Annotated in this window: 103 protein-coding genes and 2 pseudogenes (2 of these 105 only partly in view); 26 read left to right on the top strand and 79 right to left on the bottom strand. The window is 61.0% G+C overall.

What is annotated here, in order from left to right; all coding sequences use genetic code 11:
* From AC1DUR_RS13060 to AC1DUR_RS13030, 7 genes are all read right to left on the bottom strand, one after another.
* Positions 1-112: the start of a 3-hydroxyacyl-CoA dehydrogenase NAD-binding domain-containing protein gene (locus tag AC1DUR_RS13060; protein WP_477718144.1), read on the bottom strand. It extends 1,988 nt beyond the left edge of the window; 112 of the gene's 2,100 nt are visible here — the first part of the coding sequence; it begins with the start codon at positions 110-112; its stop codon lies beyond the left edge, outside the window.
* 170 nt (positions 113-282) lie between these two features.
* A complete protein-coding gene (locus AC1DUR_RS13055) occupies positions 283-978 on the bottom strand; it encodes an ABC transporter ATP-binding protein (RefSeq protein WP_477718143.1) in 696 nt (231 codons plus the stop codon).
* A 163-nt stretch (positions 979-1,141) separates the two neighbouring features.
* Entirely contained in the window at positions 1,142-1,960 is an 819-nt protein-coding gene (locus tag AC1DUR_RS13050; protein ID WP_477718142.1) for an ABC transporter ATP-binding protein, read from the bottom strand.
* Between the two features lie 2 nt (positions 1,961-1,962).
* Positions 1,963-3,255 carry a branched-chain amino acid ABC transporter permease gene (locus AC1DUR_RS13045; protein ID WP_477718141.1) on the bottom strand — a complete coding sequence of 431 codons (1,293 nt, stop codon included), beginning with the start codon at positions 3,253-3,255 and terminating at the stop codon, positions 1,963-1,965.
* 93 nt (positions 3,256-3,348) lie between these two features.
* Entirely contained in the window at positions 3,349-4,302 is a 954-nt protein-coding gene (locus AC1DUR_RS13040; protein WP_477718140.1) for a branched-chain amino acid ABC transporter permease, read from the bottom strand.
* Positions 4,303-4,393: 91 nt separating this feature from the next.
* Entirely contained in the window at positions 4,394-5,722 is a 1,329-nt protein-coding gene (locus AC1DUR_RS13035; RefSeq protein WP_477718139.1) for a branched-chain amino acid ABC transporter substrate-binding protein, read from the bottom strand.
* A 146-nt stretch (positions 5,723-5,868) separates the two neighbouring features.
* Positions 5,869-7,497 (bottom strand): 3-(methylthio)propionyl-CoA ligase, encoded by a 1,629-nt coding sequence (locus AC1DUR_RS13030; protein ID WP_477721657.1) that lies wholly within the window; start codon positions 7,495-7,497, stop codon positions 5,869-5,871.
* A gap of 311 nt (positions 7,498-7,808) precedes the next feature.
* On the opposite strand from AC1DUR_RS13030, the gene AC1DUR_RS13025 reads away from it, so the two are divergent.
* From AC1DUR_RS13025 to AC1DUR_RS13000, 6 genes are all read left to right on the top strand, one after another.
* Entirely contained in the window at positions 7,809-8,504 is a 696-nt protein-coding gene (locus AC1DUR_RS13025) for a Crp/Fnr family transcriptional regulator (RefSeq protein ID WP_477718137.1), read from the top strand.
* 43 nt (positions 8,505-8,547) lie between these two features.
* Positions 8,548-10,050 carry a protein adenylyltransferase SelO gene (locus AC1DUR_RS13020; RefSeq protein ID WP_477718136.1) on the top strand — a complete coding sequence of 501 codons (1,503 nt, stop codon included), beginning with the start codon at positions 8,548-8,550 and terminating at the stop codon, positions 10,048-10,050.
* A gap of 21 nt (positions 10,051-10,071) precedes the next feature.
* Positions 10,072-10,482 carry a peptide-methionine (R)-S-oxide reductase MsrB gene (msrB, locus tag AC1DUR_RS13015; protein ID WP_477718135.1) on the top strand — a complete coding sequence of 137 codons (411 nt, stop codon included), beginning with the start codon at positions 10,072-10,074 and terminating at the stop codon, positions 10,480-10,482.
* A gap of 138 nt (positions 10,483-10,620) precedes the next feature.
* A complete protein-coding gene (locus AC1DUR_RS13010) occupies positions 10,621-11,247 on the top strand; it encodes a septation protein A (protein ID WP_477718134.1) in 627 nt (208 codons plus the stop codon).
* Positions 11,244-11,537 carry a BolA family protein gene (locus AC1DUR_RS13005; protein ID WP_477718133.1) on the top strand — a complete coding sequence of 98 codons (294 nt, stop codon included), beginning with the start codon at positions 11,244-11,246 and terminating at the stop codon, positions 11,535-11,537. The genes AC1DUR_RS13010 and AC1DUR_RS13005 overlap by 4 nt, the downstream gene beginning before the upstream one ends.
* Before the next feature lie 113 nt (positions 11,538-11,650).
* Positions 11,651-12,436 (top strand): peptidylprolyl isomerase, encoded by a 786-nt coding sequence (locus tag AC1DUR_RS13000; RefSeq protein WP_477718132.1) that lies wholly within the window; start codon positions 11,651-11,653, stop codon positions 12,434-12,436.
* A gap of 82 nt (positions 12,437-12,518) precedes the next feature.
* Here AC1DUR_RS13000 and purL read toward each other — a convergent pair whose 3' ends face one another.
* Positions 12,519-16,628, bottom strand: a complete 4,110-nt coding sequence (purL, locus tag AC1DUR_RS12995; protein WP_477718131.1) for a phosphoribosylformylglycinamidine synthase — start codon at positions 16,626-16,628, stop codon at positions 12,519-12,521.
* 293 nt (positions 16,629-16,921) lie between these two features.
* Between purL and map the strand changes: the two genes are divergently transcribed.
* The 5 genes from map to AC1DUR_RS12970 all read left to right on the top strand — a co-directional run bounded on the left by map (position 16,922) and on the right by AC1DUR_RS12970 (position 23,581).
* Positions 16,922-17,776, top strand: a complete 855-nt coding sequence (gene map, locus AC1DUR_RS12990; protein WP_477718130.1) for a type I methionyl aminopeptidase — start codon at positions 16,922-16,924, stop codon at positions 17,774-17,776.
* A 52-nt stretch (positions 17,777-17,828) separates the two neighbouring features.
* A complete protein-coding gene (locus AC1DUR_RS12985) occupies positions 17,829-20,420 on the top strand; it encodes a [protein-PII] uridylyltransferase (RefSeq protein ID WP_477721656.1) in 2,592 nt (863 codons plus the stop codon).
* A 321-nt stretch (positions 20,421-20,741) separates the two neighbouring features.
* On the top strand, positions 20,742-21,623 hold the full coding sequence (locus AC1DUR_RS12980) for a phosphate/phosphite/phosphonate ABC transporter substrate-binding protein (RefSeq protein WP_477718128.1): 882 nt from the start codon (positions 20,742-20,744) through the stop codon (positions 21,621-21,623).
* A gap of 5 nt (positions 21,624-21,628) precedes the next feature.
* Positions 21,629-22,702 (top strand): hypothetical protein, encoded by a 1,074-nt coding sequence (locus tag AC1DUR_RS12975; protein WP_477718127.1) that lies wholly within the window; start codon positions 21,629-21,631, stop codon positions 22,700-22,702.
* 30 nt (positions 22,703-22,732) lie between these two features.
* Positions 22,733-23,581 (top strand): phosphate/phosphite/phosphonate ABC transporter substrate-binding protein, encoded by an 849-nt coding sequence (locus tag AC1DUR_RS12970; protein WP_477718126.1) that lies wholly within the window; start codon positions 22,733-22,735, stop codon positions 23,579-23,581.
* A 142-nt stretch (positions 23,582-23,723) separates the two neighbouring features.
* On the opposite strand, the gene AC1DUR_RS12965 is transcribed toward AC1DUR_RS12970, so the two are convergent.
* The 28 genes from AC1DUR_RS12965 to AC1DUR_RS12830 form a co-directional block, all read right to left on the bottom strand.
* Complete coding sequence (locus AC1DUR_RS12965) at positions 23,724-24,431, bottom strand: class I SAM-dependent methyltransferase (protein WP_477718221.1); 708 nt, start codon at positions 24,429-24,431, stop codon at positions 23,724-23,726.
* A 105-nt stretch (positions 24,432-24,536) separates the two neighbouring features.
* Positions 24,537-25,076, bottom strand: a complete 540-nt coding sequence (gene def / locus AC1DUR_RS12960; RefSeq protein ID WP_477718125.1) for a peptide deformylase — start codon at positions 25,074-25,076, stop codon at positions 24,537-24,539.
* Positions 25,077-25,183: 107 nt separating this feature from the next.
* Positions 25,184-25,387 carry a hypothetical protein gene (locus AC1DUR_RS12955; protein WP_011483505.1) on the bottom strand — a complete coding sequence of 68 codons (204 nt, stop codon included), beginning with the start codon at positions 25,385-25,387 and terminating at the stop codon, positions 25,184-25,186.
* A gap of 147 nt (positions 25,388-25,534) precedes the next feature.
* Entirely contained in the window at positions 25,535-27,655 is a 2,121-nt protein-coding gene (ligA, locus tag AC1DUR_RS12950; protein ID WP_477718124.1) for an NAD-dependent DNA ligase LigA, read from the bottom strand.
* A gap of 36 nt (positions 27,656-27,691) precedes the next feature.
* Entirely contained in the window at positions 27,692-28,786 is a 1,095-nt protein-coding gene (locus tag AC1DUR_RS12945) for a cell division protein ZipA C-terminal FtsZ-binding domain-containing protein (RefSeq protein ID WP_477718123.1), read from the bottom strand.
* 106 nt (positions 28,787-28,892) lie between these two features.
* The gene (gene smc / locus AC1DUR_RS12940) at positions 28,893-32,441 is read right to left on the bottom strand and encodes a chromosome segregation protein SMC (protein ID WP_477718122.1); all 3,549 of its coding nucleotides are present in this window, start codon (positions 32,439-32,441) and stop codon (positions 28,893-28,895) included.
* 614 nt (positions 32,442-33,055) lie between these two features.
* On the bottom strand, positions 33,056-33,241 hold the full coding sequence (locus tag AC1DUR_RS12935; protein WP_477718121.1) for a hypothetical protein: 186 nt from the start codon (positions 33,239-33,241) through the stop codon (positions 33,056-33,058).
* 78 nt (positions 33,242-33,319) lie between these two features.
* Positions 33,320-34,510: a PLP-dependent transferase gene (locus AC1DUR_RS12930; RefSeq protein WP_477718120.1), complete on the bottom strand. Its 1,191-nt coding sequence runs from the start codon at positions 34,508-34,510 to the stop codon at positions 33,320-33,322.
* Positions 34,511-34,685: 175 nt separating this feature from the next.
* Complete coding sequence (locus AC1DUR_RS12925; RefSeq protein WP_477718119.1) at positions 34,686-35,210, bottom strand: phosphoribosyltransferase; 525 nt, start codon at positions 35,208-35,210, stop codon at positions 34,686-34,688.
* Between the two features lie 78 nt (positions 35,211-35,288).
* Entirely contained in the window at positions 35,289-36,629 is a 1,341-nt protein-coding gene (locus AC1DUR_RS12920; protein ID WP_011483511.1) for an adenylosuccinate synthase, read from the bottom strand.
* A 64-nt stretch (positions 36,630-36,693) separates the two neighbouring features.
* Positions 36,694-37,860 carry an ATP phosphoribosyltransferase regulatory subunit gene (locus AC1DUR_RS12915; protein WP_477718220.1) on the bottom strand — a complete coding sequence of 389 codons (1,167 nt, stop codon included), beginning with the start codon at positions 37,858-37,860 and terminating at the stop codon, positions 36,694-36,696.
* A 141-nt stretch (positions 37,861-38,001) separates the two neighbouring features.
* Complete coding sequence (locus tag AC1DUR_RS12910; RefSeq protein WP_477718118.1) at positions 38,002-38,190, bottom strand: DUF2065 domain-containing protein; 189 nt, start codon at positions 38,188-38,190, stop codon at positions 38,002-38,004.
* A gap of 6 nt (positions 38,191-38,196) precedes the next feature.
* Positions 38,197-39,099 (bottom strand): protease modulator HflC, encoded by a 903-nt coding sequence (gene hflC, locus AC1DUR_RS12905; protein ID WP_477718117.1) that lies wholly within the window; start codon positions 39,097-39,099, stop codon positions 38,197-38,199.
* A gap of 11 nt (positions 39,100-39,110) precedes the next feature.
* A complete protein-coding gene (gene hflK / locus AC1DUR_RS12900) occupies positions 39,111-40,535 on the bottom strand; it encodes an FtsH protease activity modulator HflK (protein ID WP_477718116.1) in 1,425 nt (474 codons plus the stop codon).
* A 59-nt stretch (positions 40,536-40,594) separates the two neighbouring features.
* Entirely contained in the window at positions 40,595-41,776 is a 1,182-nt protein-coding gene (hflX, locus tag AC1DUR_RS12895; protein ID WP_477718219.1) for a GTPase HflX, read from the bottom strand.
* Positions 41,773-42,024 carry an RNA chaperone Hfq gene (gene hfq / locus AC1DUR_RS12890; protein WP_041388809.1) on the bottom strand — a complete coding sequence of 84 codons (252 nt, stop codon included), beginning with the start codon at positions 42,022-42,024 and terminating at the stop codon, positions 41,773-41,775. The genes hflX and hfq overlap by 4 nt, the downstream gene beginning before the upstream one ends.
* A 68-nt stretch (positions 42,025-42,092) precedes the next feature.
* Entirely contained in the window at positions 42,093-43,436 is a 1,344-nt protein-coding gene (der, locus tag AC1DUR_RS12885) for a ribosome biogenesis GTPase Der (RefSeq protein WP_477718115.1), read from the bottom strand.
* Between the two features lie 38 nt (positions 43,437-43,474).
* Positions 43,475-44,620, bottom strand: a complete 1,146-nt coding sequence (bamB, locus tag AC1DUR_RS12880; RefSeq protein ID WP_477718114.1) for an outer membrane protein assembly factor BamB — start codon at positions 44,618-44,620, stop codon at positions 43,475-43,477.
* Complete coding sequence (locus AC1DUR_RS12875) at positions 44,617-45,312, bottom strand: YfgM family protein (RefSeq protein ID WP_477718113.1); 696 nt, start codon at positions 45,310-45,312, stop codon at positions 44,617-44,619. Before AC1DUR_RS12875 ends, bamB begins: the two co-directional genes overlap by 4 nt.
* A 72-nt stretch (positions 45,313-45,384) precedes the next feature.
* On the bottom strand, positions 45,385-46,692 hold the full coding sequence (gene hisS, locus AC1DUR_RS12870) for a histidine--tRNA ligase (RefSeq protein ID WP_477718218.1): 1,308 nt from the start codon (positions 46,690-46,692) through the stop codon (positions 45,385-45,387).
* A 56-nt stretch (positions 46,693-46,748) separates the two neighbouring features.
* A complete protein-coding gene (ispG, locus tag AC1DUR_RS12865; RefSeq protein ID WP_477718112.1) occupies positions 46,749-48,023 on the bottom strand; it encodes a flavodoxin-dependent (E)-4-hydroxy-3-methylbut-2-enyl-diphosphate synthase in 1,275 nt (424 codons plus the stop codon).
* Complete coding sequence (locus AC1DUR_RS12860) at positions 48,023-49,033, bottom strand: helix-turn-helix domain-containing protein (protein ID WP_477718111.1); 1,011 nt, start codon at positions 49,031-49,033, stop codon at positions 48,023-48,025. The genes ispG and AC1DUR_RS12860 overlap by 1 nt, the downstream gene beginning before the upstream one ends.
* Positions 49,026-49,835, bottom strand: coding sequence for a type IV pilus biogenesis/stability protein PilW (pilW, locus tag AC1DUR_RS12855; protein WP_477718110.1), 810 nt, complete (start codon positions 49,833-49,835; stop codon positions 49,026-49,028). Before pilW ends, AC1DUR_RS12860 begins: the two co-directional genes overlap by 8 nt.
* Positions 49,832-50,980, bottom strand: a complete 1,149-nt coding sequence (rlmN, locus tag AC1DUR_RS12850) for a dual-specificity RNA methyltransferase RlmN (RefSeq protein WP_477718109.1) — start codon at positions 50,978-50,980, stop codon at positions 49,832-49,834. The genes pilW and rlmN overlap by 4 nt, the downstream gene beginning before the upstream one ends.
* Before the next feature lie 79 nt (positions 50,981-51,059).
* Complete coding sequence (gene ndk / locus AC1DUR_RS12845; protein WP_477718108.1) at positions 51,060-51,485, bottom strand: nucleoside-diphosphate kinase; 426 nt, start codon at positions 51,483-51,485, stop codon at positions 51,060-51,062.
* Positions 51,486-51,602: 117 nt separating this feature from the next.
* Positions 51,603-53,264: a pseudouridine synthase gene (locus tag AC1DUR_RS12840; RefSeq protein ID WP_477718107.1), complete on the bottom strand. Its 1,662-nt coding sequence runs from the start codon at positions 53,262-53,264 to the stop codon at positions 51,603-51,605.
* 10 nt (positions 53,265-53,274) lie between these two features.
* Positions 53,275-54,027, bottom strand: a complete 753-nt coding sequence (gene scpB / locus AC1DUR_RS12835) for an SMC-Scp complex subunit ScpB (RefSeq protein ID WP_477718106.1) — start codon at positions 54,025-54,027, stop codon at positions 53,275-53,277.
* Positions 54,028-54,128: 101 nt separating this feature from the next.
* Positions 54,129-55,163, bottom strand: coding sequence for an RluA family pseudouridine synthase (locus AC1DUR_RS12830; RefSeq protein ID WP_477718217.1), 1,035 nt, complete (start codon positions 55,161-55,163; stop codon positions 54,129-54,131).
* Between the two features lie 17 nt (positions 55,164-55,180).
* Here AC1DUR_RS12830 and AC1DUR_RS12825 point away from each other — a divergent pair, with 17 nt between their 5' ends.
* Complete coding sequence (locus AC1DUR_RS12825; RefSeq protein WP_477718105.1) at positions 55,181-56,008, top strand: outer membrane protein assembly factor BamD; 828 nt, start codon at positions 55,181-55,183, stop codon at positions 56,006-56,008.
* Here AC1DUR_RS12825 and AC1DUR_RS12820 read toward each other — a convergent pair.
* Together AC1DUR_RS12820 and AC1DUR_RS12815 are read right to left on the bottom strand one after the other, a co-directional pair.
* Positions 55,971-57,977, bottom strand: coding sequence for an ATP-dependent DNA helicase (locus tag AC1DUR_RS12820; RefSeq protein WP_477718104.1), 2,007 nt, complete (start codon positions 57,975-57,977; stop codon positions 55,971-55,973). The two genes, AC1DUR_RS12825 and AC1DUR_RS12820, sit on opposite strands and share 38 nt — an antisense overlap.
* Complete coding sequence (locus tag AC1DUR_RS12815; protein ID WP_477718216.1) at positions 57,977-58,180, bottom strand: DUF465 domain-containing protein; 204 nt, start codon at positions 58,178-58,180, stop codon at positions 57,977-57,979. Before AC1DUR_RS12815 ends, AC1DUR_RS12820 begins: the two co-directional genes overlap by 1 nt.
* An 87-nt stretch (positions 58,181-58,267) precedes the next feature.
* Here AC1DUR_RS12815 and AC1DUR_RS12810 point away from each other — a divergent pair, with 87 nt between their 5' ends.
* A complete protein-coding gene (locus tag AC1DUR_RS12810; protein ID WP_477718215.1) occupies positions 58,268-59,029 on the top strand; it encodes a PP2C family protein-serine/threonine phosphatase in 762 nt (253 codons plus the stop codon).
* A 50-nt stretch (positions 59,030-59,079) separates the two neighbouring features.
* Here AC1DUR_RS12810 and AC1DUR_RS12805 read toward each other — a convergent pair whose 3' ends face one another.
* The 15 genes from AC1DUR_RS12805 to acuI form a co-directional block, all read right to left on the bottom strand.
* Complete coding sequence (locus tag AC1DUR_RS12805) at positions 59,080-59,727, bottom strand: hypothetical protein (RefSeq protein WP_477718103.1); 648 nt, start codon at positions 59,725-59,727, stop codon at positions 59,080-59,082.
* Positions 59,724-60,827, bottom strand: a complete 1,104-nt coding sequence (gene zapE / locus AC1DUR_RS12800; RefSeq protein WP_477718102.1) for a cell division protein ZapE — start codon at positions 60,825-60,827, stop codon at positions 59,724-59,726. Before zapE ends, AC1DUR_RS12805 begins: the two co-directional genes overlap by 4 nt.
* A gap of 19 nt (positions 60,828-60,846) precedes the next feature.
* Positions 60,847-62,274: a dihydrolipoyl dehydrogenase gene (gene lpdA, locus AC1DUR_RS12795; protein WP_477718101.1), complete on the bottom strand. Its 1,428-nt coding sequence runs from the start codon at positions 62,272-62,274 to the stop codon at positions 60,847-60,849.
* A 166-nt stretch (positions 62,275-62,440) separates the two neighbouring features.
* Positions 62,441-63,715, bottom strand: coding sequence for a 2-oxoglutarate dehydrogenase complex dihydrolipoyllysine-residue succinyltransferase (odhB, locus tag AC1DUR_RS12790; RefSeq protein WP_477718100.1), 1,275 nt, complete (start codon positions 63,713-63,715; stop codon positions 62,441-62,443).
* Between the two features lie 55 nt (positions 63,716-63,770).
* Positions 63,771-66,662, bottom strand: coding sequence for a 2-oxoglutarate dehydrogenase E1 component (locus AC1DUR_RS12785; RefSeq protein ID WP_477718099.1), 2,892 nt, complete (start codon positions 66,660-66,662; stop codon positions 63,771-63,773).
* 279 nt (positions 66,663-66,941) lie between these two features.
* Entirely contained in the window at positions 66,942-68,669 is a 1,728-nt protein-coding gene (soxB, locus tag AC1DUR_RS12780) for a thiosulfohydrolase SoxB (RefSeq protein ID WP_477718098.1), read from the bottom strand.
* 114 nt (positions 68,670-68,783) lie between these two features.
* Positions 68,784-69,440, bottom strand: coding sequence for a sulfur oxidation c-type cytochrome SoxX (gene soxX / locus AC1DUR_RS12775; protein ID WP_477718097.1), 657 nt, complete (start codon positions 69,438-69,440; stop codon positions 68,784-68,786).
* Between the two features lie 19 nt (positions 69,441-69,459).
* The gene (soxA, locus tag AC1DUR_RS12770) at positions 69,460-70,266 is read right to left on the bottom strand and encodes a sulfur oxidation c-type cytochrome SoxA (protein WP_477718096.1); all 807 of its coding nucleotides are present in this window, start codon (positions 70,264-70,266) and stop codon (positions 69,460-69,462) included.
* 104 nt (positions 70,267-70,370) lie between these two features.
* Positions 70,371-70,682, bottom strand: a complete 312-nt coding sequence (soxZ, locus tag AC1DUR_RS12765; protein ID WP_477718095.1) for a thiosulfate oxidation carrier complex protein SoxZ — start codon at positions 70,680-70,682, stop codon at positions 70,371-70,373.
* Positions 70,683-70,732: 50 nt separating this feature from the next.
* Positions 70,733-71,200: a thiosulfate oxidation carrier protein SoxY gene (soxY, locus tag AC1DUR_RS12760; protein WP_477718094.1), complete on the bottom strand. Its 468-nt coding sequence runs from the start codon at positions 71,198-71,200 to the stop codon at positions 70,733-70,735.
* Positions 71,201-71,396: 196 nt separating this feature from the next.
* Positions 71,397-72,560: a c-type cytochrome gene (locus tag AC1DUR_RS12755; RefSeq protein WP_477718093.1), complete on the bottom strand. Its 1,164-nt coding sequence runs from the start codon at positions 72,558-72,560 to the stop codon at positions 71,397-71,399.
* A 64-nt stretch (positions 72,561-72,624) separates the two neighbouring features.
* Complete coding sequence (soxC, locus tag AC1DUR_RS12750) at positions 72,625-73,986, bottom strand: sulfite dehydrogenase (protein WP_477718092.1); 1,362 nt, start codon at positions 73,984-73,986, stop codon at positions 72,625-72,627.
* A 19-nt stretch (positions 73,987-74,005) separates the two neighbouring features.
* Positions 74,006-74,404 carry an ArsR/SmtB family transcription factor gene (locus AC1DUR_RS12745; RefSeq protein ID WP_477718091.1) on the bottom strand — a complete coding sequence of 133 codons (399 nt, stop codon included), beginning with the start codon at positions 74,402-74,404 and terminating at the stop codon, positions 74,006-74,008.
* A 284-nt stretch (positions 74,405-74,688) separates the two neighbouring features.
* Complete coding sequence (locus AC1DUR_RS12740) at positions 74,689-76,629, bottom strand: propionate--CoA ligase (RefSeq protein ID WP_477718090.1); 1,941 nt, start codon at positions 76,627-76,629, stop codon at positions 74,689-74,691.
* A 51-nt stretch (positions 76,630-76,680) separates the two neighbouring features.
* Entirely contained in the window at positions 76,681-77,658 is a 978-nt protein-coding gene (gene acuI / locus AC1DUR_RS12735; protein ID WP_477718089.1) for an acrylyl-CoA reductase (NADPH), read from the bottom strand.
* Between the two features lie 647 nt (positions 77,659-78,305).
* On the opposite strand from acuI, the gene AC1DUR_RS12730 reads away from it, so the two are divergent.
* A complete protein-coding gene (locus tag AC1DUR_RS12730; protein WP_477718088.1) occupies positions 78,306-78,902 on the top strand; it encodes a 2OG-Fe(II) oxygenase family protein in 597 nt (198 codons plus the stop codon).
* Between the two features lie 124 nt (positions 78,903-79,026).
* Here AC1DUR_RS12730 and AC1DUR_RS12725 read toward each other — a convergent pair whose 3' ends face one another.
* The 5 genes from AC1DUR_RS12725 to AC1DUR_RS12705 all read right to left on the bottom strand — a co-directional run bounded on the left by AC1DUR_RS12725 (position 79,027) and on the right by AC1DUR_RS12705 (position 82,353).
* Positions 79,027-79,416: a hypothetical protein gene (locus AC1DUR_RS12725; RefSeq protein ID WP_477718087.1), complete on the bottom strand. Its 390-nt coding sequence runs from the start codon at positions 79,414-79,416 to the stop codon at positions 79,027-79,029.
* A gap of 146 nt (positions 79,417-79,562) precedes the next feature.
* On the bottom strand, positions 79,563-80,207 hold the full coding sequence (locus AC1DUR_RS12720; protein ID WP_477718086.1) for a dihydrofolate reductase family protein: 645 nt from the start codon (positions 80,205-80,207) through the stop codon (positions 79,563-79,565).
* An 83-nt stretch (positions 80,208-80,290) separates the two neighbouring features.
* On the bottom strand, positions 80,291-80,644 hold the full coding sequence (locus tag AC1DUR_RS12715) for a nuclear transport factor 2 family protein (RefSeq protein WP_477718085.1): 354 nt from the start codon (positions 80,642-80,644) through the stop codon (positions 80,291-80,293).
* 72 nt (positions 80,645-80,716) lie between these two features.
* Positions 80,717-81,127: a VOC family protein gene (locus AC1DUR_RS12710; RefSeq protein WP_477718084.1), complete on the bottom strand. Its 411-nt coding sequence runs from the start codon at positions 81,125-81,127 to the stop codon at positions 80,717-80,719.
* Between the two features lie 437 nt (positions 81,128-81,564).
* On the bottom strand, positions 81,565-82,353 hold the full coding sequence (locus AC1DUR_RS12705; protein WP_477718083.1) for a methyltransferase domain-containing protein: 789 nt from the start codon (positions 82,351-82,353) through the stop codon (positions 81,565-81,567).
* An 847-nt stretch (positions 82,354-83,200) separates the two neighbouring features.
* Between AC1DUR_RS12705 and AC1DUR_RS12700 the strand changes: the two are divergent.
* Both AC1DUR_RS12700 and AC1DUR_RS12695 read left to right on the top strand, forming a co-directional pair.
* Positions 83,201-83,317, top strand: a pseudogene (locus AC1DUR_RS12700) (IS110 family transposase); the annotation flags it as partial.
* Positions 83,318-83,431, top strand: a pseudogene (locus tag AC1DUR_RS12695) (integrase); the annotation flags it as partial.
* An 80-nt stretch (positions 83,432-83,511) separates the two neighbouring features.
* Here the strand turns inward: AC1DUR_RS12695 and AC1DUR_RS12690 are convergent.
* From AC1DUR_RS12690 to AC1DUR_RS12660, 7 genes are all read right to left on the bottom strand, one after another.
* Entirely contained in the window at positions 83,512-84,147 is a 636-nt protein-coding gene (locus AC1DUR_RS12690; protein ID WP_477718082.1) for an isochorismatase family protein, read from the bottom strand.
* A gap of 109 nt (positions 84,148-84,256) precedes the next feature.
* Positions 84,257-84,712, bottom strand: coding sequence for a DUF2721 domain-containing protein (locus tag AC1DUR_RS12685; protein WP_477718081.1), 456 nt, complete (start codon positions 84,710-84,712; stop codon positions 84,257-84,259).
* A gap of 85 nt (positions 84,713-84,797) precedes the next feature.
* Positions 84,798-86,141, bottom strand: coding sequence for a type II toxin-antitoxin system HipA family toxin (locus AC1DUR_RS12680; protein WP_477718080.1), 1,344 nt, complete (start codon positions 86,139-86,141; stop codon positions 84,798-84,800).
* Positions 86,138-86,479, bottom strand: a complete 342-nt coding sequence (locus tag AC1DUR_RS12675; RefSeq protein ID WP_477718079.1) for a helix-turn-helix domain-containing protein — start codon at positions 86,477-86,479, stop codon at positions 86,138-86,140. The genes AC1DUR_RS12680 and AC1DUR_RS12675 overlap by 4 nt, the downstream gene beginning before the upstream one ends.
* Before the next feature lie 223 nt (positions 86,480-86,702).
* A complete protein-coding gene (locus tag AC1DUR_RS12670) occupies positions 86,703-87,965 on the bottom strand; it encodes an Hsp70 family protein (protein ID WP_477718078.1) in 1,263 nt (420 codons plus the stop codon).
* A 5-nt stretch (positions 87,966-87,970) separates the two neighbouring features.
* Complete coding sequence (locus AC1DUR_RS12665) at positions 87,971-88,495, bottom strand: hypothetical protein (protein ID WP_477718077.1); 525 nt, start codon at positions 88,493-88,495, stop codon at positions 87,971-87,973.
* 145 nt (positions 88,496-88,640) lie between these two features.
* Positions 88,641-89,108, bottom strand: coding sequence for a nuclear transport factor 2 family protein (locus tag AC1DUR_RS12660; RefSeq protein WP_477718076.1), 468 nt, complete (start codon positions 89,106-89,108; stop codon positions 88,641-88,643).
* A gap of 160 nt (positions 89,109-89,268) precedes the next feature.
* Here AC1DUR_RS12660 and AC1DUR_RS12655 point away from each other — a divergent pair, with 160 nt between their 5' ends.
* Complete coding sequence (locus AC1DUR_RS12655) at positions 89,269-89,847, top strand: TetR/AcrR family transcriptional regulator (RefSeq protein ID WP_477718075.1); 579 nt, start codon at positions 89,269-89,271, stop codon at positions 89,845-89,847.
* Between the two features lie 282 nt (positions 89,848-90,129).
* On the top strand, positions 90,130-90,348 hold the full coding sequence (locus tag AC1DUR_RS12650) for a hypothetical protein (RefSeq protein ID WP_477718074.1): 219 nt from the start codon (positions 90,130-90,132) through the stop codon (positions 90,346-90,348).
* A gap of 23 nt (positions 90,349-90,371) precedes the next feature.
* Here AC1DUR_RS12650 and AC1DUR_RS12645 read toward each other — a convergent pair whose 3' ends face one another.
* From AC1DUR_RS12645 to AC1DUR_RS12630, 4 genes are read right to left on the bottom strand one after another with little or no spacing between them, the layout of a single operon-like run.
* Positions 90,372-90,680 carry a hypothetical protein gene (locus AC1DUR_RS12645; protein ID WP_477718073.1) on the bottom strand — a complete coding sequence of 103 codons (309 nt, stop codon included), beginning with the start codon at positions 90,678-90,680 and terminating at the stop codon, positions 90,372-90,374.
* Positions 90,681-90,701: 21 nt separating this feature from the next.
* Positions 90,702-91,454 carry a hypothetical protein gene (locus AC1DUR_RS12640; RefSeq protein WP_477718072.1) on the bottom strand — a complete coding sequence of 251 codons (753 nt, stop codon included), beginning with the start codon at positions 91,452-91,454 and terminating at the stop codon, positions 90,702-90,704.
* Complete coding sequence (locus AC1DUR_RS12635) at positions 91,451-92,470, bottom strand: MlaD family protein (protein ID WP_477718071.1); 1,020 nt, start codon at positions 92,468-92,470, stop codon at positions 91,451-91,453. The genes AC1DUR_RS12640 and AC1DUR_RS12635 overlap by 4 nt, the downstream gene beginning before the upstream one ends.
* Before the next feature lie 18 nt (positions 92,471-92,488).
* Positions 92,489-93,292: an MlaE family ABC transporter permease gene (locus tag AC1DUR_RS12630; protein WP_477718070.1), complete on the bottom strand. Its 804-nt coding sequence runs from the start codon at positions 93,290-93,292 to the stop codon at positions 92,489-92,491.
* Positions 93,293-93,416: 124 nt separating this feature from the next.
* Here AC1DUR_RS12630 and AC1DUR_RS12625 point away from each other — a divergent pair, with 124 nt between their 5' ends.
* Positions 93,417-94,070: a LysE family transporter gene (locus tag AC1DUR_RS12625; protein WP_477718069.1), complete on the top strand. Its 654-nt coding sequence runs from the start codon at positions 93,417-93,419 to the stop codon at positions 94,068-94,070.
* A 109-nt stretch (positions 94,071-94,179) separates the two neighbouring features.
* On the opposite strand, the gene AC1DUR_RS12620 is transcribed toward AC1DUR_RS12625, so the two are convergent.
* Positions 94,180-95,631 carry an aminotransferase-like domain-containing protein gene (locus AC1DUR_RS12620; RefSeq protein WP_477718068.1) on the bottom strand — a complete coding sequence of 484 codons (1,452 nt, stop codon included), beginning with the start codon at positions 95,629-95,631 and terminating at the stop codon, positions 94,180-94,182.
* 193 nt (positions 95,632-95,824) lie between these two features.
* Between AC1DUR_RS12620 and AC1DUR_RS12615 the strand changes: the two genes are divergently transcribed.
* The 4 genes from AC1DUR_RS12615 to AC1DUR_RS12600 all read left to right on the top strand — a co-directional run bounded on the left by AC1DUR_RS12615 (position 95,825) and on the right by AC1DUR_RS12600 (position 97,808).
* Positions 95,825-96,199 (top strand): hypothetical protein, encoded by a 375-nt coding sequence (locus AC1DUR_RS12615; protein ID WP_477718067.1) that lies wholly within the window; start codon positions 95,825-95,827, stop codon positions 96,197-96,199.
* An 89-nt stretch (positions 96,200-96,288) separates the two neighbouring features.
* Entirely contained in the window at positions 96,289-96,924 is a 636-nt protein-coding gene (locus tag AC1DUR_RS12610) for a LysE family translocator (RefSeq protein WP_477718066.1), read from the top strand.
* Positions 96,925-97,236 carry a DUF167 domain-containing protein gene (locus AC1DUR_RS12605; protein ID WP_477718065.1) on the top strand — a complete coding sequence of 104 codons (312 nt, stop codon included), beginning with the start codon at positions 96,925-96,927 and terminating at the stop codon, positions 97,234-97,236.
* A 95-nt stretch (positions 97,237-97,331) separates the two neighbouring features.
* On the top strand, positions 97,332-97,808 hold the full coding sequence (locus AC1DUR_RS12600) for a RidA family protein (RefSeq protein WP_477718064.1): 477 nt from the start codon (positions 97,332-97,334) through the stop codon (positions 97,806-97,808).
* Between the two features lie 15 nt (positions 97,809-97,823).
* Here the strand turns inward: AC1DUR_RS12600 and AC1DUR_RS12595 are convergent, their stop codons facing one another.
* Complete coding sequence (locus tag AC1DUR_RS12595) at positions 97,824-99,011, bottom strand: PQQ-dependent sugar dehydrogenase (RefSeq protein ID WP_477718063.1); 1,188 nt, start codon at positions 99,009-99,011, stop codon at positions 97,824-97,826.
* A 296-nt stretch (positions 99,012-99,307) separates the two neighbouring features.
* On the opposite strand from AC1DUR_RS12595, the gene AC1DUR_RS12590 reads away from it, so the two are divergent.
* Positions 99,308-99,871, top strand: coding sequence for a C40 family peptidase (locus AC1DUR_RS12590; protein WP_477718062.1), 564 nt, complete (start codon positions 99,308-99,310; stop codon positions 99,869-99,871).
* A gap of 32 nt (positions 99,872-99,903) precedes the next feature.
* Here the strand turns inward: AC1DUR_RS12590 and AC1DUR_RS12585 are convergent, their stop codons facing one another.
* From AC1DUR_RS12585 to AC1DUR_RS12570, 4 genes are all read right to left on the bottom strand, one after another.
* Complete coding sequence (locus AC1DUR_RS12585; protein WP_477718061.1) at positions 99,904-100,914, bottom strand: tripartite tricarboxylate transporter substrate binding protein; 1,011 nt, start codon at positions 100,912-100,914, stop codon at positions 99,904-99,906.
* Between the two features lie 106 nt (positions 100,915-101,020).
* Entirely contained in the window at positions 101,021-102,004 is a 984-nt protein-coding gene (locus AC1DUR_RS12580) for a 2-dehydropantoate 2-reductase (protein WP_477718214.1), read from the bottom strand.
* Positions 102,005-102,008: 4 nt separating this feature from the next.
* Entirely contained in the window at positions 102,009-102,797 is a 789-nt protein-coding gene (locus tag AC1DUR_RS12575; RefSeq protein ID WP_477721655.1) for a class II aldolase/adducin family protein, read from the bottom strand.
* Positions 102,798-102,814: 17 nt separating this feature from the next.
* The gene (locus AC1DUR_RS12570; protein ID WP_477721654.1) at positions 102,815-104,017 is read right to left on the bottom strand and encodes an amino acid aminotransferase; all 1,203 of its coding nucleotides are present in this window, start codon (positions 104,015-104,017) and stop codon (positions 102,815-102,817) included.
* Between the two features lie 183 nt (positions 104,018-104,200).
* Here AC1DUR_RS12570 and AC1DUR_RS12565 point away from each other — a divergent pair, with 183 nt between their 5' ends.
* On the top strand, positions 104,201-105,139 hold the full coding sequence (locus AC1DUR_RS12565; RefSeq protein WP_477721653.1) for a LysR family transcriptional regulator: 939 nt from the start codon (positions 104,201-104,203) through the stop codon (positions 105,137-105,139).
* A 231-nt stretch (positions 105,140-105,370) separates the two neighbouring features.
* On the opposite strand, the gene lpdA (AC1DUR_RS12560) is transcribed toward AC1DUR_RS12565, so the two are convergent.
* Genes lpdA (AC1DUR_RS12560) through aceE form a run of 4 tightly spaced genes read right to left on the bottom strand, consistent with a single transcriptional unit; the run spans position 105,371 to position 112,261 of the window.
* Positions 105,371-107,227: a dihydrolipoyl dehydrogenase gene (gene lpdA, locus AC1DUR_RS12560; protein WP_477721652.1), complete on the bottom strand. Its 1,857-nt coding sequence runs from the start codon at positions 107,225-107,227 to the stop codon at positions 105,371-105,373.
* Positions 107,224-107,817 (bottom strand): MFS transporter, encoded by a 594-nt coding sequence (locus AC1DUR_RS12555; RefSeq protein WP_477721651.1) that lies wholly within the window; start codon positions 107,815-107,817, stop codon positions 107,224-107,226. The genes lpdA (AC1DUR_RS12560) and AC1DUR_RS12555 overlap by 4 nt, the downstream gene beginning before the upstream one ends.
* Positions 107,814-109,475 carry a dihydrolipoyllysine-residue acetyltransferase gene (gene aceF, locus AC1DUR_RS12550; RefSeq protein ID WP_477721650.1) on the bottom strand — a complete coding sequence of 554 codons (1,662 nt, stop codon included), beginning with the start codon at positions 109,473-109,475 and terminating at the stop codon, positions 107,814-107,816. The genes AC1DUR_RS12555 and aceF overlap by 4 nt, the downstream gene beginning before the upstream one ends.
* Positions 109,476-109,519: 44 nt before the next feature.
* Entirely contained in the window at positions 109,520-112,261 is a 2,742-nt protein-coding gene (gene aceE, locus AC1DUR_RS12545) for a pyruvate dehydrogenase (acetyl-transferring), homodimeric type (RefSeq protein ID WP_477721649.1), read from the bottom strand.
* A 311-nt stretch (positions 112,262-112,572) separates the two neighbouring features.
* Between aceE and AC1DUR_RS12540 the strand changes: the two genes are divergently transcribed.
* Positions 112,573-115,048 carry the 5' portion of a PAS domain-containing sensor histidine kinase gene (locus AC1DUR_RS12540; protein ID WP_477721648.1) on the top strand. Its footprint extends 89 nt past the window's final position, so only the first 2,476 of its 2,565 coding nucleotides appear in the window; its start codon is at positions 112,573-112,575; the stop codon falls past the right edge of the window.

Below are 115,048 nucleotides of genomic sequence, written 5' to 3'. Positions count from 1 at the left end.
TTTGCAGGTTGTCGGTAATGCTGGAACGGGTGGCATAGCCGAGGCCGTTGACGGGCGGGTTGTTCAGCGTGATCAGCGCCACCGTGCCGCGAACTTCGTAATGGGTTGTCATTGCGGTTGTCTTTCCTTGAGTGAAGTTTCAGTTGTTTCGGCCCCAGGGGTTAAGCACCCCGCCAGAAAAATAGTACGATCGTTCTTTTTCTTATTGTAGGGTGGCTGCGCAACCGTACAAGCACAATACCGCCCCTGTTTGTCCCAGCGGTGACAACCTCCGGGACTTTCTTACACTTCCAGCCATTCTTTTCGGATGTACGCGTCGGCCCGCAGGCTGTCGGGCGTACCGTGAAACACGATGCTGCCATGCCCCATGACCAACGCCCGGTCGGAAATCGCCATGGCGATGGTGAGCTTCTGCTCGATCAGCAGCACCGAAACGCCCTTGGCCTTGAGCGTTTGCAGGTATTGGCCGACCAGTTCCACAATTTTCGGCGCCAGGCCTTCTGTGGGTTCGTCAATGATGATGAGGTCCGGGTCGCCCATGAGCGTGCGGCATAGCGTGAGCATCTGCTGCTCGCCACCCGACAAAACCCCGGCTTCGGTGTGCTGGCGCTCCAGCAGCCGCGGAAACATGGTGTACATGTCATTAAAAGACCAGCGCGATCCTTTTCCAGACCCTTTTTGACCCAGCAGCAGGTTTTGATGCACCGTCAGCTTGGGAAAGATGTCGCGGTTTTCCGGGACGTAGCCAATACCGAGATGCGCAATCTGGTAGGCCTTCTTTCCGACGATTTCCTCTTTTTTCCAGAGGATGGAACCCTGGCAATCCACCAGACCCATGATGGCCTTGGCCGTGGTGGAACGCCCCGAGCCGTTGCGGCCCAGCAAGGCCACGATTTCGCCCGGTTGCACATCGAATGAGACGCCGTGCAGCACATGGCTCTTGCCGTAGAAGGCATGGAGGTTTTGAATGTGCAGCATCACAGGACTCCGACGGGCCGCCCCGAGGAGGTCGACGCCCCCTCGGGGGGCAGAGAAGACACGAAGTGCCGAACGTGGGGGCTCATACCTCCGACGGGCCGCCCCGAGGAGGCCGACGCCCCCTCGGGGGGCAGAGAGGACACGAAGTGCCGAACGTGGGGGCTCATGCTTTCCCCCCTGCCTGTGCGTCGGCAACAGATGAACCCAGGTATGCTTCCTGTACGCGCTGGTCTGCACGCACCGCTTCGGGCGTGTCATAAGCGATGATTTCGCCATACACCACCACCGCAATCTTGTCGGCCAGGCCAAACACCACGCCCATGTCGTGCTCCACGGTCAGCAGCGTCTTGCCCACCGTGACCTCCTTGATCAGGTTGATGAAGCGGCTGGTTTCAGAACGGCTCATGCCGGCCGTAGGCTCGTCCAGCAGGATCACGCTGGCGCCGCCGGCGATGGTGATGCCTATTTCCAGCGCGCGCTGCTCGGCATATGTCAGGTTGGTGGCCAGCACGTCATGCTTTTTCTCGAGCTTGATCATGGCCATGAGTTCTTCGGCCCGTTCATTGGCGTCATCCAGGTCGGCCAGGAACCTGAGGAAAGTGTATTTGTAGCCCAGACTCCAGAGCACGCCACAGCGCAGGTTTTCAAACACGCTGAGCTTGGGAAAGATGTTGGTGATCTGGAAGCTGCGCGACAGGCCCATGCGATTGATTTCGAAAGGCTTCTTGCCGTCGATGCGCTGGTTATTGAGCAGCACCTGGCCACTGGTGGGCTCGAAGCGGCCACTGATCAGGTTGAACAACGTGGACTTGCCCGCGCCGTTCGGCCCGATGATGGCCACCCGCTCACCCGCCGCGACTTTCAGGTTGGCGCCGCGAATGATTTCGGTCTTGCCAAAGCTTTTGCGCAGGTCTTTCAGCTCGAGGGACCAGTTGGTTGCCGCAGCAGCGGCGGAAGCGGTGGCAATTTCAGGAGAGGCCATGGTCATAGCAGCTCCCTTCGCTTGATTTCTTTTTCAATCTCATTTTGTACGTCGCCCCATTGCCGCAGAAATTGCCGGCGCGTGAGTTCAAACAGTCCCAAACCGGTCATCAGGACAAAACCTGCTCCCAGCCAGCTGTTGATGTTGAGGGCATTCAACCGGATCCCCATGAACCCCAGCTCGGCGCCGAGGGCCGCGTTGAGTTGCAGGTGATACACCATCTCCACCATGGCCGCCGCACCGGCCAGCGTCACCAGCGCCGTGACGGCCAGGCCCAGGTACCCCACCCAAAGTTCCTTGAGCTTTCCAAAGGAGGCCACACGAAAATTCATCATGATGAGGCTGGCGAGGCCGCCAGGCGCATACATCACCATGAACAGGAAGATGAGGCCGACATACAGCAGCCAGGCCATCGAGAGTTCGGAAAGGAGGATGAGCGCGAGCACCAGCAGGCCCGCGCCGATGATGGGACCAAAAAAGAAGGTGGCGCCACCCAGGAAGGTGAACAGCAGCAAGCTGCCCGAACGCACGCCGCTGACCACCTCCGCCGTGACGATTTCAGAGTTGATGGCCGCCAGCCCTCCCCCGATGCCTGCAAAACAGCCCGCAATGATGAAAGCGTAGTAGCGCACCCGCTGCGTGTTGTAGCCAATGAACTCCACCCGTTCGGGGTTGTCGCGCACCGCGTTCAGGATGCGGCCCAACGGGGTGCGTGTGAAGGCAAACATGGCCGCTGTGCAGATAAAACAATAAAACGCGATCAGGTAATAGACCTGGATCTGCGGCCCGAAGCTGACGCCCAGAAACGGCTTGCCGTACGCCCGGTTGGTGGTAATACCGCCCTCACCGCCAAAAAACTCGGGGAACATCAGCGACATGGCAAATACCAGCTCGCCCACGCCCAGCGTGATCATGGCAAAGGTCGTACCCGCTTTTTTGGTGGTGACATAGCCCAGCAACGCGGCAAAAAACAGGCCTGACAGACCACCCACCAGTGGAATCAGCGACAGGGGAATGTAGAAGCTGCCTTTGGCGGCCATGTTCATGGCATGAACGGCGAGGAAAGAGCCCAGGCCCGCATACACCGCATGGCCAAAACTCAGCATGCCGCCCTGCCCCAGCAGGATGTTGTAGCTCAGGCAGATGACGACCAGGTAGCCGGCCTGCGACAGCATGGTGAGCGCCAGGCTGCTTTTGAACAGCAATGGCGCCACCACCAGCAGCAACGCATAAAGCGTCCACAGCAGCCAGCGGCCGACGTTGTAAGGTTTGAATTCGTAAAAATTTTTTGTCATGGGCAGGACTCCGCCGGGCCGCCCCAAGGAGGCCTCGGCCCCCTCGGAGGGCAGTGCAGCGGCAACGCCGCAAACGTGGGGGTAAACATTTTTTTATCCTTCTCGCGTGCCGAGCAGGCCTTTGGGACGGAAGATCAGGATCAGCACCAGGAACAGGAAGGGCAGAATCGGTGCGACCTGCGAAATGCTGAGCTTGAGCAGCGGATAGCCAAAGGTGTCCGGCGTTACGGCGTAGCTGAATTTGGCGAGCAAGGTGATCAGGGACTGGTCCATGGCAACCGCAAAGGTCTGGATCAACCCGATCAGCAATGACGCCAGAAATGCGCCGCTGAGCGAGCCCATGCCGCCCACCACCACCACCACAAAAATGATGGCCCCCACTGAACCGGCCATCGCGGGTTCGGTGACAAAGGTATTGCCGCCAATGACCCCTGCCAGGCCGGCCAGCGCTGCGCCCCCGCCGAATACCAGCATGAACACCCGCGGCACGTTGTGGCCCAGCGCTTCAACGGTTTCCGGATGTGTGAGCGCGGCCTGGATGACCAGCCCGATGCGGGTGCGCGTCAGCAGCAGCCAGATGCTGGCCAGCATGACCATGGAGATGAGCATGATGAAGGCGCGGGATTTGGGAAAGTTGGTGCCGAACACGGTAAACAGCGGCCCCTGCAGGCCCTCGGGCAGCAGATAGTTGACGGCCGAACGGCCCCAGACCAGCTGGACCAGCTCCAGCAACAGGTAAGACAGCCCAAAGGTGACCAGCAACTCAGGGACATGGCCGAACTTGTGTACCCTGCGCAGGCAGAAACGCTCAAAGGCGGCGCCCATCGCAAACACGAGCAAGGGTGCCACCAGCAAGGACCACCAAAAACCTATGACCTGCGATGTGCTGTAGGCGACGTACGCCCCCACCATGTAAAACGACGCATGGGCGAAATTAAGAACACCCATCATGCTGAAGATCAGTGTCAGCCCGGAGCTGAGCATGAACAGCAGCAGCCCGTAACTGAGGCCATTGAGCAGCGAGATAGTGAAGAACTCCAGGTTCATCGGTAGCAGCCCCGGGTAAAAAGTAAAGAAAAAGGCCCGAGGTTTGGTCGGGCCTTGGCCTTGGATGTCAGGACCTCAGTCCATCAACGCATCAGGAAGGACGCTTCATCTGGCAGGAGGTCGGGGTGCTGGCCACGTAGGGTTCGTAGTACTTGATCGGTACAAAGGTGTAGCCCGAGCTCTCGGCATCGTAGGGGAATTTTCCGCCGGCCTTTTCCCACCGCGAGATAAACAGACCCTGCTGCAGCTGGTGGTCTGTCTTGCGCATTTCAACGTCGCCATTAAAGCTCTTGAAGCGCATGCCTTCCATGGCCTTGGCAACGGCAGCGGGCTCCGTGGATTTGGTCTGGGCCATGGCTTCCACCAGAATGGCAAAGGCGTGGTAGACCGCACCGGTGTACCAGTCGTCATTGAATTTTTTCTTGTAGTCGACCAGAATTTGCTGGGTTTCACCGCCCATGTTCAAGTGGTTGTAAGACACCTGGTAGACGCGGCCGGCCGATGCTGCCCCCATGGCCGTAGGTGTACCTGATACCCCGCCATAGTAGGTGTAGAACTTGACGTTGTTCAGACCCGCTTCGTTGGCGGCCTTGATCAACAGCGTCAGGTCTGAGCCCCAGTTGCCGGTGATGACCGAGTCAGCGCCGGACTGCTTGATTTTGGCGATGTACGGTGCGAAATCGCGCACCTGCGCCAGAGGGTGCAGGTCCTCACCGACGATCTGGATATCCGGGCGTTTGGCCGACAGGTTTTGCTTGGCAAACCGGGCAACTTGTTGACCGTGTGCATAGTTCTGGTTGATCAGGTAGACCTTCTTGATCTCGGGCTGGTCTTTCATGAAGGCTGTGAGCGCTTCCATTTTCATGGAGGTGTCGGCATCCAGGCGGAAGTGCCAGTAATCGCATTTGCTGTTGGTCAGGTCCGGGTCCACCGCGGCATAGTTCAGGTAGACCACTTCCTTGCCCGGATTGCGCTCGTTGTACTTGGACAGCGCATCGATGATGGCCAGTGCCGGGCCGGAGCCATTGCCTTGCACCACGTAGCGCGCGCCCTGGTCAATCGCGGACTTCAGCGCATTGGTCGTTTCCTGCGGGCTGAGCTTGTTGTCGATGCTGATGATCTCGAACTTGACGCCGGCCTTGTTCTTTTTGTTGAAATGCTCAGCCAGGAACTGAAAGCTCTTGAGCTGGTTGGTACCCACCGCAGCCATCAGGCCGGACAGTGGATCAATCCAGGCCACCTTGACCGTCTGGTTGAGATTCACAGCAGTTGTGGTTGCCGGCGCAGGTGCAGCCGCCTTGGCAGGACTGACGGCAGGCTTGGCAGGTGCTTGAGCCAGTGCCAGGCCGCTGTACAGCATGGCCGATGCGGCCACGGCAAAACCAAAATGCCGACGAAAAAAATGGCGCTGGGTTGTCATCCCTTGTCTCCTGAAAATTTATTGAATTACGAATCAAATCAACTGCAAATCAACTGCAAATCAGCAGCGAACGGGCAAAGGTTAGGGCAAACAATGCTGCACTGCGTCAGGGAATGCCCTAGCCAATGTCACGCGTGCGACTAAGGTCAAAGTGTTGGCAGCTTGTAGTCCTTCAGCAGCTCGCGAAGTTTGGTCTTGAGCATCTTTCCGGTCGCGCCCAGCGGAATGGCATCGACAAACACCACGTCGTCGGGAATCTGCCATTTAGCCGTCTTGCCGTCATAGAACCTGAGCAGCTCTTCCCGCGTGACGTCCATGCCCGGTTTTTTGACCACCGCGATGATGGGCCGCTCATCCCATTTGGGATGGGGAACGCCGATACAGGCGGCCATGGCCACGGCCGGATGCGCCACCGCAATGTTTTCCACGTCAATCGAGCTGATCCATTCGCCACCCGACTTGATCACGTCCTTGCTACGGTCAGTAATTTGCATGTAGCCGTCAGGGTCAATCGTGGCCACATCACCGGTGGGAAACCAGCCGTCAACCAGAGGGTTTCCGCCCTCGCCCTTGAAATATTCACCGACGATCCATGGGCCTTTCACATACAGGTCACCGTAGGCCCTTCCGTCCCAGGCGATCTCCTTGCTATCCTCGCCGACGATCTTCATGTCCACACCGTAAATGGCCCGGCCCTGCTTCAGGCGTATCTTCATCTGCTCTTCTTTGGGCATTGACAGATGTTTGTTCTTCAGCGTGCACAAGGTTCCCAGCGGGGACATTTCCGTCATGCCCCAGGCGTGCAGCACCTCGACACCGTAGTCTTCCTGGAAGGCATGAATCATCGCGGGCGGGCAAGCCGAGCCCCCAATGACGGTGCGCTTGAGCGTTGAAAATTTCAGGCCGGCCGGCTTCATATGGCCCAGCATCATCTGCCACACGGTGGGTACACCGGCGGCATAGGTTACTTTTTCCGCTTCGATCAATTCATAGACGGATTTGCCATCCAGGCCCGGGCCGGGAAACACCAGCTTGGCGCCGGTCAGCGCGGCCGAGTACGGAATGCCCCAGGCATTGACGTGGAACATCGGCACCACGGGCAGAATCGAATCGCGCGCGCTCATGCACATCACATCGGGCAGTGCCGCCGCATAGGCATGCAAGATGGTCGAGCGGTGGCTGTAGAGGGYGGCCTTGGGGTTGCCCGTGGTGCCGCTGGTGTAGCACATGCTCGAAGCCGAGTTTTCATCGAAGCTCGGCCACTGGTAATCGATGGACTGCGCGGCTATCCAGGCCTCATAACTCACCAGGTTCGGAATACCGCTGTCGGCCGGTAGCTTGTCGGCGTCGCACAAGGCGACATATTGCTTGATGGTGGGGCAGTTGCCGTGGATGGCCTTGACGATAGGCAAAAAACTCATGTCAAAGCACAGCACCTGATCTTCAGCGTGGTTTGCAATCCAGGCAATCTGCTCGGGGTGCAAACGTGGATTGAGCGTGTGCAGCACTCGGCCTGAACCACTGACGCCGAAATACAGCTCCAGATGCCGGTAGCCGTTCCAGGCCAGCGTGGCAACACGATCGCTGAACAGCAGCTTCATATTGTCCAGCGCACCGGCCACCTGGCGGGCGCGGGCCGCCACCTCACGCCAGGTGTAGCGATGGATGTCACCTTCCACCCGCCGTGACACAATTTCAACGTCGCCATGGTGGCGCTCCGCAAACTCGATCAGTGATGAGATCAGCAATGGCTGGCTTTGCATCAAACCTAACATCGTCTGTTTCCTTTCTTGCCCCGCCGGGTAGTTTTCTAAATCTACATGTCTCGTGATTGCATGGTAGCGCGCAGGCCACCAGAGCCGCCCCGGGAAAATCCGCATCCGCATCCGCGTCAGTCAAGGACACCAGGCCCTCACCTTCCTATGCAATGCCCTACTGTCGGCCTGCGAGACCGAAGATGCAACTGTTGTCGTGCTCCCGACAGTTTCTAGGTACATACCCGGCTTGGCGAACGCACCGGCTACTCGCCATTCAGGCTTCGCCACCGGCGGGCTCCGCACCTCAAGGGTGGTGGACAATCAAAGCCATGCCCTTTGAAGCTGCCCTCGCCCACCACCACTTCCTCAGCGGCCAGCCCTGGTTTGCCGACCTGCCAGCCGACGCACAGACCCGGCTGCTTGAGCGGACATTCACGATAGCCGGGCGCAAAGGTGATGTCCTGCTGGCGGCGGGCGAGACCGTCAAGGGCTGGTATGCCGTGCTGTCGGGGCTGGTGAAGCTGCAAAGCATGTCATCTGAAGGACGGGTGTCGGCCTTCCTGGGCGTGCCTGACGGCGAGTGGTTCGGCGAGGGTTCGACGCTGAAAACGGAGCCGCGCCGCTACGACGTGATTGCCTTGCGCGACACCACGCTGCTGTGCCTGCCGCGCACCCAATTCAACGAACTGCTTGCAGGCAGCCTGCCGTTCAACCACTTTCTGGTGGCCCACCTGAACCGGCGCCTCGGGCAGGCCATGACCATCATCGAGGCAGGCCGCCTGCGCGCCCCCGAGCAGCGCGTGGCCCTCTATCTGAGCCGTGTGTTCTGGCAGGGACGGCGCAAGCTCCTGCTCTCGCAGGAAGAGCTGGGACACCTCGCCGGACTGTCACGGCAAACCGTGAACCGCGCGCTGCAGACCCTGGAGGCACAAGGGCTGGTGTCGCTCGAGTTCGGTCGCGTGGCCATACTGGATGAGCAGGCGCTGGCGTCCTGCGCCGTTCGGCCAGCCGACAGGACGGTTTAACCCCCGCTTTGCAGGGCTGCTGGCGTGATAAGACAATAGGGTCATGACCGATGCCATCGAAGCCCCTGCCGAAACCCCTTTCGACCCACAGAGCCCCGCCGGGTTGGGCCTGAAATGGCTCAATAGTTTTGCCGGGCTGGGCCCTGGTTTTTACACCGAACTCCAGCCCTCGCCTCTGCCTTCGCCTTACTGGGTGAGTCGCAGCCAGTCGCTGGCCCGTGAGTTGGGCCTGGAAGACCACTGGCTGGAATCTGCGGAGGCGCTTGAGGTGCTGACCGGCAACCGCGGCATGGCAGGATCCCGGCCCCTGGCCAGCGTGTACAGCGGCCACCAGTTTGGTGTTTGGGCCGGGCAACTGGGAGACGGCCGGGCCATTTTGCTGGGCGATCTTCAAACGCCAGCGGGCACGCAGGAAATCCAGCTCAAGGGTGCAGGCCGCACACCTTACTCCCGCATGGGCGATGGCCGGGCGGTGCTGCGCAGTTCCATTCGCGAATTTTTGGCCTCTGAAGCCATGCATGGCCTCGGCATACCCACCACCCGGGCACTCTGCGTGACCGGCTCCGATGCGCCGGTGCGCCGCGAAGAAATCGAAACAGCCGCCGTCGTGACGCGGACCTCGCCCAGTTTCATCCGTTTTGGCCACTTCGAGCATTTCAGCTACAGCAACCAGCATGCCCGGCTCAAGGTGCTGGCCGACCACGTCATTGACCGGTTTTACCCGGCTTGCCGTGAAGCAACGCAGCCTTATGCCGCGCTGCTTGAAGCCGTGAGCGAACGCACCGCACACCTGATGGCCGCATGGCAGTCGGTGGGCTTTTGCCATGGCGTCATGAACACCGACAACATGAGCATTCTGGGCCTGACCATCGATTACGGCCCCTTCCAGTTTCTCGATGCGTTTGACCCCGGCCACATCTGCAACCACTCCGACCCCCAGGGCCGCTACGCCTACAACAAGCAGCCCAACATCGCTTACTGGAACCTGTTTTGCCTCGGCCAGGCCTTGTTGCCGCTGATCGAAGAACAGGAACAGGCGCTGGCCGCACTCGAATCCTACAAAACCGTGTTTCCCCAAGCCCTGGAAGCCCGAATGCGCAACAAGCTGGGCTTGGACGAGGCGCAAGCTGACGACAGGGAATTGATAGAAAGCACCTTCAAACTGCTGGCCGCCAACAAGGTGGACTACACGATTTTCTGGCGCCGTTTATGCGGCTTTACTCCGCAGAGCGGTCATGAGCCGGTGCGGGACCTGTTTTTTGACCGCGAATCCTTCAACGCCTGGGCCCTGCAGTATTCAGCGCGGGTAGCCGGCGTGGACCAAGGGGCGCGGGCCAATTTGATGCTGAAAAGCAACCCCAAGTTCGTGCTGCGCAACCATTTGGGCGAGGAAGCCATACGCGCGGCGAAACTAAAAGACTTTTCCGGTGTCAACACCTTGCTCGGCTTGCTCCAGGCCCCATTTGATGAACAGCCGGGCCATGAGAGTTTTGCCGATTTTCCGCCGGACTGGGCTTCGTCCATTGAAATAAGTTGCAGTTCGTAACACCCTCAACGCAGGATACCCATGAGCACCAAAATCCAGAAAACAGACGCCGAATGGAAGGCCTTGCTGGCGGAAAAAGGCGCCGAGCCGGTTGCCTTCGAGGTCACTCGCCACGCCGCCACCGAGCGCCCTTTTACCGGGAAGTACGAGGATAACTATGCGCAGGGAACCTACCGCTGCATTTGCTGTGACGCCGAGCTTTTTGACTCGTCCAGCAAGTTCGACGCAGGCTGCGGATGGCCCAGTTTCTCCCAGGAATTAAAGAAGGGCGCCATTGAAGAGCATGTGGACCGCGCGCACGGCATGACGCGCACCGAAACCGTGTGTGCCAACTGCGGCGCGCATCTGGGCCATGTGTTTCCCGACGGCCCCACCCCGACCGGCCTGCGCTACTGCATGAACTCTGCTTCGCTGGATTTCAAGCCAAAGTGATGGGCCCCCAAGGTCGCTCACTGCGTGTAACCCTCTGTCCCCCAAGGGGGCTAATTTTCCTTGGGGCGGCCCGGCGGAAAATTGTTGACTCGCCCAGCGTGGCCACTATGAATACCTATCACCCGCGATAATCACCCTATGAAAATTCTCTTCGATTTTTTGCCGATTGCCCTTTTCTTTGGCATGTTCAAGTTCGCGGAAGGCAACAGGGACTGGGCCGCCACCATGGCCACCCAATGGCTGGGCTTCATGGTGTCGGGCGGTGTGGTCGGGCCTGCCGAAGCGCCCGTGCTTCTGGCCACGGTCGTCGTGATTGTCGCCACCTTCGCACAAATTCTCTGGCTGAAAGGCCGTGGTCGCAAGGTTGACGCCATGTTGTGGGTCAGCCTGGGCCTGGTCACTATGCTGGGCGGCGCCACTATTTATTTTCACAGCGAGAACTTCATCAAATGGAAGCCGACCGTGCTGTACTGGGTCATGGGCGGTGCATTGCTGGTGGGCCAGCTGGTATTCCGGAAAAACGGCATCAAGTCATTGATGGGCTCGCAAATGGCTTTGCCTGACTCCGTCTGGCGCATTGTCAATTTCAGCTGGGTCGGCTTTTTCACCGTGATGGGGTTTCTCAATCTCTGGGTGGCCTTTAATTTCTCCACCAGCACCTGGGTCAACTTCAAGCTGTTCGGCGGTTTGGGGCTGATGATGGTGTTTGTGCTTGCCCAGGCGATTTACCTCAACAAGCACATCAAACCGGGCACCACGCCATGAGCGTAGCTATACCCGCCAGCCGGCCACTGCCCGTCCGCGTGCAAGACGTCGAACTGCAGCTCAGGGAACAGCTTCATCCCACGCACCTTGAAGTGCTGGACGAAAGCGCCGCCCATGCGGGCCATGCGGGGGCCAATGAACAGGGCTTTGGCACACACTTTCGCGTCCGCATTGCCAGCCCCGCGTTTGCAGGCAAGAGCCGCGTGGCGCGCCACCGGCTTGTGTATGATGCAATGCAAAATTTCATCGATCAGGGCCTTCATGCTCTGGCCATTGAGATTGTTGATTGAAACTGAAAACTGACCCCCCGGTGGATGTGCTGTAAAACCCGTAACCGCCGGCAATCAACTCCGCCCAAGATCCAAACCATTCACCAAGCGTCATCAAGGATTACCAATACATCATGAAAAAGCAATTTTTACTGGCTACCGTCGTTGCAGGGCTGCTGGCCATGGGCGCGCAAGGCGCTTTCGCGCAGAACGTCGCCATCGTCAACGGCAAGGCAGTCCCCAAGGCGCGTCTTGATTCGCTGGCCCAGCAAATTGCCCGCTCCGGCCGTCCGGTGACCCCCGACATGGAAAACCAGCTGCGCGAGGAAGTCATTGCGCGTGAGGTGTTCATGCAGGAGGCTGAAAAGCAGGGACTGTCCGCCAGCGAAGATTTCAAGGTGCAAATGGAACTGGCGCGCCAGACCATCCTGATCCGTGAACTGTTCGCGGACTATCAAAAGAAAAACCCGGTGACCGAAGCTGATCTGAAGGCCGAGTACGACAAGTTCGCCGCAGCCAACGGCGGCAAGGAATACAAGGCCCGCCATATCCTGGTCGAAAAGGAAGCCGAAGCCAAGGCCATCATTGCCAGCCTGAAAAAAGGCGGCAAGTTTGAAGACATTGCGAAGAAACAGTCCAAGGATCCAGGCTCAGGAGCCAAGGGTGGTGACCTCGACTGGGCCAATCCGTCGGGGTATGTGCCTGAGTTCAGCGAGGCGCTGCTCAAGCTCAACAAAGGACAGCTGACCGATGCGCCGGTGAAGTCGCAGTTCGGCTACCACGTGATCCGCGTTGACGACATCCGCAGCGCCCAGTTGCCTTCGTTTGAAGAAGTCAAACCGCAAATCGCCCAGCAGATGCAGCAGCAGAAGCTGGCCACCTTCCAGGAAGACCTGCGTAAAAAAGCGAAGATCGAATAAGCGTCAGCTGACGCTCCGGCGCGTTGCGCGCCATCTCAAAAAAAACGCGGCTCAAGGCCGCGTTTTTTGTTTCACCACACCATTACCCGACCCAGCGGCGCGCGTTATGCCACAGCTGCATCCAGGGGCTGAACTCGCCCTTGTCGCCCGTGGTCCAGCTCATCTGGACGTTGCGGAACACCCGCTCGGGGTGCGGCATCATGGCCGTGAACCGCCCGTCGGCCGTCGTCACGGCGGTCAGGCCACCGGCACTGCCGTTGGGGTTTGCCGGATAGGTTTCGGTCGCCCGGCCGTGGTTGTCCGTGAAGCGCATGGCTGCAATCGCCTTGCCGGCGTCCCCGCGGTAAGCGAAATTGGCATAGCCTTCGCCATGCGCGACGGCAATCGGCAGGCGGCTGCCGGCCATGCCCTTGAAGAACAGGCTTGGCGAATCCAGCACCTCCACCATGGACAGGCGCGCCTCAAAGCGCTCGCTCCGGTTGGTGGTAAAGCGGGGCCAGGCCTGCGCGCCGGGGATGATGTCGGCCAGTTCCGCAAACATCTGGCAACCATTGCACACGCCCAGGCCAAAGGTATCCGGCCGTGCAAAAAAGCCCTTGAACTGCTCGGCCAGTACCGGGTTGAAGGTAATGGACCGGGCCCAGCCTATGCCGGCACCGAGTGTGTCGCCGTAGCTGAAACCGCCACAGGCGACCACGCCCTGGAAGTCCGCCAGCCGGGCGCGGCCGCTTTGCAGGTCCGTCATGTGCACGTCAAACGCCTCGAAGCCCGCTTCGGTGAAGGCATAGGCCATTTCCACATGGGAGTTGACCCCCTGCTCGCGCAGCACTGCGACGCGGGGACGCGTGAGCATCAGCCCGGGCGCGCGGGATTCAGGCGTAAACGTCAGCTGCACATGCATGCCCGGGTCGGCTGGATCACCAACTGCAGCGTGTTCGGCATCGGCACAGGCCGGATTGTCGCGCTGCTGGCAAATCTTCCAGCTCGTGCTGTCCCACACTTGCTGCAGGTCCTGGAGTTTGGCGCCAAACACCGCCTTGGTGTCGCGCCAGACCTGCACTTCACCCTTGCCGACTTCCAGCGAAGCATGTTGCGGGCGGGTTTTACCGATGAAATGGCTGAACCTGGACAGGCCGTGCTCGCGCAGGGTCTGCATCACCTCGTTGCGAACGTCGGTGGACACCTGGATCACCACACCCAGCTCTTCATTGAACAGGGCCTTGAGCGTCAGCTCTTCACGGCGCACTCCGACCTGGCTTGCCCAGTTCTTGCTGTCGCCCATGTCCATGCGGCTGTCGGAAATGCCGTCACCCTCGACCAGCAGCATGTCCACGTTCAGCGACACGCCCACGTGGCCGGCAAACGCCATTTCGCAGCAGCAGGCCAGCAAGCCGCCATCGCTACGGTCGTGGTAGGCCAGAATCCGGCCTTGTTTGCGCAACGCGTTGATCGCATTGACGAGGTTGACCAGATCCTTCGGGTCGTCCAGGTCCGGCACCGCGCCGTCCTCAAGATTCAGGGTTTGCGCCAGGATGGAGCCACCCATGCGATTTTGGCCCTTGCCCAGGTCGATGAGGATCAGCGAGGTATCTGCCTCTGCCGTGTTCAGCTCGGGCGTGAGCATGCCGCGCACGTCGGCCAGCGTTGCGAAAGCGCTGACGATCAGTGACACCGGTGAGGTCACTTTTTTACGCTCACCGCCTGCCTGGTCCCCGCTCCAGACCGTGCGCATGGACAGCGAATCCTTGCCGACGGGAATCGACACGCCGAGGGCCGGGCAAAGCTCCATGCCCACCGCCTTGACGGTCTCGTACAGCGCCGCATCCTGCCCCGGCTCGCCGCAGGCAGCCATCCAGTTGGCAGAGAGCTTGACGCGCGGCAACTCGATCGGCGCGGCCAGCAGGTTGGTAATGGCCTCGGCGACAGCCATGCGGCCCGAAGCCGCAGCATTGACAGCGGCTAGCGGGGTGCGCTCACCCATGCTCATGGCTTCACCGGCAAAACCCCGGTAATCGGCCAGCGTGACCGCACAGTCGGCCACCGGCACCTGCCAGGGGCCCACCATCTGGTCGCGGTGCGTCAGGCCGCCCACGGTGCGATCGCCAATCGTGATCAAAAAGCGCTTGGAAGCGACCGTGGGGTGGCTCAACACGGCAATGACGCTTTGCTGGAGGTCCACACCGGTCAGGTCAATCGGCTTGACGCTGCGTGTCAGGCTTTTCACGTCGCGATGCATTTTGGGTGGCTTGCCCAGCAACACGTTCATCGGCATGTCGACTGGAGGATATGAAGCCCCCACGTTCGGCACTGTCGTGTCCTCACTGCCCCCCGAGGGGGCTGCGCTTGCTTGGGGCGGCGCGGCGCGGCGCGCGGCCGCTTCGTTGTCCGCCACCACCAATACCGGTTCGTCGGTGGCAACACCGATCACGGCAAAGGGGCAACGCTCGCGCTCGCAGAAGGCCTGAAACTGCGCCAGCGACTCGGGCGCGATCGCCATGACATAGCGTTCCTGGCTTTCATTGCTCCAGATTTCCTTGGGCGACAGTCCGCTTTCTTCCAGCGGCACGGCACGCAAGTCAAAACGGGCGCCCCGGCCAGCATCATTCACCAGTTCGGGGAACGCATTGGACAGGCCCCCGGCACCGACGTCATGGATGGCCAGGATGGGGTTGGCCGCGCCAAGCTGGGCGCACTGGTTGATGACCTCCTGGGCACGGCGTTCGATTTCGGGATTGCCACGCTGCACCGAATCAAAATCGAGCTGCGCCGCATTGGCACCGGAGGCCATGGAGCTGGCCGCGCTGCCGCCCATGCCGATACGCATGCCAGGGCCGCCCAGCTGGATCAACAGCGTGCCGGCAGGAAACTGGATCTTTTGGGTCAGGCCCGCGTCAATCGTGCCGACGCCACCGGCGATCATGATGGGCTTGTGGTAACCCCAGCGCTGGCCGCCCAGGGTTTGCTCGTATTCGCGGAAATAGCCGGCCAGGTTGGGCCGGCCAAACTCGTTGTTGAAGGCCGCACCGCCCAGCGGGCCTTCGGTCATGATCTGCAGCGGGCTGGCGATGTGCTCCGGCTTGCCGTAATCGCCGTCAAACAGACGGGAGACCGTGAAGCCCGTGAGGCCGGCCTTGGGTCTGGAGCCGCGGCCGGTGGCGCCTTCGTCGCGGATCTCGCCGCCAGCACCGGTCGAGGCGCCAGGGAATGGCGAGATCGCCGTCGGGTGGTTGTGCGTCTCGACCTTCATCAGCACGTGCATCAGCACATCGTCGGTGGCGCTATAACTTTGATAGCTTTCATCCTTGGTGTTTTCTGGGCTCGAGGCCGATTTTGCATAAAACCGCTGGACCCTGGACCCTTCCATGACCGAGGCATTGTCCGAATAGGCCACCACCGTGTGCTGGGGATGGAGCTTTTCGGTGTTGCGGATCATCGCAAACAGGCTTTTCTCTTGCGGCACGCCGTCTATCGTGAAGTCGGCGTTGAAAATTTTGTGCCGGCAGTGTTCGCTGTTGGCCTGCGCAAACATCATCAGCTCGACGTCGGTCGGGTTGCGTTTGAGCTGGGTAAAGGCATTCACCAGATAGTCGATTTCGTCGGCGGCGAGTGCCAGGCCGAATTCCGTATTGGCGCGCTCCAGCGCGGCCTTGCCACCCTGCAGCACGTCAATGGTCTGAAGCGCCTCGCCCTGCAGTTCCGTGAAGAGGCCTGCCGCCTGCGCCCGGTCGAACATCACGCTTTCGGTCATGCGGTCGTGCAGCAGTGCCGCAACCTGCTCGCGCTGGGCATCGGTGAGGCTGGCCTTACCCAAGAGGCCCGATTTCAGGTGCAGGCGGTATTCGGTCAGGCGCTCGATGCGCTTGACGGCCAGCCCGCAGTTGTGGGCGATGTCCGTGGCTTTCGAGGCCCAGGGGGACACCGTGCCGAAACGCGGCGACACGATGAACAGCGCGGTGTCAACCGCCTTGACTGAGGCTGTAGGCTCGCCGTAGGTCAACAAGGCCGCCAGCCGGGTCCTGAGTGCGTCCGAAGGCGGCGCCTCGGTGGCCACCAGGTGCACAAACCGGGCACTGATGCCGGCGATCTTGTCGTGAATGGCTTGCAGGCGGGGAAGAAGTTGCTGGACGCGGAAGTCGCTCAGGGCGTTGATCCCGTGGGGTTCGCCCTCAAAAGTCGTCAGGTGCAGGGTCACGGTAGTGGTGGCCTTGTAGTGGGAGGTGGGCAGCTCATAGGCTGTTTTTGTGGGGGTTTAACACCACCTGCAATCGCTAGGGTTTGCCGGTTACGCGTTAACCCGTAATTTTATCAGCGACTCGGTTTGTGCTGAATGAACGGGCTACTTTCATGGACGGACACCGCCAGACCCGCAGTCTGACCCAATAGCCCCCTCCTTTACCGTTCACTTTGTCTCGCCACATTTCCCGTTCAATTCCGCAAGAATACCCATACATACCCATGGCACGGACCGGTGGGATAATCAGAAACATGAGTATTACGTACAAAGATGCTGCGGGTATTGAGGGCATGCGCTTGGCCGGCAGGCTGGCGTCCGAGGTGCTGGACTACCTCACGCCTTTCGTCAAACCCGGCGTGACGACCAATGAGATCGACCGGCTGGCCCATGACTACATGACCCAGGTCCAGGGCACCATTCCCGCGACCCTGGGCTACGGCCCCCCCGGCTACGTGCCCTACCCCAAATCGCTGTGCACCTCCGTCAACCACCAGGTTTGCCACGGCATCCCCAACGATAAACCGCTGAAAAAAGGCGACATCGTCAACATCGATGTGACCGTTATTACCAAGGACGGCTGGCACGGAGACAACAGCCGCATGTACCTGATCGGCGAGGCGTCGATCGCGGCCAAGCGGCTGTGCAAGGTCACCTACGAGGCCATGTGGCAGGGCATCATGCGCGTCAAACCAGGCGTGCGCCTGGGGGACATCGGGTTTGCCATCCAGGCCTATGCAGAAAAACAGGGGTTTTCCGTCGTGCGCGAATTCTGCGGGCATGGCGTCGGCCAGAAATTCCATGAAGAGCCGCAGGTGCTGCACTATGGCCGCCCCGGCACACTGGAGGAGCTCAAGCCGGGCATGACGTTCACCATCGAGCCCATGATCAACGCCGGCAAACGCGACATCAAGGACGGCCCGGAAAAAGACGGCTGGAGCATCGTGACGCGCGACCATTCACTGTCAGCCCAATGGGAGCACACCATCCTCGTTACCGAAACCGGTTACGAGGTATTGACTCTCTCGGCAGGCAGCCCGCCCATTCCTGCGTTTGTCGCAGATTTTCTGGCTCAAAACAATCCGGCACAAATCCTGGTCAGCGCCTGAGCCGGCTCGTGTCAGCCTGTCCTGCGCACCTTGATGACCCCGTTCCCTACCCATGAGTGAACTGCTTCAGGTGCGGGAGCAATACCGCGCGGGCAAGACAGCCCTCCTCGCGTCGCTGGCCGGCAGCGGCGCCTCATCCCGCGGCATTCACAGCCTGCTGCAAAAACTGGCTAAACACACAGACGCCACGCTGCAGCTGCTCTGGCAGCGTGCCGGCTTCCCGGCCACGGCCTGCCTGGTGGCGGCCGGTGGTTTTGGCCGGGGCGAGCTGTTTCCCCACTCCGATGTGGACGTCCTGCTTTTGCTGCCGGACGACGCCAATGCCCAGGAAGATGCGGCCCTCAAAGCCAAAGTGGAAAACTTCATCAGCAGCTGCTGGGACAGCGGGCTTGAAATCGGCTCCAGCGTGCGTACCGTGGCCGACTGCGTGGAAGAGGCCGCCAAGGATGTCACCGTGCAGACCTCCCTGCTGGAAGCACGACGGGTTGCCGGCTCAAAAAAGAACTTTCTGAGGCTGCAAAAACAGCTCAACGAGGTGCTCGACCCCAAGGCCTTTTATGTGGCCAAAACACTGGAATTGCGTCAGCGCCATAACAAGTTTGAAAACACCCCCTACGCCCTGGAGCCCAATTGCAAGGAGTCGCCGGGAGGCTTGCGGGATCTGCAGGTGGTGCTGTGGGTTGCGCGGGCGGCGGGTCTCGGAAAATCGTGGGATGATCTGGCCCGTAGCGGCCTCGCCACGGCCTTCGAGGTGCGGCAAATCAAGGCCAATGAAGCGCTGCTGAGCCTGATACGCGCCCGCCTGCACCTTATTTCGGGACGGCGCGAAGACCGCCTGGTGTTCGATCTGCAAACGGCTGTTGCGGAGTCTTTCGGCTACTCAAGCCACGCCGACGATGGCAGCAGGCTGCCACGCCGCGCCAGCGAAGCGTTGATGCGCCGTTACTACTGGGCCGCCAAGGCGGTGACCCAGCTCAACCAGATCCTGCTGCTCAACATTGAAGAGCGCCTGAACCCCAACACCTATCCCTTGCAGCCCATCAACGAGCGGTTCTGCGACAAGGCCGGCATGCTGGAGGTGACCAGCGATGACCTGTATGTGCGCCAGCCGCATGCGATTCTTGAAACCTTCCTGCTGTATGAGAYGACCGTCGGCATCAAGGGGCTGTCGGCACGCACTCTGCGGGCGCTGTACAACGCCCGTGGCGTGATGACCGCGAAGTTTCGCCGCGACCCCGTCAATCGGGACACCTTCCGGCGCATACTGCAGCAGCCCGAAGGCATCACGCACGCCATACGGTTGATGAACCAGACCTCCGTGCTGGGCCGTTATTTATGGATATTCCGCAAAATCGTCGGGCAGATGCAGCACGACCTGTTCCACGTGTACACCGTGGACCAGCACATCCTCATGGTGCTGCGCAATGTGCGGCGCTTCTTCATGGCCGAGCACTCGCACGAATACCCCATGTGCTCACAGCTTGCGGCAGGATGGGACAAGCCCTGGATACTGTTCGTCGCCGCACTGTTTCATGACATTGCCAAAGGGCGTGGCGGCGATCATTCAGAACTGGGCTGCAAGGACGTGCGCGTTTTCTGCCGCCAGCACGGCATCGCCGCTGTGGATGCCCGCCTGATCGAGTTTCTGGTGGGTGAGCACCTGAGCATGAGCAGGATCGCCCAAAAGGAAGACCTCAGCAACCCCGACGTGATTGCCGCCTTTGCCAAGCGGGTAGGCAATGAGCGCTACCTGACCGCCCTGTACCTGCTGACGGTGGCCGATATCCGGGGCACCAGCCCCAAGGTCTGGAATGCCTGGAAAGGCAAGCTGCTGGAAGACCTCTACCGCTACACGCTGCGCGTGCTGGGTGGGCGCGCACCTGACGCCGATGCCGAGGTGGAGGCCCGCAAGCGCGAGGCCCTGACCACGCTGGCGCTGCATGCCGAGCCATTCGAGGCCCACAAGGCGCTGTGGGATACGCTGGACGTGAGTTACTTCATGCGCCATGAGGCAGCCGACATTGCCTGGCACGCCCGGCAGCTGTCGCGCTACGTGGGCAAGGCCAAGGTCATCGTGCGTGCGCGCCGCTCGTCGGCCGGCGAAGGCATGCAGGTGCTGGTGTACACGCCTGACGCACCGGACCTGTTCGCCCGCATTTGCGGTTATTTTGACCAGGCAGGTTTCAGCATTCTGGATGCCAAGATTCACACCGCCAAAAACGGTTATGCGCTCGACACCTTCCAGGTGGTCAGTCCCGAGCTGGTCGACCACTACCGAGAGCTGGCCGCCATGGTCGAGGCTGACCTGGACCGAACCATTGAAGAGCCGGGCCCGCTGCCTCCTCCCGGCAAGGGCCGCGTATCACGCCGCGTCAAAAGCTTTCCGATTGCACCACGGGTGGATCTGCAGCCGGACGAAAAAGCCCAGCGCTGGCTGCTCAGCGTATCGGCCAGCGACCGCGCCGGCCTGCTGTACCTGATTGCGCGAGTCCTGGCCCGCCACCGCATCAACCTGCAGCTTGCCAAGGTCACCACACTGGGCGAGCGTGTGGAAGATACCTTCCTGATCGATGGCCCCGAATTGCAGCAAAACAAGGCGCAAATCGCCATTGAAACCGAGTTGCTGGAAGCGCTGAACGCCTGAGGCCGTTGCTGCAAGCCAACTGGTTGGCTTCGCTTTACGTTTGTTACCTGAATTTCTGACAGTTGATCAGGATATCGTCCTGCAGCCGTTTTAGCGCAGATACGTCCGGGCTTCGCGAAAACGCGATCACTCACCTCCTCCAAAAAAGGTATCGAATTGCTTTTGACGTTAGCAGTTGTATCGTCACTTGGAGTGTCTAGCTGCTGACCCTGTCAGATCTGACAGGGGAAGGTGCATCGCAGCAATTTGTGCCCGTACTGGCGCGCTCCTAGACTCTCCTTACGCATGCCTCCCCGGCGCATGACGAGGAAACCAGCCAGCATGAAACGTCCTGACCACGATCCGCGCCCTCACGGCCTACTCACCCCATTTGACCGTAGAACCTTACTTTCACTCGGTGTTGGCGCCCTGCTGCCGGTTGTGCCGGCATGGGCCCAAAGCCCCGGCGCCAGCAAGAAAGCCGCAAGCAGTCAATGGCGCATGGTCATCAACGAGGCCGTGACGGGTGACACCAACATCTTCATCCTGACGAGCCGCTACCGTCCTACGGCAGATTTCCTGGAAGCGCACCTCAAGGGAAAGTCCATCGGACTGGAACCCGTTGTAGACATCAAGCGCTTCATGACGCTGGCACAAGGCCAGTCCAAACCAGAGCTGATATTTGGCAAGTCGGTCAATCAGCTGGCCAAGCTGGTGCGGGATGACGGTTATCAGCCCGTAGTGCGACGTGCTGACCCCTACAAGGCCGCGTTCATCGTCGACAAGGCTTCACCGATGAAGAACCTTTCGGATGCGAAAGGCGCAAAAATCATCATGCCCGACGAATACGCAGCGACCAGTGCCGTGGCCAAAGCTGAGCTACGGCGGCAAAACGTCAATGCGAGCATCGTGCATATCCGTTACCAGGAAGCCGTGTCCCAGCAGGTGAAGGCCGGCTTGGCCCAAGTGGGTGTGGTCAACCCGACCACGGCCCGCAAATGGGTAGAAGAAGGCGGCCGCATGCTGGCCGAGACCCAGCCAGTGGTCAACTGGTCTGTGTTGGCAGGACCCAGTCTGTCGGCGGAGGTGGTGCAGCAACTACGCGAAGCGCTGCTCAGCATGAACAGCCAGGCGCCCACGGTCATTGCCGCCATCGGCGTCAAGGCATGGGCTGCGGCCGAGCGCAAGGACTATCTTGACTTGTTGGATTACACGAAGGAGTGAGGGAAATGTTCGACACGCATTACAAATCTCACAGCATCCGAGTCGCAGTGGCGGCCCTCCTCTGCGGGTTTGGGATTGCCGCCGCGGCGGTCTCCCTGCCCAACCTGCAATCGCCAGATCCAATTGGCGTGCCGCCTGCGATTCAGCAAACGGCGCGAGATATCGCCGCGGACCTGGCCTCGCATTGCCCTCTCGCATCTGCGGGGGATACCGGGGCCTACAACACTTGCCGCAAAGGGCTGTTCGGATCAAGCGCCCTGCGCTCTCATCTGCCCGGCATTGTGCTGTGGGGCCGGCAGAGCAAGACGGCCAACGCCACATTGCGCCAGACCAACCTGACCCAGTTCGCGCCGGACATCTGGACCAGCATGTACGCGCCACTCTTCATGTTCAATGGGCGCCACAAAGTGGAGTGGGTGCCGGAGGAGAAGATGTTCCGGATCGAGCTGGAAGCGGCTTTTCGCAACCGGTTGGCGCCGGGGCAGTTCCCCTACCCGTTCTGGCATGACGAAAGCAAATGGGCGATGTATGAAAACGCCAATGCTTTCATGCTCTGGATAAACCCGGAGACGGGCAAGATCCGTGCAGCGCAGTTCACCGACCGCGCGTCGACGCCGATGCTGCTACCGGTGCAACCAATCAAGCATGCCAAGTATGAAGGGCCTTGGCTGTGGACCGACGAAAAGGGCAATACACAGCCAGCAGTGACCCTTTTTGACGGCCTCTACCGCCCCGAGAACCCCTATATCAAATCCATCGATCGCCAGTACCGCGACCTTGCGCTGCAGATGCGCGAGTCGCAGTGCACAAGCTGCCACGTGCCCAACAACCCGGACAAGATGAGCCGTCTGGTGCTGCTATCAACACCCGCTCACGCAGCCGGAGAGATCGACCGCCTGATCAAGGCAGTCAAAGAAGACCGTATGCCGCTGGATGAGTTCAGGCTTAACTATGCCCTGTCGCCCGAGAACAAGAAATGGCTTCTTGAAAGCGCCACCGCTTTCAAAATGACCCTGGAAGCCGCGCAAGCCTGGGAGAAGCAGGCTCCCGGTAAGTCGACGGCCAGTTTGGCACCCTAGTACTCCAACCCAACGCTTACAGGTGATGAAATGAATCAGACCCTTTGCCAGACCGCCATAAGCCGGCGCACCGTCCTGCGCAGCGTCACAGCCGCCGCCCTGTGCAACACCCCGATTGTCCGGGCGCAGCAGTCCGGCGCAGACCAGTGGCGCCTGCTGGTCAACGAAGCCATGACAGCGGACTTCAGCATTTCCATGCTGGCCATGCGCTACCGCAGTTGGGCCGACTACATGGCCGCACAAATCCGCAACAAGCAGGTCTATGTAGACCCCATCATCGATATCCGGCGCTTCGTGCAACAAGCACAGTCGGAGCAAAAGCCGCTGTTGATTTTTGGCAAATCGGTCAACCAGTTGTCCAAGCTCGTGCGAGATCACGGCTACCAGCCACTGGTGCGCCGGCCAGAGCCCTACAAGGCCGCATTTATTGTTCCAAAGGATTCCCCAATCCAGAACTTTTCACAACTCGGCGGCAGGAAACTGCTGCTGCCCGACGAGTTTTCCGCTACCACTGCTGTGGCTAAGGCCGAAATACGCCGCACGAATATGCGCGAACCCTACATGTCACATACCCGCTTCCAGGATACGGTGGCCGCACAGATCAACGCCGGCCTGGCTGAGGCCGGCGTGGTCAATCCAACTATTGCCAAAAAGTGGAAGGATGGTGGGGGGCGCATCATTGGCGAAACGCAGCCGGTGGTCAACTGGTCGGTACTGGCGTCACCCAAAGCACCACCAGAACTTGTGGCCAAACTCACCGAATCACTTCTGGCCATGAACAGCCAGTCTGCAGGCATTCTGTCTGACATAGGCGTCAAGCAGTGGGCCAAGGCCGACCGCGCTGACTACTTGGCCCTGCTGGAATATACGGGCGAGTAAATTCATACCCTTAATTCATGCTCTTGCGCGCTATGCAAGTTGCATTGGTAACTTGTAACATCTGCCTGGCCGGGGCGCCAGGCGCATTTGAGATCGAGCGTGTTGCAGGAGCCTTGAGTGCCGACTACCCTAGCAGCAGCCTTCAAGACGTCCTCAGGTAGCGCAACAGTCGTCCCTTGTATTTGGCACCACTGCCGGGCAGTTGAGAAATAAGTGTCTGCGTATGGGAGTAACCCAGCGAATCCATGTTCCGGTTAAATGCGACCCGATTGCCCCGATCGGGATCGACGATCAACACCTCAACGTCTGGCTGGGCATGCAGATCAATGAATTGCGACAGGACCTGGGGCTGCCCGCGGTCATAAAGAATATCGCTGCCAATGATCAGGTCAAAGCGCTCCAGAAGCGGGTTGGCCCTTGACCAGTTGCCCATCTGGTATTTCATGGCCGGGAGCCGATTGAGTTTGAGATTTTCCAGCAAAAAAGCCGCTGCCAGCGGGTGGCAATCGCTCGCCGTGATATCCCCGCCGCGCCGATGCACGATCAGGCTGGCCAGAGCCAGACCGCAGCCCAGTTCCAGAATACGCTTGCCCTCAAGTTCATAGGTCAGCATGACATGAGCCAGCACCCGACCGGACGGCCACAGCAGGCCAAAAATCGGCCAGGCTGATGATGAAATGCCTTCTGCTTCAGCCTCGCCCAGGGGATCGTGAAATTGCTGCCGGTCCAGCAGGGAACGCACTTGAAGATCGTCGCCGCTTCCGGTGATCGTTTCAAACTTGAATTGATAGGGCGGTAGGGTTGGCGGTTTAACAGCCCCCAGGGGGGTCCGGCCAGGAACAGAGGACATCCCGAAAACTCTTCCTGGCGTACAACACGCACAAACGGGCAAAAACTGCCAAAACTGTGGAATCCGACCAGTTCAGTGTACGCCTTTGAGCCTCAATCCTTCGGCTCAATCGTCAGTCGATGCATCGAGCCCCGGAAACAGTACGTCGGTATAACCAAACTGTGTGAAGTCCCGGATGCGCATCGGGTAGAGTTTGCCCATCAGATGATCGCATTCGTGCTGCACCACGCGGGCGTGAAAGCCGTTCACGGTTCGGTCAACGGGATCGCCATACTGATCAAAGCCGGTATACCGAATATGTGAAAAACGCGGAACCAAACCGCGCAGGCCCGGCACGGACAGACAGCCCTCCCAGTCCTCCTCCTCATCGGGGCTCAAGGGCGTGACGATGGGGTTGAGCAATACGGTGCGAGGGACCAGCGGCGCGTCGGGGTAGCGCGGATTGACCTGGCTGGTGCCAAAAATCACCAGTTGCAAATCGACGCCGATCTGCGGGGCGGCCAGACCGGCGCCCTCCGCAGCCTGCATGGTGTCAAACATGTCGGACACCAGCAAGTGCAGTGCGTCCGTGTCAAATGCCGCGACAGGCTGGGCAACCCGCAATAAACGCGCATCGCCCATTTTGAGAATTTCGCGAATGGTCATAGCCCCATTATCGCGGGGCTGGCGAACTTACGCGCGCTTGACGGGTTGGCGCATTGCCAACTCCGGTTTAATTGCAATGCTGCCGGTGTGACCGCGCGGCAACCTGCTCAACGCCAGTGCCGATAACCCCGGTAGCCGCGGTAGCCGTAGTACGGTGCAGGCACCACGACAACCGGCGCGGTCTCGACATACACAGACGCGTCAGGGTAGGTGGCATAAGGACGATAGCCAACCGGAGCGACCACGCAGCCGGACAGCAAGGCAGCCACGCCGGCGGTTGCCAGCAAGCCGGATAAACGGATGTAGTTCATGAAAAGCTCCTGTTCTGAGCTTTTAACGTATCAGTGCCCCACTTGGCGTGACGTCGGGTTTGCAAAGCTCTGTAATGATCTGTAAGCGACAGGAGTCACTTATGGCTACGGCATGGCCACAGAGACAACGCTGAGACAAATTTCGCTTTATCCGGCTTCAGCAGAAGCCAGCAGCTGCATCAATGCCCCTTCATCCATCACGGCAATACCGAGTTCCTGCGCCTTGAGCAGTTTGCTGCCAGCCTCGGTACCCGCCACAACATAATCCGTCTTTTTGCTGACCGAGCCGGTCACCTTGCCACCGGCGGCCTCCACCTTGTCCTTGGCTTCGTCCCGGCTAAGGGTGGGCAAGGTACCGGTAATCACAAAGGTTTTCCCGGAAAGCGGTTTAGGGGTGACTGCAGCAGGTTCGCCCTCCTCCCAGTGAACGCCGCAGGCGCGCAGCTGCTCGACCACCTCACGGTTGTGCGGCTGGTCAAAAAAGGTGCGTATGCTCTGGGCAACGATGGAGCCGACATCGCTGACACCCAGCAACTGCTCTTCCGTGGCATCCATGATGGCGTCCAGCTTGCCAAAATGGCGTGCCAGCTCTTTGGCGGTAGCCTCACCCACGTGGCGGATACCCAGGCCGAACAGGAAGCGCGGCAAGGTGGTCTGCTTGGATTTTTCCAGCGCCTTGAGCAGGTTATTGGCCGATTTGTCGGCCATGCGATCCAGGCCGGCCAACGCCGTGAGGCCCAGTTTGTAAAGGTCGGGCAGCGTGCGAATCACATGGGCGTCCACCAATTGCTCAACCAGCTTGTCACCCAGGCCTTCAACCTCGACGGCGCGCCGGTGCGCGTAGTGCAGGATGGCCTCCTTGCGCTGTGCGCCGCAAAAAAGCCCGCCGGTGCAACGGTAGTCGGCTTCGCCCTCTTCGCGCACCGCATCGGAGCCGCAGACCGGACATTGGCGCGGCATTGTGAACATCGGTGCGCCCTGCAATCGCTTGTCGGGCAGCACGCTGACAACCTCGGGGATCACGTCGCCGGCACGGCGGACAATCACGGTGTCGCCCACCCGCACATCCTTGCGACGCGCCTCGTCTTCGTTGTGCAGGGTGGCATTGGTCACGGTAACGCCACCGACAAAGACCGGTGCCAGCTTGGCCACCGGCGTCAATTTGCCCGTGCGCCCGACCTGCACCTCAATACCCAGCACGGTGGTGAGCTGTTCCTGCGCCGGGTATTTGTGGGCCACGGCCCAGCGCGGTTCCCGGCTGACAAATCCCATCCTTTTCTGCAACGCCAGGCTGTTGACCTTGTACACCACGCCATCAATGTCGTAAGGCAGGCTGTCGCGCTGCTTGCCCATGGCCTGGTGAAACGCTATCAATTCAGGCGCACCATGCGCAAGCCTGGTCTGGGCGGCCACTGGAAAACCCCATGACTTCAGCGTTTGCAGAAGCTCCATATGGGTAGCAACCCAGGGGTTCTTCGGGTCGATGTGTTCGGCCTCCAGCACAACCTCGCCCACACCATAGGCAAAAAAGCTCAGCGGGCGCCGTGCGGCGATAGCTGGGTCCAGCTGGCGCACCGCACCGGCGGCGGCGTTGCGTGGATTCACAAAGGTTTTTTCCCCTTTGACACCCGCAGCTATTTTCTCGCGCTGTTTGTCATTCAAGGCCTCGAAATCGGGGCGGCGCATGTAGACCTCACCCCGCACTTCCAGCACAGGCGGTGCGTCAGACGGCAGCTTGAGCGGAATCTGCCTGAGGGTGCGGATGTTCTGCGTCACCTCTTCCCCGACCTCACCGTCGCCGCGGGTGGCAGCCTGCACCAGCACACCGTGCTCATAACGCAAGCTCATGGCCAGCCCGTCAAACTTCAACTCAGCCACATACTCGACCGGCGGATCCGACTCCGTCAGCCCCAGTTCCTTGCGCACGCGGGTGTCGAAATTTTGCGCGCCGGTGGCCTCTGTGTCCGTCTCCGTGCGAATGCTGAGCATGGGCACCTTGTGGCGCACGCTGGCAAACTGGTCAAGCGGCTTGCCGCCCACGCGCTGCGTCGGGGAATCCGATGTCAGCGACTCCGGGTATGCCGCTTCCAGGTCCTGCAACTCCTTGAACAGCCTGTCGTACTCGCTGTCGGGAATGGTGGGTTCGTCCAGGACGTAATAGCGATGCGCATGAGCGTGAAGTTCAGCGCGCAAGGCGGCCATGCGCTCGGCAGGGGACGCCGGCGGCCGCGAAGGCTCCGGCTGCGCAAACAGGTCTTTGGTGGCCATGAAAAAAATCAAAAGTGAGCGGCAAGCCCGGGAAAGTCAGGAAAACAGACGCCTGCCCAGCACAGAGCCGGCCGACAGGTCGCGGCCGTCCAGCGTGTCATAGAGCTGCTCCAGGTCGGCATGGATCACGTCCATCGCTTCTGGCCGGATGAGGTTGCCGTTGTCGTCGATGATCACGCCATCCATGCTGGCGGCCAGGGCCATGGCGACCTCGCACATGCGCGCAAACGGCTGCTCGGAGCGCAGGACTTGCGGCACGTCCAGGGACAGCGTGAGCTCGCGCAACGCCGTTTGTTCGGGGTCGTCCGCCATGGCGGCCTGCGTATCGAAGGCCAGGCCCAGAATCGGCGCATGGCCCGGCTGACTGGCGGGCAGCACCATGCGGCCCGGGATGGAGCCGGCTACAAAACCGAGCCTTGCGGCGCTTTGCTGCACATAACCGGGGCTCCAGGCTGTGTGAATGGCGCGCAGGGTGAAGCTCAACTGGGCATCGTGCCCGCTGGCGAACTGGTCCAGTTCCCTGGCACGTGCAACCTCGTCGAGCATTTCCGGAAATTCCGGCTCCCCCCCAATGGCGTCGGCAAAGGCCTGCGCCTTCATGACAAATTCGGAGTACTCAATCTGGTTGAGCGCACCGGTTCGGTTGGCCAACTGCACGCCGCACTGAAAGGCGCTGTAGCGATGACCGGCGGTCGGGAATTCCCACTCGCCAGTAGTCACGCTGAGGCCCTCCACCCCGAAGGGTTTGCTGCCGACACGGCGAGTGCTGGGCATGGCGGCCAACGCAGCGTCACCCGACACCACCGACTCAACCACCACCGGCGCCACTGCGTCGATCAGTACGTCCAGACCGGGTTTTCTGTCGGGCGTGGTGAGGCTCGCCAGGGAGGGCAGGCCAGAGTCGCCATCCACATCTGTATCAAAGCTGGGCTCCTGTCGCTCGGCCAGTACGTCAGGCGCTGTAGTGGGTGCCTGCATTGGCGCCTGATGCGGTGCGGGCTCCTGTGCGGGAGGCACGGGTGGTGTGGCCCGCTTGGGCAGGTTTCTGCGCGACGACCAGGCGCTGTGAGCCACCACGCCTGCCAGCACCAAGCCGCCCACCACCGCCAAACTGACCTGGAGTGTGCTCATGCGAGACGCGCCCCCGCACCGCCCGCTCCATCCCGCCCAGGTGGGAGGGGGGCGGTGCGCTTCCCGCCGGCAAGGGCTGATTTTCGTGGGGGCAAACCGATGGTGCTCATGCTGCGATCTCGGAGAATCCGAGTGCCGCTTCCATGTCCACCGCCACGATGCGCGAAACGCCCTGCTCCTGCATGGTGACGCCGATCAGCTGCTCGGCCATTTCCATGGCGATCTTGTTATGGCTGATGAAGAGGAACTGCGTTTCCTTGCTCATGGAGCTCACCAGCTTGGCGTAGCGCTCGGTGTTGGCGTCGTCCAACGGCGCGTCGACCTCGTCCAGCAGGCAGAACGGTGCGGGATTGAGCTGGAAGATCGCAAACACCAGGGCGATGGCCGTCAGCGCTTTTTCACCGCCCGAGAGCAGGTGAATCGTCTGATTTTTCTTGCCGGGCGGCTGGGCCAACACCTGCACACCGGCGTCGAGGATTTCTTCGCCGGTCATGACCAGACGTGCGTTACCACCGCCAAACAGTTCGGGGAACATCTTGCCGAAATGGGTGTTGACGGTTTCAAACGTACTCGCCAGCAGATCGCGCGTTTCCATATCGATTTTTTTAATCGCATCTTCCAGCGTGCCCATGGCCTCGTTGAGGTCAGCGGACTGCGCATCCAGGAACTGTTTTCGCTCACGGGCCGCGCTCAACTCGTCCAGCGCAGCGAGATTGACGGCACCCAGGGACTGGATTTCCCGGTGAAGGCGGTCAATCTCGCCCTGCAGGCCGGTCAGGCGCACATTGCCAGCCTGAATGGACTGCTCCACTGCCACCAGGTCAGCCTGTGCATCGTTCAGCAGTTGTTCGTATTGTTCAAAGCCCAGGCGTGCGGCCTGTTCCTTGAGCTGGAACTCCGTGATGCGCTGGCGCAAAGGATCGAGTTCCCGCTCAAGCTGTAGGCGGCGCTCGTCGCTGGCGCGCAGCTTGTTCGTCAGGTCGTCATACTGGCTGCGTTTGGCGCCAAGGTCGGCTTCGCGTTCCAGCTTGACGCTCAACGCGCTCTGCAAGCCGGCCTGCGCCGCTGCATCGGTCAGGCGGGACAACTCTTCTTTCGCACGCTCTTCTTCGGTTGCAATCGACGCGGCCTGCTGGGTGGCAATGGCAATGGAACGGGCCAGCTCTTCGCGCCGTGAAGCCAGGCTGCGCAGGGCAAATTGCGCTTCCTGCGCCTGGCGCTCCAGCGTGCGTTGCTGCTCGCGTGACTCACCCAGTTTGCGCTCGGTGTCGATCACCCGGTCATCGAACTGGGCATGACGCTCCTGGCTGTCGGCCAGTTGCATGTCGAGCTCCTCAAAGCGGGCCTCGGCCGTGACCTTGCGCTCCTGCAGCTCACCGAGCTGGGCCTCAATTTCCGCCATGTCTGCCTGGATCTGCTCGCTGCGGGCACGGGTTTGCTCGGCCAGTTGCGTGAGGCGCAACACTTCCACCTGCAGTTCGTGGGCACGGCTCTGGCCTTCGGCCGCTTCACGGCGTGCCGTGACCAGCCGCTGGGCGGCATCCGCATATGTGGCTTCAGCGCGTACCAGCGCGCTTCTGGCTTCATCGCTGATCAGGGCCTGGGCCTTGAGCTGCTTGTCGAGGTTTTCGATTTCCTGCGCGCGGGCCAGCAAACCGGCCTGCTCGGAATCCTGTGCATAAAAACTGACGCTGTGCTGCGTGACGGCGTGGCCGCTCCTGACGTAAATCACTTCGCCTGCATCCAGCTTGTCGCGAGCCGCCAAGGCTTCGTCCAGGTTTTGCGTGGTGTAGCAGCCGTGCAGCCAGTCACCCAGCAGCGCCGACTGGCCGGCATCGTTCAGGCGAAGCAGATCGGCCAGGGGCTTGAGGCTGACGGATGGATTGGAGCGGGCGGGCACCGCGGCATGGGGCGCCGTATAAAACGAGAGTTTGGCCGGCGGCCCTTCACCGTCACCGCGGCCATCGGTGCCCGCAAAGCCGCGCACCATGTCCAGGCGGCTGACTTCGAGCGCACCCAGGCGCTCGCGCAATGCGGCTTCCAGGGCGTTCTCCCAGCCCTGCTCAATATGAATACGGCTCCACAGGCCTTGCAGACTGCCCAAACCGTGCTTTTCCAGCCATGGCTTGAGCTTGCCATCGGTTTTGACTTTTTCCTGCAGGGCTTTGAGCGCCTCCATGCGGGCGGACAGGTCGGCGCGTTTGGCCGACTCGGTGTTAACGGTCTGCTGCAGGGTGCGCCGTTCCTCGTCAAGCTGCGGCACGGTTTCGGTCAACTCATGCAGGCGTGCCTCGGATTCCGCCTGTGCCTCTTGTGCGCCGCTGAATTGCGCAGTGAGGTTCGCCAGGCGCGCTTCATCGGGAGCATTGAGCGCGTTGCGGTCGGCCGTCAAGCGCTCATGGCGCAAGGCCAGCGTGCGCGATTGCTCTTCAATGTTGCGCTGGTCGGCGGCCAGCACCTGAATCTGCTGCTGGACCTGGGCCACACCGGTGCGCTGCTCGTTGGATTTGGCCTGGGCCTGGCGCAGCGCTTCTTCAAGTGCCGGCAGCTGGGTTTGGTGCTCTTCAGTTTGCGCCACCAGCAGCTCGGCTTTTTCTTCGGCTTCGATGGCCTGGGCTGCCAGGCTCTCCGTCTCGGCTGCGGCGTCTTCCTGGCGCGTCGCCCATTGGGCGGTCTGCTCCTTGAGCTGGGCCAGACGCTGCTCGACGCGCAGCCGGCCATCGACCACAAAGCGGATTTCAGCTTCCAACCGCCCGACTTCCGCGCTGGCCTCATAAAGTTTGCCCTGCGCCTGATTGACCTGGTCGCCCGCGGCATAGTGTGCCTGGCGAATGGTTTCGAGGTCGGCTTCGATATGGCGCAGGTCGGCAACGCGACTTTCGAGATCGTTCACCGCCTTCTCGGAATCCACCTTGACCCGGGCCTGATCGGCCTGGCTCTCGGCACGCTTCAAAAACCACAGCTGATGCTGTTTGAGGGTGCTGTCAGCCTGCAGGGTGTTGTAGCGCATGGCCACTTCGGCCTGCTTTTCCAGCCGGTCGAGGTTGGCATTGAGCTCGCGCAGGATGTCTTCTACCCGCGTCAGGTTTTCCCGCGTATCCGACAGCCGGTTGGCGGTCTCCCGGCGGCGTTCCTTGTATTTCGATACGCCTGCGGCTTCCTCCAGAAAGAGGCGCAACTCTTCCGGCTTGGACTCGATGATGCGGCTGATCGTGCCCTGGCCAATGATGGCGTAAGCCCGCGGGCCGAGGCCGGTCCCCAGGAACACGTCCTGCACATCACGGCGGCGTACCGGCTGGTTGTTGATGTAATAGCTCGAGGTGCCGTCGCGCGTCAGGACACGCTTGACGGCGATCTCGGCAAACTGACCCCACTGGCCACCAGCCCGGTGATCGGCATTGTCAAACACCAACTCCACACTGGAGCGGCTGGCTGGCTTGCGCGTGTTGGTGCCATTGAAAATGACGTCCTGCATGGACTCGCCGCGCAGCTCGGAGGCCTTGCTTTCCCCCAACACCCAACGCACCGCGTCCATGATGTTGGATTTACCGCAGCCATTGGGCCCCACCACACCGACCAGTTGCCCCGGCAACACGAAATTGGTGGGCTCCGCGAACGATTTAAACCCTGATAACTTGATCGAATTGAGACGCACGGCAGTCCCTGTTTTCTTGAGCGTTTAGCTAAGTCGTTGATTCTTATAGCGCTTGACGGGGCGCTCGCACTGCCTGGCGCGCAGTGCACGGCCTGCAATGTTACCCGAGCATGGGATGCTTTTTTGCAGGAGAAAATGCCCAAAACCCGCGGCGGGTGAAACATTTTGAGTCCAGGGTAGGCAGGCGGAAGGCGGCAAGAAGCCAATGCTGGCTCACGGAAAGACGTCCTGACTGCGGAAAAGAAGCATCAAATTGACCTTTAGCCCCGTCAAAAGGTCATGTACAGCTATGGTTTTTGACTCGGCAAGCCGCACTGATCGACAGCCGGGCCTGCTTTTTTTGCGCCTTCAAAAATGGTTGGAAGAATTCACCCAGTATTTCCAGCCCCATTTCGCGATGCGACACGGCGGCGTTATGCAATAACTTGCGAATGCTTCGGCAGCAGGTTATAGCGTGACCTAGCGTGATAGGGGGTCTGTGCCGGGTGCATGGATGACGGGCCATGTCGGCAGGGGACCCGTTGATGTGTTGGGGTCAACCCAGGGGCGGATGGATGCGGCTCGAAAGGATCGGTGCTTCTATGCTTATGCCCGGAGCAGCTGGTGCCTCAAAATCAGGTCGATGACTCAGTTGGCGGCAAACCGGGCTGGCCGTCGGCCTGCGTGTCTGGGGTCTGCTCACCCTCGTCTGCCGCGTCATCAGGCTTGCCTTCAGCCTTGCGCTTGAGTTTTTCTTCTTTTTTACGTTTTTTCGCAAGCTCTTTCTGGCGTTTTTCGTAGGAATAATTAGGAGTTGCCACAGCGTGCTTTCGTGAATGATTAACCCTTACTGTACTGCATCGCCGTCAGGGCCTCATCAAGTTCTCAGCAGGCCCGAATCAAGCGATCAGGAGCGCCTGAGCCAGGTCTGCCCGCAGGTCGGCCACAGACTCCAGGCCGATCGAAAAACGTACCAAACCACCCCGATGCGACCAGGGCGTGCGACGCATGGCTGGCACGTCATAAGGCACGCACAGGCTCATGGGCCCGGCCCAGCTGTAGCCCAGCTTGAACAGCTGGAGACTGTCGCAAAAACGGTCGATCCGCTCCTGTGTGAACTCGGGCTTGAACACGGCGCTGAGCAGGCAGGCCGCGCCTGTGCAATCGCGTTTCCATGTGTCATGTCCGGGCGATCCTGGCAATGCGGGATGCAGCACGGCGGCGATTTGCGGCTGGGCCTGCAGCCAGACCGCCAGCAGTTGCGTGGTGGCATCTTGTGCGGCGTAGCGCAAGGCCATGCTGTTCAAGCCGCGCAACACCAGTTCGGCATCATTGCCGCTCACGCCATAGCCGACGCGCATGTGGCATAAATGAACCAGATGGTGCAGGGCTTCGTCGTTGGTGACCACTGAACCCATCAGCACGTCCGCGCCACCGCTGGGGTATTTGGTGAGGGCCTGTACGGAGATGTCCGCACCGAGCCCGAAAGCGTTGAACGCCAGGCCTGCGCCCCAGGTGTTGTCCAGCGCGGTAACGGTGCCCGATGGATGGGCACTGTTGCCAGACTGGTTGTGCGCCTTGACCACAGCAGCCAGCGCCGGAAGGTCCGGGAACTCCAGCGTGATGGAGCCCGGGGCTTCCAGCCAGACCAGCCGCGTTTTGCGGCTCAATTTGGCGGCTAGATCGGCCGGGTTCATGGCGTCATAAAACTGGAAATTGATCCCCCAGGCCAGGAGTTCAGTTTGCGCAAATGCCTTGTTGGGGCCATAGGCGTTGTCGGGAATCAGCACTTCATCACCGGACTTCAGCAGGGCCATGTCCACCAGCACCACGGCAGCCAGGCCGCTGGGCACCAGGGTGCAGAACTTGCCGCCCTCCAGGGTGGCAATGCGCTCTTCCAGCGTGAAGGTGGTGGGGGTACCGTGCAGGCCGTAGGTATAGCCCGTCTTGTGTTTCCAGTCGCGGTTGCGCAGCGCCGCAACGCTGGGAAAGATCACCGTGGAGGCCTTGTGCACCCCCGGTGCAACGGCCTCAAAGCCCGCCGGTGGGCTGTAGGGGTGATGGATTAGTTGGGTAGATGGATCGCTCATGCGCCGATGTTAACGGCATGCCCCGACAGGCGGTGGCCGTACCCTGGCCGTGAGCCTGGGGAACAGCGCCGCTTGCACATCGATAAATGGCCGCAATTTTCCGCCGGGCCGTCCCAAGGAAAATTAGCCCCCTCGGGGGGCCCGTATCACACGAAGCGAAAAACGTGGAGGCCCATCAGATTTTCCACTTGGCCATCAGTTGCGCCGGTGTGAGCGAGTCGTAGCCTTCAAACGGCTGGTGAATCCAGGGATTGGTCGGCAGCGACTCCACTGAGTAGTCGGGCTGGAAGGTGGAAACGCCCTTGGTCCAGATCACCGCGCTACGCAGCTCGGTGATAGGTTTGTAGTTGGTGCGCAGCTGCTGGATCACCGCATTCAGGGTGTAGCCCGAATCGGCCAGATCATCCACCAGCAATACCTTGCCGGCAATTTCGCCCTTTGGCGTGGTGATATAGCGCGCGATGTCGAGCTTGCCCTGCACGGTGCCGGCGTCGGCGCGGTAGGAACTGGTCGACATGATGGCCAGTGGCTTGTCAAAAATTCGCGAAAGAATGTCGCCCGGCCGCATGCCACCGCGGGCCAGGCACAGGATGGTGTCGAACTGCCACTCCGACTGATGAATCTTGATCGCCAGTTTTTCAATCAGGTTGTGATATTCGTCATAGCTGACATACAGATGTTTGCCGTCTTCGGTCAACATGGGTTTGCTCCTGATTTAATAGCAAGGCGCCCGCAATGCATGGTCCGGGCACCTGTTTTTGATTCAAAAATACCGGGGTCAGGCGGCGTAGGGATTGCGCAGCAGAATGGTATGGTCGCGATCCGGGCTGGTGGAAATCATGTCAATCGGCACGCCGGTTACCTCTTCGATCCGGTGGAGATATTTCTGCGCCGCAGCCGGCAGCTGGTCGTATTGCGTGACGCCCACGGTGCTCTGGCTCCAGCCCGGCAGGGTTTCATAAATGGGCTTGCACCGCTCGATGTCTTCGGCGCCCATGGGCAGGATGTCGGTGATGTGGCCATCAAGTTCATAGCCGGTGCACAGCTTGAGCTCGGCGATGCCGTCGAGCACGTCAAGCTTGGTGATACACAGGCCCGACAGGCCGTTGACCTGGGCGGAGCGTTTGAGCAGCGCCGCGTCAAACCACCCGCAGCGTCGACTACGACCAGTGGTCACGCCTTTTTCGGCGCCCACGGTGCTGAGGTGGTAGCCCACGGTGTCCGGCGTTTCCCAATCCAGCTCGGTCGGGAAAGGCCCGCCGCCCACGCGCGTGCAATAAGCCTTGGTAATGCCCAGGATGTAATGCAGCATGCCCGGGCCCACGCCCGCGCCGGCAGCGGCATTGCCCGCCACGCAGTTGCTGGATGTCACGTAGGGATAGGTGCCGTGGTCCACATCGAGCAGGGTGCCCTGCGCGCCCTCGAACAGCAGATTGGCACCTTCGCGGTTCGCATCGTTGAGCTCGCGCGAGACATCCGCCATCATTGGCTTGAGAAGTTCGGCGTGCCGCATGGCTTCGGCATACACGGTATCAAAATCAATCGCCGGCGCGTGCAAATAACCGGTCAGTACAAAGTTGTGCAAATCCAGCAACTCGCGCAGCTTGGCGGCAAAACGCTCGGGGTATTTGAGGTCCTGCACGCGCAGGGCACGGCGCGCGATTTTGTCTTCGTAGGCCGGGCCAATACCGCGGCCGGTCGTGCCTATCCTGGCGGTACCGCCCTTTTCGCGGTAGGCCTCGCGGGCAATGTCTAGCGCAGCATGAAAAGGCAGGATCAGCGGGCAGGCTTCGCTGATGCGCAGGCGTGAGCGCACTTCCACGCCGGCTTTTTCCAGCCCTTCAATTTCTTCAAACAGCTTGGCCGCCGAGAGCACCACGCCGTTGCCGATATAGCATTTCACACCAGGACGCATGATGCCGCTGGGAATCAGGTGCAAAGCGGTCTTGATGCCGTTGATGACCAGTGTATGGCCGGCATTGTGGCCTCCCTGAAAGCGCACCACACCTTGGGACATTTCGGTGAGCCAGTCGACCAGCTTGCCCTTGCCTTCGTCGCCCCACTGGGTGCCCACGACCACAACATTGCGGCCCGCGGCTACGGTTGGTTTATATGTCATCTTCAATTTCTCGTTAAGGATTCGTTGGGGAAAACAGCGTTGAAGGCCGGCCTGAGGCCCGGCTTCAGGCCGCCTTTTTCAGGGGCTGGACCACCCATTGGCCGGCCACATGGGCCAGTTCGCGGTCGCAGTCAAATTCATTGACCTCATGTTCATGGCCCGGAAGCACGCAGGCCACCGTTTCACCCCCGGCCCGGAGGCGGGCGATGGCAGCGCGCAGGCCGGCATCTTCCCCCCATGGCGCACGAATGGCAGCCCTGAGCGGCCGGGGCGGCAGCACGCTGACCAGTTCCTTGAGATCCAGACTGAAGCCGACGGCCGGACGGTTACGGCCAAACACCGCACCGACCTCGTCATAACGGCCGCCACGCGCCAACTCGGCGCCCTGCCCATAGATGGCAAAACGGGTACCGCTGTAATAGGCGTAGCCTCGCAAATCGGCCAGGTCAAAACTGACCTTGACATCACCCACGTGCGCGGCCAGCCAATTCAAATTTTGCAGCGCGTTTTGTGCCTCGGGCCAGGATGAGAGGACTTTTTCAGCCTCCAGCAGGACTTTTTCATCGCCGTAAAGCTGCAACAACGCTTTCAGAGCGTCACATGCCGCAGCGGAAAGGCTACCCCTCAAGCTGGCCGTCAGGCTGTTGAGTTCGCTGGCGTCCTTGGCTGCGAGCGCAGCATGAATAAGCGCCAGGGTTTTGGCATTCACGGCGGCGCTAGCCAGCAGGCTGTTGACAATGCGGGCATCGGCCATGTCAACACTCAACGCGGTCACACCCGCAGCCTTGAGGCCCTCCAGCGCCAGCAACTGTGCCTCCAGGTCGGCTTCCAGCCCGCCATGGCCATATATTTCAGCCCCGAACTGCAAAGGCTCCCGGGTGGCATGGGGGCGGTCGGCACGGGTATGCAGCACCGGGCCGCAATAACACAGGCGGGCTACGCCACTGCGGTTGAGCAGGTGCGCATCAATACGGGCGACCTGCGGCGTGGTGTCAGCCCGCAACCCCAGAGTACGGCCCGAGAGCTGGTCGACAAGCTTGAAGGTCTGCAGATCCAGCGCCTCGCCGGTGCCGGTGAGCAGCGACTCGAGATGCTCCAGCAGAGGCGGCATGACCAACTCATAGCCATAGCTGCGGGCGGTGTCGAGAAACAGGCGGCGCAGCTCTTCGATGTGGCGCGCCTCGGAGGGCAGGACATCGGCAATTTGATCGGGCAATTGCCATGATGACAACCAGGCGGACATTGTAATTTTCGTGGGCTGTTAAAAACCAGATTTTACCGGGCTTGGAGGCCGGTTTTGGGCCGCGGGCGGCAAGAGAGGGTTGCCGGGTGCAAATAAGCACCTCAGCCCGCACACGCTGGCAGCACGCCGTCAGGCCAGCACCGCCAGCAGGATCAACCCGGCACCGATACTGCAAAGTCCGAAAAAACGGATCTGCCCGTTGCCCAGCCGGAGTATCTGTTCAAACATGCCGCGCCAGCCAGACGGCGAGATCAGCGGCAACAGCCCTTCGATCACCAGCATCAGGGCCAGCGCCTGCCAGAAGGTATCGCCGTCCACGCTGACTTATTTTTTGGCGGGCGCCGCTGCGCCACTACCCGATCCGCGCATGGCCTTGAAAAATTCGGAGGATGGGTCGAGCACCATCACGTCGTTTTTCTTGCCGAAGCTGGCCTTGTATGCGTCCAGGCTGCGATAGAACTGGGCAAACTGTGGATCACGGCCAAAGGATTCCGCGTAAGTTCGGGCCGCTTCCGCATCGCCCTCACCTTTGACCTTCTGCGCGTCGCGGTAGGCATTGGCAACCGCAACTTCACGCTGCCTGTCGGCATCGGCGCGGATCTTTTCACCTTCGGCTGCACCCGTTGAGCGCAACTCATTGGCCACGCGCTGGCGCTCAGCCACCATGCGCTTGTAAACCGAGTCGGTGATGGCTTCTACGTAGTCGACGCGGGTGATGCGAACATCGACCACGTCCACACCCCAGGGCTTGGCGCCCTGCACCACCTGCAGCACCTCGCGCTTGACGTCAGCCATCAGGGCCTCGCGTTTGAGCGACAGCAAATCCTTGACCGTGCGTTTGTTGATTTCTTCCTGAAACGCATTGCGCACCACGCGGCTCAACTGGTTGGCGCCGGCCTTTTCATCCAGGCCGACATTGCGGATGTATTCGGTAGGCTGCGTGATGCGCCAGCGAACGTACCAGTCAATCACCACGCGCTGCTTCTCGGCGGTCAGCATCGGCTCGGCATCGACGCTGTCGAGCACCAGCAGACGTTTGTCGATGTACGACACATTCTGGAATGGCGGTGGCAGCTTGGCATGAAGCCCGGGGTCGGTAATGACCTCCTTGATCTGACCCAGCGCATAGACCACGCCAAACTGACGCTGGTCGACGACAAACAGGGTGGAACTCAGCAGCGCCAGCACCACCAGCAATGAAGATACGAAAAATCCAACTCTATTCACGTTTTTCTTCCTTAGCGTGTTTCACGGTCGCGGGTGCGGGAAGCATCGCGTGAACGGGCATCCAGGGGCAAGCTGCCACCCGACGGCGAAGGGGCCACAGCGGGCGGTGCCGTACCACTGCCCGGCAGTAGCGGGATATCGGCGCCTGCCGCTGCACCACCCTGCGCTGTCATCTGCATGATTTTGTCGAGCGGAAGATAGAGCAGGTTGGAGCCCTGGCGGGACTCCACCAGCACCTTGGTGACATTGGTGTAGACCTGCTGCATGGCATCCAGGTACATGCGATCGCGGGTGACCTGGGGCGCCTTCTGGTATTCGGTGAGTACCGAGCGGAAACGCTGGGCATCACCCTGGGCCTGCGCCACAATTCGCGCCTTGTAAGCTTCCGATTCCTCTTTGAGACGCGAAGCTGAACCCACTGCGCGGGGAATCACATCATTGGCATAGGCCTGAGCTTCGTTCTTGGAGCGCTCGCGCTCCTGACCCGCCCTGAGCACATCATCAAATGCGGCCTGGACCTGCTCGGGAGGACGCGCACCGCTTTGCTGGAGATTGATACCCACGACTTCAACCCCCACTTTGTAGCGGTCCAGGATGGTCTGCATCAGGATACGCACCCGGGGGCCGATCTGATCGCGCTCTTCTGCGAGCGCCGAATCCATTTTCATTTTTCCCACCACTTCGCGCACGGCCGATTCTGCGGCCTGCACCACGGCGCTGGCGGGGTCCTTGCTCTCAAACAGGTAGGCACGCGCATCACTCAAACGGTACTGGACGGCGAATTTGATTTCGACAATGTTCTCGTCCTCGGTCAGCATGGCCGAGTCGCGAAGGCCCGTCGCCTTGATGATGGTGTCACGACCTACATCGACCGACCGGATCTGGGTGACCACGACCATTTCATGGCGTTGCACAGGGTACGGGAGACGCCAGTTGAAACCGGCCCCCACGGTCGAGTGGTACTTGCCGAACTGGGTAATGACGGCCTGCTGGCCCTCCTGCACAATGAAAAACCCGGTACCCAGCCAGATTAGCACGGCCACCGCGGCGATCAGCCCCGCGCCGATGCCTGCGCTTTTCATGTCGGGCTGAAAGCCGCCACCATTGCCGTCATTGCCACCGTTATTTCCGCCGCCAAAGCCGCCCCGCTTGCCGCCACTTTTCGCGCCGCCAAAAAGCCCGCCGAGCTTGCGATTGAAATCGCGCCACAGTTCATCCAGGTCAGGCGGTCCCTGATTGGGGCCCTGACCTTGTGGTCGAACTGGCTTGGAAGGCTGCTTGTCGTCACGAGGCATTTCTGGCTTGGTCTCATCGGACGACGGCTTGTCATCGTCTCGGCCCCAACGTGGATCGTTGAGATTAAACATGCCTTGGGCACGTTGTTTCAACCGACCTGGCAAGGTCGTCAACGTCTGCAGCACGGGATTCAGGTTCATGGGATCAAACTCACTTCTTTTTTGACTACACCGACATTGTGCCTAATGAAATTGCCCGCTCAGGCAAGGTCGTCGGCCGTTTGGAGAATTTCCCCGCTCACCACGCTTGCCGCATGACTGGCCAGAAGCTCCCGCAGCAACGGCAGACCTTCACCCGTCAGGGCGCTGACAAATACCCGATCCACGCTCCGGCTCGCCCCCTCAAATGCATCCCTGAGCTCGAACATGTCGCGCAAGGACAGGGGCAAGTTGACTGCTCCTACAGCGTCCAGCTTGTTGAACACGAGAATCTGCGGCACGTCAGCCGCACCAATCTCGGCCAGAACCCGTTGCACCTGCTCAATTTGTTCCAGATAGTCGGGGTTCGATCCATCCACCACATGCAGCAGCAGGTCCGCGTCCGCAGCTTCCTGCAATGTAGCGGCAAACGCGTCGATCAGACCGTGTGGCAAATCCCGGATGAAACCTACCGTGTCAGACAGGGAGACCGAACGTGCGGTGTCACCCAGGTACAGCTGTCTCGTCGTGGTATCAAGGGTGGCAAAAAGCTGGTCGGCAGCATAGGCACGCGCCTTGACCAGCGCATTGAACAACGTGGACTTGCCGGCATTGGTATAGCCGACCAGCGAGATCGTGAATGAGTTGCGCCGCTCCCGCTGCTTTCGCTGCGTTTGCCGCTGCTTCTTGACTTTGCCCAGGCGCTCTTTGGTGCGCTTGATGGCGTCGCCGATCATGCGCTTGTCAAGCTCGATCTGCTTCTCACCCGGGCCGCCGCGCACACCCGCTCCGCCGGTCTGGCGCTCCAGGTGGGACCAGCGGCGCACGAGGCGCGTTGAGACGTACTGCAGCCGTGCCAGTTCGACCTGAAGCTTGCCCTCGTGGCTGCGCGCGCGCTGGGCAAAAATCTCCAGTATCAGCAGGGTACGGTCATTGACCGGCAATTCCAGGTGCCGCTCCAGATTGCGTTGCTGGGCCGGACTGAGCGACTGGTCGAACAGGATTTCAGACGCGCCGGTATCCTGCGCGAGCATTTTGATCTCGTCGGCTTTGCCGGTACCGATGAACAGAGCGGCATCGGGGGCTTTTCGCCGGCACGTCACACGAGCAACGGGTTGCAGGCCTGCGGTTTGCGCGAGCAAACCCAGTTCCTGCAGATCAGCATCAAAGTTCGGCAAGCCCAGATCAACCCCAACCAGCAGGGCAAGAGTTGGTGTTTTCACCGGAGCATCGTAGGAACTCAGCTGGCGGGGCTTTCTTCGGATTCGCCGGTCGCAAAACTTACAGCGCGACCGGGAACGATGGTGGAGATCGCATGCTTGTAGACCATTTGGGTCACAGTATTGCGAAGCAGAACCACATATTGATCGAAAGACTCAATCTGGCCCTGCAATTTGATCCCGTTGACGAGATAAATTGAAACAGGCACATGCTCTCGACGCAAGGTGTTGAGAAACGGGTCCTGCAGCAGCTGACCTTTGTTATTGCTCACGATATTTTCCGTGTTCAAAAGTTGATAGAGCCTTACGTTACCACAGCCCAACAGCCAAGTATGTAGTTCTAGGCCGATTCCTTGTCCGTGAAGGGGTTGTGCGAGCTTTTCATCTGGATGCGCATGGGCGTGCCGACCAGATCGAACTCCTTGCGGAACCGCCCTTCCAGATAGCGTTTGTAGGCCTCGGTGACATGTTCCAGCGAATTGCCATGAATAATGATGATGGGCGGGTTCATGCCCCCCTGGTGCGCATAGCGCATCTTGGGGCGGAACATGCCTGAACGCTGCGGCTGCTGGAACTGGACAGCCTCGAGCAGCAGGCGTGTCAATACCGGCGTGGACATCTTGCGGTTGGCCGAAGCGTGGGCCTGCACAATTGACTTCCAGACCGGCGCCAATCCCTGGCGCTTGATCGCCGAAATCTTGTGGATGGATGCAAATTTCAGGAAAGCAAGGCGGGTTTCGATCGACCGCTCCAGCGTCTCCCGCTGGTAGGCGTCCACCGCATCCCATTTGTTGATGGCCAGCACCACCGCACGGCCGCTTTCCAGGATATAGCCTGCGATATGCGCATCCTGGTCGGTCACGCCTTGCGTGGCGTCGAGCAGCAGCAGCACGACATTTGCATTTTCAATCGCCTGAAGCGTCTTGACGACGGAAAACTTCTCTATGGCCTCAAAAACCTTGCCCTTGCGGCGCAGGCCGGCGGTGTCAATCAGCTCAAACTTCTGGCCGTCGCGCTCAAATGGCACGGAAATGGCGTCCCGCGTGGTGCCGGGAAGGTCAAATGCCACCAGGCGCTCTTCCCCCAGCCAGGTATTGATCAACGTCGATTTGCCCACGTTGGGACGGCCCGCCACGGCGAGCCGGATAACCGACGGATCCTGCGACTCGGCTTCGTCACCAGGATCGGCGAGGTTGAGCGGTGCCAGGGCAAGGTCGACCAGGGAACGCATGCCCTGGCCATGGGATGCCGAAACCGGCAGCACTTCCCCCAGGCCCAATTCAAAAAATTCGGAGAACTGGACCCCTTCCGTCATGCCCTCCGCCTTGTTGGCCGTCAGCACCGTCGGTTTGCCCAGCTTGCGCAGGAAGTTGGCGATATCGTGGTCCTGCGCACTGATACCGGCACGCGCATCAACCACGAAAATCACCACATCGGCCTCAGCAACGGCCTGACGAGTCTGCTTGGCCATTTCCTTGTATATGCCGGACGCTGCGTCAGGCTCAAACCCGCCGGTGTCAATGACGATGTACTCGTGGGAGCCCAGCTTGCCGTTGCCGTAATGACGGTCACGCGTCAGCCCGGCGAAATCGGCCACGATCGCATCCCGCGTCTTGGTCAGCCGGTTGAAAATCGTCGACTTGCCCACATTGGGGCGGCCGACTAACGCTATGACAGGTTTCATTGATCAGGTTCTGGAAAGTTGCGGTTTCGCGTTTTCGGTTACTCGGGCTTGAAGCCGTAAACGCCGCCGTTATGGGTCACGGCGATCAGCGTGTTACCCGCAAGCACGGGAGCCGCGGCGATGGCCGAGCCATCGGTCGGCAAGCGGTTAAGCAGGGAGCCGTCTTCACGCGACAACAAATGGATAAAGCCGCTGAAGTCACCAATCGCCACGGAACGCCCAACGACCAGGGGTGCCGTCAGGCTGCGGTAGCGCAGGCGGTCTGTGGTCCAGCTTCGCTCGCCGTCTGTGCGCCGCCAGGCAATCACCGTACCGTCTGCCTCCGTGCCAAACAGCGTGCGGTCATCGCCATGAATACCCTGCATGCCATTGGCTGGCTTGGTCCACAGAAGACTGCCGCGCGCGGCATTGACGCAGCCAATGCTGGCCTGGAAGGCCCGCGCGCAGACATTGTCGCCGTCCCGGCTCACACGACCCACAAGATCAACCAGGCGCTCGACATCATTGATGCCGCGTGGCGAAGCAATGGGCGCCTCCCATCGAACACTGCCGTTGACAGGGCTCAGGCCCGCCAGACGGCCGGCAAGACCCACCACCAGCATATCGCCAACGGCCAGCATCACGCCGGATTGGCGCAGGACCAGCGGTTCATTGGGTCGCTGCTGCGTCCACAGCTTGCGCCCCGTCTGGCCATCAAAGGCCGAGACCGACCGGTCCGCCGCCAGGACGAACACCCGCGCACCGGCCACAAAAGGGGCTGTAAAGGCCTGCGCATTAAGCTTTTGGCGCCAGATTTCCCGCCCGTCCTGCAGGGCAACAACTTCGTTGGCCTTCGTGACTACCGCCAGGACCTTTCCGTCGCTGCCCACACCCGCGGCAACAGGCGTATTGAGCGCCACGCGCCAAAATTCACGGCCGGTGGAGGCGTCCAACAGGGCGACAGTACCGTCGCCACTCGCAACGGCAACGCTATTGCCCGAAACAGCAACGTCCAGAGGGAAATCGACCTGCCCAATGCGGGTGTTCCAGCTCTGGCGAGCGGATACCAGTGCCGTCACCGGCTGCAGTTCGGCCGGCTGGGGCTTGGTGGCGCCGCCAAAGCAGCCAGCCAGCAGCGCTACAAAACCAATGGCCAGGGGCAGCCGGGAAATCTGGGCCAGAGGCCTAAAAGACTGGATCATCATTTCTTCACCTCGGTATTGGCTGCGGTCGTTGTCAGTTTGGTGGAACCTGCGGTGGGATCAACGCCAAGCGCATTGAGTTTGACCTCCACCAGGCGCCGGTACTCGGCACGCTCGTCGAGCCCCTTGTAGGCTTTTTCATATTCCACCCGGGCTTCGGTTTTCTTGCCCTGGGCGGCCAGGATATCGCCGCGGCGGTCGGCTGCCAGAGCCGCAAAATTTTTCGGGAACGAAGCGGACAGCTGCTGCAGTGCTTCGTCGTAGGCTTTCTTTTCCAGCAAAAGACCTGCAAGTCGCAACCGGGCAATGGCCTGATAACCCTCGTCGGAGGCCTTCTCGGCCACCCCGGTCAAGGCGGCGCGGGAAGCGTCCAGGTTGCCTTTGTCGTAATAGGCCCTGGCGGCGAGCAGACCGGCTTGCTGGGCATAGGTGGTGCGGCCAAAGCGGTCTTTCATGTCCGCCAATGAACGGTCAATCCTGGCCTGATCGCCCGACTGGACAGCGCGCTCGATTTCCTCGTACATCACGGAAGCCTGCGCAGCCTGGCTGCGCTGCCAGTACTGGTAACCGTTCCAGGCCGCAAAAATGCCGAACACGGCGATCAGGCCCCAGGTGATCAGGTCGCCATACTGCTTCCAGAAATGCTTGAGTTCATCAAGCTGTTCCTGCTCTTCCAAATCGAGATGTTTTGCCATAAAAGTCTGCTTGTTCTGCCCGATAACGGCGCGGATTGAGGTGGGGTGATTGTAGGGGGGCGAAATGCAAGGCTAGGCGCGCAAGGCGTGAACCCAGGCGGACACGTCGTCCAGTGGCTGCAGGGTTTGCACCTGCGCCGCATCAGCCTTTTCCCCCCGCAGCGGTTTGACGGCCACGCGGCCCTGCGCCAGCTCGGCGGCACCGAAAATAAGGGCAAACCGCGCGCCGCTGCCATCGGCCTTTTTGAATTGGGACTTCATGCTGCCCATGCCGTCGGCGCTGGCACCGGCGTGCATCTGCACACTCACCCCCGCCGCGCGCAAGGCCTGCAGGGTTTGCAGAACGACGGGCAAGGCAGATGCCTCGGGAATCACCGCATAGGCATCGGGTACCGGCGGCGTGACGGCGGCACCCTGCTCCTTGATGAGCTCCAGCACACGCTCCACGCCCAGGGCCCATCCCACGGCCGGCGCGGCTTTGCCGCCCATCTGCTCAATCAGGTAGTCATAGCGTCCCCCGGCGCAAATGGTGCCCTGGGCACCCAGCCGGTCGGTCACAAACTCGAACACCGTGAGGTTGTAATAATCCAGCCCGCGCACCAGTCGGGGATTCAGGGTCCAGGGGATGCCGTTGGCATCGAGGATGGCTTTAAGTCCCTCAAAATGCGCCAGCGACTGGGACCCCAGAAAGTCGATCAGCCGGGGGGCGCTGTCTACCACTGCTTGCATGGCCGGATTCTTGGTGTCAAGAATGCGTAGCGGATTGCTGTGCAGGCGCCGGCGTGCTTCCTCGTCCAGGACGTCGGCATGCTGCTCCAGGTGGGCGATCAGTTGGGCACGGTGCTGGGCACGCTCATCGGGCTGACCCAGGCTATTGATTTCCAGGCGCCAGTCGCTCAGACCCAGCTCCTTCCAGAGCGCCGCGGCCAGCAAAATCAGCTCGGCATCCACTTCCGGTCCGGCAAAACCCAGTGCTTCGGCGCCAATCTGATGAAACTGGCGGTAACGGCCACGTTGCGGGCGCTCCCGACGGAACATCGGGCCCATATAGTAGAGGCGCTTGCCGCCCTCATAGAGCAGGTTGTGTTCGGTGACCGCACGAACAACGCTGGCGGTATTTTCAGGCCGCATGGTGAGGTGGTCATGATCACCATATTTGTCCGCACGGTCTTCGAAGGAATACATTTCCTTTTCGACGATGTCCGTGACCTCGCCAATCCCTCGCACAAACAGCTGCGTGTGCTCAAGAATGGGGGTGCGGATATTACGGTAGGCATAGCGCCCCATCAGCGTGCGGACTTTGTCTTCGAGCCACTCCCAGCGCGCCGAATCCGGCGGCAAGATGTCGTTCATGCCCTTGACGGCCGTGAGTTTTTCGATTTTGGCCAAGGGCGATTTCTCCGTCTGGCCGGCATTCATTTTTTCAGACATGGGATTCACACGGTTTCGGCGACGGCCTGCGTGCCAAAACGTTTTTCAATATAGTTTTCAACGATGACCCGGAACTCCTGCGCAATGTTCTCTCCACGCAGTGTCAGTCTTTTCTCGCCATCAATAAATACCGGAGCAGCCGGTGCCTCGCCCGAGCCAGGCAGGCTGATACCGATGTCAGCATGCTTGCTTTCACCGGGGCCATTGACGATACAACCCATAACGGCGACCTTGAGCCCTTCAACACCGGGGTATTGCGCGCGCCAGACCGGCATCTGGGCCCGCAGGAAGTCATCAATCTGCTTGGCCAGTTCCTGAAAGGTGGTGCTGGTGGTGCGTCCGCAACCCGGACAGGCGGTTACGCTGGGCACAAAGCTGCGCAGCCCCAGGGCCTGGATGATCTCCGACGCAATCACCACTTCCTGGGTACGGGACTCGCCGGGCTGGGGGGTCAGGGAAACGCGTATCGTGTCGCCGATGCCTTCCTGCAGCAAAATCGACAGCGCGGTGGCCGAGGCCACCGTACCTTTGGTGCCCATGCCGGCCTCGGTGAGGCCGAGGTGAAGGGCGTAGTCGCTGCGTTTGGCCAATTCGCGGTAGACCGAAATGAGATCCTGGACCCCGCTCACCTTGCAGGACAGGATGATCTGGTTGCGCCGCATGCCCATTTCCTCGGCACGACGGGCGGAATCGATGGCCGAGGTGATCAGCGCCTCGTACATGACCTGCCGGGCATCCCAGGGAATGGCGCGCGCACTGTTGTCGTCCATCAGACTGGCCAGCAGTTCCTGGTCAAGGCTGCCCCAGTTCACCCCGATGCGCACGGGCTTGTTCCAGCGCATGGCGACTTCAATCATCTGGCCGAATTGCCGGTCGCGCTTGTCGCCCTTGCCCACGTTACCCGGGTTGATGCGGTATTTGGACAAGGCCTCGGCACAGGCCGGGTAATCCGTCAGCAGGCGATGGCCGTTGTAATGAAAGTCGCCAATCAGCGGCACATCGATGCCCATGCGATCGAGTTGCTCCCGAACGTGGGGCACGGCCTGCGCAGCCTCAGGGGTATTCACAGTGATGCGGACCATTTCGGACCCGGCAAGCGCCAGCTCCTTGACCTGAATGGCGGTACCAATGGCGTCCACGGTGTCCGTGTTGGTCATGGACTGGATGCGTACCGGCGCGTCGCCGCCCACGGTGACAACGTGCGAGCCCCAGGCAACCAGCGCCTGGGTGGAACGCCGTGCTTTCGGAAAAGCCGACTCGATGGGAAGACAAGGCTCCACTATTTCACCTCAAACCGGGCCACGTTATCCCGGGAAACTGAAGTCAGGTCAAATGCCCGCCCGCGCACCTCCACCTGGGTTGCATCGGCCCGGCCGACCACAGCAGCCAGCGGCAATGCGCCGGAGGCGCCCGCAACCTCACCCGCGCCCAGGGTGCGGCGCAGCACAACGGCCCCTTTGGCATCGGTTACCTCAACCCAGGACTCCTGCTTTGCGCGAAACGTCACAATGCCGCCGGGCGCCGCTTGTACGGTTGAACTGGCTGGCGTCGCCGCACTGTCAGGCACAGCGGGTGAATTGGCCGGCTGGGAGACTGGCGCAGCCAGCGCAGCTACGGCCTGCTCCGCAACCGGAGCCGCAGGAAGCGATCCCTCTGGAACGGCCGCGGCAACCGCCGCTGCTGCCGGCATGGCACTGTCCGTCAGGCCTGCACCCGCCATGACCATCGTGGCCGGCAGGGATTGAGGTTTGGCGGACGCGGCATTGGCCTGCCCCTCCTCCGCATCCCGCTGGCCCGTCACCGAATCATGGCCGACGCCAGGCAGGAAAATCAAAACCAGCGCCCCCAGCAACAAGGCAAGCACGGCCAGGACAACAGGCCGCGAAGCATGCTTCCATGGGGAAGACCGCGGGCCATCACCCGGCGAGCGGAAGGGTGCGTTGATGCTGGCGCTTCGCTGGGCTAGCTTGGGTGCTGCCGTTTGTGGCATGCGCTCAAGCACCAGGGCCGGGTCCACTTTAAGGGTTCGGCACACGCTGGAGGCCAGCGCCCGCCCGAAAACAGCGTCCGGCAGCAAGTCAAACCGGTCCTGCTCCAGTGCTTCAAGCTTCTTGACCGGAACCTTCAGCGACGCGGCCAGTGAGGCGATATGAATGCCCGCCGCCTCTCTGGCGCCGCGAAGCAGATCGCCGGCCGTGCGTTCGAGCGCAGGCATGCTCTGGCTGTGACCGAAGCCTGAAACTGCTTCTGAATTGAAGGTGGAGGCCAGCACCGGGTCGAAGTTACTCATTGAAAGCACCTTTTTCATAGGCGGCAGCTTGAGGAGACTGCGCAAAGCGCTTTTTCAACTGATCGGCCAACTGCAACACAGCCTCCCGATTATTCAGTTTTCGTTCCGTCTTGATGCCCAGCCAAAGCGTTTCGGCATTCGCCAATTCACTGTTATTCAAACGGCGTATGTAAAACTGTGCCCGTGTCAAATCACCGCGCTCATAAAGAAGCGTGGCGAGGTTGTAGCCTGTCACAGGGTTGCCTGCATCCAGCTCATACGACTGCATCAGGCTCTGTTCCGCCTCGGCACGCTGCCCTGCGCGAACCTGGCAAACACCTTGGGTCATCAGCGTTTTGGCCCGGCCGCCGTAGGTCGGATTGGCCGTTGCCAGGGCAAACGATTTGAATGAGTCTTCGTAGCGGGCCTGCTGACAGAGCAGCCAGCCGTAGTTGTGCGCCACGTCGGCATCGCGGGGATTCAGCGCGAGTGCACGGCGAAAACTGTCTTCGGCCAACGGAATGTCATTGAGCCGCATGTACACCAGCCCACGCAAGTTGTAAGCATCCACAAAAGTGGGATCCGTGACCAGCGACTGCTTGATTTCATCCAGCGCAACATTGGGCTGGCCCTGCTCAAAATAACCGGTGGCCAGCTCAAGCCGAAGGCGTGCACGCCGGCGATGATCAGGCTCATCCGACTCGGTCACGATGTCATTCCGGTTACCGGAAGGCCCGGACATCCCTTGCTGGCCGGCACAACCCGCCAGCAAAACAGCCGCCCAGCAGGCCGACATCCAGATCACATTGGCGGCAAACCTCATACATCCATCCCTTTTGCAACAACCACCTTGATGCCCCCGAGCATACCTTGCCGCTGCGCGGCGATGCGCCGGTCTACGCCGGTCCGATCCTGAACATCCCCGGCCAATTGACCGCAGGCCGCATCAATGTCGTCACCGCGGGTTTTCCGCACGGTGGTCACGATGCCCGCATCCATCAGGATTTTGGCGAAGGCAGCAACCTGCGGCATCGCTGAACGCTTCAGGCCCGAAGCCGGAAACGGATTGAAAGGAATCAGGTTGAATTTGCACGACAAGCCGTCTGCCGAATGCGCTTGCATCAGCGCCACCAACTGATGTGCATGCTCGGGCTGATCGTTCACGCCGTCAAGCATGCAGTATTCAAACGTGATGAAGTCACGCGGTGCAGACGCCTGGTACCGGGTGCAGGCCTGCAGCAATTCAGCGATCGGGTACTTTTTATTGAGTGGAACCAGGTTGTCGCGCAGCGCGTCTTCCGGCGCATGCAGCGACACCGCCAGCGCCACCGGACAATCCTTGGCCAGCCTGTCGATCATGGGCACCACGCCGGATGTTGACACCGTCACCCGGCGGCGCGACAAACCGTAACCATGGTCGTCCAGCATGACCCTCAAGGCGGGCAGCAACTGCGAGTAGTTCTGCAAGGGTTCGCCCATGCCCATCATGACAACATTGGAAATCACACGCTCTTGCCTGCCCAGGTGCTGGCGCAGGAAATGCTCGGCAAACCACAGCTGGGAAATAATTTCGCCGGTGGTGAGGTTACGGCTGAAACCCTGGTGCCCGGTCGAGCAAAAACGGCACCCCACGGCGCAGCCGGCCTGGGATGAAATGCACAGGGTTCCCCGATCCGTTTCGGGAATGAAAACAGCCTCTACGATGTCGCCGGCGCCGACATCGAACAGCCATTTGACGGTGCCATCAGCCGAGTCATGGCGGGACACCACTTTCGGTCCCTGGATGTGGGCTGAACCTGCAAGTTTTTCGCGCAGGGACTTGGCCAGATCTGTCATCTGCCCAAAATCGGAGGCGCCTTTTTGATGGATCCAGCGAAACAGCTGGGTTGCGCGAAAGCGCTTTTCGCCGAGCCGCTCGCAAAAGGCGGCCAAGCCCTCCAGATCGTAGTCAAGAAGGTTGGCTGTCATCGCAGGGGGCGACAGGCTGGACCGCCCCAGGCAAGCGACGACCCTGGCGGGGAGTAGCAACGCATGGGGGGCAGCATGATTAACGCGAGTAAATATTCATGCCCGGGAAGAAGAATGCAACTTCCGCATTGGCGGTTTCGACTGCGTCCGAACCATGGACGGCATTGGCGTCGATGCTGTCCGCGAAGTCGGCGCGAATCGTGCCGGCAGCAGCCTTCTTGGGATCTGTCGCGCCCATCAGGTCGCGGTTTTTCAGGATGGCGCCTTCGCCTTCCAGCGCCTGGATCATCACCGGGCCGGAAATCATGAACGACACCAGGTCCTTGAAGAAGGGACGCTCCTTGTGCACAGCGTAGAAAGCCTCGGCCTCGCCCTGTGAAAGGTGAGCCATTTTGGCCGCCACGACTTTCAGGCCGGCGGCCTCAAAACGCGCGTAGATTTGGCCAATCACATTTTTTGCAACTGCGTCGGGCTTGATGATGGAGAGAGTGCGTTCGATCGCCATGAATTTTCCTTAACCTTGGATTTTTAAATGATTCAAAAACTGAATACAGCCTCTGATTTTAACCTGCGGGCTGATGTGTTCGAATCAACCCTGTGAAGTAAAGTACTTCTGGCGCTCTCAACGATTCCCGCCGCGATTACCGCCACCACCACCACCGCCGCCACGATTGCCGCCTCCGCGGTTTCCACCCCCGCCACCACCGCCACGGCGCTGCCCCCCACCGGCACCGCCCATGCCAGATCCCCCGCCGCCGCCACTGCGGCGTTGCCCCTGGCCTTGGCCCTGACCTTGCCGCTGCCGGGTGAAGGTATCCGCACCGATATAACCAAAAGATGTTTTCATCGGATCGGGCTGCTGGGCACCCCCCGCGCTTTTGTCGCTCCGATCCCCACGGTCATCGCGCCGCTTTGGTCCCTGCGGACCATTTCCCGCAGCCTGTCCAAAGCGAGGGGGCGAACCGGGGTTACCCCCCTGCCCGCGACCTTTCCCTCCGCGGCGCCTGTTGCCCCGGGGCACGGAGTCCATCCGGTGCAGGGGCGGCTGCAGATCATTGGGCTCCTGCTCAGCATCGGCATCGGCGGGCTGAAAGTCATCGGCTTGCCCGCTATCGGGGGCCGGCAGGCGCCCGCGGTCTCCGCGCGAGCGCTCATTTCGGCGAGGGCCGCGACCTGGGCGGGATTCGCCACCTTCGTCGCCGCGAGCATGACCCGGGTGTTTGGGCGCGCCCCGCGGATCCGCCCGGGATTCAGAGCGGGTCACCGCATTGGTCAGCGCCCAGATATCCCGCTCGTCCAGTTCGACGAATGCGCCCCGCTTCAGTCCGCGCGGCAACAGCATGGCGCCGTACCGGATCCGGATGAGACGGCTTACCGCGTGACCCACCGCCTCGAACATGCGCCGAACCTCACGATTGCGCCCCTCGGATATAGTGACCCGGTACCAGCAATTGGCTCCCTCGCCGCCACCGGCCTCGATGGAGCTGAACTGCGCCACGCCATCGTCCAGGGTCACGCCTTCCAGCAGGCGCTTTTTCTCCTCGTTGCTCAGCGCACCCAACACCCGCACCGCATATTCGCGTTCCAGCCCAAAGCGAGGATGCATCAGTTTGTTGGCCAGTTCGCCCGAACTCGTTAACAGGAGCAGGCCTTCGGTGTTCAGGTCAAGGCGCCCCACGGACTGCCATTTGCCCTGAAACAATTTGGGCAAGCGCCGGAACACCGTGGGCCGGTTTTGTGGATCATCGTGCGTCACAACCTCTCCGCTGGGCTTGTGATACGCAATCACGCGGGGCGGCGGCGGGTCAATTCGCACGCGTATGGGCTTGCCATTGATCTTGACGGTGTCGCCGAACTGGATGCGCTGCCCAATGTGGGCCGGCTCGGCATTGACCGAAATGCGTCCCTCGAGAATAAGCTGCTCCATCTCCAGCCGGGAACCCAGCCCGGCTTGCGCCAGCACCTTGTGCAACTTGGGGGTTTCAGGCTGAGGTGACAGCACGCGCTTGGGCAACTCCAGCGCCACATCGTTTTCATCAGCGTCAAACTGCCCGGTCACCACATCCTCGAAGCGGATGGTGTTTGCCGCGGGCAGCACCGCGGGCTGTCCGGCGGCAAGCGCCGGCGCTGACGCGACCACCTTCTCCGCGGGGTTATCAGCCATCAAATCAGGAGCAGGAGCAGGAGCGTCCTGCGCAGGCTTTTCCAGCGCGACAGGTTTGTTTTCGTCTTCGCCCGGGGGGGTGGACGGGAGATCGGGAGCCGGGTGGTCTTGTGGATTCATGCTTTTACATTCATGCGTAGGGATCGCTGGTGGTCCGGTCAAGGGGCTCGGGTTCAGAAAGCTCACCGACATCCTCCGCCGAAGCCTCCAGGGCCTCCGGAATGGCCGGACTCAGTTCCAGCACGGCTGCCTCATCGCCGGCGAGCTCAAGTGCGGCTTCGCCTTGCGCCTCTGATGTCTCTGATGTCTCTGACAACAATGCAGGCTCTACACTGCCGAGCTCAAATTGTTCGAGCATGGCAACCTGCCCTGCCGTACTGTCCATGGCGGGCAGCTGATCCAGCGACTCAACGCCCAAATCATCGAGAAACTGCCTGGTCGTCGCATAAAGCGCTGGCCGGCCCACGGTTTCCCGGTGGCCGATCACTTCCACCCAGCCGCGATCCTCCAATTGCTTGAGGATCATGCTGTTGATGGTGACGCCGCGAATGTCTTCCATGTCGCCACGCGTCACGGGTTGCCGGTACGCGATGATGGCAAGCGTTTCGAGCGTGGCCCGGCTGTAGCGGGGTGGTTTTTCCGGATGAAGCCTGTCCAGGTACTCGCGCATCTGCGGCCGGCTCTGAAAGCGCCAGCCCGTCGCGACGTGAACGAGTTCCACGCCCCGTCCCGACCAGTCGTTCTGCAGGTCTTCAAGTACCAGCTTGAGGCTGTCGGCAGTCAATACCCCGTTAAACAGCACCCCCATTTCGCGCAAAGGCAGCGGTTGCTGCGCGCAAATGAGTGCTGTTTCGAGGACGCGCTTCGCATCCGTCGTATTCATGATTGGTCGTTCCGAAAAAAGGCGGGGAAAAGCGCTCGTTGGCGCATTGCATCCATGCGCAACCTCCTTGTCAGGGGCGCCATGTTGCGGGTAGCTGAAAACTACGAACTTTGATTGTATATCAGGCCCACATTTGCCATGGCCGCCTGCAAATCAGCCGGTGGCGGCGATCTGAACTCCATCGGGGCACCGGTCATGGGGTGTTCAAACGCCAGCCTGCATGCGTGCAGCGCCTGGCGCTCCAGCCCCGCGGCAGCCGCCCCGCCGTACAGCCCGTCGGATATCAAGGGATGGCCCAGAAGCGCCATATGCACGCGAATTTGATGGGTGCGGCCGGTATGCAGCTTGCACTTGACCAGACAATGACGCTCTCCGTTTTGCAGCAGGGACACCACCGTCAAGGCTGCCTTGCCGGCGTTCTTTTCCAGGTCAACGGCGGCCATGCGCAGGCGGTTGCGGGGATCCCGGCCGATTGCCGCGTTCACCTCCCGGGTCCGTGCCCCCTGCCATGTGCCGTGGGCCAGCGCAATATATTCCCGGCTCACGCTCCGGGCGGCGATCATGCTCACCAGCTGATCCATCGTCTGTCTCTGGCGGGCGACCACCATCAGCCCGCTGGTATCCTTGTCAAGACGATGCACGATGCCGGCGCGCGGCAAAAAAGACGCCTGGGGGTCACGCGCCAGCAAGCCATTGAGCAGGGTGCCGCTCCAGTTACCGGGTGCGGGGTGCACCACCAGCCCGGCCGGCTTGTCTATCACCAGGAGGTATGGGTCTTCAAACACAATGTCCAGCGCCATGACTTCCGGCTTGAATGCCTGGCTTTGAGGCGTAGGCCGCAGCTCAATGACGAGCTCGTCGCCGGCCTTGACCTTGGCCGATGGCTTGGTGACTGCCCGGCCGTTGAGCTGCACAACGGCTGCTTCGATCAACTGCTGCAGGTAGCTGCGGGAGAACTCGGGCACAATATCCGCCAAAGCCCGGTCAAGACGGGCGCCGTGGCTCCCGGCGGGGACCATTACCCGCCGCAACTCGAGTTCGGCGCTGCCATCTACCTCCTCCTGAGCTTCATCAGAGAGGCCATTGGCCGCAATAGCGCCCGATATAATCAATTTGCTTTGTTCAGAATCAGTCATCAAGAAGGTCGATCGCAATGTTTTCCACCAAATTATCGGTTGTTCCCAATGCATCGCCGCTTGCTGCAGCCGTTTGCGCACTGTCTTTTCTTCTAATTGCGGGATGCTCCACCACGCCAGAGCCGGATAAAACGGCCACATGGAGCCCTAACAAGATTTACGCCGAGGCCAAAGACGAAGCCAGCTCAGGAGCCTACGACAAGGCCATTCCCCTTTACGAGAAGCTGGAAGGCCGGGCGGCCGGTACCCCCTTGGCGCAGCAAGCCCAGATTGAAAAAGCCTATGCCCAGTACAAGGGCGGTGAGCAGGCGCAGGCGATCGCAACACTGGACCGGTTCATGAAACTGCACCCGGCCAGTCCCGCCCTGGATTACGCGCTGTACCTCAAAGGTCTGGTGAACTTTAACGACAATCTCGGCCTTTTCACGTTCATCTCGCGGCAGGATTTGTCAGAGCGCGATCAGAAAGCAGCCAAGGAATCATTTGAATCGTTCAGGGACCTGGTGAACCGTTTCCCGGACTCGCGCTACACGCCGGATGCACGCCTGCGCATGGCCTACATTGTGAATTCACTGGCGCAATCTGAAGTGCACGTGGCCAGGTACTATTATTCCCGTGGCGCCTACGTGGCCGCCATCAATCGGGCCCAGACCGCCATCGCGGATTACCGCGACGTTCCCGCGCTCGAGGAGGCCACTTATATCCTCTACAAATCCTACGATGCGCTGGGCATGGTTGAGCTGCGCGATGACATGCGACGCATCATGGAAAAGACTTATCCCCAGAGCCAGTACATGAGCAAGGGCTTCAAGTCGATAGACAACCCGTGGTACAAGTTCTGGTAAGGGCCTCCAGCCTTTCCATTAATTCCTGCTCCGATGCCAGGCGCTGCATCGGCGGAAGCGCCCTCAGCAAACGCCGCCCGTAGCCCATGGAGGCCAGGCGGCCATCGCACACCACCAGGATGCCCTGGTCGGTTTCCCGCCTTATCAGTCGCCCAGCGCCCTGCTTGAGTGCCACGGCGGCTTCCGGCAGGAAGTAGTCATTGAAGGCACTGCGCCCCTGGGATTCGAGCAGTTTGGAGCGGGCTTCTGCCAGAGGATCGTTCGGTGGGGGAAATGGCAGCTTGTCGATGATGACAAGCTGAAGTGCATCACCAGGGACGTCAATGCCCTCCCAGAACGACGCCGACGCCACCAGTACACAGCCCCGCCGCCCTTGGGTGTTGCCTTCCCGGAAGCGTTCTATCAGCACCCGCTTCGGCATGGCCCCCTGGACAAGCACTTCCATGTCGCTCGAATGCTCGAAAGCGAGTTGAAGCGCCTCCCCAATAGTCCGCAAAGCCCGCAGGGTGGTGGTCAGCACCATGGTGCGCCCGCCCAGCTGGCGCGCCCACACGGCTGCAGATTCCGCCACCTTCGCTGTATGGGACGGATCGCCCGGTTTGGGGAAGTTTTGCGGAACATACACCGCCGCCTGCCGTTCATAGTCAAAAGGACTGCCGACCCTCAATACTTGCGCCTCGGTCAGCCCGCAGGGCTGGGTGAACCAGCTCAGCTTGTCATCATCGCCCAGCGTCGCCGAGGTAAATATCCAGGATTTCGCGCCCTCCCCGCTGGCCCCCAGCACTTTACTCTTCACGGCCTTCGAAATATCCAGCGGCGACTCGACAAGCCGCAATTGCGTGCCCACATCGACCCATCGAACACAGCCGGGCTCGCAGGCCTGAACAAAGCTTTCAGCACGCGCAGCCAGCTCTGCGCCACGCTCATGCAGGCGGCCAAAGTCGGGGGCAATCTCGCTGACCCTATCCAGGGCGGCGCAGGCCTGCACGCAGGACGCATGAACCGCAGCCAGGGCCTCGTTCCATCCGGAAGCGTCCAGCCCCTCAGGCGTTTCGGTCGTCCAGCGCAGCTTGGTCCCCGGGTACTGCTTGCCGGCGCACAGGCGCAGCTCGCGGGCGGCCTGCTCGGTGGCGCCTACAACCTGCTGCCAGTCCACGAGGCCCCGGGCGAGCTGCAGCCCGGCTGCCAGCATGTCGCGGGAAAAGTCCAGTAATTGACCAGTCGTGAGGTTTCGCCCCAGAAACTGCACGCCGGTCTCGTTTAACTGATGCGCTTCATCAAATATTGCAATGCGCACGGAAGGCAGCAACTCGGCCACACCTGACTCGCGAACAGCCAAATCGGCAAAAAACAGATGATGGTTAATGACGACCACATCCGCCGCCATGGCCTCCCTGCGGGCAAGGTTCACATGGCAGGCACGAAAACGCGGACACTGCGCGCCCAGGCAGTTCTCCCGGGTTGACGTCACCAGCGGAATCACGGGCGAACGCTCATCCAGGCCCGGAAGCTCCGCCAGATCACCCGTTCGCGTCGCCTGCGACCATTCTTCAATTTTTGCCAGCGCACGCATTGAAACACCCTGGGGCAGATGGGCGTCCTGGCGAGCCATCTCCATGCGATGCAGGCACAAGTAGCTCCCCCGCCCCTTGAGCAGCGCCGTCCGCACCGGCAAGCCAAGCGCCTCCACCAGCCGGGGCAAATCGCGGCCAAACAGCTGGTCCTGCAAGGCCTTGGTCGCCGTCGACAGCAGCACCCGTTCACCGCTCAGCAAAGCCGGAACCAGATAGGAAAATGTTTTACCCACACCGGTGCTGGCCTCCACCACGAGGGGATAAGCGCCTTCAATCGCGCGCGCAACGGCCAGCGCCATTTCGGTCTGGCCGCTACGCGGCACAAAATGCTCGGCAGCGCGCGACAAAACGCCCTCCGGGGCGAAAGCCTCTTCCACTTCAAACAGGAGATTCATCAGGCGGGTTCGGGAGGGTCCAGGGAGGATTCGAGTTGCGAAATCTGGTCACGAAGCAACAGGCGGCGTTTTTTCAGGCGCCTGAGCAAAAGCTCGTCAATGGGCAGGGTGTGCACCGCCAGGTCAAGCAGGGCATCCAGGTCCGCATGCTCGATTTTGAGTTCGATCAGCTGCCGTTCCGGGGAATGTAAATTTATGTCCAAGGTTTTTTTGTCCGTACGCGCTGCTTCATCTGATAATACGTCGATTGAGGCCATAAATCGAGTCTTGCCGACTTGAACAATCAAACGATGTCCAAAGGTTATCGAATCACCGCATCCACCGGAATCCATAAGGGCGACCGGGACTATCAGCAAGACCAAGTCAACCTGTATACCCACGCTCGTGTTCCGGGTTGCATGCTGGGCGTAGTGGCTGACGGCATGGGCGGACGAAGCGGCGGGCGCAAAGCCTCCGACCAGGTCATGCTGACTGCCAAGCAGCTTTTTGAGCGCTATGCACCGGACGTTGATGATGCGCCCTCCATGCTCAAGCAGATCATTGAGGAGGCTCATCTTGTCATCAAGCTGACCGCGCTCTCTGCCGAACAGGAGCCGCACAGCACGCTGGCAGCTTTTGTCATCAATCCTGGCGGAGACTGCCACTGGGCGCATACCGGTGACTCGCGGATTTACCACTACCACGGCAACAAGCTGATCCACAGAACAGTGGATCATTCATACGTACAGACACTGGTCGACAAAGGTGAAATTACCGAAGAGGAAGCCAATGTCCATCCGCAATCCAACATCCTGATGGGTTGCCTGGGAACAGAAGAATCACCTCCCATCACCCTGCACTTCATTCCGCAATTGCGCCCGGATGACGTGTTGCTTGCATGCAGCGATGGGGTATGGCACTACTTCAGCAACAGTGAAATCGGATCGGCTTTGTCCATGCTATCGCCACGCGAAGCAACCGAATTCCTGATTCAGAAAGCCAGATCACGCGCCCGGGGCGGTGGCGACAACCTGTCGCTGGTAATCGTCAAGCTCGAACCTTTGGGCCAGTAAAAGGCAGCGTTACCTGGCGCGGCCCGGCGTGATGCACAGGACCGCAGACCTTACTCAGGCAGGGGCAGGGATTTGGCAGGAGGCTTGGTCCGCTTGAGCTGGTCGCTGTCGTGCTGGGCCCGCCGCTCCCGGGCCTCCTTCTGGCGTGCATTGAATTTTGCGGTCTCCTCGGCGGCGGCAGCCTGCCTGTCTGTACGGGCCTGTGTTTTTTGCTGCTTGTTTCCGAGTTTGTTCGCGCTGGCCTCGCTGCTGGCTTTTTCGCCAGCCTGGGCAGTGGCCCGGTTTTGCTGTTTCTCTTTTTCCCGCGCCTGCCGTGACTGGTAGTCCTCCAAGGCCTTGGCGCGCCGGTCTGCGGCTTCCTGCTGCTTTTCAGGTGATGATTTTTCTTCAGTCTTCCGGATCTGCTCCGCGCCCTTGATCCTTCGCTCCTCATCATTGAGCAAAATTTCCTGCCGCCGAAGGTCCGCCATTGCCTCGCGCCGGCGAGTATTGACATCACGCAGACAGTTGTTGACGGCAAACTTCTTGTAGCACGCGGCATCTTCCGTCGAAAAACCCGCCTCCAGCCTGGTCCGCTCCGCGCTGATTCTTTCGCGTTCCGAATCAATGCTGCCAACCCGGGTCGCCGAAACGGGCGTTTGCGCCAGCGCAAACGTACTCAATGACGCAACCAGGAATGCAACAAGCAATTTTTTCATGTGAGTGAGGTGTCGACGTCTCTTCTCTCCAGGGCCAGAAACTCCATGGATTGCATTTCACCCAGCCGCGAGACAGTGCGGGGAAACTCATGCACCAAAGGCCCTTCGGTGTATAACGCCTCAGGGGCAACGGCGGCCGACATGATCAACTTGACGCGCCGGTCATACAGCACATCCACCAGCCAGGTAAAGCGCCGCGCCTCGGAGGCCATCCTCACAGGCATGTGGGGCACATCACTCAACAGCACCGTGTGGAACTGCGTGGCGATCTCCAGGTAATCGTTCTGCGAGCGGGGGCCGCCACAGAGGGTCTTGAAATCAAACCACACCACCCCTCCGGCCTTTCGCCGGGCGTGGATCTGCCTCGACTCAATGTGCAGCACCGGGCTTTCATCGTGTGATTCTGCCAGACGGTTGAAGGTTTCCGTCATCTCCGCATCTGCCTGGGGCCCCAGCGGCGTGTGATACAGCTTGGCCTGCTCCAGCGTACGCCGTCGGTAGTCTGTTCCGTTGTCGACACTGATCACCTCCAGTTTGGCTTTCAGCAGACCGATCGCGGGAAAAATGCGGTCGCGGTGCAGGCCGTGGGGATAGAGTTCGTCCGGATGGAAATTGGAGGTTGTCACGAATCCCACACCATTGTCGAACAGCGCCGCCAGCAGCCGATGAAGAATCATGGCATCGGTGATGTCCGATACATGGAACTCGTCAAAGCAAATCAGGCGGTAGCGTTTGGCGATGCGCTTGCCCAACTCATCGAGCGGATTGACCGTGCCCTGCAAGTCCTGCAGCTCACGGTGCACCTCGCGCATGAACTCGTGAAAATGCAGGCGGATTTTGCGCCTCAGCGGCACCGCACCATAAAAGCAGTCCATCAGGAAACTCTTGCCCCGGCCGACTCCCCCGTACATATAAACACCGCGGGGAATATCGGGCCGATTGATCAGCTTCTTGAAGGCGTTCGAGCGCTGCTCCTTGAACGCCGCCCATTCGGCCGCACAGCGCTCCAGGGCATCGATCGCACGCAACTGGGCCGGGTCACTCGTGTAACCCCGCGTTGCGAGTTCAGCCTCATAGGCCGAGCGCACCAGCTGTGTCACCGGTCTGGTACCCAGGCCGTCAGAAGTTCAGGGTACGCTTGTCCACTGCCAGTGCCGCCTCTTTCGTGGCCTCGCTCAAGGAGGGATGGGCATGGCAAATACGCGCGATGTCTTCGCTGCTGGCGCGAAACTCCATGGCGACCACACATTCGGCAATCAGTTCGCTGGCAAACGGCCCCACGATATGCACGCCCAGGATTTCATCCGTTGCTGCATCAGCCAGCATCTTGACCATGCCGGTGGTGTCGCCCAGGGCGCGCGCGCGGCCATTGGCCATGAAGGGGAAGGTACCTGCCTTGTATGCACGCCCGGCGGCCTTCAGCTGCTCTTCGGTTTGGCCAACCCAGGCAATTTCGGGGTTGGTGTAAATCACCCAGGGAATGGTATTGAAGTTGACGTGGCCGTGCTGGCCTGCAATGCGCTCTGCCACTGCAACGCCTTCTTCCTCGGCCTTGTGCGCAAGCATGGGGCCGCGCACCACGTCGCCGATAGCCCATACATTCGGCAAATTCGTCTTGCACTCATCATCCACCACGATGGCGCCGCGATCGTCGAGCTTCAGCCCGACCGTTTCAGGCGCCAGGCCGATGGTGTTGGCAACCCGGCCAATCGAGACGATCAGCTTGTCCACATCGATTTTCTGGGCCTGGCCCTTGGCATCCACATAGGCCACGGAGACACCGTTTTTACCCGACTTGACCTCGCCCACCTGGACGCCCAGTTCAATCTTCAGGCCCTGCTTGACGAAGGCCTTGTGCGCCTCTTTGGCGATCTGCTGGTCAACCGCACCCAGGAAGGTGGGAAGGCCTTCCAGAACCGTGACCTCGGCACCCAGACGGCGCCAGACGGAACCCATCTCGAGGCCGATCACGCCGGAACCGATCAGACCGAGCTTTTTGGGTACGGCACCGATGCGCAGCGCGCCGTCGTTCGACAAAATATTCTCTTCGTCAAAAGGAGCACCGGGCAGCGCGCGGGCATTCGAACCCGTGGCCACAATGATGTGCTTGCCAGAAAGCGTTTCTTCCGCAGCACCCGCGACCTTGATGTCGTAGAGACCCTCCTTGGCAGCGGCAAAGGAGGCGCGGCCATGGAAGAAGGTGACCTTGTTCTTCTTGAACAGGTAAACGATACCGTCGTTGTTCTGCTTGACGACCGTGTCCTTGCGGCCAACCATCTTGGCCAGGTCCAGGCTCAGGCCCTTCACTTCAATGCCATGGTCGGCGAAGTGGTGGCCGGCCTGCTCGTAATGCTCGGACGATTGCAGCAGGGCCTTGGATGGAATGCAGCCTATGTTGGTGCAGGTGCCGCCGAGGGCAGGACCGCCCTTGGCGTTTTTCCACTCGTCGATACAGGCGACATTAAAACCCAGTTGGGCTGCGCGAATGGCAGCGACGTAGCCACCAGGACCGCCACCGATGACGATCACGTCAAATTGTTTGGACATGTTGTTCTTTCAATAAAGCTGCCGGTGGCAATACATCGGTTTGCCCTCGCACCGGCGAGCGAAGCAAAGCCTGTTCGCGAGACACCGCGGAACCGGCTTTGCCGGGCCGCAGGTGTCGCCCCCTTGAGGGGGAGGCCGCTACACGCAGTGAGCGGCAACAGGGGTGTCAAATATCAAACAGCAAGCGGGCCGGATCTTCCAGCGCTTCCTTCATGGCCACCAGGCCCAGCACGGCTTCGCGGCCGTCGATGATGCGGTGGTCGTAGCTCATGGCCAGATAGTTCATCGGGCGAACCACAATCTGGCCGTTTTCGACAACAGCCCTGTCTTTCGTGGCGTGCACGCCCAGAATGGCCGACTGCGGCGGATTGATGATGGGCGTGGACAGCATGGAGCCGAACACACCGCCATTGGAAATCGAGAACGTACCACCCGTCATCTCTTCAATGCCCAGCTTGCCGTCGCGCGCCTTGGCGCCGTATTCGGCAATCTTCTTCTCGATGTCGGCAAAGCTCATCTGGTCGGCATTGCGCAGGATAGGCACCACCAAACCACGCGGCGAACCGACGGCGATACCGATATCGAAGTAGCCGTGGTAGACGATGTCATTGCCATCCACCGAGGCGTTCAACACCGGGTACTTCTTCAACGCATGGACTGCGGCCTTCACAAAGAAGCTCATGAAGCCAATCTTGACGCCGTGCTCCTTCTCGAACTTTTCCTGGAAGCGTTTGCGCATTTCCATCACGGGAGCCATGTTCACTTCATTGAAGGTGGTCAGGATGGCGTTGGTGGACTGCGACTGCAACAGGCGCTCGGCAACGCGCGCGCGCAGGCGGCTCATGGGCACGCGCTGCTCGGGACGTTCGCCCAGATCGGCAGATTTCACATGCGCCGCCACTTGAGGCAAAGAAGTGGTCGGAGCCCCAGTAGGAATTGGGCTGGCAGCTACTGATTTAGTAGCGCCCGCTGCCACTGCACCAAGAACATCACCTTTGGTGACGCGGCCGTCCTTGCCGGTCCCAGGCACAGAGCCGGCTGCCAGATTGCCATCGGCCATCAGTTTGGCAGCCGCCGGCATGGGCACACCGGCCATGGAGCCACCGGCTGCAGGAGCCGGCGCGGAAGCAGCGGCAGCTGCAGGCGCAGCTGCGGCGGCCGCAGCAGGTGCTGGCGCAGCCGCACCCGCGCCCGCCTTGGCCTCGGTATCAATTCTTGCGATCACCTGGTCCGACACCACGGTGCCGCCATCGGCCACAACCAGTTCGGTCAGCACGCCGGCAGAAGGCGCGGGCACTTCCAGCACGACCTTGTCGGTTTCGATTTCAATCAGGATTTCGTCGATGGCAATTGCCTCGCCGACTTTCTTTTTCCACTGCAGCATGGTGGCTTCCGCCACGGACTCGGACAGTTGGGGAACTTTGACTTCTACGATAGCCATTTTGATTCTTTCGAGTATGTTCTTGTGTTCTGCGGGTTCGCTATGACCCGGGTTCTTACTTGGTCAGCACAAAGCCCTTGAGCTTGCCAAACGCGCCGTCGACCAGCGCTTTTTGCTGTTCCTGATGCAGGTACGAATACCCGGAGGCCGGTGAAGCCGAGGCGGCACGGCCCGAGTAGCCCAGCTTCTGACCTTCGAACATGTTCTCGTGGATGTAATGCTGCACAAAGAACCAGGCACCCTGGTTTTGCGGTTCGTCCTGGCACCACACAAGATCGGTGACATTCGGGTACTTTTTCAGCTCCGCCGCAAACGCCTTGTGCGGGAAAGGGTAGAGCTGCTCAACGCGCAAAATCACCGCATCGTCAGCGCCCTTTTCTTCGCGCTTCTTGGCCAGGTCGTAGTACACCTTGCCCGAGCAGGCAATGATGCGCTTGACCTTGTCGGCTTTTTTGATGATCTCTTCCTTGTTTTCGGGAATGACCGTCTGGAAGCTGCCTTTGGTGAACTCGGACAGCGGTGACGTGGCGTCCTTGTTGCGCAGCAGGGACTTGGGCGTCATGATCACCAGCGGCTTGCGCAGGTTGCGCACCATCTGGCGGCGCAACACATGGAAAATCTGGCTGGCGGTCGTCGGCTGAACCACCTGCATGTTGGTGTCGGCAGACAGCTGCATGAAGCGCTCCAGGCGTGCCGAGCTGTGCTCGGGACCCTGGCCTTCGTAGCCATGCGGCAGCATCAAGGTGATACCGTTGACGCGGCCCCACTTCACTTCACCGGAGGCGATGAACTGGTCAATCACGACCTGTGCGCCATTGGCAAAGTCGCCGAACTGTGCTTCCCAGATCACCAGCGTGTTGGGATCGTTGGAAGCATAGCCGTACTCAAAAGCCAGCACGGCTTCCTCCGACAGGATGGAGTCGATCACCACAAACGGGGCCTGGTTCTCGGCCACGTTCTGCAGCGGCACGTAGGTGCCGGTATCCCATTTTTCACGGCTCTGGTCGTGAATGACGGCATGACGGTGGGTGAAAGTGCCACGGCCGCTGTCTTCGCCCGACAGACGTATCGGGTAACCGCTGGCCACCAGCGAGGCAAACGCCATGTGCTCGCCCATACCCCAGTCCACGGGGATGTCGCCTCGGCCCATGGCCGCGCGGTCGTCATACACCTTCTTGACAAGCTGGTGCGGCGTCACGCTGGAGGGAATGGCGGTGATCTTGTCGGCCAGGCGTTTCCACTCGGCCATGGGAATGGCGGTGTCGCCCGCGTCAGTCCACTTCTTGCCCAGGTAAGGGGACCAGTCGACCGCGTACTTGCTCTTGAAATTGGTCAGCACAGGGTCAAACGTGCTCTTGCCCGCGTCCAGCGCGGCGCGCGTGGCCTTGACCATATCGTCGCCCAGCGTCTCGCCCATGCCCTGCGCGGACAGCTTGTCGGCATACAGGCGGCGCGTGCCAGGATGCTGTGCAATCTTCTTGTACATCAGCGGCTGGGTCAATGCAGGCGTGTCCTGCTCGTTGTGGCCCAGCTTGCGAAAGCAGATGATGTCGAGGACGACGTCTTTCTGGAATTCCATGCGGAACTCCAGCGCCAGCTGGGTCGCCAGCACCACGGCCTCCGGGTCATCACCATTGACGTGCAGCACCGGTGCTTCAATCATCTTGACCACATCGGAGCAGTACAGCGTGGAGCGGCTGTCACGCGGGTCGCTGGTGGTAAAGCCGATCTGGTTATTGATCACGATGTGAACCGTGCCGCCCGTGAAATAACCGCGGGTTTCAGCCAGCGCCAGCGTTTCCATGACAACGCCCTGCCCTGCAAAAGCGGCGTCGCCATGCACCAGCACCGGCAAGACCTGCAGGCCTTTCGGATCAGCACGGCGGTCCATGCGGGCGCGCACCGAACCTTCCACTACGGGATTCACGATTTCGAGGTGCGAGGGATTGAATGCCAGGCTCAGATGCACCGGGCCACCAGGGGTGGTCACGTCGGAGCTGAAGCCCTGGTGGTATTTCACGTCGCCGCTAGGCAGATCTTCAGGGGCGGTATGGTCAAACTCGGCAAACAGGTCAGCCGGCACTTTGCCCAGCGAGTTGACCAGCACATTCAGGCGGCCACGGTGGGCCATGCCGATGACGATCTCCTGCACACCCTTGATGCCGCCCTGCTGGATCAGTTCGTCCATGCTGGCGATGAAACTTTCGCCACCTTCCAGCGAAAAGCGTTTTTGGCCGACGTATTTGGTATGCAAAAAGCGCTCAAGGCCCTCAGCTGCGGTGAGCCGGTCAAGGATGTGGAGCTTTTTTTCCTTGGTGAGATTGGGTTTGCTGCGAATGGCTTCGAGCTTTTGTTGCCACCAGCGCTTCTGGTTCTGGTCTGTGGCGTACATGTATTCGGCGCCAATCGTGCCGCAATAGGTCTCGCGCAGCGCGTTGATCAGCTCGCGCAAGCTCATGGTGTCTTTGCCGAAGAAGGTGTTGCTGGTGTTGAACACCGTTTCCTGATCGGCATCGGTGAAGCCGTAGAAGGACGGCTCCAGCTCGGGAATCTTGTCTCGCTCGGCGCGCTTCAAGGGATCAAGGTTGGCCCAACGGGCGCCGACGTTGCGGTAAGCGGCAATGAGTTGCTGGGTGGCCGTGCGCTTGCGCCCCATTTCGGAGTCGGCCCCGCTGGCCTCCCCGACTTTGACCTGGCCCTGTTTGGCGCGTTCGGCAAAGGCGTTAACGACCGGCAAGTGCGGCACATCTTTGGCGTTGCTGCCGTCGACTGCGGGGACGTGCTGAAGTGCGTCGAAATATTCGCGCCAGTTGTCAGGCACGCTGCCCGGATTGGCGAGGTAGTTTTCGTACATCTCTTCGACATAAGGCGCATTGCCGCCGAAAAGATAGGTGTTGCCTTGATAGGCAGAATAGACAGATGCAGGTGTCTGCGAGCTGGAACTCATATCCGCTGACCTCCGTTTCCCTTAAGGAAACATTAGCTGGTTAAAGCTGGTTGATTAACCTTCCGCAACACGGCTGGACCGATTAGCGGATGCGACTGTGGCAGGAAGGGCCTTCAGAAACAGGCTAGATTGTGCCACCGAACTGCGGCGGCACCAAACCCGCGTCGTTTCTTTACCTGACGCGACGCTTTTTGAGACGGATTTTGCACGCGTGTAGCCGCTGTTTTACCGCGTCAGCGCGACCACCTCCCAAGAGGAGGAACCCTGGCGGGAGCCCTGCTACAGCCCCACCTGACCGAGCCCGGGGTTACCCGCAACACCAAGCAGGTCGGGCGTGTTGGGTTTGACGGGCTTGATCACCTTTTGGGCCTTGAGATAGTGCTCGACCACCTCCCAGACGGGCGGCCCGGCATGTTTGCTGGCCTCGGCAACCGGCGCCCAACCGGCGACCTTATAGGTTTTGCCGGCCTCGATCGGCTGGCCTTTCAGGCGCATGTTCTGGATGCGGGACCCCATCCTGGCCCCCGGCTCGCAGGTGTAGGTCAGCCCGCCCACCCGCACCATGTCGCCGCCCTGCTGGTAATAAGGGTCGGGGTTAAACAGGTTGTCGCCCACGTCTTCCAGAATGGTTTTGATCGTCTCGCCGCGCATGTCTGTCAGGGTGGTCCACGGATAGGTGATCGCGGTCTGGTCCATCAGATGCTCACGCGTGATGGCCTGGCCGGGCAGCAATGACGTCCCCCAGCGAAATCCGGGGGAAAAGGCGATTTCCGCCCCGCGCACGTCCATCAGGGCGTCAAGGATGAGCTGGTCAAAGGTGCCATTGAAATTGCCACGGCGGTACAGCGTGCCTTCGGTCACGGCCAGTTTTTCCGACAGCCGGGCCTCGTAAGGCGCCCGCACCCTCGAAATCAGCGCACTCATGGCGGAATCGGCCGGCAGCAGATTCGAAAATACCGGCAGCAGACGGTAGCTGAAACCCCGCACCTGCTTGTCCTTCACGTCCAGATCCAGCACCCCCAGAAATTTGCCATTGCTGCCGGCATTGGTCACGATGGTCTGGCCGCCCGCGTTTTTGACAATGACGGGCACCGGCACGCCATCGTGGGTATGCCCGCCCAAAATGGCGTCGATACCAGTGACGCGCGAGGCCATTTTCAGGTCTACGTCCATGCCGTTGTGGCTGAGCAGCACCACCGCCTGCGCGCCCTTGGCGCGCGCCTCGTTGACCGTTTCCTGCATCTCGCTTTCGCGGATGCCGAAAGTCCAGTTTGGCGTTTGCCAGCCAGGGTTGGCAATCGGTGTGTACGGAAAGGCCTGGCCCACGATGGCGACTGCCACGCCGTTCATCTCCCTGATCACATAGGGCTTGAACACCGGGTCGCCAAAGTCACTGGTCTTGATGTTTTGCGCGATGAAGTCAACCTTGCCGGCAAAGTCCTGCTCGACGATTTTCTTGATGCGTTCCTCGCCATAGGTGAAGTCCCAGTGGCCGGTCATGATGTCCACGCCCAGCAACTTCGCCGCGTCCACCATGTCCTGGCCCTGCGTCCAGAGTGCCGTGGCGCTGCCCTGCCAGGTATCGCCGCCATCGAGCAGCAAGGCGCCGGGGCGGTCCGCCTTGAGCTGCCTGACCAGCGTGGCCAGATGGGCGAAACCACCCACCTTGCCGTACTGGCGGGCGGACCGCTCAAAGTTCAGGTAAGTGAAGGCATGCGCTTCGCGTGTGCCCGACTTGAGGCTTGCCGCCTTCAACAGCTGCTCGCCCACCAGATGGGGTACCTGCCCGCGCATGGCCCCCACGCCCAGGTTGACGGAAGGCTCGCGGAAATAACTGGGCAGCAACTGGGCGTGGCAATCCGTCATGTGCAACAGGTGCACATTGCCGGAGCGCGGCAGGTTGTACAAGTCGCCGGCCTGGGCAGCGCCGGCCTCGCGCTGTAACGGAAAACCGGCGGCCAGTGCGGCAGCCATGACACTTGCAAATTCGCGGCGGGACAGGTTCATGGCGTCAGGCATCCTGCCCGGAGTCGGGCACAGGTTGAAATTACGATCAATTCAATAGCTGCAAAAGCTGGCTGCGCCCGCAGTTACTGGGCAGACAGCCTTAAACGCCATGTTTTACTTGTTGACCGGCGATTGCGGATCCAGCAGCAGCGCCATCACGTCGCGAATCTGCTGCTCGCCCAGGATGGCCCCATGGCCAAACCGGGGCATGCCGGAACAGGCGTTGTAGGCCTTGGCGTTCCAGAGCTTGCCCCAGGTGTACTCAACGATGGGTTTGCTGGCGGCGGCCGCCGGATCGCTCACGCCGCGCAGCTTGCCGTAGTTGTAGAGGCTGGGGCCGATCGAGCCAAACGAGAGTTCCGCCTTGCTGATCTGGTGGCAGTTGTAGCAGCTGCCGCCATTGGCTTCACCAGGCTTGTCGCTCCAGGTCAGGCCGCGCCCGTTTTGGGCAATTTTTTCGCCCTCGCTCCAGTTGCCGATAAATTTTCCGTCCGAAGGAAACTTCACCGTTTGCAGATTGGCCTCTTCAATGGCTTTGGCCAGCTTTTCATCAAGCGGCTTCCCCGCTGCCTCCGAACAGGCCTGGTTGGATGCATCAAGCTTGAGCCGATCCAGCCTGGCAATACCCTGCTCGCGGAACGAACCCTTCAACACCTGCGCGGTGGCCTCATCCACCTCCTGCGACGTGGGCGCCATTGCGCAGCCGGCCAGCAGTACGGTAAAAGCGGTGCCGATTGCCAGCAAGGCCAGCTTTTTGTGTGTCTTGTTCATGTCTATCCTTCCGCCCGGTTTAACGCTTCAGCGCAGGAGCGGTGGAGGCACCGCCCTTGCTGTTCACACCCATGTACACGCCCAGCGCAATGGTCGCGTCGGAGGCGTAGCCCGGGAACGGAAAGCGCTGCTGCCGATAACAATCATTCAGGCGGCGCTGCATGCTCCATAAATCACCGCTGGAAACACGGTAGGCCGGCCACGCCCCAAAGCCGGTGCTGGCGCCGGGCTCTTTGGTCAGGTTGGGGAGGTCCTGCAGACGCACACGCTTGTTGTCCTCCCCATGGCAGGACGCACAAGAGAAGTCGTAGGGGCCGCCGCGCAGGTAGAACACCTTCTTGCCGACTTCATACATCAGCTTTTCCTGCGCATGGGATTGGGGCAGGTTGAAGTTCATGCCGCGCGATTCGCCCGAAATATAGGCGACCAGCGACTCGATGGTTTTTTGCTCGCCAGCACCAAAGCTGGTTTTGGCGATTTCGGCCGCGCTGAAACCCTGCAACTGCTCCATGCAGGTGAGCAGGCGCGACTCGAGGTCCTGCACGCGCCGGGTGTCCGCAAAGAAGCGTGGCAACTCGACAAAAGCGCCCTTCACCACGCCAGGACCTTTGCCCAGGTCGCATTTTTCGAGCGAAGCATTCTTCGGACCGCGTGCCTGTTTCCAGATCAGCTCGCCCTTGGCCTCATACAGCTCGGCAGGATTGCCATCGGCCAGCATCGCGCGGTACTCGGCGATGCCCTCGGCGGTGCTTTTCTGCGCGGCCGCGGACAGCGGCAACACCGCCAGTGCGGCCAGTGCCGCAAGCCCGAACAGGCTTAATTTCATCGTGGTCTCCTCAAGCGTTATTCGCGTTATTCGTTATGGTGGGGTCGCACCCGAAGCTGGTGCGGTGCGGCACGGGCGCGATATCGATACTTCGATATTGCCGTTCAGGCAATGACGGCTTCGTCGCTCCGTTTGTCACCGTGGTTGTCGATCCAGCTCACCACGATCTTGTCACCGGCTTTTCCGCCCTTGAAGCTGAACTGCACAAAGGGATTTTTGGACACGGCCGTACCCCATTGGGCGCTCATCACGGTTTTGCCGTTCCAGGTGGCGCTGATGGTCTGGATAAACCAAGCGGGCACGGTCTTGCCTGCGGCGTCCTTGCGCTGACCGCTCTCCATTTCGTGGCTCACCAGCACTCGGACCGTGGTTTTATCGCCTTGGGCCTGAGCCCGGATTCGCATTGGATCTGACATTTTTTCTCCTGACTTGAACTGTGATTGACGTGAGGCCGGGGCGCGGCAACCTAGCCGCCGCAACCGCCCAGCGTGACTTTCACTTCTTTCACAGCGTAAAAATACTTGTCGCCGACTTTGGCCAGCGCATACACATTGGACGACTGGCCCATCTTGACGTTGGTCGAGACGCTGGCATCGGTGCCGGCCGGAATATCGAACAGCGCCGCCAGTGCGCTGGGATTTTTTTCAACCACGAAGGCAATCTGAGTGGTGTTGGCCATGCTGCTTTGCACGCCGACGCGCACCACGCTGCCGTTCTCGGCAATCTCCGGGGCTTGCAATACCAGCTCCTTGCTTTCAACCGGTGCGCTAGTGGCGCCCAGGGCTTTGGCGGCCTCCGCGAAGGATTTGCTGTCAAAAGCCACCTTGTTCCAGGCAGGCGCATTTTGCGCGTGGGCCGGCGCCAGGCCGGAAGCAGCAGCGAGGGCCAGCGCAGTGGCGCCAGAACTACTGGCTAAAAATTCACGACGTTCCATGATTTGAACTCCTTATCCTTATTTATCTAACTTCGATATCTTGAAACCTGAGCGTCATTGGACACAAAACCGAAACCACCGGGCACCGGGCACCGGGAGAGGATTTCTCCCAAATGATATTTCGGCGCAGTACCCACCATTGTTCATGGTTCCGGTGCCAGTCTTTCAACGCGCACCAGATTTAACACTTCACCTTTCATTGCTTTGCACCCAAGGCCAACCACCGGGCAACCTGGGCCGATTCGGCCGGGCTCAAGGTCTGTGCAGGCATGGCCATGGGGCCCCAGACGCCTTGTCCACCGGACCTGATTTTGCCCGAGAGGTAATTCACCGCATCGGCATGATCTTTATATTTGGCTGCAATCTCCCTGAACGATGGGCCGACGAGTTTGCTGTTCATGCCGTGGCAGGCGACGCAGGCATTCTTCTGCAGCAGCGGCATGACCTCCGCGGCACCTGCGGGGACAGCCATGGCAGCAGGAGCGGCGGATGCCATCGCGGCACTTGCTACTTTTTCAGTAGCGCTACCCAACCGCTCGTATTGGGCTACATCACGATTCGACCCAAAATCCAGGGACTGGGCCGGTCGTGTGGTGTCGGCCCCGCGGCTGACGCCCACCAGGCGCGACTGGTCCGCCAGGTTGCCGTGCGCATTGCGCGCGTAGTCCGGCAAAAAGCTTTTGACAACAGCTTCAGCCTTGCAGTCTTTCATGCAGGCTGAGCCCTGCACATCGGGCCGCGCCACGCCACCCAGTTCCTTGCCGGGCCAAAGCGCGTGCGCGGTGGTCATGCCATGGCGGTTGGGGAGACGGGCCTGCACCTCGCGGATGTTGCTGTCCGACAGCATGAAGTCCGCGGGCAGCACATTGCCCAGATGCAGGATATAGGCGGTAGCGGCATATACCTCATCGGCCGTCAACGTTTTGGGTGCATTCCAGGGCATGGCCCGGTTGATGTAGTCCCACAGGGTAGACAGCGTGGACAGCTTCATCAGCGTGGTGCGATGGGGCTGGTTGGCTCCCGGCAGCAGGCCGTCCACCCGGCCGGACTGAATGTCCCGGGCCGTCACGCCCCCCACCAGTGGCGTGAATATCTCCGACGACTCGGCAAAACTGCCGTGACAGGAAGCACACTGGGCTTCCCACAGGACCTCACCCTGGCGTACCGAGCCCTGCCCCTTGGGAAGCCCCTTGAAGTCAGGCCGGACATCAATGTCCCAGGCCCTGATTTCTGCGGGCGTGGCGGTTCGACCAACACCCGCAATCCCCGGACCCGCACCCGCACCCGCCGGCGAAACCAGCGCTGCTGTCTGCTTCGGCGCTGGCAGGGATTGCGCCTGGCTTGCGCCCGCACCGAGCATCCAGGCACAGGCGGCCAGCCGCCAGGCTGCGTGAAGCAGCCTGGACCTAAACCTAAACCTAAACCTAGACCTGGACATTTTTCACCTCGCCGTTTTCCTCCAGCAGCCATGACTGGATGGCGTTGTTGTGATAGATGCTGCGCGAGGCGCGCACCTTGCGCAATTCGGCGTAGGTCGGCTGGATCTGCCCGGTTTCATCCACGGCCCGGCTCTGGAAAATCACCGGCTTGCCGTCCCAGACAAAGTCAGCATTAAAGCGCGTCAGGCATTTGGAAAGCACCGGGCCCTCGAGCCGGGCCGGCGCCCAGTTGCGCCCGCCGTCAGTGGACACGTCTACCTTGCGGATCTTGCCGCGCCCGCTCCACGCCAGGCCCGTGATGGTGTGAAACCCTTTTTGCAGCAGCACCTGGCCGCCGCTGGGCGAGGTGACCACGCTTTTGACTTCCTGGATGCTGGTGTACTGGCGGTGCGTGCCGTCGGGCAGCAAATCGACGTAGTGGATGGTCTCGTCCTTCGCGCCGTAGGGCATGTCACCCACTTCAATGCGCCGCAGGTATTTGACCCAGCTGACGCCCTGCACGCCCGGCACGATCAGGCGCAAGGGGTAACCGTTTTCCGGTCGCAGCATTTCGCCGTTTTGCCCGTAAGCAACCAGCACCTCACCATTCATGATCAGGCTCATGGGAATGGTGCGCGTCATGCCAGAGCCGTCCGCGCCTTCTGCCAGGATGAATTTGGCGCGCCGGAAGTCCGCACCGCACAACTCCAGAAGGGTGCGCAAGGGCACGCCGGTGAATTCGCTGCAGCTGAGCATGCCGTGGGTATATTGCACCGTGGGCACCGCCGCATTGCCCCACTCCATGCCGGTGTTGGCTCCGCACTCGATGAAATGCATGCGGCTGACACTTGGCAGGCGCATCACGTCGTCCATGCTGAACACCATGGGGCGCTTGAGCATGGCTTCGTCGGAGCCATTAACCATCAGCCGGTGCAGGGACGGATCGATATCCCACCAGCCCTGGTGGTGCCGTTCAAAATGCAGCCCACTGGGCGTGATGATGCCAAAAAGTCCCTGGAGCGGACAAAAGCTGACGCTCGATTGGGCGACCCGCGTCAGGCCCGGGCTTTCACGGCGTTGCAGGTTCTTTTCCCACTCGCTGGGCAGGCCATAGCCCCTGGCAGCCACTGGCTGGCCGAGGCCCTTGCTGTGAGCCGGCAGGTTGAGGATTTCGTCGGCACCCGCCCCCAACGCAGTCGCTGCACTTGCGTTCGCGGCTGTCTGGGCACAGGCCGGACCCGCCGCCATCACCCCGGCAGCGGCTGAAAACGCTCCCGCCAGAAAACCGCGGCGCCCTGCCCTTACTTCCTGGATCTGCTCGCGGCTCAAAAAGTTTTCAGGCGCACGTTGAATGAATCGGCTCAACATAGAGATCAAACTTTCGGGGTCAGGCTGGGCGGCCGCGGGTATTGGCTGGGGGAGCTTTGGGCGTGAGGCTCTCGGTCACCGGCACGGCATCGGGCTCATCCAGCTCGATGGCAATCTGGGTACAAACACTTCGGCACAAGGCCACGGCCTTTTCGCTTTGCACGCGGTAAATCACCTGCGTGCCTTCCTTGCGCTTGGCCAGCACACCAGTGCGGTAGAGCACCGCCAGATGCTGCGACAGATTGGGCTGCGTGGTGTCGATTTCAGACAACAGCTCATTGACCGACTTTTCCCGCTCGCACAAGGCGCTCAGCACTCGCAGGCGCATCGGCGTGGCCAGCACCGCAAACAGCTCGGCGGCCAGTTCAAACACGCGCCCCTGCTCGGTCTTCGCACCGGCCTGGATCATCTGGTTCATTGGGTTTTCACGGGCTTGGCCCTTAAATATAAGCAATTACTGATATTCTGATCGCACGCCGTTAAATGTGGCTCCGTAGATACCCTTGGATAGACTTGGAAGGGCTGCGCCTCCAGGCAGCTACTCAGCTGTACCTTGCGAAGGATGGCGCCTTGGTTGGACATGACAGCATGAGCCCGAAAGCACCAGTTAAAACGTCTTCAAGGCGACCCCTGGAAAGTCCCGAAGGACAGGAGGATATTGCAAGGACACCGGAAGTCAGCAGCGCCTTGCCGCAGGTGCACTCAGCCTCCCGCCACGCGGTCGCGGATCTGCTGCAGCGCCGCCGGGTCGTCCATGGTGGTCAGGTCACCCGCATCGCGCCCTTCGCACACCGCCTGGATGGCGCGGCGAAGCAGCTTGCCGCTGCGGGTTTTGGGCAACGCCGTGACAAAGCGAACCCTGGCAGGCCGCGCGACCGCGCCCAGGTCACCATCAACGCGCTTCATGATCTCGCCTTCGAGCTTGAGCATCGCCGCGCCGTCCTGCAACAAACTGGCATCCTTGAGCACGGCAAACGCCATGGCCACCTGCCCTTTCAGCGCGTCGGCCACGCCAACCACCGCCACCTCGGCCACCAGGGAATGGCCGGAAATGCTTTCCTCAATCTCGCGCGTGCCCAGACGGTGCCCGGCTACATTGATCACGTCGTCGGTTCGGCCCAGGATGAAGTAGTAACCGTCTTCGTCGCGTATGCCCCAGTCGAAGGTGCTGTAGACCATCTTGCCCGGCACGGTCTTCCAGTAGGTGTTGACAAAGCGCGCGTCGTCTTGCCAGACGGTTTGCATGAAGCCTGGCGGCGTGGGGCCTTCAAGCACCACAACGCCTTTTTCGTTGGGCTGCGTCAGCTCTTCGCCGGTGGACTCATGCAGCAGTTTGACGCGGTAGCCATACATCGGAACCCCGGGGCTGCCAAACTTGCTGGGCGTGCGCTCTACACCGTTGGCCACCGTCAGCAGCGGCCAGCCGGTTTCAGTTTGCCAGTAGTTGTCGATGATGGGCACACCCAGCCCATCGCTGATCCAGCGTGCTGTCGGCTCATCGAGCGGCTCGCCCGCCAGAAACAGCGCACGCAGGCTGGACAAATCGTGTTTTTTCAGCAGCGCCGGGTCCTGCTTTTTCAGCACACGAACCGCGGTGGGCGCGCTGAACATCGCCGTCACCCTGTATTTTTCGACGAGGCTCCACCAGATCGCGCCATCGGGCTGGCCGTCCATGCCCTGCGTCGGCAGGCCCTCATACATGATGGTCGCCATGCCGGCGATGAGCGGGCCATAGACGATGTAGCTGTGCCCCACCACCCAGCCAATATCGCTGGTGGAGAAGTAGGTTTCACCCGGCCGGCCGTCAAAAATATGTTTCATGCTGGCCGCCAGCGCCACGGCATAACCGCCCGTGTCGCGCTGCACGCCCTTGGGTTTGCCAGTGGTGCCGCTGGTGTAAATCGTGTAGCTGATGGCGGTGGAGTCCAGCCACTCACACGGCACCTGCGCATCGAGGTGCTGCTGGCGCAAATCGCCCCACAGAAGATCACGCCCCGCCACCAGCGCCATGGGTGCCAGCTTCCGGTCCACCAGCAACACCGATTCAGGCTGGTGGCTGGAAAGGCGTATGGCTTCGTCGAGCAGCGGCTTGTACGCCACCACCTTGCCACCGCGCGAGCCGGCATCCGCGCTGACAATCACCTTGGGTGTGGCGTCGTCAATGCGCGAAGCCAGCGAGCCGCTGGCAAAGCCGCCAAACACCACGCAGTGAATCGCACCAATGCGTGCGCAGGCCAGCATGGCAAATGCCGCCTCGGCAATCATCGGCATGTAGATCAGCACGCGATCTCCCTTTTGCACACCCAGCGCCTTCAGGCTGGCCGCCATGCGCTGCACTTCCACATGCAGCTCGGCAAAGGTATAGGTTTTTTCCTGGCCGGTTTCGCTGGACACATAAATCAGCGCCGCCTGATCCGCCCGCTCCTTGAGGTGCCGGTCTACCGCGTTGTGGCACAAGTTGGTCTGCCCGCCCTCATACCAGTGCACAAATGGCGGCTTGTCGTAGTTGCACACCCGGTCAAACGGCTTGTGCCAGTCAATCAGTTGGGCCTGCTCGGCCCAGAAGGCGTCGGGCTGGTCTATCGAGCGCTGGTAGAACGCTTTGTATGTTTCTACCTGTGTGTTGCTCATCGTGTTGCTCATCGCTTTGTCTCCGGTTTTATCGCTTGTCGGCGTCATACCCGCTTCATCGCTTTATATCTTGACGACCACCCGGCCGCGCACCTTGCCTGCCATCAGGTCGGCAGCCCTGGCAGGCGCCTGGGCCAGTGGCACTTCTTCAATCATGGCTTCGAGTTTGGCCGGATCCAGGTCCTGCGCGAGACGAGCCCAGGCTTTCTGCCGCCTGGGCAATGGCGCCATCACGCTGTCGATACCCGCCAGCGTCACCCCGCGCAAAATAAACGGCATCACGGTCGCCGGAAAATCCGCCCCCTGCGCCAGCCCGCAGGCCGTCACCACACCGCCGTAACGCGTCTGTGCGCAGGCATTGGCCAGCGTGTGCGAGCCCACGGCGTCCACCACGGCAGCCCAGCGCTCTTTTTGCAGCGGTTTGCCGGGTGCCGAGAGTTCTGCCCGGTCCATCACGCCCGCGGCACCCAGCTGCTTCAGGTAGGCCGCTTCACTGGCCTTGCCGGTGGCAGCCACCACGGTGTAGCCCAGCTTGCTGAGCAGGGCCACGGCCACACTGCCCACACCACCCGTCGCCCCGGTGACCAGCACTTCACCGCCCGCAGGCTGCACCCCATGCTGCTCCAGCGCCAGCACGCACAGCATGGCGGTGTAGCCCGCGGTGCCGATGGCCATCGCCTGGCGGGTGGTGAACGCCGCCGGCAGCTTCACCAGCCAATCGCCCTGCAACCGCGCGCGCTCAGACATCAGGCCCCAGCGCGTTTCACCCAGACCCCAGCCGTTGTGCACAAACCGGTCGCCCGGCTTCCAGTCCGCATGGCTGGACTCGAGCACGGTGCCGGCGCCGTCAACGCCCGCCACCATGGGCCAGCTGCGCACCACCGGCCCCTGGTTGGTGATGGCCAGGCCATCTTTGTAATTGAGCGTGGAGTACTCCACCGTGGCCAGTACATCGCCGGCCGGCAATTGGGAGTCCTCGATATCGGTGATGGCGGCGGCAAAACCGGCGTCGGATTTGGTGAGTTGAAGTGCTTTGAACACGCGCTGTCTCCGTAATGTTTAGCATCAAACTGAATTCTTAATTATGAATAACAGGCTTGCGGCTAGCTGACAAGAACCGGCAAATAGGGTGCGGCTCCGATTTTTGCTATCAAATCAATAGCTTCTTGTGCCGTGTTTATTTGGCTTCGGCCAATTTCCATCTGAAAAAGTGTTTTTGAGCCTGCGCTGCATGGCGTTGGCACTGCTTCGGCCCAGATCGGCATTTGGGCACTGTGCCACCTGACCCTTCAGGCTCGAAACCACCCCATATTCACGGGCGCAAGGCTCATCGTGAATACATTGAATATATGCAGCAACGATGTAGCACGGATCGCGGCGAGCAGCCCATTCAGGCTCCCTATCAATCGTGCATCAGCCAGCCGGCAACTTCAGGCCTGGCGAGCCAGCTGGAATCCGCTCTCCCCCTCCACCCGATTTACGGCTTGGCGCACCATCGCAGTTTCATCGCAGTTTTCACCTGAATTAACTATGATGAGACAGGGCAAACAAGCGCGGTGGCCGCTGTGAAAGACCTTTGCGCACAAGGGCCGCGGATCCTTGCGGCGGCGCCGGGCCCGGTCCTTCGGAAGCGTTGACCCATGGGCAAAAACAGTCGTCAGTGGTCAGAGTCGTCGGAAGTCATTTCGATGTTTCCCAGCTTGGTCTGGAAGACCCAGGTTGAGCCAGGCCTGCGTGATGCCATCTGCACGCGTATCCTGGCAGCACTGGCCGACATCCGGCGCGACGCGCCCCCGCTCAAGGCGGGACAGGGATGGCAATCCGTACAGGATTTTCACCAACACGAGGCCATGCGCGAACTCGTCCCGTGCATCGACCACTGTGCGGCCGGCGTCCTCCGATTCCTGTGCATTGGCAAGATGGACTACGAGATCACCGGCTGCTGGGCCACTGTTTTGGCGCCCGGGGCATCGCACAAGCTGCACAGCCACCCCAACAATTTTCTCAGCGGCGTTTACTACGTCCGCACCGGTGAAGGCGCCGACACCATCAACTTCCACGACCCCAAAAAGCAGGCCAGCGTCATCAGGCCGCCAGTCACCGAACTCACGGCGCAGAACACGGACCAGGTCGTGGTCCGGGTGCGCGAGGGCACGCTGTTATTGTTCCCCTCCTACCTGGAGCACTCCGTCGATGCCAACGGGAGCGCAGACGAGAGAGTCAGCATCAGTTTCAACCTGATGTTTTCCTCGTTCGCCCAGCAACTCAGCAAGCCACTTTGGTGAGAGCGTTCAAAGCGCAACAAACCTGTCACCCCGTGATTCAAATCAACGAGGTCGTTGTGGGGTGAGACGTCGCGGTCCGGCTCCAGCATGGAGCTGCCGTTGGGTCCATCGGGGTCACCCGGGTTCAGCAGGCTCCGAACCGCGCGAACCCCGCGTGCAGTTCATGCACCCGCACAATCCCGTTCCCCAACATCCGGGCCTTCTGTCGCATCTGCTCCACCAGCTCGTCGCTCGGCTTGCCGTAAACGTCTATCGTCAGCAGCTTAATGAACTCCGCGAACCTGGGGAATAAGGGGCCCGCGACCTTCATGTGGAAACCCAATGAAGCGGAGTCAGCATGAACATGGACGACGCTCATCCGGGTGCTGTTTTCCCCAAAGTACACGTTGTAGGCAATCAGCCCCGGTTCGTTGGCCTCAATGAATTCGACCAACTTGCTCATGGCCGTCTTGAGCGCCTCGAACTTTCCGTCACGAATCTCGGAGTTGTCGATGTAGACGATAGGCTCAGACATACTGCCTTCTCCTGGCTTGTTCAAAGTGCACTGTGCACGCCGCCCGGCATCCAAAGCAAGTCGACGCCGCAGGCGGTCGGCGTTGACCGATGGCATGGACTCCCCCGTTTGCCTGTGTTCGACAACCTCGCTGACATCAGCAACCTTCAGCGCCTCGCAAACTTCAGATGCGTCACCTTTGGCCTGGCGACCGTCCGCACAAGATCGAGGCCGTTCAGGTTTTCGCCGACTCCCTCGAACAACCGCTCACCGCTGCCAAGAAGCGTCGGTACGAGATTGATTTCCATCTCGTCCACGAATCCGGCTGCGAGATACTGCCGGGCAGCATTCGCCCCACCTGCGAGCGACACATCCTTGCCGCCCGCTGCCTGACGCGCGCGTTCGAGCGCCGCATGGATGCCGTCGGTGACAAAGGTGAAGGTCGTCCCTCCCTCCAGTTCAAGTGGTTCACGCGCGTGATGCGTCAGCACAAACACGGGATGACGGAACGGCGGGTTGACGCCCCACCAGCCCTTCCATGGATTTTGGGCATCCCAAGGGCCGGGGTGTCCGCCAAACATGTTGCGCCCCATCACCGTCGCGCCGATGTTGGCGATCGACTCCTCGACGACCGGGGTACTTTCGTTGACCTCTCCGCCTTCGAGACCAAGGAGCGCACGAAACACCGCAAGCTGAAAGGCCCACTCATGAAGACGCCCGCCGTCGATCCCGAGCGGGTTCTTCACGCTCTGGTGGGGACCCGCAACAAAGCCATCAAGCGACATTGAGATCTTGAAGCGCAGTTTGGACATTCAATCTCCTGTTGATTTCTGGTGACTCTTGGTGCTCCTGGTGAAATACCCCAGTCAAAGGTCAGGCTACGGTCAGGTGCCACTCACGCCTTCAGTTCGACTACATACGATATGAGGCGCTGAATCTTTGCGCCCCGCATTTCAAATACATCGCAGAAGACTGCATCAAGAAGACCACCCTCCCGCCTGGCGCATTGCACCGTACCCTCAGCCACCACGACGTCCCCCTCTTCGGTCATGCGAGTGACTCCTATGGTGGGTCTTCCCACGAATGCATCGTTCTCGATCTCCCTGTCGAAGGCAGCCTTTCCCCTGAGGTGAACCGCCCCCGGGATGACCCATTCCACATCGTCGGTCAGGCACGCTAAAACGCCCGCGTGGTCAGACCGGGCAAAAGCATCCATGTATCTCTGCACTGTGTCCTTTTTCTCGCTCATGTTTTGTCCTTCGCTGAATTTGAGGCGGCATTCGTAGCTAGACAGCACTGGCGGCACCACACGGTGGAAGAGTCAGGCGGCGGTGTCGGGTTCCTTCCCCGGCTGCCGGGCATAGCTGACCGTCAGGGCTTCCCATACGTGTCCGTCCGGTTCATTCCAATAGATGATTCGGCCGCCATGCTGAGTATTGATCTGCATATCAACCGGGCCGTGCGGGGTGCTCCTGTACTCAATGCCACAGGCCTTGATTCTTGAAAGGATGCCGTCAAACTCTGCCTCGCTCACGCGAAAACAGTAGTGCAGGACGGGAAAGGCGCCATCGGCCTGGTCGAAGTCCAGCGTCAAGCTGTCACTGACATAGACCGGGCAAAACGGGCCGACACCGGACTCTGCCCAGGGTACGCCCAGAAGTGTGGCCAGCAACTGAGCCGCAGCTTTTTTGTCCCGGGCCGGAACAATCGCGTGGTCGAGTTGAACGCTCATTGTGAAGTCCTTCACCTGTAGCTGCGGATCGGCGGGTCGTGACGCCTGACGAGCGAAAGAGCCCTCCCCGTCCCGAGCCAGCCGCGCGTCGCGAGACTTGCGGTTTACGGCTTACGGCATCAAAGTGCCACGGTGGAGAGCTGAAGCCCTCCACCAAACGCCTTCGGCTGGGGCAATCATGGGAATTATCACCATCGGAGTCGATCTCGCCAAGCGCCTCTGCCATGCACGGAATGCGCCAACAGATATGACGGCATTGCTCATGGGACGCCAACGACGCAGTTCGCCGGGCGGTACGAGCGACGCTCCTGCGACGCCGGAGCATTCGATGGTTCGGCGTCATCGGGACGAAGCGCAAGCGCGCCCAGCCGCAGGGAATGGCTGCAGCCAAAATTGGCGGGAGATGCGGCAAAGCCGCATTCCCGGCGGCTGCGATTTCAATCCTTTGTCGCGACGAGCGAGACGCTCTTCACGCCGTATTTGCGAGTCGCACCTTGGGCATTTTTCGAAATGAACTGGTACTGCGGGTTGTCCCTCACCTGCGTCACTCGCAACCCCGCGGCCTCGATCGCCGAGGTGTAATCGCCGACCTGCATCGCGCCTCCGATGCAAGCGGCCCAGAGCGTCGCGTCGCAGGTGATGCCTTCGGGCAACTGCGTTTCGGTGACGATATCGGCGAGGGCAAGCCGCCCTCCCGGCTTGAGCAGACGCGCGGCCTCGCGAAAGACCGTCCTCTTGTCCGGCGCGAGGTTGATCACGCCGTTGCTGATGACCGCGTCGCACGACGCGTCAGCAAGTCCGGTCGCGTCGATGTAGCCCTTGCGGTAGGTGACATTGCCGAATCCCGCCGCGGCGCGCAGACGATCCGCTTTGGCGAGTTGCTCGTCGGTCATGTCGACGCCGATCACGGTGCCAGTCTTGCCGACCTTGCCGGCGGCGATGAAGCTGTCCATCCCCGATCCGCTGCCGAGATCGACCACCGTCTCGCCTGCCTTCAGTTGGGCGAGGTCAAAGTAGTAGCCCACGCCTGCAAACGAATCGATGGCTTCGCTCGGGATGGCATCGAGGTCGGCGGGCGCATAGCCGAGCCGCTCCGCAAGCGCACGTCCCATTTCGAAGTGAAACTCGCCCTGCGGATTGAGAGCTACATCGCGGTACATAGCCTTGACCTTTTGCTCGAGCGCCGTTGTGTCGAGGCTGCCTGTGAGTTCTGTTGCAGTTTCCATTTTCAAGATCTCCTTAGTGAGTTGACGTGTCTCAAAGACGCTGCCCTCATTGCCCAAGATAGGTCGCATCAAAATCAGCTTCAGCCAGTTGCCCCGTGACGCGCTAGGCGACGCTGGACGACCTGACGCGGCCTCAAGCGGGATGAGCGTATTTCTTCTCAATGCTTCCTCCTCGTTGGTGCTGCTCGCACGCGCCTCATGAGGCCTGACGTCCAGCCTGACTCGCGCCCGCCCCGGGGCCTCGGTGTCCATGCCTGTGTTGGAGAGCCTCATTTAAGTGGAGCAACGACTACGCCGCGCAGGCCGGCCTGCTCGATCGCGGACTTGACCAGCTCCGTCGCTCCGACAAGCCCGACACATAACCAGTCACGTATCTGCATGGCGTCCTCCTTTGAAGTAACCGTTGCTCTCAGCTTGAGGTGAGCGGCAGCCAACGACGCCGCAGCCAAGACAAATCTCGCCAGTGGGGCCCGCCGCTGGATGTGCGCTCAACTGATGGACTCCCCGTGCTTTTTGCGCCACATTGGCGCACTGGTCTCCATTGGTGTCGGATCAGTCTCTCCAAACAAAAGGAGTCCGATATGAATGCTACTACCGTTGCCATCGATCTTGCAAAGTCTGTCTGCCATTTGGGGCCGATGAGCACTGGCGGCATATTGAAACCCAGCGCCTGACCCGCACTCAGTTCGAGCGCTGGTTTGCCAACGGAGAGTCAGGGCTGGTCATCATGGAGTCTTGCGGCTCGGCCCACACACAACTGGGCGCGCTGACTCAATGGGCTGGGCATTGAGGTGAAGCTGCTGCCCGCCCAGTACATCCTTTGTGGGGGCATATAGGACGAGTTAGATTGTCTGGCGTGGAATCTTGCTCGGGTGCCAACCACTGGGCTCGGCTGTTTCAGGCGCATGGTCACCCGGTACGCTTGATCGCGCCCAAATTCGTCGCGCCCTATCGCCTCTCCGGCACCGTGCAAGAACTACTGGGCCGCAGCGACGTAAGCACCACCATGATCTACACCCATGTGCTCAAGGTAGCGGCGCGCGGAACGGCCAGCCCGCTGGACGCTCTGCTAGCCTGATTCGCTATATTTTCAGTAACAGAACCGGCAATATCCGCAGAGGGCTAAAGCAAACTTTCTTTGACGTTTGAGCAAACGCCCTACTTCATCAGCGCCAGCACATCATTGAACGCCTGATGCTCCGCCGTCCGCAGCCACTCAAACGCCACCATCTCGGTCGTCACCAGCTCGGCGCCGTTGCCAGCCAGCCGGTCAAAGGCAGCGTCGCGGTTGCGCTCGCTGCGTGAGCTGCAGGCGTCAGTGACGACCCAGACCTCAAATTCTTCTTCCAGCAGCTCCAGTGCGGTCTGCAGCAGGCACACATGGGCTTCGCAGCCGGCGATGACGATGGTGCCCCTGCCCGCCTCTTCCTGTGGCGCGGCCTTTTGCAGGTGCTTGGGCAGGCTGCGCGCATTACCTCCCCCTGAAGCGCCGGCGGGCGCCTTGCGCATCGGCGGCCGCAGCCAGTCGCCCAGGCCATCGGCCACGGCGCTGAAATGCATCTTGGCCAGCGTCTTGCCGCCTGCGGCTTCAATGGCTGCCTGTACCTCGGGCACGTTGGGGCCCAGCTTGTCGGTATTTTCCGTAGTGCCCCACACCGGCACCTCCAGCGCCTGCGCCATGCGAGCCAGGCGCACGGCGTTGGCGATCACGAGTTCGTTTTCGAAAATGGCGGGCATCAGGCGAACCTGGTAGTCCACCAGTACGAGTTGGGAGTCATCAGCATCAAGCAGCATGTCAAGTTCCGGGTTTTGTGAAGGGTTGAATTCGCGCAGGCACTGCCCTGCAAACGCTCGACCAGGTTGCTACTGGCCTTTTTGATGCTCGTATTTTGGCATTGCCGCACTACCGGGCAGGCAGTTGCGCAAACTTGAGCAGCTGGGTTGCCAGCAGCGTCTCGGCCAAAAAGCACACCAAGGCCAGCAGAAAACAGACCACGCCGGACAAAAAGCACACGGTGGCGATCTTGAGGGTGGGCAGCTCACTCGTCTCGCCCAAAAACAGCAAAATAATGGTGGTGCCAATCAGCATCGCGCAAAAAGTCAGCAGGGCAATGCAGCTGTTGACCAGCCATCCGCGATGCCTCAGTTGCTGCAGTTCGGCGTACATCTTCATGGCCCGGTTTTCCTCCACGCCGCCCGCTTCCAGCCGGTTTTCAAGCAGCCGTGCCCGGTCAATGATGCGGGCCAGGCGGCCAGCGACGGCGGCGATCATTCCAGACACCGCGGTCAGCAAAAACACAGGCGCTACGGCCAGTTGAATGCCGTGGGTGACCGTCGCAAGGTCGGGCGCAAAATTCATGGGAGGCTCCAGATTTCGGGGGTGAAGTTCAGGGGTGATGTATTGTCAAACGGCAAGCAAGCACCGTGCAAGAACCCGGCAAGGCTCAGCCTGCAGCAGCCTTGCGGCCGGCACTGCCTGCGCGCCTGCGCCGCCAGCTCTGCACCGCGTCGCAGGCTTCAAAATGCCGCAGCAGGTTCTGCTTTTGCTTGTCCAGCAAAGTGCTGCCTTCAATCAGGGCCGGCCAGGCGGCGCAGGCTTTTCCCACTGCGTCATTGAGCACGCCGCGCACGCGGGTCTCGAACATGCCGGCGGCGTTGCAAAAGCTGCGCACGGTCTGCGGAGTGAGCCGCGCCTGTTTTTCGCCACCGGGCACAAAGCGCAAGGCATGGCCGCGTCCCCCCAGGTAGGCGGCATAGGCCACCACGTCATAGGCTGGAGACAGTTCCGGTGTGCGGCCATCGCGGTAGAGCACCCCGAAATTCTTCACATGCGCGTCGTAGTTGCCCAGCATCTCATTGATCATTGCGCGGCGGATCAGCTCTTCGGCTGCATCCTCCCCCCGCTGCCCCAGACCCATGCCGCCCCGTAGCGTGCTGGCCATGGTGGCGTAAGTGGCGGCCGGGTGCGTATATTTTTCTTCGGGTTGTATGCGCAGGATCTGCGCGAAGTCTTCGCAATGAATGTGTCCCTCGGGCCCGCGGTCAAAGCGCCTGACCGCCAGGAAATGCCTGCTTTCGCCCAGTACAAAGGGCTGCTCGGCCACTATCTGCTCCAGGGGGGCCAGCCATGCGGTGCAGACGTCTGCGCCCGCGGCCTGCGCCAGCCGCAGCGACAACTCCTCCACCTCGGGCAGCAAGGCATATTCAACCGTCGGCAGCTTGGCAATGATGTGCGTGCCCTGCACGTCCCGGGTCCGCGCCACATAGCGCCCGTGCTGCGCGACCAGTGCAAGCTTGGGTTGCACGCCCGACAAGGAGGTGGCCTCGGGCAAGGGGTCGGCCGTGACGGACATCTCCAGCGCATCGTTGTGCTGGGTCACCACAGCGGCGAGTGCGGCGGTATCCAGGTGAGCGGGGTATGCATAGACATTGCCTGGCAAGTCGGTGCCGCACGCGGCCAGCAGGTCGAAGTGGTCACCCGGCCCGCAGCCGCGCAGCTCTTCCAGGTGGCGGCGCAGCGGCCCTTCGGGCAGCAGGTTCTGGAAAAAAGCCGGCAGGCGGCCACCTTCCGCATTGAAAAAAGGCGTGCTGACGTAGCTGCGCCAGAAGATTTCACGGCGCTGGGGGTCGTCATCGGTGGCGGCCCACGAAAGAACCGGTGCGTCAGGCCGTGACCAGAAGGATGGGTCAGGAACAAAGCGTGTGAGCGCAGTGTTACCCGTGCCGTACTGGAACAGCAGCCCGGCACGCAGGGAGCCCACGTAGATGTCGAGTGCCAGGACGTTCATTTGGGCTGTTGGCCTTTGGCGCCGGCCTGGGAGCGAAGCCGGGTTTGCGCAATGATGCGATCCACCTGGGAAAGCGCCGGCTCAGGCCCCTCTCCAGTACCCGCACCCGCGTGCGCCTCCAGCCCCGCCGCAAGGACTTTGGGCAACAAAAGCACTTCCAGCCCAAGTTGGTCGGCAATGGCCATCAGTGTGGTGATGCGCGGTGCGGTACGGCCCTGCAAGGCACTGCGCACTGACAGGGGCGTCAACCCGGTCTTCTCGGCAATGGCCTGGTAGTCGAGCTTGAGGCGCTGCCGCTCGGCCTCCAGCCTGGTAGCCACCTCAAACAGGGTTTTCATGATAAAAAAGTATCTTTTTCCATGTAATGGATAGTATTTTATCTATCAATCCTAGAAATGCAATATTTAACTATTCTTTTTTGCAAATAACAATACAAAACTATTGCTACGCTACATGGTGGAGGCCAGCCCTGTTCAGTCTTGAAGGCGAGGGTGGCTGCGCAACTCCGGGCTCAATCAGGTGCTCTTGCCCTTCTTGACCTATCAGTGCTTCGGTGCCCTGCTAGGCAAACTTGCGGCTGGCATCCAGCGCAAGCCCAGCCCCAATGCTGCCGAACAAGTCACCTTCCACCCAATGGGCGTCGGGCATCAGCGCAAGAATTCTCTCGCGCAGCAAAGGCACGCCGCTGGAGCCACCCGTGAAAAACACCGTGTCAATGCCTGAGGCCGCAACACCGGCGTCACGCAGCAGCCGTGCCACGGTTTGCGCCACAGAAGCCACCAGCCCCTCGATGGCGCCATCCAGATCCGCCCGTTGCAGCGTCACCGTCTCCCCGGCAGCGATGCGGCCGATGTCAATCTGCGCCTCGGCTGCGTTCGACAGGGTGATCTTGGCCTCTTCAACCTGCAGCGCGAGCCAGTGGCCGGCGCGCTGCCTGACCACGCTCTGCAGCCGCTCCAGCTTGACCTTGTCACGCGCTTCGCGGTGCATGTCGCTGATCTGCGACCAGGACTTTTTGCTATAGGCCTGGTTGATGGTGTGCCAGGTCGCGAGGTTAAAGTACTGCGCTGACGGAACTTCGCGGCCGCTTTTCAGCAGGCTGCCAAACCCCAGGATCGGCATCATGCTGGCCAGGCTCAGGTACTTGTCGAAATCCGTGCCCCCAATATGCACGCCACCGCTGGCCAGGATGTCGTCGCGCCGCTCCGGTCGGCCGGCGCGCTCGGGCGATAGCCGGATCAACGCAAAGTCGGAGGTGCCGCCGCCAATATCGACCACCAGCACCAGTTCTTCACGGGTGATCTGTGACTCATAGTCAAAGGCCGCAGCAATCGGTTCGTACTGAAAAGCGATGTCGCGCAGGCCGGCCTTGCGGGCGATCTCTTCCAGCGTGCGTTCGGCCCGCTGGTCGGCCTTGTGATCGTCGTCCACAAAAAATACCGGCCGCCCAAGCACGGCGCGAGTGAATTCACGCCCGGCCGCCTGCTCGGCCCGGCCCTTGAGCTCGCCCACAAACTGCGCCAGCAAATCCCTGAACGGCAAGGCCCGCCCCATGACTTCGGTGTGGTCGTCCATCATCGAGGTGCCGAGCAGGCTTTTGAGCGAACGCATCAAGCGCCCCTCATGCCCGGCCAGGTAGTCCGCCAGCGCGGCACGACCATAGCTGACGTGGGCATCTTCGGCGTGGAAAAAAACCACCGAGGGCAGTGTCAGCTTGCCGTCTTCAAGCGGCAGCAAAAGGGAAGATTGGGAGCTTTGCCCGGGCCGCCTCCAGCCCGTGGTGGAGTTGGACGTTCCGAAGTCAATCCCGCATGCGTCAGCCAAGGTACTCACCGCTCAGCCGGCCTGCGAAAGTCGTTCTCGACCCAGGTCACCGCGCTGGCACGGTTGAGCTTGAAAGACGGCAGCACGCGGACCTGCGCCAGTTGCTCGCCGCCTTCATCATGGGCGCTAAGCAAGGCATGGGGGTTGTCTTCATCGGGCTCGATATCGAGCGAGACGGTGACTCTGGATGATTTTGCCGTCACCGTGATGCGCTGGTGCAGCGTGGCATGCAGCTGCTGCTCATGCCTGCGGACAAATTCCGAAGCGGTTTTGACCAGCGTGCTGAACGCCGGCCCGTCAAGCGGCTTGGGGTTCTTTTTGTCGCGCCCCATGGTCCAGGGGCCGACCAGCGCTGGCTCCGGCTCGCCATCCTTGATCATGGCGACCGCCCAGCCGTCGTCGTCTTCGTTCTTGAGGACTTGCGCCGTCCATCCATCGCCACGCCACAGGCGGGCCTCTTGTGTTTTGGGGAAATGCGGGGAAGCGGGTTCTGCGGCCAGGTCAGGCGGCAGGATGCGGGAGTCGGTCAATGCTCAGTCACTCAGGTCAAAAGGCAGGCCCATGCCAGCTTGATGAGCGGCACTGTGGGGCGGGGGCCAGATTTTACTGCGCGTCCCAACCGGGCGAGCGCTACGGGGAGAGGCCTCAGCGCAAAGGCCCAGCGCCCCCGTCGGCTCACAGCCCCAAATCGCTCAGACCCGGGTGGTCATCCGGCCGGCGGCCCAACGGCCAATGGAACTTGCGGTCGGCCGGCTTGATGGGCAGGTCGTTGATGCTCGCGTGCCGCACGGCCATCAAGCCATTACCGTCAAACTCCCAGTTCTCATTGCCGTACGAGCGGAACCAGTTGCCTGCGTCGTCATGCCACTCGTAGGCAAAGCGCACCGCAATGCGGTTGCCACCAAAAGTCCATAGTTCCTTGATGAGGCGGTAGTCCAGCTCGCGGGCCCACTTGCGCGACAACAGGCCGACAATTTCTTCCCTGCCGGTGACAAACTCGGCACGGTTGCGCCATTTGCTCTGCGGTGTGTAGGCCAGCGACACCCGCTGCGGATCACGCGAGTTCCAGCCGTCTTCGGCAGCGCGCACTTTCTGCACGGCGGTTTCGAAAGTAAAAGGTGGTAGTGGCGGCCTTGTTTCCATGAGGACTCCTTGAGTTTTTGGACAGTTGGGTAGTTGAATACAGAGTGAATACGCAGAAAGTAGACAGCCTTGTCTACCTGTCAGAATTTTGACACAAGTAGACAGACCTGTCTACAATACCTTCATCGCAATCTGAATGGACGTTTGAATGGATGCTCCAATGGACGCTTCGACCCTGCCCGCGCGTGAACGCATCCTGGTGACCGCGCATGAGCTTTTCTACCGCGACGGCCTGCGCGCCACCGGCATCGACCGCATCATTGCCGAGTCCGGCGTGGCCAAGCTCACCTTTTACCGGCACTTTCCCAGCAAGGACGAGCTGATTCGAACCTTTCTCGATTACCGCCACGAGCGCTGGATGGCATGGTTTGTCGATTCATTGGGGCGCCATGGTGCGACACCGGGCGGCGGGCTGAAGCCGCTCTGGAACGCCATGGCCGAGTGGTTCAATGAACCGGCATTTCGCGGCTGCGCCTTCATCAACGCGGTGGCCGAAGTCGGCAGCACCCTGCCCGGCGTGGTGCAGATTGCGCAGCGCCACAAGCAGGACATGCGGCAGGTGATCGCCGACCTGCTGCCTGACAACCCGAGCCGGAAAGACACAGCCGCAGCCGCAGCGCTGGCCGTTGACGGCGCGATTGTGCGGGCGCAAATGGATGGCAGCGCCCCGGCGCTTGCCGGATTGCGCCAGTTGCTTGATGCGCTGGAGTCAGCCGGCAAAACCTCCCCCAAAAGCTGAACCAACGCGGCAAACCGCGACCCGGCTGCGACATGAGGTCCGTAGCGACGCTCAGGTCCCGCTGCACCCGCTGCCCGCAGCCCGCTGGCGCGGAGCGTGGCGCCACCGATTGCTGCGTGAACCCAATGGCGCTACCATCCCGTTCAAGGACTGGAATCTTTTGACAAAGCAACGTTCAAGCCCAACATATTCAGCGGCATATAGCTATGCTTTTAATAGCAAAACAACACCCGGACAAACACATGCAGCCTCACCTGACCAAGCACCAACCAGAGGTTCGCCATGAGTGAATGGGTTACAAAAATGCTGGCACTTGTTAAAAGCGGCAATACCTCGGCGGCGCTGGCCCAGATCAAGGCCACCACCAGCAGCAAGGATTTACGCCACCTGCATGCGGCACTGGACAAAGCCCAACTGCTGCCGCGCCTGCCGGACCTGGGCACAGCCATTGACGACCAGCTGCAAGCGCTGGCGTCCCCGCGTTTGAGCCGCTCGCCTTAAACAGGCCCCGCTGCGTTCAGTGTTCAAGTCAGGGCGCGAATCTCGAACTGTGCATCGCCCATGTAGCGGTTTGGCCCCAGGGCGGCCGTCATCGCCGCGGATTCGGCGGCCTGCCACTGGCTGAAGATTTCAAGCTCAGCGGGTGTCAGGGCATCTTCCGCCGGTGTCTCGCCATAGGTCGCCACGAGCTTCATGTAGGCGGCATACACGGGCGCGACCAGGCTGGCGTCTCCCAGCGTGGCCTCCAGCGCCTCCTTGAAGCGCCGCTCCGCCGCCTGCAGTTCCTCGTGGGAGGCGTCCTCAAAGGCGTAAAGCTTGAGGGTGTAGCTCAACTGGCATTACTCACTTGTTACTCACTTGTTTTCTTTCGGCATTTCTTTGGCAAGTTCTTTTTCAGCTTCTTTTGCGGTTTCTTTTGCGGACGACTTTGCCCCTGAAGCGCTGCTCTGCGTGATGTCCATGCGCCGGCGCAACCGGGCGGCTTCTTCGAGGTCTCCGCCCTGCTCTGCACGCTGGGCCTGCACGCCCAGCCACGCCAACAGCGGACGCCGCCAGCCCTGGGCCGAGGCGGTGTCGATGGCCTGCCCGATGACGGCCGGGTTGGCCTTGCCGGTTTGCAGCAGCACACCTGCGGCGACCAGTTGCGACAGCGGATCGGCCATGGACTTCAGGGCACCGGCATCGCCCACCGCAGCGGCGCGTTGTGGCGCCGGGAGCAAGGCGACGTTCTGGGGCTGAATTCGCCCGGCCAGGTAATCTGCATAGGCGCGTTGCGGCGCCGGCACATCCTGGCGCAGTTTTTCAAAGCCGGCGCAGGGTTCAAACACGAGGCTGGCCACACGGGTGGCGCAGTGCAGCAGTTCTGCGGTGGCCAGCAGGTCGGCGCGGCCGGTGCGCGCGAGCTGGCTGCGTGCGCGCTCCAGCTCGGCCTGTTCCACACGGGAATTGCCTTCCATATAAGCGGCCACGGAACGCTCCATGGAACCTTTTGCTTCGAGTTGCCAGTCTGGCGGCTTCGGGCCGCTGGCACACGCGCTGAGCAACAAGAGGGCAAGCGCTCCGAAGAGCGCCGTCAATTTCAGGGGGTTGCTCATGGCGATACTCATGGCAGTTTCATCTCCGCATCACGGGCAAACGGCCATTTGCGGTTGATCTCGTTGACCAGGCTGTCCACCTTGCGCAAGCTGACCTCGACATCGGCCCGCAAGGCGCCGAGGTCGGCCGTGGCCTCTTTCGCGTTGGACGTGACGGCCTGCGCGTCTTGCAGCAGGGCATCCACCTTTTTCAGGCTGGTGCGGGCCTCGCCCAGCATGGTGTTGAGTTGAACAATGGTGGCGCGGGTTTCGGGCATCACGCCGTTGGCGCCAAAGACCTGGGTGTCGGTCTTGGCGGCAATGGCGTCGAGCTTGGTCAGCAGCGCGTTGGTGCGGTCCAGCGTAGCGACCAGCTTTTGGGCCTCGGCCTCGCTGCCCAGCATGACGGTCAGCACGCCGCCAGGTCCGTTGAGCCGTTCGGTCAGGATCTGCAGGTTGGCCATGCTGGCGCCCACCGCGCCGGTGCTTCCCGTCAGGGTGTTGAGGTTTTCAATCAGATCCTTGGCAGCGGCAATGACCTTGGGAACTTCCGCGCTGGCGTCACCCTGGAGCACGGTTCGCACTGCGCCATCGGGCAACGGCGGGTCTTTCAGCAGGCCGGTGTAGGCGCGAATGTTGGTGCCGCCCACAATGCCGCGAACCAAGGTAAACACGCTGGTGGTGCGCAGCCAGTGGGCGTCCTTGCTGGCCACATCAACCAGGATACGGGCCTTGCCGTCTTCCGCGAGCTCTATGCGCCGCACGCGGCCGATGGGAAAGCCTGAAAACGTGAGATCCATGCCGACGACGACGCCTTCGGAGTCCTCGGAAATCAACACCAGCCGCTGGGTGCTTTCAAACGCGCCCCGGGCATACATCACATAAAGCGCCGAGCCGCACACCAGCAGCAGCATAAAGATCAGCAGGAGCCGTGCCTTGAACTCCAGGTTGGCCACCTGCGCCGGTGATGGGGCGGACGCGCGCGCCGGCTGGAGCGGGTCCGACGAGCCGGGGTCCGGCGGGGTGGAGGGATCGTGGGGTGAACTCATGGGTATGCGGTTTCCAGGTCAATAGTAGTTGCCGACCAGCGAGGCCACTTCGATCAGCAAAATCACGGCGAACATGCGGACCAGCCCGCGCATCTCGGCGCTGGTGCGTACGCTGGTGCCGGCCATGCCGTACAAGGCCGAGGCCATGGGGATCAGCGACACGGCCAGGCAGAAAAACAGGGTTTTGAGGACGAAGATCAGCGTCACCGCGGGGCTGAACACCTGGCCAAAAAGACGGGTGTAGGCGGCCAGGCCCGACAGGGAAAAGCCATAGGTCGCCAGGTAGGCCACCACCAGCGCCACCACGCTGCTCAGGGCCGCCAGCGTGATGCCTGAAAACATGCCCGCCACCACCCGCGGCAGCACCTCGCGCCGCACCGGCTCGATGCCTTGGCGCCGCATCTCGTCAAGTTCGCCGCTGGCCTGCATCGCCATGAGTTCGGCGCCGTCGGGGATGGTGCAGCGCAGCGCCACAAACAGCGCCGCGGTCAGGGGAATCAGCTCCAGCACCAGCACGCGGATGACGACCTGCAGCGCGTATTGCGACAGGCCGTAGCTCAGCGCCGTGACCAGCACGATGCGCGTGAGCACCACGGTGACCAGCGCGCACAGCACGGTAAACCCCAGCAGGATGGGCGCGGTATTGAGGTAGATGTGGCGCGACAGCACCAGGCGGCTTTCGCGGTTGTAGCTCGAAGGCGACAGCGTCAGCACCAGAATCAGCGCGCCCAGGTGCACCAGGCGCCACCATTCGATCACCCACCGCTGGGCAGCACGGCCTGTTTGCGTGAGTCGACCTTGCCAGGATGCCGTTGAAGCCATTCAACCATGATACCTGTGGGTAAACTTGACGCATGTAGGATGGCGTGCGTTTTCGCGCCTCTCCATCCTCTCCGAACCGCTTCCGTACGCGTCGTCCCTGACCCCTCATCACCGCAAAAAAACCATGGCCATTGACACCTGGACCGCCTATTTCCTCGCCTCCATCCTGATAGCGATTTCACCGGGCTCGGGCGCCGTCCTGGCCATGAGCCACGGCCTGAGCTATGGCGTTAAACGCACGCAGGCCACCATCGCCGGGCTGCAGGCCGGTTTGCTGATGATCCTGGTGGTTGCCGGCGCAGGTGTTGGCTCGCTGCTGCTGGCCTCGGAGCTGGCGTTCAACATTGTCAAAACCCTGGGGGCCGCCTACCTGATGTACATAGGCTGGTCACAGTGGCGTTCACCGGACGCCATCATGACGGATGATGTGGGCGCACCGGCAAACGAAGCGAGCGTTCCGTCATCGCGCAAACGCTGCCTCACAGGCTTGCTGACCAATGCGACCAACCCCAAAGGCATCCTCTTCATGGTGGCCGTGCTGCCTCAGTTCATCAGCCAGGGCCGCCCACTCTGGCTCCAGCTGCTGGTCATTGCCATGACCACGGTGGCGGTGGACACCGTGGTCATGCACGGCTATGCCTTTGCCGCCAGCCGGCTGCAGCCCCTGTTTAAAAATGCCCGCGCCATCAAGGTGCAGAACCGCCTGTTTGGCGGCCTGCTCATGGCGGTAGGTGCGGGCCTGTTTTTCGTCAAGCGTGGCCAGCAGGCTGCGCATTAGGCTTTTCTTTTTTCATTTGCCATTAAAGCGATAGCTGCCTGCATCAGAAAATAAAAAGCTTGGTGAAGGGCTTGGCAAAAACCATACGCATCCACACATAAACACGCGTTCAGACCGGAGCGTCCAGAACCTGCGCCGACACGATGGCGGCCAGTTTGCGCAGAGCCTGATCGGCCTCACTGGAAAACGGAGAGGCGCAACTGATGCGCAGGAAGTGGTCAAAGCGGCTGGAGTTGGAAAACATCGAGCCGGGCGCAACCCGTATGCCCTGCCGGATCGCGGCGTCGAACACGGCCTGCGCGGAGGTGCCGGGCGGCAGCTCCACCCACAACAACATGCTGCCACCGGGTACAGACAGTCGGGTACCCGCCGGGAAGTGCGCCGCAATCGCCTCGGCCATCTGTTCGCGCTGCACATTGAGCAGGTGGCGCAAGCGGACCATGTGACGGTCGTAGGCGCTGGAGGCCATGAACTCAGCCACGGTGATCTGGGCCAGCGCCTCATTGGAGCGGCTCTGCGCGTACTTGAGCATCTGGATGCGGGCCTGCCAGCGACCGCCGGCCATCCAGCCCAGGCGCAGGCCGGGTGCCAAAATCTTGCGCAGCGATGCACAGTAAATCACCGAGCCGCTGCGGTCCCAGGCCTTGGCGGCTTTCAGTGGAATGTCGTCATGGCCCAGCGCGCCGTAGGTGTCGTCTTCAATCAGCGCCACCTGCTGGCGCTCGCACAGGGCCACCAGCTTTTCCTTCTCCGCATCGGGCATCACGCTGCCCAGCGGATTGTGGAAATTGGGCATGACCACCACGGCCCGGATACTGTCATGTGTCTGAAAGGCGAGGTCCAGCGCTTCCACGGAAAGGCCCAGCTTGGGACTGGTGGGAATCTCCAGTGCGCGCAGGCCCAGGCTTTCCAGGACCTGCAGCAAGCCGTAATAGGTCGGGGATTCGACGGCGATGGTATCGCCCGGCTGCGCCACCGCCCGCAGCGCGATGTTGAGCGCTTCAATACAGCCGTGCGTCACCACAATCTCTTCGGCCGACAACTGCATACCTGCGGCCAGCGCGCGCCGGGCCAGCACGGTCTTCAGCGGTGAATCGCCGGGCAGATCCACCGCGCTGACGAGCAGGTGGGGATGCTTGCGCAAGGCCCGGGTGGCCGCGTTCTTCAGAGCCTCGGAGGGATAGACCTCGGGTGGGCCATGTGCGGCGGCCAGGTTGGTGACCAGGGGGTACACATTGCATTTGGCCACATAGTCCGAGACACGGTCATGGATGCCGACATACTGCGCCGGATCCAGCTTGCGGCCGGCCTCGGGCTCACTGGGCGGCTGAATGTCCACGCGGCGCCGCCTGAGAACAAAGTAGCCCGAACGGGGCCGCGCTTCCAGCCAGCCTTCATCTTCCAGCGTATGGCAGGCCTCCACGGCTGTCGACAGGCTGACCTGATGCAACCGGGTCAGGGCCCGAACCGAGGGCATGCGCTGGCCGGGCAGCAACACACCAGACTGGATGGCTTGGCGGTAGTGGCTGGAGAGCCGGAGGTAAAGCGGTTGCGCATCCATAAACTAAATAAAACCGTAAAACCAGATGATCCGTGAAGGGACAGCAGTGACACAGCCACAGATGGGCCGAAATCGAACCATAACAGATGGATAAATAGCCATCTGTACCGATACAGAAAGGCATTGATTGCCTCTGTCGGGAATAAGGCATCGTCACTAACCTAAGGGCTTCCTTTCCTGAATGGAGCTCCCCATGCAAGTTCACCCGAAGCCGCTGCAAGCTCTCCAGCTTGGTGCTGGCGAATCCCTGTTTCTTTGGTCCAAGGCAGGGATCTCCTTGCTCAGCACCTCGGGCAGCCTGGTAGTGATAGGCACGCCGCTCTGGCTGGGCGAGCGGGTCTTTCGCGCCAGGACGCCGCTGGAACCCGGGCAGGTGCACCTTATCGAGCAGGACGGCTGGATCACACTGACGGCCGGCCCGCAAGGGGAAGCCGTTTGCCTGGTGAGCCCGAAAGGCCGCCCATCGCCGATGCGCGCTCTTGGCAAGGCGGGCAAGAAGCTTCTCAGGTGCTTTCCCGGAATCGCCAGGATCGCAGGCACCCGATTTCGCGGCGCCGAGCCTGTTTAACAAAAACCTTAACTGCCTTGCTGGGGTAAATTCACTCCTGCCATCTCTCATTTCCGATTTTTCATTTCCAATTTCTCAACTCTGCGCCCATGACCCCCTCCGCCTGGCTCCTGTTCATCACCATTTCGCTGGTCACTGCCTTCAGCCCCGGGCCGGGCATTTTGCTGGCCGTCTCCAACGCCGTCGCCTGGGGGCCGCGCAAAACGCTGTGCAGCTCTGCCGGCAATGTGCTGGGCGTGTTCGCTGTCTCCGGCGCGGCGATGGCGGGCCTGGGCACCTTGCTGCACACCTCGGCCTGGCTGTTTACGGTACTCAAGACCTTGGGCGCGGTGTACCTGGTCTACCTCGGTTACCGCCAGTGGACGAGCAAAACCTCGATGTTCGACAAGCCTTTGCCCACCGAGGCGCAGCCCGGAAAAACCAATGCCGTCCTGTTCCGGCAGGGCCTGCTGGTGGCGCTGACCAACCCTAAAAGCATCCTGTTCTTCACCGCGCTGTTTCCCCAGTTCATCCATCCGGACACCCCGGTGCTGCCGCAATTCCTCGCGCTGACCAGCGCCTTCACCGCCTGCGTGCTGACATCTCACGTGGCCTACGTGCTGCTGGCGAAGCGCACCCACCGCTGGTTCGCCACGGCCCACCGGGCCCGCCTGTTCAACCGCATCTGCGGCGGCGCCTTCGGCCTGCTGGGCGTCAGCCTGTTGCGGCTGAAGAGCCCCAACTGAATGGCCGCACCGCGCAACGCCACCGGCGACTCGTTTTTTGCCTGGGACGGGGATGTGCTGGTGGTCAACATCCTGGGCAAGCCCGCCGCCAGCCGCGACGCCATTGGCAAGCCCAAAGGCACGCAGCTCAAAGTCAGCGTCACCGCCGCGCCGAAGAGCGGCAAGGCCACCGACCACATGGTGCGCTTCCTGGCGCCGCTGTTCGGTGTGGCGGTGGCCGACATCGAGGTGGTGTTTGGCCAGGAAAACGTCAACAAGCAGCTGCGCATCAAGGCGCCCAAAAAACTGCCCGCGGTGTTCACCGCCAAGTGAAACGCGGGAGTTTTCCCTCCGCCGGGATAGTTTCCCCATCAGTCAAACGCAACCGAACCACTTGCAAAGAAACCCACAGAAAGAACCCACAGTTCATGGAAGACTCACGCGAAACCCGGTTCGCCGCCGCAGCAGCCGCACTCGGCTACAACTTCGACGGTGAAATCAAAATCGGCGGAAATTACGTCCCCGTCGTGCAACACGGCGACCAGGTCTACGTCAGCGGCCAGATCCCGCGCGTCGGAAATACCGTCGTCGTCACGGGCCGCGCCGGAGCGGAAGTTTCAGTTCCTCAGGCCCAGCTGGCGGCCAAAGTCTGTGCCATGCGCGCGCTCGCACTGCTGCGGCAAAGCCTCGGAAGCCTGGAGCGTGTGAAACACATTCTTCGCATGACGGTCTACGTGCAATCGGCTCAAGACTTCACCCAGCAAAGCGAGGTCGCCGACGCCGCGTCAGAGGTGCTCTATGCCGTTCTGGGCCCTGCCGGCGTTCACACGCGCACTTCGGTGGGCGTCGTCCAGCTCCCCAAGAATGCGTCGGTCGAGCTTGATCTCATTGCCGCAGCAGGGTAGCCCGCTCCGCTCGCGTTACCCGCCAGGCAGCAGGCGTATCAGCTTGCCGTTGCGGCTGTCCGTCAGCACATAAAGCAGGCCATCGGGGCCCTGCCTCACATCGCGAATGCGCTCGCCCACCTCGACCAGAAGCTTGCTTTCACGAAGCACCTTGCCCCCGAAAGGCGCCGACAGCTCAATGCGGTCCAGGTAGGCAAACTTGAGCGAGCCTACAAACAGGTTGCCCTGCCAGGCCTTGCCATAACGCTCGCTGGTCAGAAACGCCATGCCCGAAGGCGCAATCGACGGGACCCAGTAATGCAGGGGCGGCTCCATGCCCGCTTTGGCCGTCAGGCCTTCGCCGATCTTGCCGCCGCCATAATTTTCCCCATACGTGATGACCGGCCAGCCGTAATTGGCGCCGGCCCGGGGAAGATTGATTTCATCTCCACCCTGCGGTCCGTGCTCATGCATCCAGAAACTGCCATCGGGTGTGAGCGTGGCACCTTGGGGATTGCGATGGCCATAACTCCAGATTTCCGGCAAGGCCCCGGCCTTTCCGACAAAGGGGTTGTCCGGGGGTACGGAGCCGTCCTTGTTGATGCGGACGATCTTGCCGTGGTGGTTGTCGAGTTTTTGGGCATCTTCCCGGCGCGAAAAACGCTCGCCCAAGGTCAAAAACAGCTTGCCGTCAGGCCGGCCGTTCACGCCGGGGCTGCGGCTTTCGACGATGCGGCAGCCAAAGTGGGCCGAACTGGCGAATTTTGGTTTTTGGCTGAAGATGATCCTGACATCGTCCAGGCGGGCCTGGTCTGCGCTCAGGGTAGCGCGTGCCAGGGCTGTACTGTTGCCGTTGCCCGTGGTGGCCGGCTCGGAAAAACAGAAGTAAAGGCCGCGGTTGTTCGCAAAATCGGCGTCAAGCACCACATCGAGCAAACCGCCCTGCCCGCCCGCGTCGATCCGGGGCAGCCCGGCGAGGGGGGCGCCCAGTCTGCCGTCCGGGTGGACCACCCGCATCCGGCCGGGACGTTCCGTCACCAGAAAACGCCCACCCGGTAGAAAAGCCACACCCCATGGGTGCTCCAGGCCCGCCGCCACGGTTTCCGGGCGAACAGGCTGCGCCTGGTCTTGGGCGCGAGCCGACGGTGCAGGCGTGAAAATTGCTACAAAAATAATAGCTAAAAGTGCCTGTTTCAACCCGGTTAATGCCATATTTTTCTCCATCAATAGCCTTTCCCGGCGTCCATTGTCTGGGTGACGGATGACGGCCTGGAATCAATTTTCACGTGGGCTTCCCGACAGATAATCCCACGGCGGGCCTGTTTTTGCCGCTCGGGCCAGTGAACGCATCGGGCTCCGATGTAGTCGTTTTCGTAAACAAACATAGCACTTTCTCATTAGGAGAGGCTTTATCGTCGTGTTGGGTCGTGTTAAGTCGTTACAAATCAATGGGTTGTAATCGCAATCAAGAAACAACATGAGATTGACGCAGGACCAATCCTTCAAGTAAGCTCCACGCCATGCGAATGTTTGCCCCTGCCCTCGTCATTGCCTCTGCCGCCCTGCTGGCGCTCAGTGCACACGCAGCGCCCGGCAACTCTGCTGATGACATGGACAAGCTGCTGGCCGACAAAGGCCTGCTCACCCGAATTGACCAGGTTCGCCAGAACGTCCGCGACAGGGCGTCCGAGTTGGTCGTCAATGCCATGGGCTTCCTGGGCGTGCCTTACAAACGGGGCGGCAATAACCTTGAAACCGGTTTTGACTGCAGCGGTTTTGTGCGTGCCATTTATGAGCAAAGCGTGGGCCTGTTGCTGCCGCGCAAGGCTGAGCAGCAGGCTGCGGCCACTCAAAGCATTGACAAAAACGACTTGCAGCCCGGCGACCTGGTGTTTTTCAACACCCTGAGGCGCGCGTTCAGCCACGTGGGCATTTACGTTGGCGACGGCAAGTTCATCCACTCCCCCAAACCGGGCGCAGAAGTCCGGGTGGAAAGCATGGGCGTCGACTACTGGGCGCGCCGCTTTGACGGCGCCCGCCGCGTGCAAGGCAGCGCGCCGCCAGGTAACCCGGCTGGCGAATAGGTCCGCGCAGGCAGCATCTGCCTGTGCACCGATCAGTCGGCCTTGACGCCGGCATCTCTGATCACCTTCGCCCATTTGGCCGTTTCGGCCGCAATAAACGCATCAAATTCCTCCGGCGTGCCTCCCGCGGCAAAAGTGCCCATGGCGTCCAGCCGGGCCCGGGTTTCATCGCTGCGAATGATGCGCCCCACTTCTTCCGACATACGCCTGATGATGTCTTTGGGCGTGGCTGCCGGCGCCAGCATGCCGGCCCAGGTGCTGCCGGTAAAGCCGGCAAATCCCTGCTCGATGAAGGTCGGCACGTCGGGTACAGCCGGCAGGCGGCGATCGCTGGACACGCCAATCAACCGGACCTTGCCGGCCTTGCCCTGGTTGATAAGTCCGGTGGCGGCATCAAAAAACAGCTGAATCTGCCCGCCCATCAAATCGGTGAGCGCCGGCACGGCGCCGCGGTAGGGAATGTGCACCATGTAGGTCCCGGTGAGGGACTTGAGCAGCTCGGTGGTCAGGTGCGCGGCCGAGCCATTGCCGGATGAGCCAAAACTGACCTTGCCGGGATGGGCCCGTGCGTAGTCAATCAGCTCTTTCGCGGTTTGGAAAGGTGCGTCGTTGTTGACGGCGGCCAGCAGCGGCGACACGCCCATCAACGAGACGCCGGTTAAATCCTTGCGCGGGTCATACGGCAGTTTGGGGTACAGCGTGGTATTGGCGGCATAGGCCGCGATGACCGCCGCAAACGTACTGCCATCGGCCGGGGCTTTGGCCAGCATGTCCACGCCAATGATGCTGTTGGCGCCGGGCTTGTTGTCCACCGTGACGGTTTGCTGCAGGCGGTTTTGCAGGCCGACCTGGACGATGCGCGCCATCTGGTCGGTGAAGCCGCCGGGCGTGTAAGGCACGATCAGGCGTATCGGCTTGTTCGGCCAGGCAGGCTGGGCCAACAGCGGCACACACACCGCACTGGCACCAGCCGTGATGGCCAGGTTGAAACGGCGGCGTGACAAACGACCCACGAAACGACCAACGGACCGGGCTTCGAACATGGCTTCTCCAGATAAGAACAGCCATTCTCGGCCAGGCAGCCTGCGACAGCCATCGGGTTTGCACCACAAGATCGGATGGCATGACGGCCTGTGCGTGCGACCCGACTCAATCCTTCGGATACAGTCCCAAGGTACGCGCCTGCAGACGCGCCAGGCCCAGCAAGGCGTTGGTGAATGGCGTCGGCACCCCGGCGATCTGGCCCAGCTCTCCCACCGCGCCGACCAAGGCATCGAGTTCGACCGCCCTGCGAGCTTCGACATCTTGCAGCATGGAAGTTTTTATTGCGCCCAGTTTGAGCGTGATCGCATGCCGGTCGGCCGGTTCTTGATCGATGGGCACGCCAAGGCGCGCGCCGATTTCCTTTGCCTCAAGCATCACGCAGGTGACGAATTCGCGCACCAGATCGTCGCTGAGAATGCGATCCGTCGTCGCCCCCGTCAGCGCGCTGACGGGATTCATCGTCATGTTGCCCCAAAGCTTGTACCAGACGTCGCGCTGAATGCGCTCGGACACCGAAGCATCGAAGCCTGCGGCGATCAATTTCGCGCACAGCGATTGCACACGCGCTCCCGACTGGCCTGCCGCATCGCCGAGTATCAAACCATGACCCTGGCGGTGAAGCACGTAGCCGGGTTCCTTGAGCAGGCAACTGGCATGCACGACGCAGCCGACCACCTGCGCAGCCGGAATGGCCGCGGCGATCGCGCCGTCAGGATCGATCGTCTTCAAGCGCTGGCCGGCATTTTTCCCATCTAGCCCGGCACAAAACCACCATGGCACGCCATTCATCGCCGTCAAGACCATCGTGTCCAGTTTCAATAAGGGTGCAATCTGCGTCGCGACGGCCCCCATCGCGGGAGCCTTCACGGCAACGATCACGAGATCCTGCGGCCCGAGATCGGCCGGCGACGCGCTCGCGCGCACGCTGACCGCATGGCTTGCGCCATCTTCGTCGAGCCGGAGCCCATGTTGCTGGATCGCCGCGAGTGTCACGCCGCGCGCCACCACGCTCACCTCGCAACCCGCTTGGGCCAGCTTGACACCAATCCAACCACCGATCGCACCGGCACCATAAATACAAATTTTCATCATTTCATTCCTTGTAAGAGGGATCGATACGATCGATTTGCCGCACCAGGGCGTCGAACATGTCTTGCCCCGCGCCGTGGAGGGGATCGAACTGCAACGCGTCGCGTGTGCAGCTTCGCGCCACCGCGTCGGGGATCAGGCGCGCCGCTCCCATCGAAAGCGTGGCCAGTTGAATTTCGCACGCGCGGTTCAGGGTCCACAAGATCGCGAAGGTCTGCGGCAGCGTCTGCCCCCACGTCAGCAAGCCATGATTGCGCAGAATCACCGCAGGCCGGTTACCAATGTGTTCCAGCAGGCGCGGTCCTTCCTCGGGATGGATCGTAATGCCCTCGAAATCATGGTAGGCGAGCATGTCGTGCAATTGCGCGCTGTAAAAGTTTGATTGCTGCAGACCCTGTTCAAGGCAGGCCACAGCAACGCCCGCCGTCGTATGCGTATGCATTACGCAATGTGCGCCCGGCACGCCTCCATGGATGGCCGCATGCAAGGTAAAACCGGCAGGATTCACGGGATACGGCGATCCATCCAGAATGTTGCCACGCGAATCGATTTTCACGAGCTTGTTGGCGGTGACCTCGCTGTAGTGGAGTCCGAACGGATTGATCAAAAACTGGCACTCATCTCCACTGACGCTGCCCGGCAAGCGGAGGGTGATATGGTTGTAGATCAACTCCGTCCAGCCGAGCAGCGCGAAGATACGGTAACAGGCCGCCAGTTGCACCCGGGCTTGCCACTCGTCGTGGTGCATCGCGGCACGATCCTGCGCAGCGGATGGGATTTTTTCAATCGACATGGTGTCCTGTTCCCGACTCAAGCCGCGCTGGAGAGCACGCTGGCGATCGCCTTCGTCACTTCGCCGACGTTGCGTTCATTCAATCCCGCGACGCACATGCGCCCGGAACGTAACAGATAGACGGCGTGCTCCTTACGCAACCGTTCGACTTGCGTTTCTGTCAAGCCCGTATAGGTGAACATGCCGTGCTGCGTGAGGTAGCGCGCCCGCAGGAACTCGTTCGCGTGGCCGCTCAAGCCCTCGTGCATGGCGTGCCGCATCGCGACGATACGCTCGCGCATCAGGCCCAATTCCCGCTCCCACATTGCGCGCAGAGATGGCGTGGCCAGCACGCTGGCGACGATGCGCGCGCCGTGGGTTGGAGGACTGCTGTAGTTGGCGCGCACAGTCGATGTCAGTTGGCCCAATACCTTGCCCGCCTCATCGGCTGTTTCGCACAGCACGCTGAGCGCGCCACACCGTTCGCCGTAAAGCGAAAAATTCTTGGAGAACGAATTGGCAACCACGAGCGGCACGCCAGCGGATGCGAGCAAGCGGATGCAGGACGCATCTTCGTCCAGTCCTGCGCCGAATCCCTGATAGGCCATGTCAACGAATGCGATCAGGCGCCGTTGCTGCAACACGGGAATAAGTTCGCCCCAATGCCCATCGTTCAAGTCAACCCCAGTCGGGTTATGACAACATGCGTGCAGCAACACGATGCTTTGCGCTGGCAAGCGCTTGAGCGCATCGAGCATCTCGGCAAAGCGCACACCTCCCGTGTGCGGATCGTAGTAGGGGTAATTGTTCACGGTGAAGCCCGCACCTTCGAACACAACCCGATGGTTTTCCCAACTCGGATCGCTGATCCAGACCTGGGAAGCCGGGAAATGGCGTTTCAGAAAATCGGCGCCGACCTTGAGGGCGCCGGAGCCGCCTATCGTTTGCAGGGTCGCGATCCGACCGCGCGCCCGCGCCTCGCTGTCGGCGCCGAACACGAGCGCCTGCGCCTCGTCGCGGTAGGGTACTAGGCCCGCCATGGACAGATACGGGCGCGGACCTATGACCTCAAGCATTTCCGTTTCCGCGATGCCGACGGCGCGGATCACCGGCAGCTTGCCTGCATCGTCGAAATAGATGCCGATGCTGAGGTTGACCTTGCTCTCGCGTTGATCGCTCTGGAAATCCTCGTTGAGGCTGAGGATAGGGTCGCCGGGATAGGAGGGAATATGCTCGAACATTGTGACTCTCTTCGTGAGGACTGGATACGTTAAAAAACGGGCGAGGCAGGCACTACAACTGGGTCCGCGGCGGGCGGCCATTGGTTGGGGGCGGCGCGTCGTGAAGAGAGTGTCTATCCGAACGTCGCGCTGGACAATCAATCGATTTTCCTGCATTCGTAAGTTTTTCTTTACAATCCACTCATGCCTCTGAACCGCGTCACCCTTCGACAATTCGAAGCATTTCTCGCCATCGCCGACCTCCACGGCATCAGCGCGGCGGCGCAACGGCTCGGTTTAACGTCGTCGGCCGTGAGTCAGCTACTGGCCGAACTGGAGTCGGAGCTGGGCTTCCGGCTGTTCGACCGCACGACGCGGCGTGTCAGCCTGTCGAGTGCGGGCAAGGATTTCCTCTCTTCGGCCGAGTCCGTTTTGCGCCATGTGCAGGCTGCCGCACAATCGGCGGACGATATTCGCAACCGCGCCGCGGGCATCGTGCGCGTGGGCGCGCCCCTGGTGCTGGCCGGCACGGCACTGCCGGCGGCCATCGCTGAGTATGCGCTCGAGAAGCCAAAAGTCATCGTGCGTATTTGTGACACACCGGTCGAGCAACTCGTCGCACGCGTCGCGAGTGGCGACGTGGACCTCGCGATCGGCCCGGACCGCCCGACGGGCGACGAGGTTCGTTGCGAACATGTATTTGCAACCCCATGGGTGTTGTGGTGCGCCCCGACCCATCGGCTCAATCGGCTCGGCCGCGTGCGCTGGCAAGATTTGCGTGATGTGCCGCTGGTCACGACCGGGCGTGATCACGAAGGCGGCGTCGCGCAGATGTTCGTCAACCTGCCGGCGGACACACGCATCATCCCCATCGATGTGGTTGACAACGTCACGACCGCATTCGGTCTTGCCTCGCATGGGCTTGCCGCAACGCTGGCGCCCACCTACGTCGCCCCGCTGGCGGCGGCATTTGGCCTCGTCATGCGAAGCATAGTCGAGCCGGAGACGATCCGGCATGTCTGCATTTATCGACCTGTCGCGCGTGCGCTGTCACCGCCGGCAGACGGCTTTGCTGAATTCCTGGCGCAGTGCTTGCTGCGTTGGGATCGGGATATGCAGACTCAGTTCCGGCGCAAGCCGTGATAAGCGAATCTTGACTCAATGTGGCGTCAAAAACGCCAGCATGCCCGGAAATTTCTACGCCTACCATCCGTAGCCTTCTCGTGCCATATCTGCAGGAAATTCAAATCCATGCGGTCAAGCCGCTCACACGCGTTATTGCAGCATAAAAAATCCGCGCAGCCCTTGCGGAATCTGCGCGGCCGGCTACTGAATTTGTAGCGTTTTCAGCGATAACTCAGCAGCCTTTCGGGCTTACTTGCGCGCCGGCGGAATATCGGTACAGCTGCCATGCGCCACCTCGGCTGCCAGGCCCATGCTCTCGCCGAGCGTAGGGTGCGGATGGATGGTTTTGCCAATGTCGACGGCATCCGCGCCCATTTCAATCGCCAGGGCAATCTCGCCAATCAGGTCGCCGGCGTGCGTGCCCACAATGCCTCCACCGAGGATCTTGCCATGGCCATGCGCTTCGGGGCTGTCGTCAAACAGCAGCTTGGTGAAACCTTCATCGCGGCCGTTGGCAATCGCGCGGCCCGAGGCCGTCCAGGGGAACAGGCCTTTCTTGACCTTGATGCCCTGCGCCTTGGCCTGGTCTTCGGTCAGGCCGACCCAGGCAATTTCGGGATCGGTGTACGCCACGCTCGGAATCACGCGGGCATTGAAAGCGGCGCTCGCCAGTTCCTTGTTGCCCTGCAGTTCGCCGGCAATCACTTCAGCCGCCACATGCGCTTCATGCACCGCCTTGTGCGCCAGCATGGGCTGGCCCACGACATCGCCAATCGCGAAGATATGCGGCACATTGGTGCGCATCTGGATGTCGACCGGAATGAAGCCGCGGTCGGTCACGCTGATGCCAGCTTTTTCAGCTGCGATCTTTTTGCCGTTCGGCGTGCGGCCCACTGCCTGCAGCACCAGGTCGTAGGTTTGCGGTGCGGGAGCGCCCTCGCCTTCAAAGCTGACTTCAATGCCGGCCGCAGTCGCCTTCGCCGCCACCGTTTTGGTCTTGAGCATGATGTTGTCAAAGCGCGGCGCATTCATTTTCTGCCAGACCTTGACCAGGTCACGGTCGGCGCCCTGCATCAGGCCGTCCAGCATTTCAACCACGTCCAGGCGCGCGCCCAGCGAGGAATAGACCGTACCCATTTCCAGGCCGATGATGCCGCCGCCCAGAATCAGCATGCGCTTGGGCACTTCTTTCATGTTCAGCGCACCCGTCGAGTCCACCACGCGCGGGTCCTCGGGCATGAAAGGCAGGCGCACCGCTTGCGAGCCTGCCGCGATCACGCAATGCTTGAAGGCAATGGTCTGCTTCTTGCCGGTGGTCTCTTGCGCGGCACCCAAGGTTTCCTGCACCTCGACATGGTGCGCGCCGACAAAACTGCCGTAGCCGCGGACCACGGTGACCTTGCGCATCTTGGCCATGGCGGCGAGCCCGCCCGTCAGCTTGCCGACGACTTTTTCCTTGTGCGTGCGCAGTTTGTTGATGTCCAGTACCGGCTCGCCAAAGCTCACGCCCAGGCTGTCGAAATGCCTGACTTCATCCATGACGGCTGCCACATGCAGCAGCGCCTTGGACGGAATGCAGCCCACGTTGAGGCAGACGCCGCCAAGGGTCGCGTAGCGCTCCACCAGCACGACCTTGAGGCCCAGGTCGGCAGCGCGAAATGCAGCCGAATAGCCGCCAGGGCCCGCGCCCAGCACCAGCACGTCGCAGTCGAGGTCTGCCGTGCCGGAGTAGCTACTGGCAACGGGCGCAGGTGCCGGTGCAGCGGCTGGGGCTGTAACCTGGTTTTTCGAGCCCTCCCCCTGGGGGGAGGGTTGGGGTGGGGGAGAACTAGTTTGCCCCGAAGGGGAGCTCGTGCTGGTGCCTTCAAGCACCAGCACGAGAGACCCCTGCTTGACCTTGTCGCCAATCTTGACCTTGACTTCCTTGACCACGCCGGCCTGGCTCGACGGAATTTCCATCGATGCCTTGTCGCTTTCCACGGTGATCAGGCTCTGCTCGGCCTTGATGGTGTCGCCGGCCTTGACCAGCACTTCAATCACGGACACTTCGTCAAAGTCGCCAATGTCCGGTACCTTGATATCGATGAGACTCGAAGATGCGCTCATTTGGAGGCTTTCAATTTGAGAGTAAATACTTCAACGGGTCCAGCGGAATTCTTGTCGAACTCGCAACCGGCATTCATACCCGCCATGGCCACTTCGCGGGCGGTTTTGGCCTTGTCCCAGCAGGCGTGCATGGCCCCCAGCGCAAAACTGCGGCCCGATCCAATACCCCAAAACTCCTTGAACTCAAAGACTTCACGGTAGCTGTAGAGGCCGTAAATGCCGCTGGCGTTGGCAATCACCACGGTGAACTGACTGGACTCGTAAGGGTCGTTGTCGTCTTCCTTGGTTTGCAGGAAAAACGTGTCTTTCAGCAGAGGGTGCAGCTTGATGAAGGTGTCAAACACTTCGTCGCGGGACCCCAGCCTGAGCTGCTCCTTGGGCAGCGCGGCCATGGCCTTGCGCAGTGCGGGAAAGTGCGCCACCGTGCCGGCCATGCCGATGTAGCTCGGCCCCACCACGGGCACATCCACCTTGAATATCTTGCTGTTGGCCTCAAACCGGTGGGTCAGGCTGGTATCGCCGAACGTGACCAGTGTGTCCGCGGCAATGGCAATCTGGCCCGCCTTCTTCACAACCACCAACGTTGTCATAAAAGAACGCGGCGGAAGTCGGCGAGGATTTGTCCGAGATAGGCGTTGAAGCGCGCGGCGCCGGCGCCGTCGATCACGCGGTGGTCCCAGGCCAGCGACATGGGCAGCATCAGGCGCGGCTGGAAGGCCTTGCCATCCCACACAGGTTCCATCTGGCTCTTGGAGACGCCGAGGATGGCGACTTCCGGCGCGTTGATGATGGGCGTGAAGTAACGCCCGCCAATGCCGCCCAGCGACGAGATGGTGAAGCTGGCGCCCTGCATTTCGGCGGGCGTGAGCTTGCCGTCGCGCGCCTTCTTCGCGAGTTCGCCCATTTCCTGGCTGATCTGCAGCACGCCTTTTTTGTCGGCATCCTTGAGCACGGGAACGACCAGCCCGTTGGGCGTGTCGGCGGCAAAACCGATGTGGTAGTACTGCTTGTAAACCAGTTGGTCACCGTCCAGCGAGGCATTGAATTCGGGGAATTTCTTCAGCGCCGCAACGCTGGCCTTGATCAGGAAGGCCAGCATGGTGACCTTCAGGCCTGCCTTCTCGTTTTCCTTGTTGGTCGAAACGCGGAAGGCTTCCAGCTCGGTGATGTCGGCATCGTCATGGTTAGTGACGTGCGGGATCATCACGTAGTTGCGAAGCAGGTTGGCGCCGCTGATCTTCTTGATGCGGGACATGTCCTTGCGCTCGACTGGCCCGAACTTGGTGAAGTCGACCTTGGGCCATGGCAGCAAGTCCAGACCCACGCCACCGCCGGAGGCTGCGGGCGCCTTGGCGGCCTGCGCCTGGGTCCGGGTATCGCCGGTCATCACGGCCTTGGTGAAGGCCTGCACGTCGTCCTGCGTGATGCGGCCTTTCGGGCCCGAGCCTTTGACCTCTGCCAGGGGCACGCCAAGCTCGCGGGCGAATTTGCGCACCGACGGTGAGGCGTGCGGCAAATTGCCCTGCAGGGCCGTGGCGGGTTCATGCGCTGGCAAGGCTGCGGCAGCCGGTGCGCTGGCCGAGGCGGCGGCTGGCGCAGCAACAGGTGCAGCAGCGACTGGCGCAGCCGGCGCGGGCGCTGGCGATGTTCCGGCAGTTGCCGTGGTGCCCTCCAGCACGGCCAGCAGGTCGCCGATGTTGACGATGTCGCCCAACTTGACCTTGAGCTCCTTGAGCACGCCCGCAGCCGACGACGGAATTTCCATCGAGGCCTTGTCGGACTCCACGGTGACCAGGGACTGCTCGACCTTGATGGAGTCGCCCGGCTTGACGAGCACCTCGATGACGGACACGTCCTTGAAGTCGCCGATGTCGGGCACGCGGACTTCGACCGGGCCGACAGCTGCTGCCGGGGCGGCCGCAGGTGCGGGGGCAGGTGCCGATACCGGGGCACTGCTAGTGGCTGGCGCCGGTGCAGCTGCCGCTGCGGCCGGTGCCGGCGCAGCGCCGGCGGACGCTTCCAGCGTCAGCACGACAGAACCTTGCTTGACCTTGTCTCCGAGCTTGACCCTGAGTTCCTTGACCACGCCAGCCTGGCTGGACGGAATCTCCATGGATGCCTTGTCGGACTCCACCGTGATCAGCGATTGCTCGGCCTTCACGGTGTCACCCGGTTTGACGAGCAACTCAATAACCGTTACTTCGTCGAAATCCCCAATATCAGGAACTTGAATTTCTACCACTGCCATATTGTTGTCTCCGATTGCTTGCTGGCTGATGCGTCAAACCTGCATCAGGCATAAAGGGGATTGATCTTGTCGGCATTGATACCGTACTTTTTGATAGCTTCGGCAACCTTGGCAGCCGGAACCGTGCCTTCTTCGCTGAGCGCCTTCAGGGCCGCAACCACGATGTAGTGGCGGTTGATTTCAAAGTGCTCGCGCAGCTTGCTGCGGAAGTCGCTACGGCCAAATCCATCGGTGCCCAGCACTTTGTAGGTGCGCCCTTTGGGGATAAACGGCCGGATCTGCTCGGCGTAAGCCTTCATGTAGTCGGTCGATGCCACAACGGGGCCGGCGTGCTTGTCGAGCTGCTCGCCCACAAAAGGCACGCGGGGTTTGTCGGTCGGGTGCAGCAGGTTCCAGCGTTCGGTGTTCTGGCCGTCGCGGGCCAGCTCATTGAAGCTCGGGCAGCTCCACACGTTGGCGGCAACACCCCACTCTTTCTCAAGCAGTTCCTGCGCGGCAATCGATTCACGCAGGATGGTGCCGGAGCCCAGGAGCTGCACGCGCGGCGTGAGCTTGGCGCCTTCCTTGCAGAGGTACATACCCTTGATGATCTGCTCTTCGGTACCGGGCTGGAGGCCTGGCATCGGATAGTTTTCATTGAGCAGCGTGAGGTAAAAATACACGTTGTCCTGCTTTTCCACCATGCGCTTCAAGCCATGGTGCAGGATGACGCCCACCTCATGGGCAAAGGTCGGGTCGTAGCTGATGCAATTGGGAATCGTGCCCGCCAGGATGTGGCTGTGGCCGTCTTCGTGCTGCAGGCCCTCGCCATTCAACGTGGTACGCCCGGAGGTGCCGCCCAACAGGAAGCCGCGCGCCTGCATGTCGCCCGCCGCCCAGGCCAGGTCGCCGACGCGCTGGAAGCCGAACATCGAGTAGTACACGTAAAACGGGACCATGATCCGGTTGTTGGTGCTGTACGAGGTGGCCGCCGCGATCCAGCTGCTCATGCCGCCGGCTTCGTTGATGCCTTCCTGCAGGATCTGACCCTTGATGTCTTCCTTGTAATACATCACCTGGTCTTTATCGACCGGCGTGTACTTCTGGCCCTCAGGGTTGTAGATGCCCACCTGGCGGAACAGGCCTTCCATGCCGAAGGTGCGGGCTTCATCGACCAGGATAGGCACCACGCGCGGGCCGAGCGCCTGGTCGCGCAGCAGCTGGGTGAGGAAGCGCACGTAGGCTTGCGTGGTCGAAATTTCACGGCCTTCGGCGGTCGGCTCGAGTACGGCCTTGAAGGTTTCCAGCGCGGGCACGGTGAAGCTCTCGTCGGCCTTGACGCGGCGGTGCGGCAGGTAGCCGCCCAGGGCCTTGCGCCGCTCATGCAGGTAGCGCATCTCGGGCGTATCGTCAGCGGGTTTGTAAAACGGAAGGTCGGCCAGCTGGCTGTCTGGAATGGGGATGTTGAAGCGGTCGCGGAAAATCTTGATGTCATCGTCCGTCAGCTTCTTCGTCTGATGCACCGTGTTTTTGCCCTCGCCAATCTTGCCCATGCCAAAACCCTTGACGGTCTTGATCAGCAACACACTGGGCTGGCCGGTATGGTTGACGGCCGAATGGAAGGCCGCATAAACCTTTTGCGAATCGTGGCCGCCACGGCGCAGGTTCCAGATGTCGTCGTCGCTCATCTTGGAGACCATCTCCAGCGTCTTGGGGTTCTGGCCAAAGAAATGCTTGCGCACGTAAGCGCCGTCGTTGGCCTTCATGGCCTGGTAGTCGCCGTCCAGCGTGTCCATCATGACCTTGCGCAAGGCGCCGTCCTTGTCGCGCGCCAGCAATGGATCCCAGTTGCTGCCCCAGATCAGCTTGATGACATTCCAGCCGGCGCCGCGGAACTCGCCTTCGAGTTCCTGGATGATCTTGCCGTTGCCGCGGACCGGGCCGTCCAGACGCTGCAGGTTGCAGTTGATGACAAACACCAGGTTGTCGAGCTTCTCGCGCGCAGCCAGGCCGATGGCGCCCATCGATTCGACTTCATCCATCTCACCGTCGCCGCAGAACACCCACACCTTGCGGTTTTCGGTGTTGGCGATGCCGCGGGCGTGCAGGTATTTGAGAAAGCGCGCCTGGTAAATCGCCATCAGGGGACCAAGGCCCATCGAGACCGTCGGGAACTGCCAGAACTCGGGCATCAGCTTGGGATGCGGGTAGCTGGAAAGCCCCTTGCCATCGACTTCCTGGCGGAAATTCAGCAGCTGCTCTTCCGTCAGGCGGCCTTCCATGTAGGCGCGTGCATACACGCCCGGCGACACATGCCCCTGGATGTAGAGACAGTCGCCGCCGTGGTTTTCGCTCTCGGCATGCCAGAAGTGGTTAAAGCCAGCGCCGAAGAGACTGGCCAGCGAAGCAAATGAGCCAATGTGGCCACCCAGATCGCCCCCATCCGCAGGGTGCAGGCGGTTGGCCTTGACCACCATGGCCATGGCATTCCAGCGCATGTAGGCGCGCAGGCGCTCTTCAATTTCGAGGTTGCCGGGGGAGCGCTCTTCCTGGTCGGTTTCTATGGTGTTGACGTAAGCGGTGTTGGCCGAAAAAGGCATGTCAATGCTTTTCTGGCGGGCATGTTCGAGCAGTTGCTCCAACAGGAAGTGGGCACGTTCAGGGCCTTCGCTCTCGATGACCGCTGAGAGCGCGTCCATCCATTCCCGGGTTTCCTGTTTGTCTTTGTCCAGGGCGTCTTCGCCCAAGGCGTCGTTGGCGGCGGTGCGTAAGTTGTCAGCACCGGCTTCATTTGGATTGGCAGCCATTTTTGTCTCCTGAGTAACGCTAGTTAACCTGATCCACAACTTTGGGGCTGCGCACAAAGCTTGTGTCTAACTTGTCTCTAAGGCGTGTTTTAAACGCAAATTAGATTCAAGTCTCTAGTTTCTCATAATATTTAAGAAATTTCAAATAGTGCTTCTTGATTTCATATTATGGAAATGCTATTTCGCGGCCAGTCCGGCGAAAACCCGGGCGCAAACCTTGCATGCCAGCAATCGGGGCCGAAGTTCACCCCGAAAGATCACCATCACGCAAGCTCGCCTGGAACATCTCACTTAAACTGCGAGATTGCCCTATGACCAAACCCGCTCCCTATTCCGACACCGCTGCGGCGAGTCCCGCCTCCCTCGCTTTCTGGCACCGATGGTGGGGCAAACAGTCACCATCACGGCAGGACCGCTTCATTACATTGGGTCCGCTGCTGGCAGTGGTACTTTTCCTGGCGGCCGTCATCGCGGCCTTCGGCTACCTTCGGATTGAGGAAATAGACCGGGAACAGCAGGCCGTCAAACGCGATGTCGAATACGCCCAGCAAAGGCTGCGCCTGCGACTGCTCGAAAGGCAGGAGCAGCTCATGCGCATTGGCCGGGATGTATCGAACAAGGAGGTTGACGCCGAAGAGTTCATCGTCCAGGCGGAATCGCTGGTCAACCAGTACCCCGAACTGATGGCGGTAACGTGGGTCGACAGCAAGCGCCGGGTGAAGGTCGCTTATGCATCGCCCAGCGCCCACCCGAGCCAGTCGCGTAGCGCGGGCGAGCAGCTCAAGGTTGGTGAGACGGACGGCACGTATGAGCTGGCGCGGGATCTGCGTCAGCCGGTGTACTCCCGCCCCCTCGTGGCCAATGAAAACAGTGGACACGTCCCTACCCTGCAATTGCAGGTACCGCTCGACGACCAGGGGAAATTTGACGGCGTCATCATGGGCGAATACTCCATTGACGGATTGCTGCGCTTCGGTGTGCCGACCGAAGTGACCGCCAAATACGCCGTGACCCTGGTGAATGATAAAAACCTGGTGCTGGCTGGCAACTTGCCACCCCGGCGCAATCCGGCGGCCCGGCTGCTGCCCTGGTCCGACGCCGCGGCCGAATACGAAATCCCCGTCTCTCCCGTGGGCAATGGGCTGCTGATACGCGCCGAAGGCTACCGTGCCTCGCTGGGTGTGGTGGGCAGCGGATTTTTCTGGCTGGTCAGCGCCCTCAGCGCCCTGACCGTCTGGATGCTGCTGGGCACCTGGCGTCACACCCGCCGCCGTGTCCAGGCACAGCAGGCGCTGATATCCGAGACCAACTTCCGCCGCGCGATGGAAAACTCCATGCTCACCGGCATGCGCGCGCTGGATTTGCAGGGCCGCATCACCTATGTCAACCCGGCTTTCTGCCAGATGACGGGCTTTAGCGAAAATGAGCTCGTGGGCCGCACACCACCCTTTCCGCACTGGCCTGAAGCAGAGCTCGACATCCTGATGGCACGGCTTGACGACGAATTGCATGGCCGAACGCCTCCCGGTGGATTCGAAGTCCGCGTCAAACGCAAAAACGGCCAGATCTTTGATGCCCGGATGTATGTGTCACCGCTGATTGATCCGCGCGGGCAACAGACGGGCTGGATGACGTCCATGACGGACATCACCGAGCCCAAGCGCATTCGTGAAGAGTTGTCGGCTTCGTATGAACGCTTCACCACCGTGCTCGAAGGGCTGGATGCAGCAGTCTCCGTGGCGCCGCTGGGCAGTGAAGAACTGCTGTTTGCCAACAAGCTTTACCGGTCCTGGTTTGGCGGTGAGGTGTCCGGGCACATGAACCTGATCGCGCAGGCCGGCGTGCCGGCGGCCATGCCTACCGAGGACGCCATTGATCCGGTGGACGGCATGGCCGGATTCCCCACCGACACCCTGACCACCGCCCAGACGGAAAACGCCGAGATCTTTGTGCCCGACCTGGGCAAGTGGCTGGAAGTGCGTTCGCGCTACCTCACCTGGGTGGACGGCCGCCTGGCGCAGATGGTGATTGCGACCGATATCACGCCGCGGCGCCATGCCGAAGAACAGGCCGCGCAGCAAAACGAACGCGCCCAGACTGCGAGCCGGCTCATCACCATGGGCGAAATGGCATCGAGCGTGGCCCACGAACTCAACCAGCCACTGACGGCCATCAATAATTATTGCAACGGCATGGTGTCGCGCATCAAGGGCCGGCAAATCAGCAACGAGGACCTGCTGGTCGCACTGGACAAGACCGCCCGGCAGGCGCATCGCGCCGGCCAGATCATCCAGCGCATCCGCTCGTTTGTGAAACGCAGCGAGCCCAACCGCACGGCGGCCGATGTGGCCACCATGGTCAGCAATGCCATGGAACTGGCCGACATCGAACTCAGGCGTCATCATGTGCGGCTGAGCCACTACATCGCCGCCCGCCTGCCCCCTGTCATGGTGGACCCCATCTTGATCGAGCAGGTGCTGATCAACCTGATGAAAAATGCGGCCGAGTCGATTGAGCAGGCACACCTGCCCACCGCCCGCCGCAGCGTTGAATTGCGCGTGGTGCCCAAGCATATCGAGGACCAGAGCGTGGTGGAGTTTTCGGTTCTTGACTCAGGCCACGGCCTGTCGCCGGAAGTCAAGGCACGGCTCTATGAAGCCTTCTATTCCACCAAGGCCGAGGGCATGGGCATCGGCCTGAAACTGTGCCGCAGCATTGTCGAGTCCCACCAGGGCAGGATGGAGGCCGAGAACCTCTACAATGGGGACGAAGTGGTGGGGTGCCGGT

This window comes from Polaromonas sp. P4_F4, from assembly GCF_056401355.1.
This window is presented reverse-complemented; position numbering and strand designations above follow the sequence as displayed.

Bases quoted from the DNA above. Each gene is read 5' to 3' on its own strand.
- AC1DUR_RS13055 (WP_477718143.1), bottom strand. From the start codon at position 978: ATGCTGCACATTCAAAACCTCCATGCCTTCTACGGCAAGAGCCATGTG.
- AC1DUR_RS13050 (WP_477718142.1), bottom strand. From the start codon at position 1,960: ATGGCCTCTCCTGAAATTGCCACCGCTTCCGCCGCTGCTGCGGCAACC.
- AC1DUR_RS13045 (WP_477718141.1), bottom strand. From the start codon at position 3,255: ATGACAAAAAATTTTTACGAATTCAAACCTTACAACGTCGGCCGCTGG.
- AC1DUR_RS13040 (WP_477718140.1), bottom strand. From the start codon at position 4,302: ATGAACCTGGAGTTCTTCACTATCTCGCTGCTCAATGGCCTCAGTTAC.
- AC1DUR_RS13035 (WP_477718139.1), bottom strand. From the start codon at position 5,722: ATGACAACCCAGCGCCATTTTTTTCGTCGGCATTTTGGTTTTGCCGTG.
- AC1DUR_RS13025 (WP_477718137.1), top strand. From the start codon at position 7,809: ATGCCCTTTGAAGCTGCCCTCGCCCACCACCACTTCCTCAGCGGCCAG.
- AC1DUR_RS13020 (WP_477718136.1), top strand. From the start codon at position 8,548: ATGACCGATGCCATCGAAGCCCCTGCCGAAACCCCTTTCGACCCACAG.
- msrB (WP_477718135.1), top strand. From the start codon at position 10,072: ATGAGCACCAAAATCCAGAAAACAGACGCCGAATGGAAGGCCTTGCTG.
- AC1DUR_RS13010 (WP_477718134.1), top strand. From the start codon at position 10,621: ATGAAAATTCTCTTCGATTTTTTGCCGATTGCCCTTTTCTTTGGCATG.
- AC1DUR_RS13005 (WP_477718133.1), top strand. From the start codon at position 11,244: ATGAGCGTAGCTATACCCGCCAGCCGGCCACTGCCCGTCCGCGTGCAA.
- AC1DUR_RS13000 (WP_477718132.1), top strand. From the start codon at position 11,651: ATGAAAAAGCAATTTTTACTGGCTACCGTCGTTGCAGGGCTGCTGGCC.
- map (WP_477718130.1), top strand. From the start codon at position 16,922: ATGAGTATTACGTACAAAGATGCTGCGGGTATTGAGGGCATGCGCTTG.
- AC1DUR_RS12980 (WP_477718128.1), top strand. From the start codon at position 20,742: ATGAAACGTCCTGACCACGATCCGCGCCCTCACGGCCTACTCACCCCA.
- AC1DUR_RS12975 (WP_477718127.1), top strand. From the start codon at position 21,629: ATGTTCGACACGCATTACAAATCTCACAGCATCCGAGTCGCAGTGGCG.
- AC1DUR_RS12970 (WP_477718126.1), top strand. From the start codon at position 22,733: ATGAATCAGACCCTTTGCCAGACCGCCATAAGCCGGCGCACCGTCCTG.
- AC1DUR_RS12965 (WP_477718221.1), bottom strand. From the start codon at position 24,431: ATGTCCTCTGTTCCTGGCCGGACCCCCCTGGGGGCTGTTAAACCGCCA.
- def (WP_477718125.1), bottom strand. From the start codon at position 25,076: ATGACCATTCGCGAAATTCTCAAAATGGGCGATGCGCGTTTATTGCGG.
- AC1DUR_RS12955 (WP_011483505.1), bottom strand. From the start codon at position 25,387: ATGAACTACATCCGTTTATCCGGCTTGCTGGCAACCGCCGGCGTGGCT.
- ligA (WP_477718124.1), bottom strand. From the start codon at position 27,655: ATGGCCACCAAAGACCTGTTTGCGCAGCCGGAGCCTTCGCGGCCGCCG.
- AC1DUR_RS12945 (WP_477718123.1), bottom strand. From the start codon at position 28,786: ATGAGCACACTCCAGGTCAGTTTGGCGGTGGTGGGCGGCTTGGTGCTG.
- AC1DUR_RS12930 (WP_477718120.1), bottom strand. From the start codon at position 34,510: ATGAGCGATCCATCTACCCAACTAATCCATCACCCCTACAGCCCACCG.
- AC1DUR_RS12925 (WP_477718119.1), bottom strand. From the start codon at position 35,210: ATGTTGACCGAAGACGGCAAACATCTGTATGTCAGCTATGACGAATAT.
- AC1DUR_RS12920 (WP_011483511.1), bottom strand. From the start codon at position 36,629: ATGACATATAAACCAACCGTAGCCGCGGGCCGCAATGTTGTGGTCGTG.
- hflK (WP_477718116.1), bottom strand. From the start codon at position 40,535: ATGAACCTGAATCCCGTGCTGCAGACGTTGACGACCTTGCCAGGTCGG.
- der (WP_477718115.1), bottom strand. From the start codon at position 43,436: ATGAAACCTGTCATAGCGTTAGTCGGCCGCCCCAATGTGGGCAAGTCG.
- bamB (WP_477718114.1), bottom strand. From the start codon at position 44,620: ATGATGATCCAGTCTTTTAGGCCTCTGGCCCAGATTTCCCGGCTGCCC.
- AC1DUR_RS12875 (WP_477718113.1), bottom strand. From the start codon at position 45,312: ATGGCAAAACATCTCGATTTGGAAGAGCAGGAACAGCTTGATGAACTC.
- AC1DUR_RS12860 (WP_477718111.1), bottom strand. From the start codon at position 49,033: ATGAGTAACTTCGACCCGGTGCTGGCCTCCACCTTCAATTCAGAAGCA.
- pilW (WP_477718110.1), bottom strand. From the start codon at position 49,835: ATGAGGTTTGCCGCCAATGTGATCTGGATGTCGGCCTGCTGGGCGGCT.
- rlmN (WP_477718109.1), bottom strand. From the start codon at position 50,980: ATGACAGCCAACCTTCTTGACTACGATCTGGAGGGCTTGGCCGCCTTT.
- ndk (WP_477718108.1), bottom strand. From the start codon at position 51,485: ATGGCGATCGAACGCACTCTCTCCATCATCAAGCCCGACGCAGTTGCA.
- AC1DUR_RS12840 (WP_477718107.1), bottom strand. From the start codon at position 53,264: ATGAATCCACAAGACCACCCGGCTCCCGATCTCCCGTCCACCCCCCCG.
- scpB (WP_477718106.1), bottom strand. From the start codon at position 54,027: ATGAATACGACGGATGCGAAGCGCGTCCTCGAAACAGCACTCATTTGC.
- AC1DUR_RS12830 (WP_477718217.1), bottom strand. From the start codon at position 55,163: ATGACTGATTCTGAACAAAGCAAATTGATTATATCGGGCGCTATTGCG.
- AC1DUR_RS12825 (WP_477718105.1), top strand. From the start codon at position 55,181: ATGTTTTCCACCAAATTATCGGTTGTTCCCAATGCATCGCCGCTTGCT.
- AC1DUR_RS12820 (WP_477718104.1), bottom strand. From the start codon at position 57,977: ATGAATCTCCTGTTTGAAGTGGAAGAGGCTTTCGCCCCGGAGGGCGTT.
- AC1DUR_RS12810 (WP_477718215.1), top strand. From the start codon at position 58,268: ATGTCCAAAGGTTATCGAATCACCGCATCCACCGGAATCCATAAGGGC.
- AC1DUR_RS12805 (WP_477718103.1), bottom strand. From the start codon at position 59,727: ATGAAAAAATTGCTTGTTGCATTCCTGGTTGCGTCATTGAGTACGTTT.
- lpdA (WP_477718101.1), bottom strand. From the start codon at position 62,274: ATGTCCAAACAATTTGACGTGATCGTCATCGGTGGCGGTCCTGGTGGC.
- odhB (WP_477718100.1), bottom strand. From the start codon at position 63,715: ATGGCTATCGTAGAAGTCAAAGTTCCCCAACTGTCCGAGTCCGTGGCG.
- AC1DUR_RS12785 (WP_477718099.1), bottom strand. From the start codon at position 66,662: ATGAGTTCCAGCTCGCAGACACCTGCATCTGTCTATTCTGCCTATCAA.
- soxB (WP_477718098.1), bottom strand. From the start codon at position 68,669: ATGAACCTGTCCCGCCGCGAATTTGCAAGTGTCATGGCTGCCGCACTG.
- soxX (WP_477718097.1), bottom strand. From the start codon at position 69,440: ATGAACAAGACACACAAAAAGCTGGCCTTGCTGGCAATCGGCACCGCT.
- soxA (WP_477718096.1), bottom strand. From the start codon at position 70,266: ATGAAATTAAGCCTGTTCGGGCTTGCGGCACTGGCCGCACTGGCGGTG.
- soxZ (WP_477718095.1), bottom strand. From the start codon at position 70,682: ATGTCAGATCCAATGCGAATCCGGGCTCAGGCCCAAGGCGATAAAACC.
- soxY (WP_477718094.1), bottom strand. From the start codon at position 71,200: ATGGAACGTCGTGAATTTTTAGCCAGTAGTTCTGGCGCCACTGCGCTG.
- AC1DUR_RS12755 (WP_477718093.1), bottom strand. From the start codon at position 72,560: ATGCTCGGTGCGGGCGCAAGCCAGGCGCAATCCCTGCCAGCGCCGAAG.
- soxC (WP_477718092.1), bottom strand. From the start codon at position 73,986: ATGTTGAGCCGATTCATTCAACGTGCGCCTGAAAACTTTTTGAGCCGC.
- AC1DUR_RS12745 (WP_477718091.1), bottom strand. From the start codon at position 74,404: ATGAACCAGATGATCCAGGCCGGTGCGAAGACCGAGCAGGGGCGCGTG.
- AC1DUR_RS12740 (WP_477718090.1), bottom strand. From the start codon at position 76,629: ATGAGCAACACGATGAGCAACACACAGGTAGAAACATACAAAGCGTTC.
- AC1DUR_RS12730 (WP_477718088.1), top strand. From the start codon at position 78,306: ATGTTTCCCAGCTTGGTCTGGAAGACCCAGGTTGAGCCAGGCCTGCGT.
- AC1DUR_RS12725 (WP_477718087.1), bottom strand. From the start codon at position 79,416: ATGTCTGAGCCTATCGTCTACATCGACAACTCCGAGATTCGTGACGGA.
- AC1DUR_RS12720 (WP_477718086.1), bottom strand. From the start codon at position 80,207: ATGTCCAAACTGCGCTTCAAGATCTCAATGTCGCTTGATGGCTTTGTT.
- AC1DUR_RS12715 (WP_477718085.1), bottom strand. From the start codon at position 80,644: ATGAGCGAGAAAAAGGACACAGTGCAGAGATACATGGATGCTTTTGCC.
- AC1DUR_RS12710 (WP_477718084.1), bottom strand. From the start codon at position 81,127: ATGAGCGTTCAACTCGACCACGCGATTGTTCCGGCCCGGGACAAAAAA.
- AC1DUR_RS12705 (WP_477718083.1), bottom strand. From the start codon at position 82,353: ATGGAAACTGCAACAGAACTCACAGGCAGCCTCGACACAACGGCGCTC.
- AC1DUR_RS12690 (WP_477718082.1), bottom strand. From the start codon at position 84,147: ATGCTGCTTGATGCTGATGACTCCCAACTCGTACTGGTGGACTACCAG.
- AC1DUR_RS12685 (WP_477718081.1), bottom strand. From the start codon at position 84,712: ATGAATTTTGCGCCCGACCTTGCGACGGTCACCCACGGCATTCAACTG.
- AC1DUR_RS12680 (WP_477718080.1), bottom strand. From the start codon at position 86,141: ATGAACGTCCTGGCACTCGACATCTACGTGGGCTCCCTGCGTGCCGGG.
- AC1DUR_RS12675 (WP_477718079.1), bottom strand. From the start codon at position 86,479: ATGAAAACCCTGTTTGAGGTGGCTACCAGGCTGGAGGCCGAGCGGCAG.
- AC1DUR_RS12660 (WP_477718076.1), bottom strand. From the start codon at position 89,108: ATGGAAACAAGGCCGCCACTACCACCTTTTACTTTCGAAACCGCCGTG.
- AC1DUR_RS12655 (WP_477718075.1), top strand. From the start codon at position 89,269: ATGGACGCTTCGACCCTGCCCGCGCGTGAACGCATCCTGGTGACCGCG.
- AC1DUR_RS12650 (WP_477718074.1), top strand. From the start codon at position 90,130: ATGAGTGAATGGGTTACAAAAATGCTGGCACTTGTTAAAAGCGGCAAT.
- AC1DUR_RS12640 (WP_477718072.1), bottom strand. From the start codon at position 91,454: ATGAGTATCGCCATGAGCAACCCCCTGAAATTGACGGCGCTCTTCGGA.
- AC1DUR_RS12635 (WP_477718071.1), bottom strand. From the start codon at position 92,470: ATGAGTTCACCCCACGATCCCTCCACCCCGCCGGACCCCGGCTCGTCG.
- AC1DUR_RS12630 (WP_477718070.1), bottom strand. From the start codon at position 93,292: ATGGCTTCAACGGCATCCTGGCAAGGTCGACTCACGCAAACAGGCCGT.
- AC1DUR_RS12625 (WP_477718069.1), top strand. From the start codon at position 93,417: ATGGCCATTGACACCTGGACCGCCTATTTCCTCGCCTCCATCCTGATA.
- AC1DUR_RS12620 (WP_477718068.1), bottom strand. From the start codon at position 95,631: ATGGATGCGCAACCGCTTTACCTCCGGCTCTCCAGCCACTACCGCCAA.
- AC1DUR_RS12615 (WP_477718067.1), top strand. From the start codon at position 95,825: ATGCAAGTTCACCCGAAGCCGCTGCAAGCTCTCCAGCTTGGTGCTGGC.
- AC1DUR_RS12610 (WP_477718066.1), top strand. From the start codon at position 96,289: ATGACCCCCTCCGCCTGGCTCCTGTTCATCACCATTTCGCTGGTCACT.
- AC1DUR_RS12605 (WP_477718065.1), top strand. From the start codon at position 96,925: ATGGCCGCACCGCGCAACGCCACCGGCGACTCGTTTTTTGCCTGGGAC.
- AC1DUR_RS12600 (WP_477718064.1), top strand. From the start codon at position 97,332: ATGGAAGACTCACGCGAAACCCGGTTCGCCGCCGCAGCAGCCGCACTC.
- AC1DUR_RS12595 (WP_477718063.1), bottom strand. From the start codon at position 99,011: ATGGAGAAAAATATGGCATTAACCGGGTTGAAACAGGCACTTTTAGCT.
- AC1DUR_RS12590 (WP_477718062.1), top strand. From the start codon at position 99,308: ATGCGAATGTTTGCCCCTGCCCTCGTCATTGCCTCTGCCGCCCTGCTG.
- AC1DUR_RS12585 (WP_477718061.1), bottom strand. From the start codon at position 100,914: ATGTTCGAAGCCCGGTCCGTTGGTCGTTTCGTGGGTCGTTTGTCACGC.
- AC1DUR_RS12580 (WP_477718214.1), bottom strand. From the start codon at position 102,004: ATGAAAATTTGTATTTATGGTGCCGGTGCGATCGGTGGTTGGATTGGT.
- AC1DUR_RS12575 (WP_477721655.1), bottom strand. From the start codon at position 102,797: ATGTCGATTGAAAAAATCCCATCCGCTGCGCAGGATCGTGCCGCGATG.
- AC1DUR_RS12570 (WP_477721654.1), bottom strand. From the start codon at position 104,017: ATGTTCGAGCATATTCCCTCCTATCCCGGCGACCCTATCCTCAGCCTC.
- AC1DUR_RS12565 (WP_477721653.1), top strand. From the start codon at position 104,201: ATGCCTCTGAACCGCGTCACCCTTCGACAATTCGAAGCATTTCTCGCC.
- lpdA (WP_477721652.1), bottom strand. From the start codon at position 107,227: ATGAGCGCATCTTCGAGTCTCATCGATATCAAGGTACCGGACATTGGC.
- AC1DUR_RS12555 (WP_477721651.1), bottom strand. From the start codon at position 107,817: ATGACAACGTTGGTGGTTGTGAAGAAGGCGGGCCAGATTGCCATTGCC.
- aceF (WP_477721650.1), bottom strand. From the start codon at position 109,475: ATGGCAGTGGTAGAAATTCAAGTTCCTGATATTGGGGATTTCGACGAA.
- aceE (WP_477721649.1), bottom strand. From the start codon at position 112,261: ATGGCTGCCAATCCAAATGAAGCCGGTGCTGACAACTTACGCACCGCC.